Annotated in this window: 96 protein-coding genes, 3 tRNA genes and 1 pseudogene; 28 read left to right on the forward strand and 72 right to left on the reverse strand. The window is 37.6% G+C overall.

The window, feature by feature from the left end; genetic code table 11:
* From ACFIJ8_RS00005 to ACFIJ8_RS00015, 3 genes and pseudogenes are all read right to left on the reverse strand, one after another.
* Window positions 1–76, reverse strand: a pseudogene (locus ACFIJ8_RS00005) (elongation factor Tu); the annotation flags it as partial.
* 180 nt (window positions 77–256) lie between these two features.
* Window positions 257–330, reverse strand: a tRNA-Gly gene (locus ACFIJ8_RS00010).
* 31 nt (window positions 331–361) lie between these two features.
* Window positions 362–445: transfer RNA gene (locus ACFIJ8_RS00015), tRNA-Tyr, on the reverse strand.
* 205 nt (window positions 446–650) lie between these two features.
* Between ACFIJ8_RS00015 and ACFIJ8_RS00020 the strand changes: the two genes are divergently transcribed.
* Entirely contained in the window at window positions 651–1,481 is an 831-nt protein-coding gene (locus ACFIJ8_RS00020) for an RNA methyltransferase (protein ID WP_026500346.1), read from the forward strand.
* A 3-nt stretch (window positions 1,482–1,484) separates the two neighbouring features.
* Here the strand turns inward: ACFIJ8_RS00020 and ACFIJ8_RS00025 are convergent, their stop codons facing one another.
* From ACFIJ8_RS00025 to ACFIJ8_RS00050, 6 genes are all read right to left on the reverse strand, one after another.
* Window positions 1,485–2,210, reverse strand: coding sequence for a rhomboid family intramembrane serine protease (locus tag ACFIJ8_RS00025; RefSeq protein ID WP_375638530.1), 726 nt, complete (start codon window positions 2,208–2,210; stop codon window positions 1,485–1,487).
* An 885-nt stretch (window positions 2,211–3,095) separates the two neighbouring features.
* Window positions 3,096–3,521 carry a DUF2155 domain-containing protein gene (locus tag ACFIJ8_RS00030; RefSeq protein ID WP_012755019.1) on the reverse strand — a complete coding sequence of 142 codons (426 nt, stop codon included), beginning with the start codon at window positions 3,519–3,521 and terminating at the stop codon, window positions 3,096–3,098.
* A gap of 89 nt (window positions 3,522–3,610) precedes the next feature.
* Entirely contained in the window at window positions 3,611–4,009 is a 399-nt protein-coding gene (locus ACFIJ8_RS00035; RefSeq protein WP_012755018.1) for an NADH:ubiquinone oxidoreductase subunit NDUFA12, read from the reverse strand.
* 181 nt (window positions 4,010–4,190) lie between these two features.
* Window positions 4,191–5,690, reverse strand: coding sequence for an Asp-tRNA(Asn)/Glu-tRNA(Gln) amidotransferase subunit GatB (gene gatB, locus ACFIJ8_RS00040; protein ID WP_375628656.1), 1,500 nt, complete (start codon window positions 5,688–5,690; stop codon window positions 4,191–4,193).
* A 128-nt stretch (window positions 5,691–5,818) separates the two neighbouring features.
* A complete protein-coding gene (tig, locus tag ACFIJ8_RS00045; protein ID WP_273788336.1) occupies window positions 5,819–7,246 on the reverse strand; it encodes a trigger factor in 1,428 nt (475 codons plus the stop codon).
* A 135-nt stretch (window positions 7,247–7,381) separates the two neighbouring features.
* Window positions 7,382–7,464: transfer RNA gene (locus tag ACFIJ8_RS00050), tRNA-Leu, on the reverse strand.
* Window positions 7,465–7,598: 134 nt separating this feature from the next.
* Between ACFIJ8_RS00050 and trmFO the strand changes: the two genes are divergently transcribed.
* A complete protein-coding gene (gene trmFO / locus ACFIJ8_RS00055; RefSeq protein ID WP_375638532.1) occupies window positions 7,599–9,008 on the forward strand; it encodes a methylenetetrahydrofolate--tRNA-(uracil(54)-C(5))-methyltransferase (FADH(2)-oxidizing) TrmFO in 1,410 nt (469 codons plus the stop codon).
* A 1,014-nt stretch (window positions 9,009–10,022) separates the two neighbouring features.
* On the opposite strand, the gene ACFIJ8_RS00060 is transcribed toward trmFO, so the two are convergent.
* The 8 genes from ACFIJ8_RS00060 to ACFIJ8_RS00095 all read right to left on the reverse strand — a co-directional run bounded on the left by ACFIJ8_RS00060 (window position 10,023) and on the right by ACFIJ8_RS00095 (window position 21,208).
* A complete protein-coding gene (locus ACFIJ8_RS00060) occupies window positions 10,023–10,301 on the reverse strand; it encodes an HU family DNA-binding protein (protein ID WP_012231443.1) in 279 nt (92 codons plus the stop codon).
* 231 nt (window positions 10,302–10,532) lie between these two features.
* Window positions 10,533–12,959 (reverse strand): endopeptidase La, encoded by a 2,427-nt coding sequence (lon, locus tag ACFIJ8_RS00065; RefSeq protein WP_273788338.1) that lies wholly within the window; start codon window positions 12,957–12,959, stop codon window positions 10,533–10,535.
* A 183-nt stretch (window positions 12,960–13,142) separates the two neighbouring features.
* Window positions 13,143–14,417 carry an ATP-dependent Clp protease ATP-binding subunit ClpX gene (gene clpX / locus ACFIJ8_RS00070; protein WP_012755013.1) on the reverse strand — a complete coding sequence of 425 codons (1,275 nt, stop codon included), beginning with the start codon at window positions 14,415–14,417 and terminating at the stop codon, window positions 13,143–13,145.
* 183 nt (window positions 14,418–14,600) lie between these two features.
* The gene (gene clpP / locus ACFIJ8_RS00075) at window positions 14,601–15,233 is read right to left on the reverse strand and encodes an ATP-dependent Clp endopeptidase proteolytic subunit ClpP (protein ID WP_012755012.1); all 633 of its coding nucleotides are present in this window, start codon (window positions 15,231–15,233) and stop codon (window positions 14,601–14,603) included.
* A 146-nt stretch (window positions 15,234–15,379) separates the two neighbouring features.
* A complete protein-coding gene (locus ACFIJ8_RS00080; protein WP_375638535.1) occupies window positions 15,380–16,189 on the reverse strand; it encodes a hypothetical protein in 810 nt (269 codons plus the stop codon).
* 10 nt (window positions 16,190–16,199) lie between these two features.
* Window positions 16,200–17,576, reverse strand: a complete 1,377-nt coding sequence (gene trkA, locus ACFIJ8_RS00085; RefSeq protein ID WP_012755010.1) for a Trk system potassium transporter TrkA — start codon at window positions 17,574–17,576, stop codon at window positions 16,200–16,202.
* Window positions 17,577–17,580: 4 nt separating this feature from the next.
* Window positions 17,581–18,939, reverse strand: coding sequence for a sigma-54 dependent transcriptional regulator (locus tag ACFIJ8_RS00090; protein ID WP_012755009.1), 1,359 nt, complete (start codon window positions 18,937–18,939; stop codon window positions 17,581–17,583).
* Window position 18,940: 1 nt separating this feature from the next.
* Complete coding sequence (locus tag ACFIJ8_RS00095) at window positions 18,941–21,208, reverse strand: ATP-binding protein (protein WP_375638537.1); 2,268 nt, start codon at window positions 21,206–21,208, stop codon at window positions 18,941–18,943.
* Window positions 21,209–21,380: 172 nt separating this feature from the next.
* Here ACFIJ8_RS00095 and rirA point away from each other — a divergent pair, with 172 nt between their 5' ends.
* From rirA to ACFIJ8_RS00110, 3 genes are read left to right on the forward strand one after another with little or no spacing between them, the layout of a single operon-like run.
* Window positions 21,381–21,824: an iron-responsive transcriptional regulator RirA gene (rirA, locus tag ACFIJ8_RS00100; RefSeq protein WP_273788340.1), complete on the forward strand. Its 444-nt coding sequence runs from the start codon at window positions 21,381–21,383 to the stop codon at window positions 21,822–21,824.
* A gap of 23 nt (window positions 21,825–21,847) precedes the next feature.
* The gene (locus tag ACFIJ8_RS00105) at window positions 21,848–23,038 is read left to right on the forward strand and encodes a bifunctional 2-C-methyl-D-erythritol 4-phosphate cytidylyltransferase/2-C-methyl-D-erythritol 2,4-cyclodiphosphate synthase (protein ID WP_375638774.1); all 1,191 of its coding nucleotides are present in this window, start codon (window positions 21,848–21,850) and stop codon (window positions 23,036–23,038) included.
* The gene (locus tag ACFIJ8_RS00110) at window positions 23,035–23,523 is read left to right on the forward strand and encodes a CinA family protein (RefSeq protein WP_012755005.1); all 489 of its coding nucleotides are present in this window, start codon (window positions 23,035–23,037) and stop codon (window positions 23,521–23,523) included. The genes ACFIJ8_RS00105 and ACFIJ8_RS00110 overlap by 4 nt, the downstream gene beginning before the upstream one ends.
* Window positions 23,524–24,063: 540 nt before the next feature.
* Here ACFIJ8_RS00110 and ACFIJ8_RS00115 read toward each other — a convergent pair.
* The 15 genes from ACFIJ8_RS00115 to tpiA all read right to left on the reverse strand — a co-directional run bounded on the left by ACFIJ8_RS00115 (window position 24,064) and on the right by tpiA (window position 39,074).
* Window positions 24,064–24,525, reverse strand: a complete 462-nt coding sequence (locus ACFIJ8_RS00115; protein ID WP_375638538.1) for a type II toxin-antitoxin system RatA family toxin — start codon at window positions 24,523–24,525, stop codon at window positions 24,064–24,066.
* A gap of 2 nt (window positions 24,526–24,527) precedes the next feature.
* The gene (gene lipA / locus ACFIJ8_RS00120; protein WP_273723360.1) at window positions 24,528–25,490 is read right to left on the reverse strand and encodes a lipoyl synthase; all 963 of its coding nucleotides are present in this window, start codon (window positions 25,488–25,490) and stop codon (window positions 24,528–24,530) included.
* A gap of 67 nt (window positions 25,491–25,557) precedes the next feature.
* Window positions 25,558–27,018, reverse strand: a complete 1,461-nt coding sequence (gene lpdA / locus ACFIJ8_RS00125; protein WP_375638540.1) for a dihydrolipoyl dehydrogenase — start codon at window positions 27,016–27,018, stop codon at window positions 25,558–25,560.
* Window positions 27,019–27,238: 220 nt separating this feature from the next.
* On the reverse strand, window positions 27,239–28,582 hold the full coding sequence (locus tag ACFIJ8_RS00130) for a pyruvate dehydrogenase complex dihydrolipoamide acetyltransferase (RefSeq protein ID WP_375638542.1): 1,344 nt from the start codon (window positions 28,580–28,582) through the stop codon (window positions 27,239–27,241).
* 14 nt (window positions 28,583–28,596) lie between these two features.
* Window positions 28,597–29,961 (reverse strand): pyruvate dehydrogenase complex E1 component subunit beta, encoded by a 1,365-nt coding sequence (locus tag ACFIJ8_RS00135; protein WP_273788345.1) that lies wholly within the window; start codon window positions 29,959–29,961, stop codon window positions 28,597–28,599.
* A 16-nt stretch (window positions 29,962–29,977) separates the two neighbouring features.
* Window positions 29,978–31,018, reverse strand: a complete 1,041-nt coding sequence (gene pdhA, locus ACFIJ8_RS00140; RefSeq protein ID WP_273788346.1) for a pyruvate dehydrogenase (acetyl-transferring) E1 component subunit alpha — start codon at window positions 31,016–31,018, stop codon at window positions 29,978–29,980.
* Between the two features lie 135 nt (window positions 31,019–31,153).
* Window positions 31,154–31,465 (reverse strand): septum formation initiator family protein, encoded by a 312-nt coding sequence (locus tag ACFIJ8_RS00145; protein WP_012754998.1) that lies wholly within the window; start codon window positions 31,463–31,465, stop codon window positions 31,154–31,156.
* Window positions 31,466–31,653: 188 nt separating this feature from the next.
* Window positions 31,654–32,106 (reverse strand): TM2 domain-containing protein, encoded by a 453-nt coding sequence (locus tag ACFIJ8_RS00150; RefSeq protein ID WP_375628670.1) that lies wholly within the window; start codon window positions 32,104–32,106, stop codon window positions 31,654–31,656.
* A gap of 383 nt (window positions 32,107–32,489) precedes the next feature.
* Window positions 32,490–32,900, reverse strand: a complete 411-nt coding sequence (locus ACFIJ8_RS00155) for a TM2 domain-containing protein (protein WP_273788348.1) — start codon at window positions 32,898–32,900, stop codon at window positions 32,490–32,492.
* Window positions 32,901–33,284: 384 nt separating this feature from the next.
* Window positions 33,285–33,692, reverse strand: a complete 408-nt coding sequence (locus tag ACFIJ8_RS00160) for a TM2 domain-containing protein (RefSeq protein WP_273788349.1) — start codon at window positions 33,690–33,692, stop codon at window positions 33,285–33,287.
* Between the two features lie 111 nt (window positions 33,693–33,803).
* Window positions 33,804–35,075 (reverse strand): phosphopyruvate hydratase, encoded by a 1,272-nt coding sequence (eno, locus tag ACFIJ8_RS00165; RefSeq protein WP_273788350.1) that lies wholly within the window; start codon window positions 35,073–35,075, stop codon window positions 33,804–33,806.
* A 71-nt stretch (window positions 35,076–35,146) separates the two neighbouring features.
* Complete coding sequence (kdsA, locus tag ACFIJ8_RS00170; protein ID WP_375638544.1) at window positions 35,147–35,983, reverse strand: 3-deoxy-8-phosphooctulonate synthase; 837 nt, start codon at window positions 35,981–35,983, stop codon at window positions 35,147–35,149.
* 36 nt (window positions 35,984–36,019) lie between these two features.
* Window positions 36,020–37,648, reverse strand: coding sequence for a CTP synthase (locus tag ACFIJ8_RS00175; RefSeq protein WP_375638546.1), 1,629 nt, complete (start codon window positions 37,646–37,648; stop codon window positions 36,020–36,022).
* 126 nt (window positions 37,649–37,774) lie between these two features.
* Window positions 37,775–38,227 carry a preprotein translocase subunit SecG gene (gene secG, locus ACFIJ8_RS00180; RefSeq protein ID WP_273788352.1) on the reverse strand — a complete coding sequence of 151 codons (453 nt, stop codon included), beginning with the start codon at window positions 38,225–38,227 and terminating at the stop codon, window positions 37,775–37,777.
* 82 nt (window positions 38,228–38,309) lie between these two features.
* Window positions 38,310–39,074, reverse strand: a complete 765-nt coding sequence (gene tpiA, locus ACFIJ8_RS00185) for a triose-phosphate isomerase (RefSeq protein ID WP_375638548.1) — start codon at window positions 39,072–39,074, stop codon at window positions 38,310–38,312.
* Window positions 39,075–39,226: 152 nt separating this feature from the next.
* Between tpiA and ACFIJ8_RS00190 the strand changes: the two genes are divergently transcribed.
* Window positions 39,227–41,116 carry a peptidyl-prolyl cis-trans isomerase gene (locus tag ACFIJ8_RS00190; protein WP_375638550.1) on the forward strand — a complete coding sequence of 630 codons (1,890 nt, stop codon included), beginning with the start codon at window positions 39,227–39,229 and terminating at the stop codon, window positions 41,114–41,116.
* A gap of 908 nt (window positions 41,117–42,024) precedes the next feature.
* Here the strand turns inward: ACFIJ8_RS00190 and ACFIJ8_RS00195 are convergent.
* From ACFIJ8_RS00195 to tatA, 9 genes are all read right to left on the reverse strand, one after another.
* Window positions 42,025–42,885 (reverse strand): phytoene/squalene synthase family protein, encoded by an 861-nt coding sequence (locus tag ACFIJ8_RS00195; RefSeq protein WP_273788355.1) that lies wholly within the window; start codon window positions 42,883–42,885, stop codon window positions 42,025–42,027.
* An 874-nt stretch (window positions 42,886–43,759) separates the two neighbouring features.
* Entirely contained in the window at window positions 43,760–44,146 is a 387-nt protein-coding gene (locus ACFIJ8_RS00200) for an Mth938-like domain-containing protein (protein ID WP_273723333.1), read from the reverse strand.
* A 460-nt stretch (window positions 44,147–44,606) separates the two neighbouring features.
* Window positions 44,607–45,059 carry a preprotein translocase subunit YajC gene (gene yajC, locus ACFIJ8_RS00205; protein WP_208438545.1) on the reverse strand — a complete coding sequence of 151 codons (453 nt, stop codon included), beginning with the start codon at window positions 45,057–45,059 and terminating at the stop codon, window positions 44,607–44,609.
* 686 nt (window positions 45,060–45,745) lie between these two features.
* The gene (locus ACFIJ8_RS00210; protein ID WP_273788356.1) at window positions 45,746–46,927 is read right to left on the reverse strand and encodes a M23 family metallopeptidase; all 1,182 of its coding nucleotides are present in this window, start codon (window positions 46,925–46,927) and stop codon (window positions 45,746–45,748) included.
* 155 nt (window positions 46,928–47,082) lie between these two features.
* Window positions 47,083–47,742, reverse strand: a complete 660-nt coding sequence (locus tag ACFIJ8_RS00215; protein WP_012754986.1) for a protein-L-isoaspartate(D-aspartate) O-methyltransferase — start codon at window positions 47,740–47,742, stop codon at window positions 47,083–47,085.
* 133 nt (window positions 47,743–47,875) lie between these two features.
* A complete protein-coding gene (gene serS, locus ACFIJ8_RS00220) occupies window positions 47,876–49,153 on the reverse strand; it encodes a serine--tRNA ligase (RefSeq protein WP_375638552.1) in 1,278 nt (425 codons plus the stop codon).
* Window positions 49,154–49,212: 59 nt separating this feature from the next.
* Window positions 49,213–49,995 (reverse strand): twin-arginine translocase subunit TatC, encoded by a 783-nt coding sequence (tatC, locus tag ACFIJ8_RS00225; protein WP_375638554.1) that lies wholly within the window; start codon window positions 49,993–49,995, stop codon window positions 49,213–49,215.
* Window positions 49,992–50,396, reverse strand: a complete 405-nt coding sequence (gene tatB, locus ACFIJ8_RS00230) for a Sec-independent protein translocase protein TatB (protein ID WP_273788359.1) — start codon at window positions 50,394–50,396, stop codon at window positions 49,992–49,994. Before tatB ends, tatC begins: the two co-directional genes overlap by 4 nt.
* 55 nt (window positions 50,397–50,451) lie before the next feature.
* Window positions 50,452–50,772: a twin-arginine translocase TatA/TatE family subunit gene (gene tatA, locus ACFIJ8_RS00235; protein WP_375619432.1), complete on the reverse strand. Its 321-nt coding sequence runs from the start codon at window positions 50,770–50,772 to the stop codon at window positions 50,452–50,454.
* Window positions 50,773–52,406: 1,634 nt separating this feature from the next.
* Here tatA and ACFIJ8_RS00240 point away from each other — a divergent pair.
* The 3 genes from ACFIJ8_RS00240 to pgsA all read left to right on the forward strand — a co-directional run bounded on the left by ACFIJ8_RS00240 (window position 52,407) and on the right by pgsA (window position 56,301).
* A complete protein-coding gene (locus ACFIJ8_RS00240; RefSeq protein WP_375638556.1) occupies window positions 52,407–53,270 on the forward strand; it encodes a 23S rRNA (adenine(2030)-N(6))-methyltransferase RlmJ in 864 nt (287 codons plus the stop codon).
* Between the two features lie 397 nt (window positions 53,271–53,667).
* On the forward strand, window positions 53,668–55,647 hold the full coding sequence (gene uvrC / locus ACFIJ8_RS00245) for an excinuclease ABC subunit UvrC (RefSeq protein WP_375628680.1): 1,980 nt from the start codon (window positions 53,668–53,670) through the stop codon (window positions 55,645–55,647).
* Window positions 55,648–55,719: 72 nt separating this feature from the next.
* Window positions 55,720–56,301 (forward strand): CDP-diacylglycerol--glycerol-3-phosphate 3-phosphatidyltransferase, encoded by a 582-nt coding sequence (gene pgsA, locus ACFIJ8_RS00250; RefSeq protein ID WP_375638558.1) that lies wholly within the window; start codon window positions 55,720–55,722, stop codon window positions 56,299–56,301.
* Between the two features lie 334 nt (window positions 56,302–56,635).
* Here pgsA and ndk read toward each other — a convergent pair whose 3' ends face one another.
* The 4 genes from ndk to bafA (ACFIJ8_RS00270) all read right to left on the reverse strand — a co-directional run bounded on the left by ndk (window position 56,636) and on the right by bafA (ACFIJ8_RS00270) (window position 68,934).
* A complete protein-coding gene (gene ndk / locus ACFIJ8_RS00255; RefSeq protein WP_375628682.1) occupies window positions 56,636–57,058 on the reverse strand; it encodes a nucleoside-diphosphate kinase in 423 nt (140 codons plus the stop codon).
* Between the two features lie 393 nt (window positions 57,059–57,451).
* On the reverse strand, window positions 57,452–60,022 hold the full coding sequence (gene bafA / locus ACFIJ8_RS00260) for a BafA family autotransporter (RefSeq protein WP_375638560.1): 2,571 nt from the start codon (window positions 60,020–60,022) through the stop codon (window positions 57,452–57,454).
* Between the two features lie 420 nt (window positions 60,023–60,442).
* A complete protein-coding gene (gene bafA, locus ACFIJ8_RS00265) occupies window positions 60,443–63,007 on the reverse strand; it encodes a BafA family autotransporter (protein ID WP_375638562.1) in 2,565 nt (854 codons plus the stop codon).
* Between the two features lie 362 nt (window positions 63,008–63,369).
* The gene (bafA, locus tag ACFIJ8_RS00270) at window positions 63,370–68,934 is read right to left on the reverse strand and encodes a BafA family autotransporter (protein WP_375638564.1); all 5,565 of its coding nucleotides are present in this window, start codon (window positions 68,932–68,934) and stop codon (window positions 63,370–63,372) included.
* A 569-nt stretch (window positions 68,935–69,503) separates the two neighbouring features.
* Between bafA (ACFIJ8_RS00270) and ACFIJ8_RS00275 the strand changes: the two genes are divergently transcribed.
* A complete protein-coding gene (locus tag ACFIJ8_RS00275; RefSeq protein ID WP_026500354.1) occupies window positions 69,504–70,793 on the forward strand; it encodes an MFS transporter in 1,290 nt (429 codons plus the stop codon).
* Here ACFIJ8_RS00275 and ACFIJ8_RS00280 read toward each other — a convergent pair.
* From ACFIJ8_RS00280 to ACFIJ8_RS00290, 3 genes are read right to left on the reverse strand one after another with little or no spacing between them, the layout of a single operon-like run.
* Window positions 70,790–71,053, reverse strand: a complete 264-nt coding sequence (locus tag ACFIJ8_RS00280) for a hypothetical protein (protein WP_012754973.1) — start codon at window positions 71,051–71,053, stop codon at window positions 70,790–70,792. The genes ACFIJ8_RS00275 and ACFIJ8_RS00280 overlap by 4 nt on opposite strands.
* Complete coding sequence (locus ACFIJ8_RS00285) at window positions 71,043–71,237, reverse strand: hypothetical protein (RefSeq protein WP_375638784.1); 195 nt, start codon at window positions 71,235–71,237, stop codon at window positions 71,043–71,045. Before ACFIJ8_RS00285 ends, ACFIJ8_RS00280 begins: the two co-directional genes overlap by 11 nt.
* A complete protein-coding gene (locus ACFIJ8_RS00290) occupies window positions 71,219–71,665 on the reverse strand; it encodes a DNA polymerase III subunit chi (RefSeq protein WP_012754971.1) in 447 nt (148 codons plus the stop codon). Before ACFIJ8_RS00290 ends, ACFIJ8_RS00285 begins: the two co-directional genes overlap by 19 nt.
* Before the next feature lie 398 nt (window positions 71,666–72,063).
* Between ACFIJ8_RS00290 and lptF the strand changes: the two genes are divergently transcribed.
* From lptF to rsmA, 6 genes are all read left to right on the forward strand, one after another.
* The gene (gene lptF, locus ACFIJ8_RS00295; protein ID WP_375638566.1) at window positions 72,064–73,254 is read left to right on the forward strand and encodes an LPS export ABC transporter permease LptF; all 1,191 of its coding nucleotides are present in this window, start codon (window positions 72,064–72,066) and stop codon (window positions 73,252–73,254) included.
* Window positions 73,251–74,342, forward strand: a complete 1,092-nt coding sequence (gene lptG, locus ACFIJ8_RS00300; RefSeq protein ID WP_375638568.1) for an LPS export ABC transporter permease LptG — start codon at window positions 73,251–73,253, stop codon at window positions 74,340–74,342. Before lptF ends, lptG begins: the two co-directional genes overlap by 4 nt.
* The gene (locus ACFIJ8_RS00305) at window positions 74,343–76,703 is read left to right on the forward strand and encodes an LPS-assembly protein LptD (protein ID WP_375638570.1); all 2,361 of its coding nucleotides are present in this window, start codon (window positions 74,343–74,345) and stop codon (window positions 76,701–76,703) included.
* 109 nt (window positions 76,704–76,812) lie between these two features.
* Window positions 76,813–77,769: a SurA N-terminal domain-containing protein gene (locus ACFIJ8_RS00310; RefSeq protein WP_375638572.1), complete on the forward strand. Its 957-nt coding sequence runs from the start codon at window positions 76,813–76,815 to the stop codon at window positions 77,767–77,769.
* Window positions 77,769–78,782: a 4-hydroxythreonine-4-phosphate dehydrogenase PdxA gene (gene pdxA / locus ACFIJ8_RS00315; protein WP_375638574.1), complete on the forward strand. Its 1,014-nt coding sequence runs from the start codon at window positions 77,769–77,771 to the stop codon at window positions 78,780–78,782. Before ACFIJ8_RS00310 ends, pdxA begins: the two co-directional genes overlap by 1 nt.
* Window positions 78,773–79,603, forward strand: a complete 831-nt coding sequence (rsmA, locus tag ACFIJ8_RS00320) for a 16S rRNA (adenine(1518)-N(6)/adenine(1519)-N(6))-dimethyltransferase RsmA (protein ID WP_375638576.1) — start codon at window positions 78,773–78,775, stop codon at window positions 79,601–79,603. The genes pdxA and rsmA overlap by 10 nt, the downstream gene beginning before the upstream one ends.
* Before the next feature lie 30 nt (window positions 79,604–79,633).
* Here rsmA and gmk read toward each other — a convergent pair whose 3' ends face one another.
* The 7 genes from gmk to ACFIJ8_RS00355 all read right to left on the reverse strand — a co-directional run bounded on the left by gmk (window position 79,634) and on the right by ACFIJ8_RS00355 (window position 86,045).
* Window positions 79,634–80,311 carry a guanylate kinase gene (gene gmk, locus ACFIJ8_RS00325; RefSeq protein ID WP_375638578.1) on the reverse strand — a complete coding sequence of 226 codons (678 nt, stop codon included), beginning with the start codon at window positions 80,309–80,311 and terminating at the stop codon, window positions 79,634–79,636.
* Between the two features lie 299 nt (window positions 80,312–80,610).
* Window positions 80,611–81,720, reverse strand: a complete 1,110-nt coding sequence (mltG, locus tag ACFIJ8_RS00330) for an endolytic transglycosylase MltG (protein ID WP_012754963.1) — start codon at window positions 81,718–81,720, stop codon at window positions 80,611–80,613.
* A gap of 96 nt (window positions 81,721–81,816) precedes the next feature.
* On the reverse strand, window positions 81,817–83,079 hold the full coding sequence (gene fabF / locus ACFIJ8_RS00335; protein WP_273788485.1) for a beta-ketoacyl-ACP synthase II: 1,263 nt from the start codon (window positions 83,077–83,079) through the stop codon (window positions 81,817–81,819).
* Between the two features lie 101 nt (window positions 83,080–83,180).
* Entirely contained in the window at window positions 83,181–83,417 is a 237-nt protein-coding gene (locus tag ACFIJ8_RS00340) for an acyl carrier protein (RefSeq protein WP_004860281.1), read from the reverse strand.
* 261 nt (window positions 83,418–83,678) lie between these two features.
* A complete protein-coding gene (gene fabG, locus ACFIJ8_RS00345; protein ID WP_273788486.1) occupies window positions 83,679–84,416 on the reverse strand; it encodes a 3-oxoacyl-[acyl-carrier-protein] reductase in 738 nt (245 codons plus the stop codon).
* Between the two features lie 19 nt (window positions 84,417–84,435).
* Complete coding sequence (fabD, locus tag ACFIJ8_RS00350; protein WP_273788487.1) at window positions 84,436–85,380, reverse strand: ACP S-malonyltransferase; 945 nt, start codon at window positions 85,378–85,380, stop codon at window positions 84,436–84,438.
* Between the two features lie 77 nt (window positions 85,381–85,457).
* Entirely contained in the window at window positions 85,458–86,045 is a 588-nt protein-coding gene (locus ACFIJ8_RS00355) for an undecaprenyl-diphosphatase (protein ID WP_375638581.1), read from the reverse strand.
* Between the two features lie 332 nt (window positions 86,046–86,377).
* Here ACFIJ8_RS00355 and rpsF point away from each other — a divergent pair, with 332 nt between their 5' ends.
* The 9 genes from rpsF to ACFIJ8_RS00400 all read left to right on the forward strand — a co-directional run bounded on the left by rpsF (window position 86,378) and on the right by ACFIJ8_RS00400 (window position 95,283).
* Window positions 86,378–86,785 carry a 30S ribosomal protein S6 gene (gene rpsF, locus ACFIJ8_RS00360; protein WP_273788489.1) on the forward strand — a complete coding sequence of 136 codons (408 nt, stop codon included), beginning with the start codon at window positions 86,378–86,380 and terminating at the stop codon, window positions 86,783–86,785.
* Window positions 86,785–87,033, forward strand: coding sequence for a 30S ribosomal protein S18 (rpsR, locus tag ACFIJ8_RS00365; protein ID WP_012754957.1), 249 nt, complete (start codon window positions 86,785–86,787; stop codon window positions 87,031–87,033). The genes rpsF and rpsR overlap by 1 nt, the downstream gene beginning before the upstream one ends.
* A gap of 150 nt (window positions 87,034–87,183) precedes the next feature.
* Window positions 87,184–88,164, forward strand: coding sequence for a hypothetical protein (locus ACFIJ8_RS00370; protein ID WP_273788490.1), 981 nt, complete (start codon window positions 87,184–87,186; stop codon window positions 88,162–88,164).
* A 25-nt stretch (window positions 88,165–88,189) separates the two neighbouring features.
* Window positions 88,190–88,786, forward strand: coding sequence for a 50S ribosomal protein L9 (gene rplI, locus ACFIJ8_RS00375; protein WP_375625876.1), 597 nt, complete (start codon window positions 88,190–88,192; stop codon window positions 88,784–88,786).
* Between the two features lie 593 nt (window positions 88,787–89,379).
* Window positions 89,380–90,870, forward strand: a complete 1,491-nt coding sequence (locus ACFIJ8_RS00380; protein ID WP_273788492.1) for a replicative DNA helicase — start codon at window positions 89,380–89,382, stop codon at window positions 90,868–90,870.
* A gap of 6 nt (window positions 90,871–90,876) precedes the next feature.
* Window positions 90,877–92,253, forward strand: coding sequence for a DNA repair protein RadA (gene radA, locus ACFIJ8_RS00385; RefSeq protein ID WP_375638584.1), 1,377 nt, complete (start codon window positions 90,877–90,879; stop codon window positions 92,251–92,253).
* A gap of 127 nt (window positions 92,254–92,380) precedes the next feature.
* Window positions 92,381–92,962 (forward strand): CvpA family protein, encoded by a 582-nt coding sequence (locus ACFIJ8_RS00390; protein WP_273788494.1) that lies wholly within the window; start codon window positions 92,381–92,383, stop codon window positions 92,960–92,962.
* 75 nt (window positions 92,963–93,037) lie between these two features.
* The gene (purF, locus tag ACFIJ8_RS00395) at window positions 93,038–94,531 is read left to right on the forward strand and encodes an amidophosphoribosyltransferase (protein ID WP_375628701.1); all 1,494 of its coding nucleotides are present in this window, start codon (window positions 93,038–93,040) and stop codon (window positions 94,529–94,531) included.
* Between the two features lie 2 nt (window positions 94,532–94,533).
* The gene (locus ACFIJ8_RS00400) at window positions 94,534–95,283 is read left to right on the forward strand and encodes an SDR family NAD(P)-dependent oxidoreductase (protein ID WP_375619472.1); all 750 of its coding nucleotides are present in this window, start codon (window positions 94,534–94,536) and stop codon (window positions 95,281–95,283) included.
* Between the two features lie 70 nt (window positions 95,284–95,353).
* Here ACFIJ8_RS00400 and pssA read toward each other — a convergent pair whose 3' ends face one another.
* The 5 genes from pssA to cysS form a co-directional block, all read right to left on the reverse strand.
* Window positions 95,354–96,193, reverse strand: a complete 840-nt coding sequence (pssA, locus tag ACFIJ8_RS00405) for a CDP-diacylglycerol--serine O-phosphatidyltransferase (protein WP_273788495.1) — start codon at window positions 96,191–96,193, stop codon at window positions 95,354–95,356.
* A gap of 8 nt (window positions 96,194–96,201) precedes the next feature.
* The gene (locus tag ACFIJ8_RS00410; protein WP_375638586.1) at window positions 96,202–96,900 is read right to left on the reverse strand and encodes a phosphatidylserine decarboxylase; all 699 of its coding nucleotides are present in this window, start codon (window positions 96,898–96,900) and stop codon (window positions 96,202–96,204) included.
* 117 nt (window positions 96,901–97,017) lie between these two features.
* Complete coding sequence (locus tag ACFIJ8_RS00415; RefSeq protein WP_375638588.1) at window positions 97,018–98,901, reverse strand: ABCB family ABC transporter ATP-binding protein/permease; 1,884 nt, start codon at window positions 98,899–98,901, stop codon at window positions 97,018–97,020.
* 116 nt (window positions 98,902–99,017) lie between these two features.
* Window positions 99,018–99,689: a DUF421 domain-containing protein gene (locus ACFIJ8_RS00420; protein ID WP_012754946.1), complete on the reverse strand. Its 672-nt coding sequence runs from the start codon at window positions 99,687–99,689 to the stop codon at window positions 99,018–99,020.
* Between the two features lie 45 nt (window positions 99,690–99,734).
* Window positions 99,735–101,243, reverse strand: coding sequence for a cysteine--tRNA ligase (gene cysS, locus ACFIJ8_RS00425; RefSeq protein ID WP_375638590.1), 1,509 nt, complete (start codon window positions 101,241–101,243; stop codon window positions 99,735–99,737).
* 498 nt (window positions 101,244–101,741) lie between these two features.
* Here cysS and ACFIJ8_RS00430 point away from each other — a divergent pair, with 498 nt between their 5' ends.
* Window positions 101,742–102,110 (forward strand): TIGR02301 family protein, encoded by a 369-nt coding sequence (locus ACFIJ8_RS00430; RefSeq protein WP_208439587.1) that lies wholly within the window; start codon window positions 101,742–101,744, stop codon window positions 102,108–102,110.
* A gap of 411 nt (window positions 102,111–102,521) precedes the next feature.
* On the opposite strand, the gene ACFIJ8_RS00435 is transcribed toward ACFIJ8_RS00430, so the two are convergent.
* The gene (locus tag ACFIJ8_RS00435; RefSeq protein WP_273788499.1) at window positions 102,522–103,850 is read right to left on the reverse strand and encodes a dihydroorotase; all 1,329 of its coding nucleotides are present in this window, start codon (window positions 103,848–103,850) and stop codon (window positions 102,522–102,524) included.
* 64 nt (window positions 103,851–103,914) lie between these two features.
* Here ACFIJ8_RS00435 and ACFIJ8_RS00440 point away from each other — a divergent pair, with 64 nt between their 5' ends.
* Both ACFIJ8_RS00440 and ACFIJ8_RS00445 read left to right on the forward strand, forming a co-directional pair.
* Entirely contained in the window at window positions 103,915–104,787 is an 873-nt protein-coding gene (locus ACFIJ8_RS00440; RefSeq protein WP_375638592.1) for a YgfZ/GcvT domain-containing protein, read from the forward strand.
* Window positions 104,780–105,397 (forward strand): HD family hydrolase, encoded by a 618-nt coding sequence (locus ACFIJ8_RS00445; RefSeq protein WP_273788501.1) that lies wholly within the window; start codon window positions 104,780–104,782, stop codon window positions 105,395–105,397. Before ACFIJ8_RS00440 ends, ACFIJ8_RS00445 begins: the two co-directional genes overlap by 8 nt.
* A gap of 516 nt (window positions 105,398–105,913) precedes the next feature.
* Here the strand turns inward: ACFIJ8_RS00445 and panB are convergent.
* The 11 genes from panB to rpoZ all read right to left on the reverse strand — a co-directional run bounded on the left by panB (window position 105,914) and on the right by rpoZ (window position 115,314).
* Window positions 105,914–106,729, reverse strand: a complete 816-nt coding sequence (gene panB / locus ACFIJ8_RS00450) for a 3-methyl-2-oxobutanoate hydroxymethyltransferase (RefSeq protein WP_273788436.1) — start codon at window positions 106,727–106,729, stop codon at window positions 105,914–105,916.
* Window positions 106,726–107,586 (reverse strand): pantoate--beta-alanine ligase, encoded by an 861-nt coding sequence (panC, locus tag ACFIJ8_RS00455; RefSeq protein WP_273788435.1) that lies wholly within the window; start codon window positions 107,584–107,586, stop codon window positions 106,726–106,728. The genes panB and panC overlap by 4 nt, the downstream gene beginning before the upstream one ends.
* A gap of 23 nt (window positions 107,587–107,609) precedes the next feature.
* A complete protein-coding gene (recO, locus tag ACFIJ8_RS00460) occupies window positions 107,610–108,356 on the reverse strand; it encodes a DNA repair protein RecO (protein ID WP_375638595.1) in 747 nt (248 codons plus the stop codon).
* A gap of 25 nt (window positions 108,357–108,381) precedes the next feature.
* Entirely contained in the window at window positions 108,382–109,287 is a 906-nt protein-coding gene (gene era / locus ACFIJ8_RS00465) for a GTPase Era (protein WP_012754937.1), read from the reverse strand.
* Window positions 109,280–109,987, reverse strand: a complete 708-nt coding sequence (gene rnc, locus ACFIJ8_RS00470; protein WP_012754936.1) for a ribonuclease III — start codon at window positions 109,985–109,987, stop codon at window positions 109,280–109,282. Before rnc ends, era begins: the two co-directional genes overlap by 8 nt.
* Complete coding sequence (gene lepB, locus ACFIJ8_RS00475) at window positions 109,968–110,780, reverse strand: signal peptidase I (protein WP_273788434.1); 813 nt, start codon at window positions 110,778–110,780, stop codon at window positions 109,968–109,970. The genes rnc and lepB overlap by 20 nt, the downstream gene beginning before the upstream one ends.
* 80 nt (window positions 110,781–110,860) lie before the next feature.
* Entirely contained in the window at window positions 110,861–111,262 is a 402-nt protein-coding gene (gene acpS, locus ACFIJ8_RS00480) for a holo-ACP synthase (RefSeq protein WP_375638597.1), read from the reverse strand.
* A 20-nt stretch (window positions 111,263–111,282) separates the two neighbouring features.
* Window positions 111,283–111,873 carry a DUF2062 domain-containing protein gene (locus ACFIJ8_RS00485; protein WP_375638598.1) on the reverse strand — a complete coding sequence of 197 codons (591 nt, stop codon included), beginning with the start codon at window positions 111,871–111,873 and terminating at the stop codon, window positions 111,283–111,285.
* A gap of 94 nt (window positions 111,874–111,967) precedes the next feature.
* Complete coding sequence (gene pyrE, locus ACFIJ8_RS00490; RefSeq protein ID WP_375638776.1) at window positions 111,968–112,546, reverse strand: orotate phosphoribosyltransferase; 579 nt, start codon at window positions 112,544–112,546, stop codon at window positions 111,968–111,970.
* 16 nt (window positions 112,547–112,562) lie between these two features.
* Window positions 112,563–114,788: a bifunctional (p)ppGpp synthetase/guanosine-3',5'-bis(diphosphate) 3'-pyrophosphohydrolase gene (locus ACFIJ8_RS00495; protein ID WP_012754931.1), complete on the reverse strand. Its 2,226-nt coding sequence runs from the start codon at window positions 114,786–114,788 to the stop codon at window positions 112,563–112,565.
* A gap of 127 nt (window positions 114,789–114,915) precedes the next feature.
* Window positions 114,916–115,314: a DNA-directed RNA polymerase subunit omega gene (rpoZ, locus tag ACFIJ8_RS00500; RefSeq protein ID WP_273788432.1), complete on the reverse strand. Its 399-nt coding sequence runs from the start codon at window positions 115,312–115,314 to the stop codon at window positions 114,916–114,918.
* Window positions 115,315–115,343: the final 29 nt, after the last annotated feature.

The raw sequence follows: 115,343 nt of genomic DNA on the forward strand, positions 1-115,343 counted from the left end.
TCTTCCCATGATCAACGTGACCAATCGTACCAATATTAACATGCGGTTTTGTTCGTTCAAACTTGCTCTTCGCCATCGCTATTAATCTCTTGTTTTATTCCCTATTTTTGTTAGCACCTAGGGACAGTCCTGCAAAACTCAATCCGACTAGGCTGTAACCAGCTCAATCACCACAACTCTTAGACGGAAAACCCCACCCAATCTATAAATGGAATATCCTCCATCATACCTATTTGCCCAATCACCAACAACTATTTGGAGCGGGTAGCGGGAATCGAACCCGCATATTCAGCTTGGAAGGCTGCTGCTCTACCATTGAGCTATACCCGCATGACTCACATACAAACTCTCCTTCGATGAATGGTGGAGGGGGTTGGATTCGAACCAACGTAGCATACGCAACGGATTTACAGTCCGCCCCCTTTAACCACTCGGGCACCCCTCCATTACACCGGTAAAGTCGCGCAATGAGACATTACGAAAACCATCTTGAATACCCATTCAATTCAATCTGATTGCGAAGTGGTTATGACGATTACTATTGTATCTGTCAACAGAATAAATACAATTCTGTACAAATTTCCTGCTCATAACTTTAAATCACAGATTTTTTCTCTCTATTTTTCTTATTAACACGCTATAAAGAAGCTATGAAAGAAAAAACATCACAAAATTCTCATTATGCTCGTTTACGTCGCCGATATCGTGATACAAAAGGCTCTCCTTCTCGATCTTTTACACACCTAAAGAAGAAAGCTGCTTCTTTACAGCAAGGAATAATCCATCTTTATGGCATTCATTCTGTTCAGGCAGCTTTAGAAAACCCAAAAAGAATTTTAAAATGTCTTTACGTTACACAAAATGCCTTAAAACGATTAAATATATCCGAATCAGATTATCCTTGCTCTGTTACATTATGCACCCCCAAATATCTTGATTCGCTTGTTGGAAGTGAGGCTGTTCACCAAGGTATTGTTTTGGAAACTTTACCCCTCAAACCATGCAAACTTTCGGAACTAACCAATACTGATCTGGTCATTGTCATGGATCAAATTACCGATCCGCATAATGTTGGCGCTATTATGCGCTCTGCAGTTGCATTAAAAGCTAAAGCGCTTATTACAACTTGCCGTCACTCTCCCCACGAAAGCGGTGTTCTTGCGAAAGCGGCATCTGGAGCTCTGGAAATGATTCATTATATTACCGTACGAAACCTCGCTGAAGCTCTTCAAGAACTTCATCAAACAGGTTTTACAAGCTTTGGTCTCGATTCAGAAGGGGACAAACCTCTAGAAACAGCATTAACAGGAAATAAAATTGCTCTTGTTTTAGGAGCAGAAGGTAAAGGTTTACGTAAAAAAACACGTGAAACAGTTTGCGCTTTAACACGCCTTGATATGCCTGGAAATATTAAATCATTAAATGTTTCAAATGCAGCAACAATAGCGCTTTATGTGGCACATAAATATCTTAGATTCTAGTTTTTAATTTTTTTGTGAAACATCAAAAAAACCAACCAACAAAAAACCCGCAAGAAACCCGCCAATATGAGCTTCCCATGCTATTGAGATGCCATTTTCTTCAAACAAAATAGAAGAAATACCTATGATAAAATCAGCCATCAGCCATACACCCATATAAACAAGCACCCCCTTAGAGCACAGAGCTTTTTTAATGGACAATAAAGGTCCAAAAAGTTTTTCGTTCTGCGCATTGACAGCTAGATAACCACTAGAAAAACCGTAACGTGCAATAGCACCCATCATTCCAGATACGGAACCTGACGCCCCAATAAGTGATATGGTACTTTCTTGATGAAATGTAAAATAAGTCAAAACAGAAATAACTGCCGTTAACACCCAAAAAATTAAAAAACGTAAAGCACCAAGATGCCTTGCTAAAGGAGAGCCAAAAACCAAAAGCCAAACCATATTAAGAGCAACATGTTTAAAACTACTATGCATAAATGAATAACTCACCATGGTATAACAGAGTGCTACAGGATCCCTCTTAAACAATGCTGGTATAAATGAAAAAAATTCAAGACTTTCAACATAAACCTTATGAGAAAAAAAATACTGAGAAATGCAATAAAGACAAAAACAAAATGCTATCAAAACAACTATAATAAATGGAACATTCAACAAGGGTTCTTTAGGTTGTTTCGGTAATCGAGAAACATTATTATGTTGGTGACTAGAAACTTTCATTTTATAAAATCTCGTATTCTTTAGAGAATGGGTTATTCTTTATACAAAATAAATATACCACTCCCAGTGATGCAGAATCTTTTCAACGCCTCTTCGAAGCCCCTTTTTAAATTTTCAATAGCTCTACATGAAAACACGTGTATTTTATACAAAAGATTTTAAAAAGCATGGATATCAAGAATATGATTTATAAACTTAGCGGTATCCTGCTTATTAAAATGTGAAGTTATCATGTAATATACAAGAACTTACGAATAGATAAACTCACTTATGAGGTGGTGTATAATAAAAATATATAAACATTGTTTTTTTACTAGAAATATATTGATCACTGCATTTTTTAACCAAGCTATACTTCGATTGATAAACTTTAAATAATCTTAAATCTCAATTTTTCCATTAATATAGCTTGTATTTCTTCTACTCTTTGAATGAAAAACGACATCTCTATGAGAAAAAACTATCAACACAGCTTTCTCTAGATATATTCATTAGTGTTTCATGATGAACTACTCACTTGATAGTCTGTTTCCCTCATAAATGCAAAAGCTTCAGTTCATCTCTTTAACAAATATCAACAAGCCTTTCATTTCAACCTCTAACAAATATAATTCAAGAACTGTCTCTTATGAAACACTGCAAAATATGTTGATTTTAATGATGCCTCTTTGAATTTAAACAGTTCATGAAGGAAATTTTTATTCCTTATCTTAGAGAATCTTATCTGCACATCCGCCACTTGTAATGCGCAAGAGAATAATTTGGATTAATTCAATATAGAAAAATTTTAAATGAGGCAATCATAGGAAATTGAACCTCTTATTAAGTTGTAAAATGATAAAGGACTATTATAAATCAATGTATTATAAATAGATAACACACTAATCATTGAAGAGGAAGATCTTGAGAATTCTGCTTGCAATCCTTTAACCACACATCATAAATAGGATGCTCAACAGCGTTCAAACCAGGACTATCTGCAAACATCCATCCTGTAAAAATACGCCGTACTTTTTTATCTAATGTCACTTCATTGACTTCAACAAAACCAGTTGTACGCGTTGGTTCATCTTTAGAGCTCGTATAACACGCACGTGGCGTTACCTGTAATGCACCGTACTGATAAATTTTACCAAGAGTAACTTCAAAACGTGTGGTCCGCCCCGTGATTTTGTCAAGACCTGCAAAAACAGCAATTCCATTGCTAATACGCTCAGCCCGCACTCCACTATTTAAGGATAAAAATACTAAAACTCCCATTAAAAAAATATATATAAAATGCTTCACCCCTAACAATAAAAAAAATCTCATCATATCAAAATCAATCGCATCTTAAAAAATAATTCTTTTCATAACATAGAGTCAAATAAGACAAAAATATACGCGCACACTAAAATCTTTTATTTTTTAGGTGACCACGCATCATAATCTTCATGCACACAAGAACGCTCTCCATTGGAGGTGATAGCCCCCTTTGGTCGATAGTCCTCACTTGTTCCTGTCATATTTGCAACATGAGGCTTTTCCCATTCATAAGGATGATAATCCTCCTGTGTTGGTGGGCACTCACAGCGATGATGAATCCAGCCGTGCCAACCTGGTGGAATAGTAGAGGCCTCAGAATAGTCTTTATAGATAACCCAACGGTGCGGATAACCATCCTTATGAAGTCCCCCTTCATAATATATATTTCCAAATTGATCTTCCCCTATCCGCTTACCTTTGCGCCATGTGAAAAAACGCGTACCAATGGTATTGCCATTCCACCATGTGAAGATTTGCTTAAAAAAACGAGCCATCTGCTATTCCATTCATTTAGTGCGCTCATGAAATTAATCGTTGGAATAAAACTGTTAACGATTGAAATTACCGAAAAAGTTACTAGTAAATTCAGCTACAATTCCAATTGATAGGATAACGTGCTATCCCTTAATTTCAAGAAGATATCATATGTATGGCTTCTTCTCCACCCCATAAAATTTAATCTATGCCAAGTTTCATCTTAACCAATTCATTAACAGCTTGAGGGTTTGCCTTACCACCTGTTGCTTTCATTACCTGTCCAACAAACCAACCAGCTAAAGCGGGTTTCTGTTTTGCTTGCGCAACTTTATCAGAATTATTAGCAATGATTTCATCAACGGCTCTTTCAATTGCCTTTGTATCTGTCACCTGCTTCATATTTCGCTCTTCTACAATTTGGCGTGCATCTCCCCCCTCATTCCAAATAATCTCAAAAAGATCTTTGGCAATTTTTCCAGAAATAACTCCTTCTTTTATGAGATCAATAATGCTTCCCAATTGATTTGGCGATACCGGTGACTCTTCAATCTCACGATTATCTTTATTTAAAGCCCCTAAAAGGTCATTAATCACCCAATTGGCAACTATTTTTCCATCACGCCCACGCGCTACTTCTTCAAAATAATCAGCAATAGCCTTTTCTGTCACAAGAATGGAAGCATCATACACTGTTAATCCCATTTCCTTAACAAAACGTGCTTTTATAGCGTCAGGCAATTCTGGTAAGTCTGCTGCCAAAGCATCCACAAATGCTTGATCAAATTCTAATGGTAAAAGATCAGGATCAGGAAAATAACGATAGTCATGTGCTTCTTCTTTTGAGCGCATAGAGCGCGTTTCACCTTTAGCCGCATCAAAAAGCCGAGTCTCTTGATCTATGACGCCTCCATCTTCTAAAATTGCGATCTGACGACGCGCTTCATACTCAATGGCTTGACCAATAAAGCGAATAGAATTAACGTTTTTAATTTCACAGCGCGTTCCAAAATTTTCACCAGGACGACGAACAGATACATTAACATCTGCACGCATAGAACCTTCATCCATATTGCCATCGCAAGTGCCCAAATAACGAACAATCGTACGCAATTTTGTCATATAGGCTTTGGCTTCATCTGCTGAACGCATATCCGGTTTAGAAACAATTTCCATGAGAGCGACGCCAGCACGATTAAGATCAACAAAAGACATTGTTGGATGCTGATCATGCATCGATTTTCCTGCATCTTGTTCAAGGTGTAATCTTTCAATCCCGACTTCAATATCTTCAAATTGGCCATTCGAATCTGGACCAACAGATATGGTAATCTTTCCCTCTCCCACAATGGGATAGCGAAATTGAGAAATTTGATACCCCTGCGGTAAATCTGGATAAAAATAATTTTTGCGATCAAAAATAGATTTTAAATTAATATGCGCCTTTAATCCTAACCCCGTTCGAACTGCTTGACGGACACATTCTTGATTAAGAACAGGCAACATACCTGGCATGGCTGCATCAATGAGTGATACATGATTGTTCGGCTCTGCACCAAATTTGGTTGATGCTCCTGAAAAAAGTTTCGAATTTGATATGATTTGCGCATGAACTTCCATGCCAATGATGACTTCCCAATCACCTGTAACTCCAGAAATAAAACGCTTAGAATCAGGAGTACGCGTATCAATGATGCTCATTGCCAATCCACTACCAATATTTTAAAATATACTCATGGCTTATCTAAAACCATTCTCTCAGTGCAATCCTAGGATATAAATCTTACAAAAAGCCCGATTCTATCGGGCTTTTTCTGTTTGCATAAATATTAAGCTTTTTTAGGAGCTTTTTTCTTAGCTGATGTTTTCTCTGTAGACGTTTCTTTCACTGCAGACTTTTTCTTTGCCGGCTTTTCTTCAGGGACATCTGATTCGTCATATTCTTTCATCAACTCTTCAACCGTCACTTCCTTATCTGTGACTTTTATCTGTGCTAATAAATGATCAATGACCTTTTCTTCAAAAATCGGAGCACGTAGATTTTCAACAGCTTCCGGAGTCCTGCGGAAAAAATCCATAATCTCTTTCTCTTGTCCAGGATACTGGCGAACCTGATCAAAAACGGCTGCTTTTAGCTCATCCTCACTAACTTTAACACCAACCTTCATTCCAATTTCAGAAAGCACCAAACCAAGACGAACACGACGTTGCGCAAGGACACGATATTCCTCCCGTGCCTTTTCTTCTGTAATACCTTCATCTTCAAAACTGCGCCCAGCCTTTTTCAAATCATCATTAACCTGAGCCCATATATTGTTAAACTCAATCTCTAAAAGTTCCTCAGGAATCTCAAAATTATAATCAGCATCTAAAGCATCAAGAATTTGACGCTTAACTTTTTGACGTGTCACTGAACCGTATTGGCTTTCAATCTGCCCACGAACGACCTCACGTAAGCGATCTAGAGACTCTAAACCAACTTTTTGTGCTGCTTCATCATCAATTTTTAATTCATCTGGTTTAAAGACAGCTTTGACAGTAATGTCAAACTCTGCTTCCCGTCCGGCCAAATGTGCTGCACTGTAATTATCAGGAAATTTAACAAAAATCGTTTTTGCATCCCCAGCTTTCACACCAACCAATTGCTCTTCAAAACCAGGAATAAATTGTTTTGACCCAAGAATCAGTTGTGCATCACTATCTGCCCCACCTTCAAATGGAGCGCCTTCAAGCTTACCTTGATAATCTATGGTAATACGATCACCTTCTTCAGAAGCCCCCTCTTTTAGGGAATAATTACGCGTAGAAGAAAGGACGCGATTGATTTGATCATCAATATCCTGTTCAGGAATAGTTGCAATTTCACGGATAACCTTAATATGTTCAAAATCTTTAATTTCAATTTTTGGTAAAACTTCATACTTTAAACTAAAAGTAAAATCAGCTTTGCCATCTAGAATTTTTTCATCTTCATCTATATCAATTTTCGGCTGCATCGCTGCACGTTCATTGCGATCTGCTAAAATAGACCGAGGCGCATCACTGAGTATCTCATTGAGAATCTCCGCCATAAAGGATTTACCATACATTTTTCGCAAATGCCCACTAGGCACTTTACCGGGACGAAAACCATTAAGCTTGATTTTTCCCTTGGTATCATCCAATCTTTCATTCAGCTTTTCTTCTAAATCTTTCGCTGGAACCACGATCTTAATTTCGCGCTTCAGTCCTTCATTAAGCGTCTCGGTAACCTGCATTAAACACCTTCATTTTCCTAAGGAGAGGGATAAACCCACTCTAATAATCATTACATTCTAACACTTCGAGTGTTACATTTACCATGAAGCGGAATTTCAGACACGTAGAAATCCGTAGCACTTAAGGGATTGCTTTGGTGCGGATGGAGGGACTCGAACCCCCACGGTCTCCCGCCAGAACCTAAATCTGGTGCGTCTACCAATTTCGCCACATCCGCTCAAACTTACAAGCTAATAACCTTATACAAGCGGCGTCTCTATACCATTAATTACGGGAAAAAAGCAAACAAATATATTAAAAAAAACAAAATCTATGCTTTTCATACATAACTGCTTACGCTAAAAGTCAATTATGTTAAAGACATTCGATATCCCAATTCATATCATCGGTGGCGGTCTTGCGGGGTGTGAAGCAAGCTGGCAAATCGCTCAATCAGGAATTCCTGTTGTTTTGCATGAAATGCGACCCGAAAAAAAATCAGATGCCCATAAAACCGATAATTTGGCAGAACTGGTTTGTTCAAATTCATTTCGTTGCGATGATTCATTAACAAATGCCGTAGGGCTTTTACATGCTGAAATGCGATTAGCGAAATCGTTAATTATGAAAGCTGCTGATGCCAACAAAGTTCCCGCAGGTAGTGCCCTTGCTGTTGACCGTGATGGATTTTCAAAAACCGTTACAACAGCAATCGAAAACCATCCTCTTATAACAATCAAACGTGAAGAAGTTCAAAAAATTCCTAAAGCTTGGAAACATGTTGTCATTGCAACGGGTCCCCTTACATCACCTGCACTTGCTCAAGAATTACAAGCAATAACCGGTATAAAAGCTCTTTCTTTTTTTGATGCGATTGCACCTATTATCCATACCGATAGTATTGATATCAACATTTGTTGGTATCAGTCTCGCTATGATAAAATTGGTCCTGAGGGAACTGGAAAAGATTATCTTAATTGTCCCCTCAACAAAGAACAATATAAAACATTCGTTGAAGCATTAAAAAATGCTGAAAAAACAGAGTTTCGTGACTTTGAAAAAACGCCCTATTTTGATGGATGCCTCCCCATTGAAATTATGGCTGAGCGCGGACTTGAAACGTTAAGACACGGTCCTATGAAACCTATGGGCTTAACCAATGCCCATAACCCTACAGTTAAACCCTATGCTGTCGTTCAATTACGCCAAGATAATAAACTTGGAACGCTTTACAATATGGTCGGCTTTCAAACAAAACTGAAATATGGTGAACAAATTCGCATTTTTAGAATGATTCCCGGTCTTGAAAAAGCAGAGTTTGCGCGTCTTGGTGGTCTTCACCGCAATACCTACCTCAACTCGCCAATTATTCTTGATCAAACCCTTCGTTTAAAACAAAAAAAACAACTACGCTTTGCAGGGCAAATTACCGGATGTGAAGGTTATGTAGAATCAGCGGCAATAGGGCTTCTTGCTGGACGTTTTGCTGCTGCCGAATATCATCATATTTCCCCTTGCCTACCCCCACAAACGACAGCATTCGGAGCCCTTTTGAATCATATTACAGGGGGACACATCATAGATGAAAAAGCAGAAACACAGTCCTTTCAGCCAATGAATATCAATTTCGGACTCTTTCCCCCTATTGCTTCTATTAGACATTCAGGAAAACGCCTAGCAAGTAAAGAAAAAAAATTAGTAAAAAAACAAGCCATCATAGCAAGAGCTCTCAATGATTGTACTCAGTGGTTAGCAGATAAAGAATCAAAGAGTTCCTTATAAAAAACACACGATTCGCCTCTCATCTACTGAATAGATCTTTATGACTCTCGTGAAAAAATCATTCTAAAGCCTTTTAAAGACTGTCTCCCCCAATCAATAAATACTACTCTACGTTTCATCATTTATTTAATTATTTAGGTGCTTGTAAAATAACTTTTGGCTATAAAAGACCTTTACCGCTATCAACAATTTAATATGATTTAATGACTAAAAATAAAATAATTATATCAATATATTATGAATAATAAAAATTTAAATAGATGGAAAATAAACAAGCAATACTGTATTATCTCTATTAATATTTTTTATATTACGTAATATACATTATTTTATAAGAGTAATTTTTCTGTTTTTTAACTTCCTTCATCAAAATTTGTGTTATTCTCTCACTTTAACTCTTGTGTGATGAAGAAAAAACGCTCGCTTGCATATCACAAGTGAAATCTGAATATCATAAGATTCTTTCATTTCAGAATCTCTTATAATAAATCAATAAAACTTATCCTCTTGGTGCGTCACAAGCAAGGTTGGCGTATAAGTAAAAGAATAAAACTATTCCTTATGCACTCATCTCAGATGTTGAGGGCTAATCGCAACATTATAGGAACTGAGAAAAACAGTACGGTGGCACCAACATGCACTTTTATTAAGCGTAAATGGTGGTATATAATAACTTTTATAGACTTTACAGAGTTTTTTGCCTCATACTATTTACGGATCTTGTTTTGAAATAAATACCGTAACACTTCAGCGTAATAAAAGTTAACATTACATTTTATAAGCCACACCGGTACTGCACTAATACAGTGCAATATTTTACTGAAAAGGCTAAAAAATATATTTTAAGCTGACAGTATTTTATACAACACTTAAAATTATTTTCAAAAATACAAGTAATACATGAAAATAAAAAATACCGCAAAAATCTCAACGTGTTATATGAAAAATGGGCATAATACATGTGCTAAAAAAAACCCGCTTATAAATAAATCGGGTTTTTTTATGTAGCTTAAATTATTTTTTATTAACTGCTTCTTTAAGGCTTTTTCCTGCAGAAAATTTAGGTACAGAACGTGCTGGAATATCGATTTCAGCACCAGTTGAAGGATTACGCCCCTTTGTTGCAGCACGATGAGAAACTTCAAAAGAGCCAAAACCTGGAAGACGAACATCTCCCCCTGAAGCCAAAGCTTCTGTTACAGAAGCCATAAAAGCATCAACAACAGCACCAGCTTGCGCTTTCGAAACACCTGCCTTTTCAGCAACGGAGCTAACCAATTCACTTTTATTCATAAAATATTTCCTTTCCCTATATTACCTGACAACATGACTTAATCATGTTATTGATCAGTTTATTGAAAAGTACAGCAAACAGAAGTCTTATTTTTATCCAAAACATTGTTTTTTTAGCAATAATCACAGTTATTCACGGAATTTTTCACTTTTTCCAACAAAAAACAGAACAATAACCTCAACAACGCCTTCTGCCACCTAAAAAATGCCGTTATAAATGAGATAAGTGAATCAGTGCGCAATCTGTATTCCTTCACTATCACTGCCCTCTGACCGGATTGGGACAGCCACCGTAGAGGGTTCTTTCCATTCAATAGTGTCTGGAAAACGAACCAAAGCGTGTTTCAAAACTTCACTCACATGATTTACCGGAATAATTTCCATATTATTTTTGACATCGTCAGGAATATCAACCAAATCTTTTGCGTTTTCTTCAGGAATAAGTACCTTTTTTATCCCTCCTCGAAGAGCTGCTAGGAGTTTTTCTTTTAATCCACCAATTGGTAAAACGCGTCCACGTAAAGTAATTTCACCAGTCATTGCAATATCTTTATGCACAGCTACTCCTGTAAGAACCGAAACAATTGCTGTCACCATTGCAATCCCAGCAGATGGGCCATCTTTTGGCGTAGCACCCTCTGGAACATGAACATGGATATCGCGTTTTTCAAAAAGTGGAGGTTCAATACCAAAATCAACAGCACGAGAACGTACATAAGATGCTGCCGCTGAAATGGATTCCTTCATAATATCACGTAAATTTCCAGTTACAGTCATCTTACCTTTGCCGGGCATCATAACTCCTTCAATGGTCAATAACTCTCCACCGACTTCTGTCCACGCAAGGCCTGTCACAACACCAATTTGATTTTCTCCTTCAATCTGATTGTAATGATAACGTTTAACACCCAAGAAATCATGAATATTACTTTCTGTAACTTTTACAGATTTTTGATGCGTTTTGAGAATTTTTGTAACAGATTTGCGGGAAATTTTCATGAGTTCACGCTCAAGGTTACGAACGCCTGCCTCACGTGTATAAAACTGAATAATTGACCTTAGTGCTCCATCAGAAATACTGAGTTCTTTTTTAGACAAACAGTGATCTTTTAGTGCCTTTGGTAAAAGATGCTGTTTAACAATTTCCATTTTCTCACATTCAGTATAACCAGCAATACGAATAATTTCCATACGATCCATTAACGGACCTGGAATATTAAGCGTATTGGCAGTTGTGATAAACATGACATCAGAAAGATCATATTCAACTTCCAAATAGTGATCAATGAATGTACTGTTTTGTTCAGGATCAAGAACTTCTAATAAAGCGGATGAAGGATCTCCACGAAAATCTTGTCCCATTTTATCAATTTCATCAAGCAAGAAAAGCGGATTAGATTTTTTTGCTTTTTTCATAGACTGGATAATTTTTCCAGGCATCGAACCAATATATGTTCGGCGATGTCCGCGAATTTCTGCTTCATCCCGCACGCCTCCCAATGAGATACGAACATACTCACGTCCCGTCGCCTTTGCAATAGAGCGCGCTAATGATGTTTTCCCTACACCAGGAGGACCTAACAAACAAATAATAGGACCTTTTATCTTTGACGCGCGACTTTGTACAGCCAAATATTCAATAATTCGCTCCTTAACCTTTTCAAGACCGAAATGCTCATTATTCATGACCTTTTCAGCAAAATCTAAATTGTTTTTAATCTTAGATTTTTTACCCCAAGGCATTGCTAATAACCAATCAAGATAGTTACGGACAACTGTCGCTTCTGCAGACATAGGAGACATATTCCGTAATTTTCTCAATTCTGCCCCAGCTTTTTCCTGTGCTTCCTTGGATAGTTTTGTATTCTTGATACGTTCTTCTAATTCAGAGAGTTCATCTCGGCTATCATCACCTGCCCCTAACTCTTTTTGAATAGCCTTCATCTGCTCATTGAGATAATATTCTCGTTGGTTTTTTTCCATTTGCCGTTTAACATGCGAACGAATACGTTTTTCAACCTGCAAAACAGAAATTTCTCCTTCCATGAAGGACAGAACACGTTCAAGACGGGCCCGTACAGGTAAGAGCTCTAGTATTTCCTGTTTTTCTGCAAGTTTAATCATCAAATGAGAAGCAATCGTATCGGCAAGCTTAGAAGGATTATCAATCTGACCAATCGCATTAACAACTTCAGGAGAGATTTTTTTATTAAGCTTTACATAGTTTTCAAAATAAGCAATCACTGACCTTGAAAGAGCTTCAATCTCAACATCACTCTCTCTAGATTCTTCTGTAACAGTCGCATATGCCTGATGATAACCTTCACTTAAAGCAAATTGACTAATTTTTGCACGTGCAGTTCCTTCAACCAAAACCTTTACAGTACCATCAGGAAGCTTTAAAAGTTGAAGAATATTAGCAAATGTACCAATATGATAAATATCCTCTGATTTTGGATCATCATCAGAAGCATTTTTTTGTGTCACCAAGAGTATTTGCTTGTCAACCGCCATCGTTTCTTCAAGAGCACGAATTGATTTTTCGCGCCCCACAAAAAGTGGAACAATCATATGGGGGAAGACAACAATATCACGAAGAGGTAAAACAGCATAAACCCCATCTCTTACTTCATCTGTCTTTTCATCAATATATTGCATAACTCTCCTTTCTGGAGCCTATGAGCTATCTACAACAACTAGCTCACCTTTAGAAAACCTCAGCTCTTCACAATACATGAAGTGGTAATTACTAATACATAAATCAAGCATTATAATGATATTATTATAAACACCCATCAAATACTGTTTATTACCACCTTTCATATTGTGCTTAGCACAATATCATGCTGATACATTTTCTTTATCTTCTGCACGTTCTGAGTAAATATAAAGAGGACGCGCTTTCCCATCAACGACATCACTCGAAATAACCACTTTTTGAACGCCTTCAAGAGCCGGTAGCTCAAACATCGTCTCAAGAAGGATCTTCTCCATAATAGAACGTAAACCACGAGCACCAGTTTTACGTTCAATTGCTTTCTTCGCAATAACACGTAAAGCATCTTCATGAAATGATAACTCGACATTCTCCATTTCAAAAAGACGCTGATATTGCTTTACTAAAGCATTTTTAGGTTGTGATAAAATTTGCATGAGGGCGTTAACATCTAAATCCTCTAAGGTAGCGACTATAGGAAGGCGCCCAATAAATTCTGGTATTAAACCAAATTTTATAAGATCTTCAGGCTCTAAATCACGAAAAATTTCACCGACACAACGCTCATCAGGAGCCTTAACGGTCGCAGAAAAACCAATAGAAGTTTTTTCACCACGCCCTGAAATAATCCGTTCTAAACCAGCAAAAGCTCCCCCACAAATGAATAAGATGTTTGTGGTGTCAACCTGAAGAAACTCTTGTTGCGGATGCTTACGTCCACCTTGAGGAGGAACAGAAGCAATCGTTCCTTCCATAATTTTTAATAACGCTTGCTGAACTCCTTCCCCCGAAACATCTCTTGTAATAGAAGGATTGTCTGCTTTACGAGAAATCTTATCGACCTCATCAATATAAACAATGCCACGTTGTGCACGTTCAACATTATAGTCAGCAGCTTGAAGAAGTTTCAAAATAATATTTTCTACATCCTCACCTACATAGCCTGCTTCCGTCAAAGTGGTCGCATCCGCCATCGTAAAAGGCACATCAATAATACGTGCTAATGTTTGTGCAAGATAAGTTTTACCACAGCCCGTTGGACCAACAAGAAGAATATTTGATTTAGCCAACTCAATATCATTGCTTTTAGACTGATGCGCCAACCGTTTATAATGATTATGAACAGCAACAGAAAGAACACGCTTTGCATGCTGCTGACCAATAACATAATCATCAAGAACTGTTATAATTTCCTGTGGCGTAGGAACACCATCACGCACCTTAACCCCAGAAGACTTATTTTCTTCCCGAATAATATCCATGCAAAGCTCTACACATTCATCACAGATAAATACAGTAGGCCCCGCAATGAGCTTACGCACCTCATGCTGACTCTTGCCGCAGAACGAGCAATAGAGAGTATTTTTTGATTCGTTCCCGCTATTGCTAATTTTGCTCATTTTTCTTTCCTTTCACCACGATATATGAATACTTTGCCTTTCCAAAGGAAGCTTTTCATCATGAAAACTAAAAGACATATAGAAAACCATGCATGTCTCAATATTTTTAGGTGTTTCTCTTATTTTGCGATATTTTTTATAAAACTCTGTGATTTAAAGTAGCTGTTTTTTCTATAAAAATTCTTAATCTTTTTCTTCTTTTTCAGTTTCTGCACGATATTGTATAACATCATCAACTAAGCCAAACGCTTTGGCTTCTTCTGCTGTCATAAAATGATCGCGATCGAGAGTTCTCTCAATAATCTCATAATCTTGACCTGTATGTTGAACATAAATTTCATTTAAACGCCGTTTCATCTTTATAATGTCTTGCGCATGTCGCTCAATATCTGAAGCTTGACCCTGAAAACCACCAGATGGTTGATGCACCATAATACGTGCGTTTGGCAATGTAAAACGATGACCTTTTGCTCCAGCTGTTAACAATAAAGACCCCATAGATGCCGCCTGCCCCATGCAAAGCGTAGAAACAGGAGGGCGAATAAACTGCATAGTATCATAAATAGCCATACCAGATGTTACGACACCACCTGGAGAATTAATATAAAGACTAATTTCTTTTTTAGGATTTTCCGCTTCCAAGAAAAGCAATTGTGCACAAACAAGCATTGCCATACCATCTTCGACAGGACCATTAATAAAAATAATCCGCTCCTTTAAAAGACGGGAAAAAATATCATAGGCCCGTTCACCACGATTGGTTTGTTCAATAACCATAGGAACAAGGCTTAATGCTGTTTTCATTGGATCACTCATATTTCTACTTTCCGTTCATATAACAACCGCTCTTTACACATTCAATGTTTTTATCCATACGTTAACATTACTCTCTTGTGCAAGCTACAATCAAGAGCTGTTTAAGATAGATTAAAATCCCAATAGTTAAAATAGCAATAATAACTCTACTTAAACAAATGATGAACATCAGGAATGCGAGATACCGCCCAATGGTAAAAACTTCCTTCCCGAGGTCTTTTCGTGGTCTTTGTCTTTCTGTGAATATGAAAGCCTATCAAGCGTGAATCTGTAAGCGGCTTTACGCCAAAAGCTGGTTCAAAAATACGTTCAGCTTTTCGCCCAGTCCAATAATAAAAAGTTTCCTTTTCCTTTGCTTCATGAAAAAAACCATATCGTTTTGCTAATCGCGAAATACCATCATTGCCAAATATCGTAACGCCAAGACTTCCCGGCAAAATCGGCATTTTTTTCCTCTTTAACCAGAACGGTCTCCAAACACGACGCTTAAACCCAAGCCAATGAGGAATAATTTCTGTGCCTGCCCAATAATCTTCAAATACTTTTATAATAGGGTTATTAGGCGGAAAATAAAGTGCAGAAACGCCTACTCTTGTATTATTTTCTCTTGCTAACCAAACCTTATCCGCATCTGGATGAAATTGTTTAACAAGGTAAACATCTGTATCTAACCAAACACCTTGTTGATATTTCATCAGCATAACACGAAAAAAATCCGAAAACTGAACAATTGTACACCCTGGTTTATCATCAGAAAAAGCGGGATCAAGGCGATAAATTGCTGAGCGTGGTAAAATTGATTCGGCTTCATGCAACTCAACACCGGCAGGAAGATTATCTATTTTTTTATCATAACTAAAAAGCTTAACGCGCTGTCCAGTTTTAACCATTGAGGACAAACAAAGCCTATCCACCAATCTTAATTGTCCACTATACCAAAAAGTACAAATATCCATAGATAATATATCAAAAATATTCTAAACTTACGCGAAAGAGTTGTTCAACATCACGAACCCTATCAGCAAGAGCAAAAATCACTATTCTATCACCAGATAAAATGCGCGTATCTGCCGAAAGCTGTATTATTGTCTTATTGCGATAAATTGCACCAATTCTCAAACCATCTGATAAATTGAGCTCTGATAATGACTTACCAACCAATGAAGATGTTTGCATCACTTCAGCTTCAATAATTTCTGCTCGGCCATTAAAAACTGAATGAACAGAACGAATACGTCCACGGCGCATTTGTTGCAAAATTCTCGATATTGTAACGCTATGGGGATTAAGATATGCATCCACACCAACAGCACGACTAAATTCTTGATAGGCAACATTATTAATCAATACCATATTGGCTTTGCAGCCCAATCTTTTAGCAATAATAGCGCTTAAGAGATTAACCTGATCTTGATTGGTCAATGTAATCATTAAATCGGACTGATCAATTCCCGCATCTTGAAGAATCACTGGATCTAACACGTTACCGTATAAAACTGTTGTTTTTTCAAGCTGATCAGCAATCGTGAGAGCTCTTTCTCTATGCGATTCTATAATCTTCAATTTTAATTTATGGAAACGCTTTTCAATAGCCTGTGCAACATAAAGGCCAATGTGACCGCCTCCTGCAATAATCATGCGGTGGGCATCTTGTTCTTTATGACCAAAAAGCCCAACAGCACGGCGCATTTGATCACGAGCAACAACAAGATAGGTTATATCACCAACGCGTAATTGCGTTTCTGAATGTGCAACCAATAATTCCGCGCCACGTTTAATAGCGGTAACCGTCGTATGAAGATCTGGAAAAAGCTCTGTTAATTGACGCAAAGGTGTATTAATAACTGGGCAATCTTCCATGCATTCCAAGGCTAGCGCAACAACATCATCATTACAAAAATAAAGAACATCTATTGCACCAGGTAAAGCAATACGGCGCAAAACCATTTCCCCAACTTCAACTTCTGGCGAAATAACCACATCAATGGGAATATTCTCTCTGGAAAAAAGCGTCTTATAACGTGGCTCTAAATAAGATTGTGAACGAATACGAGCAATTTTTGTGGGCACATTAAATAATGAATGTGCTACTTGACAAGCTACCATATTGACTTCATCAAACAAAGTGACAGCAATCAACATATCAGCTTTGTCTGCATCTGCAGCCAAAAGAACTTCAGGACGTGAACCGTGACCAACAAAACCTCTCACATCCAATGTATCGCGAATCTTTTCAATTAATCTCGTTTCAATATCAATAACAGTAACATCGTGATTTTCAGCAGCAAGACGCTCTGCTATCCCATAACCAACCTGTCCTGCTCCGCAAATAATAACACGCATCGCTTTAAGAAACTCCAAGCGCTTTAAGTTTACGGTGCAAAGCTGAACGCTCCATGCCTATAAATTCAGCAGTACGTGATATATTTCCACCCAAACGCCCAATCTGTGCCACTAAATATCTCTTTTCAAACAATTCTCGTGCTTCACGTAACGGCAAATCCATTATACTTTCATCTGAATCCATTTGAAGACGTGGCAAAGAATCACTTACTTCACTGGGAAGAAAGTCCGCTGTTATAGGACCATCACCATCCCGCACAAGAATAAGAAGACGCTCAATATTATTACGTAATTGCCGCACATTACCCGGCCAAGCATGCGTTTGCAAAATAGCAATCACATCATCACTGATTGCACGCGGTTTAATCCCAACCTGCTGTGATATTGTTTTTACAAAATGATGTACAAGTTCTGGAATATCTTCACGACGCGCTGAAAGGGGCGGAACAGCAATAGGAACAACCGAAAGACGGTGGAAAAGATCTTCTCTAAAGCGCCCATCGGAAATGAGGTTTTCAAGATTTTGCGCTGTCGAAGAAATAATACGGACATCCACCTTAACACGTTTTGTGCCGCCAACTCTTTCAAATGTCTGCCCCGTTAACACCCGAAGAATCTTACCTTGAGTCTCACGTGGCATGTCAGCAATTTCATCAAGATATAATATACCGCCATGAGCTTCCTCTAAGGCACCGATCTTGCGCTCTCTTCCTTCCATTTCACTGCCAAACAGCTCTATTTCCATTCTTTCCGGAGTAATCGTTGCAGCATTTATTGTAACAAATGGCCCATTCGAACGCGTTGAGAGCGCATGAATAGTTCGTGCAACAGTCTCTTTTCCTGCCCCTGAAGGACCTGTTATCATGACGCGACTATTGGTTGGTGCTACTTTTTCTATGATTTGACGCAAATTTTTTACAACTGTCGATTTTCCGAGTAACTCTAATGTCTCGTTCGAACGCTTTCGCAATTCTAAAAGCTCACGTTTTAAATTTGAGTTTTCAAGTGTTCTCTCTGCAACCAATACAAGTCTATCAGCTTTAAAAGGTTTTTCAATGAAATCATATGCCCCTCGCTTTATAGCGGAAACAGCCGTCTCAATATTACCATGACCAGAGATCATAACGACCGGAAGAGCCGGATATTGCGTTTTAATTTCATCAAGCAATGCTAAACCATCAAGACGACTACCCTGTAGCCAAATATCCAAAAAAATGAGCTTTGGAATACGCTCACTAATTTGAGCCAATGCTTCATCAGAGTTACAAGCAACACGCGTTTCATAACCTTCATCATCTAAAATACCAGCAACAAGCTCACGAATATCTGCTTCATCATCAACAATCAAGATATCTGATACCATACTATTCCCCTATCTTATGATTTATGGCTTGTATAACACTACCCTGCTTACCCCCATCCGCCGGAAATATCAAACGGATCATTGCTCCCCGACCTTCATAAAAACTTTCCGGTGCATCATGAAGCTCCATGGAACCGCCGTGATCCTCAATAACTTTACGCACAATGGCTAACCCAAGCCCTGTTCCTTTTTCCCGCGTTGTTATATAGGGCTCTAATAACTTTTGTCTTTGCTCTTTAGGAAGTCCTTTCCCATTATCAACAACATCCACAACCACCCATTCCTCTTGACGATAAGAACGGACAAGAATATGACCATGAATATTTTCCTCTCGCATAACTGAATCTATGGATTCGCTCGCGTTTTTGATAACATTGCAAAAAGCTTGTACAATGAGACGGTTATCAAATGCACCCATAAGTGGTAGACTTCCTAAATCTTGCTCAAAATGAATATCATGTCGTGTCACTTCTATCAAGAAACATGCTTCGCGCAACAATTCTCGTATATCTAAAATATGCATTTGTGGTTTGGGCATACGTGCAAAAGAGGAAAACTCATCAACCATACGCCCAATATCTCCAACCTGTCGAATAATTGTCTCAATACACCGCTCAAAAACCTCTCTATCTTGTGTAATAACTTTGTTATAACGTTTACGAATGCGTTCAGCGGATAACTGAATAGGTGTGAGGGGATTTTTTATTTCGTGTGCAATACGCCGTGCGATATCCGCCCACGCCGCTGTACGTTGCGCTGCAACAAGGTCTGTAATATCATCAATTGTTAGAACCCAAGATTGCCCCTGTCCATCATCCTCTTCCATCGTAACTTGGACATTACAGACACGCTCTTTTCCTGCAACGTTTAAAGTAACCTGCTCACGATGATTTTTACGATCCAATGAACGTGCAAACTGAAAAACCTGCCAAATTTCAGCACTTAAAGATAAAAGACTTTGTCCAACAACGTGTTCAGAGCGAATATCAAACATCGCTTCAATAGATCGATTAATAATTGTAATATCACCATTATCATCTATACCTGCTACTCCTGCTGTTACACCCGATAACACTGCTTCAGAAAAACGCCGTCTCTCATCAATTTGATCACGCACTGCAATCAACTCATTGCGCCGACTTTTCAATTCACTGACCATGTAATTAAAAGTTTTGGATAATTGCCCAATATCTCCATCCTTCGCGCGTACCGGCACAAAAATTTCCATATTTCCAGTAGCAACATCATCAGCAGCACTAATGAGAAGACGAATAGGACGTACTAAGCGATCAGCGACAGCAATAGCAGCCCAAATAGCCGATAAGAATAAACTAAAAAAAAGGCATAAATAAAGCATACCAAATGCAATTTGCGTCAGCAGGCGATTTTCATTTAAATCACGATAACGATCTGTATTGACTTCTGTTAAACGCAAAGCAGATAAAACACCTTTATCAACGTCACGCACCAAATATAGAAATGTGTTTGGAATGTTGGTAAATTTTAAAATAATACCAAAATAATCATGCACGCCTGGTTGAAAAGAAAAAGGCCTCGCACTGGTTGCACGTTCAATAAGATTGGAAGGAGGAATTGGCAGTTTATCTTCATCACCAAGAGCACTCGATATAAAAATAGCTCCGCTAGAACTTAACAAAAATGCGCCACGCAAATTGCGTCCTATAGCATGACGCGTCAATTGCATCCTATATTCAGCTGGATTACGTTCTAAGAGTTTTTTGTTATCAAGTGCAAATGCCATCGCGTAGGATAAATTTTTTAAATTTTGAAGCATTTCATCTGCATAAGCATTTGCTAAATCAATAGAAGAGCCCACAATTTGCCGTGTTGTTGTATCAAACCATCGATCAAGTCCCAAATTTAGTGCTGGACCCGATACAAGAGCTACAGCAACAGCCGGCATTGTCGCAACAAGTGCAAACAATGAAATAAGGCGCACATGAAGACGCGATCCTGCACGCCTTGAACGCCAAGCACGAATGATCGGAATCATCTCATAAAAAACGATGACAATAAGCCCTAAAACCCAAAAACTATTAATCCCTATAAGAATAAGGGTTACTGTTCTACTGGGAACAACAGGGGTTAATCCAATAAGAATAATAAATGAAACAGAGGCCGTAAGTAAAGCCAATACAATAATTGTAATCCCTAAAAAAATATATACCTTACTTAAACGATACAACTCATCGTTATAAGTATTTTTATCTATGTCTTGAAGATTCGTCACAGATGTTATATTCGTCATGAGCTTACATACCCTTATCCCATTATTCTCATATAACCTTTTGTAGCAAAAATTGACAATACTAATACTACATTTAAAATAGGGCAAATATAGTCAATGAGAAAGAACTTCTACATTTTGCAAAATATCTTAAAATAAACTGTATTCGACGATACTTTACGAAGGAAATGAGATGCGATTAACAAAACAAACAAATTATGCTCTTCGAATGCTCATGTATTGTGCAGATAATCAGGGAACTCTTAGTCGTGTTCCAGAAATTGCTAAAGCATATGCCGTTTCAGAACTTTTTTTATTTAAAATCCTTCAGCTGCTTGTTCAAGCAGGTTTTATACAAACAGTGCGTGGACGCAATGGTGGAGTTAGATTGGCGAAACCCGCAGCAGAGATTTCAGTCGCTGATGTTGTGAAAGTAACAGAAGACAACTTTTCCCTAGCAGAATGTTTCGATACTGCAGAACCAACTTGCCCCTTGATCGATTTTTGTGGTTTAAATACCGCACTTCAAAAAGCATTAAATGCTTTTTTTGAGGTGTTATCCGTGATATCCCTTGCTGATCTACAACAACCATCCTTTCAAAATCATTTTAAAATTAATGACAAAAAGGCAAACTAAATTATAATACAAGGAGATTAGGTATTTCTATTGCAGCAATAATATTAGCCGCTGGACGTGGTGAAAGAGCAGGATCTCCCCATGAAATTCCAAAACAATATCGGCTTCTAGGACAAAAGCCGGTTATTTATCATACCGTGCATTGTTTTTTGCAGCATCCAGCTATCACAACAATTATCCTTGTTATTCATCCAGAAGATCGTCAAATCTGTGAACAAGCTATTGGTGATTTTAAAGAGCGCCTTATTATCGTTGAAGGAGGCAATACACGTCAAATCTCTACCTTAAATGGACTTCAGGCACTCAAAAAATTCAATCTCCAATATGTGCATATTCATGATGGTGCACGCCCCTTTATCGAAAACAAGCTTCTTGATAACATTCACAATACAATCACGCCTCAAGAAGGTGTTCTTCCTGTTCTTCCCATCTCTGATACCCTTAAACGTGTAAATAATCAGCATGTTTTAGAAACAATTCCCCGTACCCATCTTTATAGTGCACAAACTCCACAGTGTTTTCCCTTTGAACATATCTTAGCGGCCCATAAGCAAGCAAAACAAGCTTGCAAAAAAGAATTCACTGACGATTCTGCGATTGCCGAATGGTTTGGAATTCCTATGCGTACCGTTCCTGGGGATCCTAACAACATAAAAATTACATGGCATGAAGATTTTAATACCGCACATTTATATCTCCAAAAGAAAATGCAAATGTTTCCTGATATCCGCACCGGCAATGGTTATGATGTTCACTCTTTCGAGGATGGTGATTTTCTTATTTTATGTGGTATAAAAATCCCTTTTCATAAAAAATTAAATGGACACTCCGATGCGGATGTTGCTCTTCATGCGCTAACAGATGCCCTGCTCGCTACGCGAGGTGCTGGAGATATTGGCACACATTTTCCTCCCTCTGATCCTCAATGGAAAAATGCATCATCAGAAATTTTTCTCCGTCATGCTCTTGATATTCTAAAACAAGCAAGTGGTCGTATCGCCAATGTTGATATCACAATTATTGCTGAAAATCCTAAAATTGGTCCCTATCGTCATGCTATGACAGAAAATCTTATGACAATACTTTCAATAACACCTGATCGAATCTCTATCAAAGCAACAACAAATGAAAGGCTTGGATTTATTGGTCGCGGTGAAGGAATTGCTGCTCTTGCAACAGCGAGCGTTCTTTATTCAGGAGAACTTCCCCAATGACATATCTTTGTGAAAAACAAGCACATGAAATCCTTAATATCTTTCGCCAAAAAGGTTTGCTGTTAACAACTGTAGAGTCTTGTACAGGAGGACTCATTGCTGCAAGCCTCACAAATATTGCAGGCTCGTCAGATGTTCTCGATTGTGGATTTGTTGTTTATTCAAATGAATCTAAAACACGCCTTGTTGGCGTTTGTGCTGAACTTATAAGAACCTATGGCGCCGTTTCAAAAGAAGTTGCTCTTGCAATGGCTGAGGGTGGATTAAAACATTCACAAGCTGACATTGCAGTCTCTGTAACAGGAATTGCTGGTCCAGGAGGAGCAAGTCTTGATAAACCTGTAGGACTTGTGCATTGCGCAGTTGCTTACAAAAATCATAAAACTCTGCACAAAGAAATGCACTTTGGTCATCTTAACCGCAATGCTATCCGCCATGCAACTGTTGAAAATGTTTTTAAAATGATTCTGGAATTGCTTCACTGAATTCCCCGTACTAATTTCAAAGCTCTCTATTCCACATTGAGTCTATAATTGTCAACATCTTGAAAAAATGATTTATTGCACCACAACTTTAAGTTGAATTAATCAAATTTATTCACTTGCACGCCATAAGAAAAAAACTGTATAAATAAAATGATTAAAGAAAGGGATACTTGTACCTCTCTCAAATGCTAAGAGCTCGCGCAACATCTTGAGAGATGGCAAATAAATGGTGCAGGCTGACTTTTTCATAAGTGTAAAGATGTTGATTTATATACTTTTACGAGTATCTATACTATTTATTATGAAATGGGTATGACGCAAGCATGTCCTATTTGGGCGTTTTGTTTGGATATGCCTCTATTAAAAAAGAGAAACAAAAGCGTGAAGCTGTGCATCATCTTCATCATTTAAAATGATATTCCTTTAATATGCTTTTCAAAGCTGAAAAAGATGAATGAAAACAAATAGTAAAGATGGAAACTAGTTTTCACCTTCACGCTGTTATAAGCAATACGTATTGTTAAAAAATAACAGAATAGACTATGTTATCGTAGAGCCATAAATCTGATGCGCACGCTTCTCAAAAGCGTCGGTGAATTTACGAAACGCAATATCAAACATTGAGCCCATTACTAATCCAAGCGTTTTACTTTTAAATTCATAATCAATAAAAAACTCTACATTACATGCATTGGTATTTTCAATATCATGAAAGGACCAACGATTTTCAAGATATTTGAATGGACCATCAATATATTTAACTTCTATAAGATTTTTTTCCGGCTGAAGAAATACTTGAGTCGTAAAAGTTTCACGGATAATCTTATAGCCAACGGTCATATCCGCAAGAAGCAATATTTTTTTCCCATACTCTTTTCGAGAACGTACTATCAAAGACTCACACATTGGTAAAAATTCAGGATAACGCTCAATATCTGAAACCAGCTCAAACATTTCACTGGCACTATGGGTGATCTGCCGATGTATTGTAAAAATCGGCATAATTATCTCTGTAAGGAAAATTTTTCATCACGCGCTTTTTGCAAAATAGCAAAATCATCTCCAGCATGATGAGATGAACGCGTCAGAGGATTGGAGGCCATATGTAAAAATCCTTTTACTTTACCAATCTTGGCAAAAGACTCAAATTCTTCAGGAGGCACAAAACGAACAACTGGATGATGTTTTCGTGTAGGCTGCAAATATTGTCCAATCGTCATAAAGTCAACATCAGCAGAGCGCAAATCATCCATCAATTGCAAAATTTCATTTCGTTCCTCACCAAGACCAACCATAATTCCCGATTTTGTAAAAATTGTTGGATCAAGTTCTTTAACGCGTTGTAATAAACGAATTGAATGAAAATAACGTGCCCCTGGACGAACCTTCAAATATTTAGAAGGAACTGTTTCTAAATTATGATTAAAAACATCAGGCTTAGCAGCAACAACAACTTCTAAAGCGCCATCCTTATGACGAAAATCAGGTGTCAGAACTTCAATTGTTGTTTTAGGAGTTTTTTGACGAATCGCATAAATAACTTTTGCAAAATGCTCAGCACCACCATCAGCAAGATCATCACGATCAACAGATGTAATGACAACATGTTTTAATTCCATCCGTGCAACAGCATCGGCTACACGTTCTGGCTCATTATCATCAACGGCAAGTGGAATACCTGTTGCAACGTTACAAAAAGCACAAGCACGCGTACATATTTCACCTAAAATCATAAAGCTAGCATGCCGCTGGCTCCAACATTCGCCAATATTAGGGCAACCAGCTTCTTCACATACAGTCACTAACTTATGCGTACGTACAATACCATGTGTTTCCTTATAAATCGGTGATGTTGGCGCTTTTACACGAATCCAATCTGGCTTTTTTTGAACGCTTGTATCAGGACGATGTGCCTTTTCAGGATGACGCAAACGTCTATTTGTAACTCTATCAACAACCGTAACCATTTAAGCCTTTGCCTTATAAATACGAAGTAACAATCAAAAATATAAAATCTTTCACACAATCCAGTCATCAAGCGTTTAAAACTTGACCATAAGCATCCAATACACTTTCTTTCATCATTTCCGATAAAGTCGGATGTGGAAAGACAGTATGCATTAATTCTTCTTCTGTTGTTTCAAGATTCATGGCAATAACAAAACCCTGTATCAATTCTGTTACCTCAGCCCCTACCATATGGGCCCCAAGAAGCTGTCCTGTTTTTTTATCAAAAATCGTTTTTACTAACCCCTGATCTTCACCCAAAGCAATCGCCTTGCCATTCGCAGCAAAAGAATAACGACCAATACGTATATCATAACCTGCTTCTTTTGCTGTAGCTTCTGAAAGCCCTACAGAGGCAACCTGTGGTGTACAATATGTACACCCTGGAATTTTTCTTTTATCAAGCGGATGAGCATTCTTTAAACCTGCAAGATGCTCAATACATATCACACCTTCTTCTTCTGCTTTATGTGCCAACATAGGAGGACCTGCTACATCACCAATAGCATAAATGCCTTCCACCCCCGTCCAACTCCATTCATCGGTTACAATGCACCCGCGATCGGTTTTTATTCCCAAAGCTTCTAAACCAAGATTCTCAATGTTACCTTGCACCCCAACAGCCGAAATCAACCGGTCAACAGTCATTGACTCTATTTTACCTTGAACATCAATATCTACAGTCACAGAATCAGAAGATTTTTCAACCTTTGTTACTTTTGCTTGACGAAAAATGCGTAAACCTTTTTTCTCTAACTGTTTACAAGCAAACGTTGAAATTTCAATATCTTCAGCAGGCATGATGTGGGGCATCATTTCAACAACAGTTACCTCAGCTCCCATATCACGATAAAAAGAGGCAAATTCAATGCCAATAGCCCCAGACCCTATAACCAAAAGCGATTTTGGCATTGCTGGCGGTATCATAGCTTCAAAATAAGTCCAAATGAGTTTTCCATCTGGCTCAATACCAGGAAGGACACGAGGACGTGCGCCCGTTGCAATAATGATATACTTTGCTTGATAAGTTCCCTCCCCTAACGTCCCTTTAGGGACTGGATTTTGCGGTTGCATAATCGGTTTGGAGGATGAAGAAACCATAATTTCCGCAGGATGGCTTCCCTTCGCTTCTTTGGTAAGCTTTGCTTCACCCCAGATAATATCAATTTTGTTTTTTTTCATTAAAAAATCAACGCCAGCATTTAAACGTGCTGAAACACCGCGTGAACGTGCTACAACATCTTTGATGTTTGCCTCAATTGAACCATTAATTTTTAGTCCATAATTTTTTGCATGCTCAGCAAAATGTTTCATTTCCGCTGAACGTAGAAGGGCCTTTGTTGGAATACATCCCCAATTTAAACAGATCCCTCCCAAATGTTCACGTTCAACAATCGCAGTCTTAAAGCCACATTGTGCTGCACGAATTGCGGTTACATATCCGCCTGGACCTGATCCAATCACAATTACATCATAAAGATTTGCCACAGTAATTCCTCCATGGATATATATAAAATGGGTATGCATTTTTTGAACTTAAGACTGCAAAACAACATCACAGAATTATCTTATGTCTTTTTCTTTAAGCTCCACGTAAATGCTTTACCCAAACCAGAAATAGCAATAACATTGCTCTTCAAACTCTTAAATTTGTTTTTATTCTCTTAACACACTCTCTCACAATTTACGTGAATAACTGTTAAACAGTTCAAACCAACATTGCTAATGGATTTTCAATCATCTTCTTAAAAGCCCGCGCGAGCTCTGCTGCTAAAGCACCATCGACAGCACGATGATCCGCAGAAATTGTAACTGACATAACTGTCGCAACAACTAATGCACCATTTTTAACAACGGCGCGTTGCTCCCCTGCACCAATCGCAAAAATCGTCGCATGCGGTGGATTAAGGATAGCCGAAAAACTTTTTATACCATACATCCCCATATTTGATACAGCTGTTGTTCCACCCTGATATTCTTCCATTTTTAACTTGCCCTCACGCGCACGCTTTGCAAAATCCTTCATCTCTTTGGAAATAAGTGATAACGGCTTTTCCTCTGCATGGCGAATAATCGGCGTAATTAATCCATTGGGAATAGAAACAGCAACCCCAACATCACAATGTTTATGATGAAGCATTCCGCCTTCAAGCCAAGAGACATTCGCATCAGGAACAGCTTTCAAAGAAAGTGCGACAGCTTTGATCACCATATCATTAACAGAAAGCTTATAAGTAGGCTGAGTTTCTTCCTGCCCCTTAATCATTGGTGCAGCAGCATTCAGTTGTGTACGCAGTGCTAATAGCGCATCAAGTTCACAATCTACCGTTACATAGAAATGTGGAACTCTCTGTTTTGATTCCATCAAACGTGTTGCGATTGTTTTACGCATATTATTATGGGGTGCGAAGGTGTATTCATCCTCTTTAAAGAGTTTCAGTATCTGTTTGTCAGAAGCACCTGTAGCTACTAGCTCCCCTATTTGCGATGAATAAGACACTTTAGACATATCACTACTCACAGCTTTTTCTACATCGCGCTTGATAATACGCCCATGCGGACCACTTCCAGAAATAAGGGATAAATCAAGTCCTTCCTGAGATGCTAATCGCCGCGCTAAGGGAGAGGCAAAAAGACGCGCTTCCTTTTTATCTTGCTGTATTAATTGCTGAGCTGATGATTCATGAGACATTTTTGTACCCTTTGAGTCCGTCTGTTTCAGAGTATCTGTCTGTTTTACGCCCTCTGGTTCTTGTCTTGTAGAAGAAGAGATTTCTTCTGAAACTTTTGCAGCTTCAGCTAAATCTTCACCTTCTTCTGCTAAAACAACAATTAAAGCATTTACTTTAACGCCTTGTGTTCCAGCAGGAACAACAATTTTGGCAACCCTACCTTCATCAGCGGCTTCGACTTCCATTGTCGCTTTATCCGTCTCAATTTCAGCAATAACATCACCAGAAGAGACCTTATCTCCCTCCTTAATATTCCATTTTGTTAAATTTCCCTCTTCCATCGTAGGGGAAAGTGCTGGCATTGTAATTTTAATGGGCATTATGCTTTCCTCCGTTATGCTCTGTATGTCACAGCCTTAACGGCCTCAATAATCTCAGCAGTATTAGGCAAAGCCAACTTCTCAAGATTAGCAGCATAAGGCATCGGAACATCTTTGCCAGAAATCGTAGCAATTGGCGCATCAAGATAATCAAAAGCCTGCTGCATAACACGCGTTGCTATTTCAGTTCCCACGGATGACTGAGGAAATCCCTCTTCAATCGTTACCAAACGACCTGTTTTTTTAACTGAAGAAAGAATTGTTGGAAGATCCATCGGGCGAATGGTTCGTAAATCAATCAATTCAACATCGATACCAAGTTGTTCAATTTCCGGCAACGCTTGAACGGCATAATGCATCCCAATTCCACACGTGACAATCGTCACATCTTGTCCAGACTTATGAATACGCGCCTTACCAATAGGCAAAACAAAATCATCCAGTTGAGGGACATCAAATTGATGCCCATACAAAATCTCATTTTCAAGAAAAATAACAGGATTATCATCACGAATAGCAGCTTTCAGCAAACCTTTTGCATCTGCAGCACTATAAGGCATGACAACTTTCAGACCCGGTACATGACTATACCATGCAGCATAACATTGAGAATGTTGAGCACCAACACGGGCAGCCGCACCATTGGGACCTCGGAAAACCATAGGAGCGGTCATTTGTCCACCAGACATATAACGTGTTTTTGCTGCTGAGTTAATAATTTGATCCATCGCCTGCATCGCAAAATTAAAGGTCATAAACTCAACAATGGGACGTAACCCTCCAAAAGCAGCCCCAACAGCCAACCCAGCAAAGCCGTGCTCTGTAATTGGGGTATCAATAACTCGGCGCTCTCCAAATTCTTCCAATAAACCCTGACTAACCTTATAGGCACCTTGATATTGCGCGACTTCTTCCCCCATGAGAAAAACCTTTTCATCACGCCGCATTTCTTCAGCCAAAGCCTGATTAAGCGCTTCACGAACTGTCATTGTAACCATTTGTGTTCCCGCTGGAATATCAAAATCAGGAGACGTATCAAAAGTAGGAACCTGCGGAACTGAGGAAGGCAGAGAAAGAGGAGATCCCTTAGTTTTTTGTGCTGTGTCCGTAGGTTGCGAAATATCCTCAGCACGCTCACCTTCTTCTAACAAAATCGCAATAACAGTGTTAACCTTTACACCTTCAGAACCTTCAGGCACAAAAATTTTACCAAGAGTACCTTCATCAACGGCCTCTACTTCCATTGTAGCCTTATCCGTTTCAATTTCAGCAATAACATCGCCAGAGCTAACCTTATCACCTTCTCTCTTGAGCCATTTAGACAGTTTACCTTCTTCCATAGTTGGTGAAAGCGCCGGCATCAAAATATCAATAGACATACTTGCTTCCCTCGCATCAAACTAAAATATCAGTATAGAGCTCAGAAGCATCTGGCTCTTGATCACTTTGTGCAAAATCTGCCGCATCAGCAACAATTGCACGAACCTCTTTCTCAATAGACTTTAAATCATCTTCGTTCGCCCAATTTTTCTTAAGAATCCGACTTTTTACTTGATCAATCGGATCGTGTTCCTCTTTTATTTTTTGGACTTCTTCCTTTGAACGATATTTTGCTGGATCAGACATGGAATGACCACGATAGCGATAGGTCTGCATATCAAGAATGATCGGTCCTTTACCTGAGCGTGCCCAAGAAATCGCTTCATCAGCAGCTCCTTTTACTGATCGAACATCCATACCGTCAACAACAATACCTGGAATTTCAAAAGAAAGACCACGTCGGGAAAAATCAGTTTCTGCAGATGCACGTGAAACTGACGTTCCCATAGCATACTGATTATTTTCAATAATATAAACAACAGGAAGCTTCCAAAGTGAAGCCATATTAAAACTTTCGTAAACCTGCCCCTGATTTGCGGCACCATCACCAAAATAAACCAATGTCACATTATCTTTACCAAGGTACTGATTCGAAAATGCCAAACCTGAACCAATTGGAACCTGCGCACCAACAATACCATGTCCTCCATAAAAGTTCTTTTCTTTAGAGAACATATGCATCGAGCCACCTTTCCCTTTGGAAAAGCCACCTTGACGTCCCGTTAATTCTGCCATGACACCACGTGGGCTCATCCCAACGGCTAACATATGACCATGATCACGGTAAGACGTAATAACCTGATCACCTTCTTTTGCCGCTTTCAATGTTCCTATAACAACGGCTTCCTGACCAATATAAAGGTGACAAAATCCCCCAATAAGCCCCATACCATAAAGTTGTCCTGCTTTTTCTTCAAAACGGCGAATTAAAAGCATTTCACGATAAGCATCAATTTCTTCTTCTTTTGTAAAGTCTGCTATTGGTGCTTTCTTTGTGGTGCTTGATAATGCAGTGCGCGCCACCGACGCAGAATTTTTTTTAAGTCGTTCTGCCATATTAAACTCCCTTTTATGATTATTTAGGAATAACCTTTACGAACAAAAGTTACAAGCCTTATCAATCGGCTTAAACAATATCATTGCTGATTGTTGTTTAAATTAAGCGATTTTTCATTTACCTTTGGTATCATTTCAAGGTATTAAGATTGTCAGTTCATTTGGCTTAGAAAAGTTCAAATTCTTTCGGACATACTCATCCAGCATATCTTTTTCTATATGTCCATTGCGTAAAAGAGAAATACGCTTTTCCATGAATATCCGCTCAGCTTCTATTTTATGAAGCTCCTTTTCTAATTCGCTAATATGCTGATTAACTTCACTGCGTGAATACAATCCATACTCACCATGATAAATGTGATAACTGAAATAGCTTAAGACTCCCACCGTCATAAGAGGTAGTACAAAGCGCACTTTGATTGATCGACGTTTCTGCTTTGTCCACATAAAATAGCACAGTCTTTACAGCACAAATTTTTTAATATTTTTCCCAACTATGCACGATTTTGATTAATACCTCATTACCAAATCTATACACTCAAACAATTTGTTATCACCAATTTATCCCCCCCCTTAAATACAATCAAAGTAAGCTGAATGCCCCACTTTTTGTATTACAAATATTGGATATCCCACTAACTTGTGATTTTACACCCATCTTTGTCTTTAAAATTTCCTGTTAAAATGACTATAAAATCAATCAATACCCAAGGTGTAATTATCAAAAAAACTCCTATAAGCCCTACCGGCATAAATATTACACTTATTATAAGTATTACACTTATTATATTTATAAGAAGCATTGCAATGCCCGTTCCAACTTTACCAACCATAAAACGATGAATTCCTAGTCCACCTAGAAAAAAACAAACGACCGCTAACGTCACTTTTGATTGCTGTGACTGACCTTCAGTCAAGATAGGGAAAATAGATTTAATGGTATCCCCTTCACACACAAAATCAACGACGTCACCAACTTTCGGCGGCGTTTTTCCTGACCAATCCCAATTCGCAAACTGATAGCGCTTACCATCAGCCCCTGAAATGAAATAATCTCCTTGATCATGACCAATAATCTTACCTTTCATCTTCACCACCTATAAAATTGTTATTCATAAAGAAGCTTTTCTTCTAATATGATAATATGTTGAATAAACCTCACAGCATGAATACAGTCTGTATTCACCGTGATATATGACAATTTAAAAAGCTAAAAATCCCCCAACAACTTAAAATTCCCGCAATTACAAGTGGTAATACAAAGCACGCTGTTCGATTTGCACCTTTGCTTTTTTCATATGAAATAGTACAGTCTTTTTCAATAGTTTTATTTAAATATTCATAATTTTCTTTAATATTTCACATTTAAAGACATAGACTAAAATAATTTACATTATTAAATTAATATATTGACAACATTAAAAGTAAAGAAAATTCTTAGCTCTTTACATTTTATATTATTCTAAAATTTCTACCAATTTATAATTTTATCCCCATTTTCATCCCTAAAATATCCGGATAAAATAACTATAAAATCGATAAACGACCACGGTATAGTAACTAACAGCCCTATACCTGTTATCGTTATAAGAAGCATTGCAATGCCCGTTCCAACTTTACCAGCCATAAAGCGATGAATTCCCAACCATCCAAAAAACCAACAAACAAGTGCTATCGCCAATCTTGATTTTTCTGACTGCGATTTACTCAAAAGAGGGAGAACAGATTTAACAACATTATCTTCATATACAAAATCAACGGTATCACCCACTTTTGGTGGTTTTTTTCCTAACCAATCCCAACTCGTAAATTGATAACGCTTACCATCAGCCCCAGAAACAAAATAATCTCCTTGATCCTGACCAATAATCTTACCTTTCATCCTCGACCACCTATAAAGCTTCTCCTCATGTGTTATTCATAAAGAGATTATTTCTTTTTATAATATGCTGATTAACCTCACGGTGTAAATAAAATTTGTAGCAGCCGTGATAAACGTGAAATTAAAATAGTTTTGATCCCCCCCCAATGAGCTAATGTTTTCTGCAGCTATAAGCAGCAATACAAAACACACCTTAGTGGATTTACGCCGTTGTTTTACCCACATAAAATAGCACAGCCTTTTTCAATACTTTTATTCAACTGTGCATATTTCTCTTAATATCTCACATTAAAGAAATAGAGTACAACAATCTTGCATTATGCAGCTTACTATATTGATCAAAATAAAAAGTAAACTTAATTATTTTCTTTTTATTATAAATTTTTAAAAATCTGTAATCTGATTCCCATCTTTATCCGTAAATCTTCCACCAAGAATGAGTATAAAATCAACAATTGCCCAAATACCGGTAATTATCAATCCAAACAATGATAAAGATAGAATCAGCATTAAAGCACCAGTCCGAACTTTACCAACCATAAAGCGATGAACACCAAAGATACCTGAACACCAACAAAGGAGTGCGAACATTATCTTTGAATTCTCTGTACCTGGTCTCAACAATGGAAAAACAGAACTGACAACACCCCCCTCACAGACAAAATCAACAGTATAACCGATCCTTGGCGGATTCTTTCCCATCCAATCCCAAGTCGCAAACTGATAACGTTTACCATCATCACCCGAAACGAGATAAGTTCCTTGATCTTGACTAATAATTATACCTCTCATCTTAATCCCTATAAATTTAAACACTTAAAAATTATTGCGTATATGCCTTTGATAAGAAATCTCAATTTCATAGTCTAAATGATCTTATACTTTCATATTTTGTGCTCACAACTATACACGATATAAATCACCAGCATAACGCGCTTGGGCCCCTAGCATTTCTTCAATACGAATAAGTTGATTGTATTTTGCTAATCTATCCGAACGTGCAAGAGAACCTGTTTTAATTTGTCCACAATTCGTTGCAACAGCAAGATCTGCAATAAAAGAATCCTCTGTTTCGCCTGAACGATGAGATATAATGGCACGATAACCTGCTTTATGTGCTACTTCTACAGCATCAAGTGTTTCACTCAATGTACCAATTTGATTAACTTTTATGAGAATAGAATTGCCTACCCCCATTTTGATGCCATCACGCAAACGTGCTGAATTCGTTACAAACAAATCATCGCCAACAAGCTGACATTTTTCTCCAATTGTGTCAGTGAGTAACTTCCAACCTTCCCAATCATCCTCAGCCATTCCATCTTCAATTGTAATAATAGGATAATTTTTCACAAGCTGCGCTAAATAATCTACCTGCTCTTGGATGTCACGGCATTTCCCCTCACCTTTATAAAAATACGAACCATTTTTATAAAATTCGGTTGAAGCACAGTCTAAACCAATGGCAATTTGTTCCCCTGGTTTGTAGCCACATGTTGTAATAGATTCCATAATAAAATCAATTGCTTGATCAGCACTTTTAAATTGAGGTGCAAAACCACCTTCATCACCAACATTGGTATTATAACCCGCATCTTTTAAACGCTTTTTCAACGCATGGAAAATTTCAGCGCCATAACGGATAGCTTCTCTTACAGTAGGGGCTCCTATAGGAATAATCATAAACTCCTGAAAATCAATCAAATTATCAGCATGAACGCCACCATTAATAATATTCATCATAGGGGTTGGAAGAATATGCGCTTGTGTACCACCAATATAACGATACAAAGGTAAATTTAATGAATCCGCAGCTGCTTTCGCAACAGCTAATGAAACACCAAGAAGTGCATTGGCACCAAGACGGGCTTTGTTTGGCGTTCCATCCAAAGCAATCATTGCTTGATCAATAGCGATTTGATTTGTTGCATCCCGCCCACCAAGTTCTTCAAGAATTTCGCCATTAACTGCAGCAATCGCTTTTTCAACACCTTTCCCTTGATAGCGCAAACCACCATCACGAAGCTCTATAGCCTCGTGTGCTCCTGTTGAAGCTCCCGATGGAACCAGAGCACGACCAAAAGCTCCATTCTCCAAATGAACATCAACTTCTACCGTTGGATTACCACGGCTATCAAGAACCTCACGTCCAATGATATCGACAATTATAGTCATATGTGTTTCCTTATCCAATAAAAGTCTCGATTCATTTCTAATGCCCTATTAATAAAATATTTTTTCTCTTCTTAATTCAACTTCTTTGACAGATAATCAAACTCCATTAAAGTCTCAAGCAATCTTTTTAAATTATCAAGTTTAACCATGTTGGGTCCATCAGAAGGTGCATTATCTGGATCTTGATGCGTTTCTAAAAAAATACCTGCTACCCCAACAGAAACAGCCGCACGTGCTAAAACTTCAACAAATTGACGCTGTCCACCAGATGAAGCCCCCTGTCCCCCAGGTTCTTGAACAGAATGCGTTGCATCAAAAATAACAGGAGCACCAAATGAACGTAAAATAGGCAATGAACGCATATCAGAAATAAGTCGGTTGTAACCAAATGATGTGCCTCGCTCACAAAGCATAACATTCGGATTACCACTGTAAACAACCTTTTTTAAAACATTCTCCATGTCCCACGGCGCTAAAAACTGACCTTTTTTAATGTTAATAACACAGTCTGTTTTGGCGGCTGCTACCAAAAGATCTGTTTGACGACATAAAAAAGCCGGTATTTGTAAAATATCAACCGTAGAAGAAACAATTGTACATTGCTCTTCTGTATGCACATCAGTTAATATGGGACAATCAAACTCCTTTTTTAAATCAGAAAAAACAGCCATTGCTTTTTCAAGACCAATACCACGTGCCGCCCCTAAAGAAGTTCGGTTAGCTTTATCGTAACTCGATTTATAAACAAACCCGATACCAAGCTGATCGGTAATTGTTTTAATACGACCAGCCATTTCAAAAGCATGATCGCGACTTTCCATCTGACACGGCCCTGCAATTAATGAAAGAGGCATTTCATTTGAAAAAATAATATTTCCAACTTTCACACGGGCATTTGGTTTAGTCATTTTATCCCTCAAAAGCAAAGTAACCCAATTTATGCATTAAACCAATCGACTTTGTTCTACAGCGGCTTCAATAAAAGAAGAAAAAAGCGGATGTGGATCAAAAGGACGGGATTTTAATTCTGGATGATATTGAACACCAATAAACCATGGATGATCTGCATATTCTATAGTTTCTGGTAAAATACCATCAGGAGACATCCCAGAAAAAATCAAACCACACTGTTCTAACTTATCCTTATAATCAATATTGACCTCATACCGATGACGATGTCGCTCGACAATCTTGGTCATCCCATAAATTTGAGCAATATGACTCTCTTCTTTTAATTCAGCAGCAAAAGCACCAAGACGCATTGATCCGCCGAGATCACCATTTCTTGTACGTTTTTCAAGAACGTCTCCTTTAAGCCATTCTGTCATTAAACCTACAATTGGATTTTCTGTTTCGCAAAACTCACTTGATGAAGCATTCTTAATCTGTGCAATATTGCGCGCAGCCTCTATACAAGCTAATTGCATCCCAAAACAAATCCCTAAAAATGGAACTTTACACTCTCGTGCAAATTGAATTGCTCGAATCTTTCCTTCTGCCCCTCGTGCCCCAAAAGCACCTGGAACCAAAATTCCATGGGCTTTTTGTAAAGCTGAAACAGAATCTTCTTTTTCAAAAAGTTCCGAATCAATCCACTCAATATTAACTTTTACTTTATTCGCTAAACCACCATGCGCAATCGCTTCAATAAGAGATTTATAAGCATCCTTTAAACCCGTATATTTTCCTACAACAGCAATCGTAACTTCTCCTTCAGGATGATGAATACGATGCGTAATATCTTCCCAACGATCCATCTGAGGGGAAGGTGCCGAATCGATTCCAAAAGCGCAAAGAACTTCAGAGTCCAAACCCTCCTTATGATATGCCATAGGAACATCATAAATTGTTGGCATATCTAATGCCTGAATGACTGCATTGGAGCGAACATTACAAAAAAGTGATAATTTGCACCGTTCTGTTTCTGGAATAGATCGATCTGCACGTACAAGCAAAATATCAGGAGAAATACCAATTGCTTGCAATTCTTTGACAGAATGTTGTGTTGGTTTCGTTTTTAATTCACCTGCCGAAGGTATATAAGGCATTAATGTGAGATGGACATAAACGACACTTTGTCTTGGTAGCTCATTGCGAAGCTGACGAATCGCTTCTAGAAAAGGCATTGCTTCAATATCACCAACCGTTCCCCCTATCTCACACAAAACAAAATCAAACTCTTCATTTCCCATCGTAATGAATCTCTTAATTTCATCCGTAACATGAGGAATAACTTGAACTGTTGCCCCCAAATAATCACCACGCCGCTCTCGTTCAATGATATTGCGATAAATACGCCCTGTTGTGATATTATCTTGGCTATTTGCAGACCGCCCAGTAAAACGCTCATAATGACCAAGGTCAAGATCCGTTTCTGCACCATCATCGGTCACAAATACTTCACCATGTTGATAAGGTGACATCGTACCTGGATCAACATTTAAATAAGGATCAAGTTTTCGAAGACGTACACGGTAGCCACGAGCCTGTAATAACGCTGCTAACGCCGCCGCTGCGATGCCTTTTCCAAGGGAAGAAACCACACCACCAGTAATAAAAACATAACGTGCCATGGGCTTATGGTGATAAGCAATTTATAATGATTTTTCCAGCAAAAAATGCAAAAAGAAACAATTTTTCTTCTAAAATAAAAAAGGTGAAAAAATCACCTTTTAAAAAGTCTATATTTTCTTAAAAAACTATTTCGTACTGTTATCCGGAACTGTGTTTTCAAGAACCGGTGGAACTGGGCTTTCTGCTTCAGGATTTGTGGACTGTTTCTGTTCCTGCGGAGAATTCGAATTGCCTCCTAGCTGTTCAAGAATAGAAGGGGAAGACTCACCATCTGATGATGGGACTGATTCTGAGGCTTTATTGGTAGAATTCTGCTCTGAATTAACCGGTATACGCTTTAAAATATCAGAACTAGAATTTGATATATTACCCACCACGGTAAGCCCAATAGACACAACAAAAAAACAACAGGCTAAAATAGCAGTCAAACGTGTTAAAGGGTTTCGAGATCCACGAGTTTTCATCAACCCTGAGCTATTACTCACACCTAGCCCACCACCTTCTGAAGGTTGGATTAATATAACACCAACCAAAGTAATCACAATCAACAAATGAATAATTATAAGTACTGTTTGCATAAACCCTACTCTTCAAATAACTCTTTCATAGCTATTTACACATAAATAATACACAATCCAAGGGGAAACTCAAATTTCTCTACTATAGTTTACGACAAACATCGCAAATAGTTAAAAAATCAATCGCTTTTAAGCTTGCTCCACCTATCAAAGCACCATTAACATGAGGAATGCTTAAAAGCTCAAATGCATTGGATGGCTTTACGGACCCACCATAAAGCAGACGTATCTTATTGCCTTCATCACTAAAACGAGAATGCACCTTATCACGAATGAAATGATGTACTTTTGCAATATCTTCTGGAGTCGCTGTATTGCCGGTGCCTATCGCCCAAACAGGTTCATAAGCGATAATGGTATTCTCTGCTGTTGCATCATCTGGTAAAGATTCTTCAAGCTGCTGCGTGAGAATATCCAGCACTTTATTATCATTACGCTCCTCCAATGTTTCACCAATACACACAAGGGCCACAAGACCTGCTCGCCACGCAGCTTGCACTTTGGCACAGACAATCGCATCATTTTCCTGATACACTGTACGACGTTCTGAATGCCCAATAATGACATGACTTGCTCCTGCTTCTTTAAGCATAAAAGCTGAAATATCTCCAGTATAGGGACCATGATCATCAAAATGACAATTTTGTCCTCCCAAAAGGAGATTTTCACCATCCAGCATATCAGAAGCACGAGATAAAAGCGTTGCTGGGACGCAAATAAGCGCCTCAAAAAGATGATTGAGATCAGAGCTAACGCCTGTAGCAATAGCACGCAACTCTCCAAGCGATTCACTCGTTCCATTCATTTTCCAATTTCCAGCAAGAAAAGGCCGAGTATTTGGAGACATATTTTCACCTCAAGAGCTCTTACAATACATTGTTTATCTGTAGTTACCAAATTATAACATGAAAGCAAGTCTTTAAAGCTTGCATCTTTCATCTCTTTATTGCAAATTCCATTAGCTTTGATAATAATTCACATTAAAAATGGACTTGAACAATGCTTGACATCATAAGAAATGCTACAAATTCTTGGATTTCTAGAATTTTCCTTGCTATTTTACTCTTATGCTTCATTCTTCTATGGGGAATACCGCAATTACACAAAAAAAGTGAAAGAGATCTTATTACTTCTGGAAAGTCCACAGTAACTGTCGATGATTATCGTCTTGCACTTGCCGATCAAAGCGCTCGTTTAGCATATGCTGCTCATCTTGGACGAATGTTTACAGCAAATGAAATGCAGCAATACCAAATTCCTGCTTTTGTATTTAATCAATTACAACAAAATGTATTGCTTGATGAACAAGTACGTAAAATGAAAATAAGTCTTTCAAAAGATACGATAGCTCATACGATTGGTTCTGATAAGATGTTCCAAGTAAATGGCACTTTTGATAAAAATTTGTTTTATAACTATCTTCAGCATTTACGTATTAGTGAAAGTGCTTTTCTTAATTATTACACCAAACAAGAAAAGCGTAACCAACTTATTTCAGCTTTACTCTCTGATATGAAAGCACCAAATCTCTTTTATAAAGCACTTGCTCTTTATCAAGGAGAAATGCGTATTGCTGATTATCTCGTTATTGATCTAAAAGAAAAGGAAACAATTGCTGATCCTGATGACGAAACACTACAAAAATGGTTTAAAACACATCAAAGTCAATTTCGTGTTCCAGAATACCGCACTGTCTCTTTGCTATCTATGGAACTTAATGATTTTGTAAAACCTAAAGATATCTCAACAGATGAGGCAAAAGCCTATTATACACAAAATGCTTCACGTTTTGTAACGCCTGAAAAGCGTACATTCGAGGAACTGCAATTCCCCTCACGTGAAGAAGCCGATAATGCAGCAAAAAAAATAGCTGATGGATTGAGTTTTGATGAACTGGTAAAAGCTGAAAACAAGACTCTTAATGACATAAAAAAAGGTCCTCTCGCAGAAAATGAACTTCCTAGTCATCTAGCCTCTGAAATTTTTGAACTTCAACAAGGCCAAGTCAGTACTGTGATAAATGACTTACAGGGACCTATTATCATTCGCGTCACGCATATTGAACCCTCAAGCTCTCTTCCTTTTGAAAAGGTCGAAGAAAATATTCGCCAAACACTTGCCAAAAATCGTGCTACTGATGATATCCGTAACAATTATGTAGCCATTGAAAATGCTCGTTTTGAGGGTGCTTCTCTCAAAGAGCTAGCTGACCAATACAAGTTATCTTTGCGCACAATTACCATTGATAAAACGGGAAAAACGCTTGAAGGTGCAGCACTCACGGATTTACCTCAAAAAGATATTTTACTGAATGCCATCTATCAATCAAATGAAGGAGTCGATCTTGATCCTCTCTCTTTTCAAAATGGTGGATATCTCTGGTATAAGGTCGATAAAATTATTCCTGCCCGCGATAAAACACTTGAAGAGGCTAAGCTAGATGTTCTTTCTCAATGGAAAAGTGAGGAAATCCAACGTCTTCTTGATGAAAAAGCTCAAAATGCTCTCAAACAGCTCACGGAAGGAAAAAGTCTTGTTGCTCTTGCTCGTACCCTTGGTGTTACAAAACAAACAACACCCGCCCTCCGGCGTCAAGACTCATCTGACCCTCTTGGCGTTGAAGGGATTAAAGCATTATTTTCTGCTCCCAAAGGTCATTATGGCATCATAAAAGGTCCACTTGCAACAAACCGTATCATTTATCAAATAAAGACTGTCACCATGCCTAAAGATATCACGCCTCATACTCTTTCAACTGAGGTCCGCGCCAATATAGATATGATGATAAGAGAAGATCTCAAGCTAGAAATGCTACAAATTGCCAATAAAGAACATCCTTTGGAAATTAATAGCACAAATTATAATCAGATCTTTAACGCTCTCCAATAAAAAGGTTGTACATAATTTAAAGAACTTATTTGATAAAGTTTCCATCAGCTTTTCGTCTATAGTTGAAGAGGTAAGATAGGTCTCTTGTTTGCATATCTTAGGATCAACATTTGTATAATGATTAATTCTCTCGCAAATCAGTGCATGTATGGATTTGCGAGAAAATAGTCAATGGAATGTAGAGTCGTTTTTGCAACGCATTAAAAAATATTATCCATCCAAAGGTTGTAAAATTTGTCGCACACTAAGCTATACCCATTAAGCTATAAATGTCATCCCTATCGTCATTCATTTATAGCTTATCATATTGCTACTCTTAATACTCATTCATAAGGAGCGTATTGCTTTTTCTTTAAATGATTTCATTTACACACCCAACTTATAGTATACAAAAAACTATTTTTAAAATTCATTATAAAAATGAAGAAATCTTTTTCTATTCAAGACTCTCATTCAATATGAGAAAAAACGAATTATCATTATAAATCAATATATTCATAAATCATAACAGTCATCAATTATGATTTCTCAAAAATAAGAGTTTTTTATAAACTCATAGACTGCCAAGACAACTTCTCTCATAAAATAGAAATTTTATTTCATTTGCAAATGAGATACAATCAACATACTTAAAAGTTTTTCATCAAACAAACCAATGTATTGAGCTTTATCTCATATTTTTCTTTCTCTGCATCTCACCCTTCCAATACACTGAATAAAACATATTACCGATAAAGAAATACATCGTATTTTCAAGATCATAAAATTTCTTATTCTTTTGCGCTCATAACAACCAAAACATCAACATTTTTTATAACAAAAAATGGTTTGGAAACACCATAGTTCCTTTTATCTTCATATGAGAAAATCAGTCTATATGTTACGTATTCCAACGTGGTAATATTCTTTTACAATATCTTTGGAAAATTGCCGCTTATTGCTGCCCTTGTTATCAACCAATAGCGATATATTAATGGCAACGTTGCACTCTCTTGAAAAATTGCAGCACCCAGCTGTATAGCTTTTTGAAGAGAAGCTGGGACAATGACCAATGGAAGAAAAGCTGGCTTAAGAACTCTAGGTAAAGCACAAGAATACTCGTAAAATTTGGTATAATGATCGCGCGATAATGCTACCATAGCTTCAACAATACGATCCTTTTGTTGATCACTGAGACGATGAGATTCCAAATCTTCCCTATTCACTCCTACAGCCTTTAATATATCAGTAGGTAAATAATATTGATATCGTGATTGCATGAATGATAAAAGACGCAATACACCGCTTAATCCTTGAGATATCCCTCCATGTTCATAGATATCTGTAAACTCTTGTGCAGTATCAGGATCTAATATCTGACAAGAAAGCTGTAAAATTATGCTCGCTGTCTCACCACAATAATGCTCTAGATCATGAAGCGTTTCTATTGGATTGTGATAAAGATCTAAAATTTGTGCATTACAATAACGTAAAAAAGCTGTCTTAGGTAAATTAAAAAGAGTCATTGCTTTCAATAAATCACTCAAAATCGGATTATTTCCACTCGTTTGCATTTCACCATGAGCAATAGAATCATACCACCAACGTAACCGTATTTCTCCTATGAGTGGATCATGTACACTTTCGCGAATACGAGAAACTTCAGCATTAAATACATAAAGAGCAGCCAATGCTTGGCGCTTTTTTTTAGGCGCAAATAAAACCGATATATAGCGATCACGATCTATGGTACGTAAAATATCAAGACAATAAGGAAGAGAGCCTATCATTTGAACCTATTAACGTCCCTTTTTTAGTAATGAAATTAATATCCTCTTTTTATTCATATTAAAAAATGAGGGATAAGCAAATACAGTTCAGAAAATAAGATTTTTAAATGTGTCTCTAAACTGTATTATGAATTAAAATTTCTTTTCTAGTCACTTTTCGTTTTAGAAAGAAAAAAATTAAATAAATAACTTTTCTGATAAAACTTATCTTATCGGACTTCAAGTTTTCATTTGCAGTAAAAAAAAGCTAAAAACTAATCGTAACATGCATAGTGAAACTTAGAATAACAAAAAACGCAAAACACTTTTTCACCGAATAGATGACAATGTTATTTATAAAAATGCCCTGATCACAAAAACTTCATCAAATCATTGACCTCCTCCCCATACTAAAGAACAAAGATTCTTACCAATACCAATTTGTAAAAAATCCAATTGCTCTCGGTGAGTTCCTATTACTATCAACGCATTTATTTATAATGATAATTCATTGTTTTATATGTTAAATTAGAATCTCAAATATCGTAGAATGCTTGCATTTCAAACCAATTCCATGTTGAATCAATCAAAACTATTCCCTTGCACATCACAAGCTGGGCTGGCTTGTAGGTAAAAATTGTATAAGAAAGAATTAAAAATGCCTCTTATGAACTGTCTCAAGTGCCAAGAGTTGACCACTCATGTGATTCATTGAACTACGAACAAGCTCTGCCCTGAATACTTGCTGCTGTATAAAAAAACACTTAATGTGTTAAGTTATGTATATTTTATTCCCTTATATCACCACTTTAAACGACGGTATTTTACGGCGCAGTAAAGTAATCACACAAGTCTTTCATACTAGACGAGAGCATTTGTTTTATTAAACAATACTCTATTCTACCGCAAATAATAATGCCGCAACAGCGCGATCTTCAGCCAATAAAACATTAAATGTACGCACCGCCGCTCCCGTACTCATTGTATCTGAGGAAATACGTTTTTCCCATAAAAGCACCCGTAACTCTTCAGGTAATCGCAATAATTCAATTCCAGTACCTATTAATAAAACTTCGATTTCAGAAGCTTCTTCTAAAATACGAGATATATCCTCTTGAGTGGGAATAGGCCCTGCCATGTCAATGCCATAAATACCTGATGGTACACAAATAATAGAACCTCTATGAGACATATCAGCAAAACGAAATCCACCATTTCCATAAGCATCAATAGGTGCGCGACTTGGAAAATGTGCTTCACGAATTTGAATTGCATCGAACATGAACAAGCACCCTTTATTTTTGAATAATCCAATTGTCTTTGCTACTTCTCACCATAAAATTAAAGGAAGGCTGATACAAACATTGATATCTTAACCATAGCCTAGTATTGAAGTGGAAATTTTATATAAAACCCTACTCTTCTCATACAACAAGTATATGAAAATTTGATAATAAACCGCAATCAAAAGCTATACCTGCTTAAATAAATCTATCTTTTAAAAAGTTTTCTCAGCTTATTTACTCGCAAGTCTCTTTTTATAGAAACAATGATCTTGTTTAAAAAACAGAAAAAAATTGCGTAATATTCTATAAATAAAGCAACTATTTTAATAATCTCAAGGAAACAAAAACTCCATTTTCTGTAGCCACTATAAAAGCTATTTTTCCAATGAAATTGTCCTGATCTTGCCAAGCTTTTTATAAAAATGCTGAAAAAATGTAATAAACTGGCATTACACCTTAAGATGCATTTTCTTTTGATATAGCTTTTTTCTCTTTAGAGACACTCATATTTTCTTTCGTTGTCGTTTTAGATTTAGACTTTTGTGGTGTTTTTGTTTTAGCATTAAGCTTTGATTTTTTTTCTGCAATCGGCTCACCTTTAACGCGCACATCAGCTAATGTTGAGCGAATAACACGAATATTCATACTCTCACCAATTTCAACCTCTAATTCACCACTCTCGTCGTGAACCTTCGTAACTTTGCCGATAATACCACCACCCGTTATAACTGTATCACCACGACGTACTGCATTAAGCATTTCTTGGCGTTTTTTCATTTGGGCACGCTGTGGACGAATGATAAAAAAATACATAATTGCAAAAATTAAAATGAGAGGGACAGCGCTAGCAAATGAAATTCCACCGGAAACATCGCCTGCAACTTGAGCATAAGCGTTCGTAATAAACATTTTCATCTCCTATAGTTAAACCTCAGGTATTTCCCACTCTATTAAAATGAAATTCCGATACAGAAAAAATTCCTAAAGAATTTATCATAAAAAGCAATAACTACATAATCTAATCACAGCTTTACAAAAATACAATAAATCCTTAAGAGACAGAATACCAAAATACAATGAGAAAAATCTTTAAAAATAGATTCATTTTCCCCTATTATATATCCTAAAATATAAATCTTTTCACTAACTCAATAAATGATACAAGATAATTTTTCTAATGAAAAAACTTTAATTTATATAGATAATTTATCGTTTTTGATATCGAATGACAGATCTAAGTACAGTAAAATACTCTCATTTCAAACCCTCTGAATTAATCAAAACGATTTTCTTGCACGTCTCACATATGAAATGAGCCTGTAGATAAAAACTTTTTAAGAAAGGCGTGAAATATCTCTTTTCATGCTTCTCTCAAATGCAAGAGCAGTTGGAACACTGAAAGCTGACAAATAGTATGATGCTATTGTCTTACACTTTCATAAACACAAAGATGGTAATATCTAACGCCCCCAACGAACAGCTCTCCTTAAACCAATGATTTTTTGCTGCAGTGTTATTGATTTAAGAAAATCAATTGTTTTTCATGAAGTTTCTATAAACTGTAAGACTATTCAAATTTAAAAGTCATCAATAAATTAGTTTTCTAAATATTTAAGGGGATCAACAGGTAATGAATTCTTACGCATCTCAAAATAGACACGTGGCGTTTTAACATTTCCTGAAACACCAGATTTAGCAATCTCATCACCGCGTCTTATCCTTTGTCCTTTGTTAACAACAAGTTTACTGTTACATCCATAAATAGTGATAATATTATTTTCATGTCGAATCATCACAACATTACCAAGCTCTTTTAATCCATCTCCCGCGTAAATAACAACACCATTTTCTGCCGCCTTTACCGAAGATCCTTCCGGCACTGCAATATCTATTCCTCGATTCATTACTGTTCCCTTTTTTTGACCGAACTGGCTTAATAAACGCCCTCGTACTGGCCAACGCATCTTAGAAATTCCTGTGGCTTGCGGAGTCGTCATATTATCGGTATTCGTAACAGTACTTGATAAACCAGTCTCATGATTCAATTGCGTCATCTGTTTAGAAAAATTTTTCTCAGAACTTGATTTGTTCATCTTTGCAGAAGGTGGCGTTTTTACAGGAGTTTTATATATAGGAGAGGACTTCTTGTTTTTTATAGAGGACATCACTTGAGATTGGAATGCAGAGTCTGTTGTTGACGCTGCCCAATCGTTATTATTGTGTGCATTTGAAGCTGCTAATGTACGCCTGCTTGGAACAACAAGTACCTGACCGATATAAATGGAATTGCTGTTTATACCATTTGCTAATTTTAATGCCTCAACACTAACCCCTATTTGTCGTGAAATACTGAGCAGTGTATCTCCACTCTGGACAATATAAGAGTTCCGCCGAAAAATAGGAGATTTATCCATTTGTGAACGGGAAAGTGTTCCAAGATTACGTGGAGGGACTCCCATAACGCGACCATCAGAAGAAGTTATCCTACCTTGATGTGGAGAATTATAGGGAGAATTGTCATCTCCCCACGAATCATCGCTTGATTCCACAGGTGGCAATTCAGTGCTTTGTATCATACCACTACCGTACGATAGCATTCGCGGATCTGTAGACATAGTGCTCGATATATTTGATTGAGATGATACCGTACGATGAGAGACAATGTTAGAAAAACGCTGTGTACCAGAACTACAACCAGCAACAATAGTTACCACCGCTAAAAAAGTTATTCTCTGAAAATTATGCTGGAAAATGTTATCCAAAGCTTTTAAACACATCGTTTTGCTCACTCATCAATAATCAACTCACTCCATTAAAGCTTTTTTAAATTACCGAAGAGTTAAAATGAGATGTTTTATTCATAAATATCTTTATATAAGATCAAAATGAATTTAACGTAGACAATTTGCAGCACTTTCTTAACTTTCAAAAATTAAAGTATCTCCGCAATGCCTTTAATAAAAGGTTGGTAACGCACTTGAAACAGTTCTAAACACTCAAATCGACTACCAATTTTTGTATAGCGCGTCACCGTTTGTACCCCTTCGTCAGGTCCTATCGCCTGAATGAGAATTCCGTTTTCAGCTAAAAGTTCTAAAAATTCCTTGGGTTCATCAAAACGTGATGGCCAAATAAGAATGCGATCAAATGATCCCAAGCCTGTCACACTATGACTTCCATCAATCTGCCGTATAATAATATTTTCAATTCCTAAAGTTTGAAATTTTTGGCGCGCCAAATCAACAAGCGTTTTATAACGATCAATCGTTGTCACACGGTCACTCAGACACGCCATAAGCGCAGTACAAAAACCAGATCCTGTACCGATTTCTAAAACGCGATGCCTTTTTTTCAACGATAATGCCGAAAGAATTAAGAGTTGTTCTTCCAAACGTTCCATATATTCACCACACTCAAGGGGAATAACCTTATTATCATAAGCACTATTAAACCAAGGAGCAGAAACAAACTGTTGACGCGGAATTTTCTCTAATGCCGAAAAAAATCGCACGTCATCAATGCCTTTGCTACGCATTTTCAGTACAAGAGCGGCTAACTCCTCACGAAATTGTAAAATACCCTTTTGCCCCATAGTATCATTCAATCTCCAATGGAGGTGCACTTTTATTATACTGACAAACTGCTTCTTTTAAAATGGCAAAAACTTGCGTTTGCATATTATCACCTCTTGGCAATAAACGCATATTGTCTCTCCTTTCGTAAAATTAAGCAGTAATACAACGCATGCCTCCCATATAAGGTTGTAAAACATCTGGAATAATAATTGATCCATCAGCCTGTTGATAATTTTCAAGCACGGCAATAAGACAACGTCCAACAGCTGTACCAGAACCATTAAGGCTATGAACAAAATGTAATTTTTTATCGCCTTCTGTACGATAACGTGCATTCATACGACGACCTTGAAAATCTCCACAAACTGAACAGCTGGAAATTTCACGATAACATTCTTGACCAGGAAGCCAAACCTCGATGTCATAGGTTTTACGTGCTGCAAACCCCATATCACCCGTAGAAAGAACCACTGTGCGAAAAGGCAAACTAAGTCGTTTTAATATATCTTCTGCACATTCCGTCATACGTTCTAATTCAATTAAAGACTGCTCTTCACTGGTAATTGAGACCATTTCAACTTTCCAAAATTGATGCTGGCGCAACATACCGCGCGTATCACGACCGGCTGCTCCCGCCTCTGAACGAAAACAGGGAGATAAAGAAGAAAATCGCAGTGGTAAATCTGATATTTCAAGAATTTCATCGTTGACCAAATTGGTTAATGGCACTTCTGCCGTAGAAATAAGCCATCGACCATCTGTTGTACGAAAAAGGTCTTCAGCAAATTTCGGCAATTGTGCTGCTCCGTAAACAATCTCATCACGAACAAGAAAAGGTATTGAGACTTCTGTATAACCATGCTCATTGACATGCACATCAAGCATAAATTGACCTAATGCCCGTTCTAGCCGTGCTAACGCCCCTGAAAGTATAGTAAAACGTGTTCCAGACAAACGACTAGCTCGTTCAAAATTCATCTGCTTGAGATCTTGACCAAGATCAAAATGTTCCTTTGGTGTAAAATTAAATGTTGGAGGTGTACCAAAATGTCGAATGACGACATTATCACTTTCATCTTTACCTTCTGGAACATCATCTAATGGAATATTTGGAAGTGCTGAAAGAATTTTTTCAAGACTCTCCGTCAGCTGTTTTTCTTCTGCTGTTGCAGAGGAAAGAAAGATTTTAATCTCTTCACCTTCAGCTCTAAAGCTTTCAGCCTTTTGCTGATCAGATACCGCTAAAGCCTGTCCTATTTCCTTTGAAACCGCATTGCGACGTTCCTGCGCCAATTGCACCTTAGCAATATGCGACCGACGTGCAAGATCAAGTTGTATTAACCTCTCAGCTTGTGGCTCAAGACCTCTACTTACGAGTGCTTTATCTAATTTCTCAGGATTGTCACGAATCCACTTAATATCAAGCATAAAATTTCCTCATTTATATTTTTTATTCATTTCTTATCGCATAAGATTATACACTTTTCTTAAGCGGATTTTCTTCTCTTTTCTATACCGTAAGCAATTAAAATTGAAATCTCGTAAAGTGCTATCGTTGGTAAAGCCACTGCAAACATCGTAAAAAAATCCGACGGCGTTATGATTGCCGCAATGATAAAAGAAAGTAAAATAGCCCATTTTCGTTTAGACGCCAAATCATGAGACGTTAAAAATCCAACTTTTGTTAAAAGACTGATGACAAGAGGTAATTGAAAAATCAAACCAAAAATTAGGATAAATGATGTCATAAAGCCCAAATAATCAGAAATACGCACTATAAACTCTATTTTTAAATGAACATCTGGAAGAAATTGTTGAGAAAGGCTAAACCATAGTATTATTGGCGTTAATAGACCATAAACAAACGCTCCCCCAATACAAAATAAAATAGGCCCCCCAATGAGAAATGGTAAAAAAGCCATACGCTCATTTTTATAAAGCCCTGGTGCAATAAAACTATAAAACTGAAAAGCGGTATAGGGAAAAGATAAAATAATTCCCCCAAAAGCAGAAAGCTTCATCTTCGTTAAAAAAGTTTCCCATACTTGCGTTGATTGCAAACGAATACCCTCAGGATTACCCCCTGCTATTTTCATTGCCCACTGATATGGCCATAGTAAAAAATTTAAGATATAATCTTTAACAAGAAAACACATCATAAAAGCGATCATAAATGCAACTAGGGCAGCAATAATTCGCTGACGAAGTTCAATTAAATGTTCTAAAAGTGGTGCCATATGGGCGTCAACTTCATCTTTCTTAACATTCATGACACATCTTCTTTATCTTTAGAAGCTATAGATCCTGTCATATCTTTATTGGTTACGTTGTGATCGCATTCCAAAAATTCTTTACCTTTTTCTGATTTATGGTGTGTTGCCTTAACATCCAAATTATCGTGGATATCTTCTAATGTATTTTGAATGGGATCAAAAGTCTCTGTCAACTTCTTGCTTGTATCGCTAATATCCGAATATGTTTTTTGCAAATCATCGAGCTCGATTTGTTTTATTGCATCATCAAACTGATGACGAAGTTCATTTGCCATTAAACACATCTGAGCTCTTACCTTTGCTATTGTCTTTAATATTTTAGGTAAATCTTTCGGTCCAACAACAATGATGAGAACAAGTAAGATTACGACAAACTCTGGTCCATCAATCCCAAACATCTCTTAATTCGACTTCCTCATCAAAAAATAACGCACAATGATGATTACGTTTTTGTTATTTGACACGCTGTTTTTTAGCAACAGATGTTTTGCTTCTTTTAGAAGCAGAAGAAGCCTTTCTGCGCGCTGTTACATGTTTTACCGATAGCGGTTGAGATTGTTGAGATTGTTGAGATTCTACATCAATTATTTGGGAAGTAGTAGCCATTTCAACTTTATCCTCAATGCCATCATCTTCTTCCTTCATATTTTTTTTGAAGGCTTTAATTCCCTTAGCAACATCGCCCATTAATTCAGAAATCTTACCGCGACCGAAAAGCACAAAGATAATCAGTAAAATTATAATTAAATGCGTTGGTGAAAAAATATTACCCATTACTCTCTCTAACTTTATGCTTTTAAATTTGATTTCATTTATTCATGCTTCTTCTGAAGAATGTATCAAATATAATATCTTAATTATATATTTTCTTCTTAACTTAAAAACAATCACACGCTTTTATTGCAAAAGAACTTTTTATCCTCTCATCCCTTCTTAGCGTACTATAACACAAACCATTCCAAAATGATAAACCGCTTCATAGAAAATTCAAAAGGCTTAAAAACTTTTCTAAAATAACTTCATCTGATCTCTTAGTTACTCATCTTCCTGTAAATACTATAGCTCATGTCTTTCCTTTTAAACAAAGTTGTACGTATCATTACAAACATTTCCTCCAATTATCCGTTACTGATAAAAATCATACCATGTTGTAAAAAATTTTACGTATTCAATTAAAAAATTCAGAAAGAACAATCTCTAAAAAACTTTCTTGACACATCATCAGTCTCTTTAAAAACTATCATCTTACGCATAATATTTATTCTTTGCGTTGGTGGGAATTTTATCATCCATTATTCCATATACAATACGAAATATAAGCCATCATCGCATTCAATTAAATATCTGACGTGTGGATAAAAACTATTAGTGGAAAGAGTAAAAATGCACTTTATGAATCAGGTCAAGTGCCAAGAGGTATGGCAATACTAAAAAATAAAAATGGTACCAGCTTGCGCCTTTATTCAGTAAAATACCTCCATATAACCAGCTCTTTGAACCGCTGCATGCCCTAACTATTACAAGTCTCCGGATTCTGGGCATGCGTTCTCATAATATCATGTGCTTAACTTATCTCAGTATTGAAAACAGAATGGGCATTAATAGAAAATTACATTCAATCAAAAGCATGGAATCGAAGCACAATCCATGTAAAAGAATTTCTTATCCTAGTCTTTTTATAAGATTATCTCATAAAGCCGCTAGATAATACAGTGTTAGAGATAGATACACCTATTTACTTTAGTTAAAAACCCCTCATTTTATTGAGATCGCTTGCAGAGAACATATCACTTTTTAAAAGTTTTGTTTTAGCACCATACACAGTAATCTAGCCATTTAGCGTGTATAATGTAAAGCTTGGGCTCCGCTTAAACCAATGAGATTCATCCACACTTTTACAAAAATCTATCACTATAATACCAGCACTTTATTGCTCTATCCATAATTTTACGCTCGCTAAAAAAACTGATAAATGTAACAATGTTTTTATCAAGCATTTTAAATTCTTTAATCTTTAAACAAGTAAATTTATGAATGAATTTGAAAGATAACCTTAAATTTTTTAACAAACTTCACTAATATTCTCGTTAATTGCTTGTCTTTTATAGTTTTCCTGAAAGAGTCCGCGATCATAAGAAACTTCTCTTACAACATAACTATCTCTATTGAAATATTTGCCCTCTTCCTATCTATTTTTCATATAAAAAAATTTAAGATCTTAACGATGAATCTCATAATATAAAAATAGCCCAGTGAATAAATGCTCCCATGACATTAATATTTTCTGTAGGGTATTATTTGGGAGTGAGGGTATTATTTGATTTCTATAAGAGTATTTTTATGGATATCAATTCTAATATTCTATGCTAATAATCCGGTACAGTTATACATATGATAGAGTTTATTCCATGAATTATCGGCATATTTATCATGCTGGCAATTTTGCTGATGTTTTTAAACACATTATTGTCACTCGCATTGTAGAATATCTCAAACGCAAAGAAAAAGCTTTTCGCGTTATAGATACGCATGCTGGAATCGGTATTTATGACCTTTCTTCTTTAGAAGCACATAAAACAGGAGAGTGGCGCGAAGGTGTCCAACGGCTTTTTTCAACTCCTATCCCAGAAGATTTAAGAGCACTCCTTTGTCCATGGTGTGATATCATTGATGCCCTCAATAAAGGGAAAAAAGAAATTGTATTTTATCCTGGATCTCCTGTTCTTATTCGTCAATTATTACGGAAACAAGATCGCCTCACCGCAATAGAATTGCACAACGAAGATTATCATATTTTAGCAAAAAACTTTGCCGGAGATTATCAGACAAAAGTTCTGCATTTAGATGGTTGGCTTTCCTTAAATGCTCATGTACCACCAAAAGAAAAACGTGGGTTTATCCTTGTTGACCCTCCCTTTGAAAAAACTGGAGAATTTTCCCGCCTTATTGAGGGATTAATGAAAGCCTATCGTCGCTTTTCTGGAGGGATCTACGCTTTATGGTATCCTGTTAAATATGACAAAGAAATTGAAAGTTTTCTTCACGCGCTTTATCAAACAGGAATTCCTAAGATTCTACAGCTTGAAATGCGTATCCGAAAAAGTTCAAGTCCACCGACAATGAATGGAAGTGGTATGATTATTATTAACCCTCCCTACCTTTTGGAAGAAGAAATGAAAAAACTCAGCCCCTTTCTTATCAACCGTCTGGGACAAGATGAAAACGCCCAAATAACGCATAAGTGGCTTCAAAAAGAACATCTATTATATTAGATCTTTCTCTATATTTTTCCTAAATCAAATATCATGTTGTAAGATACAAAGGCATAAAATGATAAAGTTCTTTGATTTTTTGAATAATATCAGTATATTATAATGATATGCTAACAACGATCAGCGTGAATTAATTTTTTCCCTTTTAGAACGTCTATCTTCTTAATCATCATGAATTTCCTATTCCACTCATTTTAATGAATAAATTGGGCAAATTCATAAAGCTGTTTTAGAATAACAACTCTCATATTTTTTATGAAAAATCGGCTCTCTAAAATCATACTCTTATGCTATAAGATATTATTTATAGAAAAAATTATAAGGATATAAATAATCATTATTTAATAAAAAAGAATATTTCATATATTAAACAAAAAACATATTCTTAATAAACGGAATGGTCCTGAAAAATAATACAAATTGTCCGAAAAATGAGCGGGAAAAGCTTTCTTTTCTCTCTAACATTACATGGAATAATGCCAATCAAAGTAATGAGAAAAATCAATTCCAAGGTGTCAAATTCATACAAGAGTTTGTTAGACACCTTCCGCATAAGCCAGGGGTTTACCGGATGATTGGTAAAAATGGTGATATTCTCTATATTGGCAAAGCTCGTAATCTCAAAAAACGTGTTTCAAACTATACGCGTGAACAAGGACACAATAATCGTATTACCCGCATGATTCGCGCAACATATCATATGGAATTTATCGTCACCCATACAGAAACAGAAGCACTCCTTTTAGAAGCCAATCTCATAAAAAGATTGCATCCACATTTTAATGTATTACTACGTGATGATAAAAGTTTCCCTTATATTATGATTACAGATGATCATCGAGTGCCTGGACTTTACAAACATCGTGGTGCCCGAACACGAAAAGCTCACTATTTTGGTCCTTTTGCTTCTGCCGGTGCAGTGACACAAACAGTTCATGTTTTACAACGCGCCTTCTTATTACGAACCTGTACTGATTCAGTTTTTGAAAACCGTACACGCCCCTGTTTGCTTTATCAAATTAAGCGATGTTCTGCACCTTGTACCCATGAAATTAGTGACAATGATTATAAAGAACTGCTGAGGGGAGCAAAAGCGTTCCTTTCGGGAAAAGATCAATCTGTTAAAAGTAATATGGTTCAAGCTATGCATAAAGCCGCAGAAAATCTTGATTTTGAACAAGCAGCTTCCTATCGTGACCGCTTATCAGCCCTTTCTCATATACAAAGCCATCAAGGTATTAATCCTCAAACGATAAAAGAAGCGGATGTATTTGCAATTGCGCAAAAAGAAGGAATGACCTGTATTCAAGTGTTCTTTTTTCGCATGGGGCAAAATTGGGGAAACCGTGCCTATTTTCCTAAAGCAGATCCCTCTTTTTCCTGTACTGAAATTTTAGCGAGTTTTCTTGCCCAATTTTACGATGATAAACCACTTCCCAAAAGCATCCTTTTATCTGAAGAAATTGAAGAAAAGACACTTCTTACAGAAGCATTGAGTCTCAAAGCAAATCACAAAGTGTCTCTCTCTTTACCCAAACAAGGTGAACGGAAAACTCTTGTTAATCATGCCTATCTCAATGCTCATGAAGCACTTGAACATAAGCTTTCTGAAACAGCCACTCATACAAAATTGCTTCAAGGTCTTGCTAAAACATTCCAACTACCTTTTCCTCCACGCCGGATAGAAGTCTATGATAATTCTCATATCATGGGAACAAATGCTGTAGGTGCTATGATTGTTGCTGGTCAAATGGGATTTGTTAAAAATCAATATCGCAAATTCAACATTCGCTCAATAGATATCACGCCTGGCGATGATTTTGGCATGATGAAAGAAGTGATTAAACGGAGATTTTCACGCCTTATAAAAGAGCATGATCAGCCAAATAGAAGTCATGACATAAAAGATAATGATCTTTTTCCCATTTGGCCTGATCTTATCTTAATCGATGGTGGTGAAGGACAAATCAACAGCGTACATGCAATACTTGCTGAATTACAATTAAATGACCTCTTCACAGTTGTTGGAATCGCCAAAGGTATTGACCGCCATGCGGGACGTGAACGATTTTTTATAAAAGGTATTCCCCCCTTTACACTTCCTCCACGTGATCCTATCCTCTATTTTTTGCAACGTCTGCGTGATGAAGCACACCGTTTTGCGATTGGAGCTCATAGGATAAAACGAAAAAAAGAAACATTCAAAAACCCACTTGATGAAATCGAAAATATCGGTCCGACAAGAAAGCGTGCGTTGCTTCATCATTTTGGAAGTGCCAAGGCTATTGCTAGTGCCTCACTTGAAGATTTAAAAAAAGTTACGGGAATCTCTATGACAATTGCACAAAAAATTCATAACCATTTTCATGAAAAATAGGCTTGTTTCATAACCTTTGCCTTGTTACGTTTAGGAAATATATTCTCTTTCACAAGAATTAAAAATGGCTCCATGAAAAATCATACTTTTTCTTTTCCAAATATTTTAACTTATGCACGAATTGTTGCAGTCCCAATGGTTGTTGCATGCTTTTTTTTAGAAGGGCGATTACAATCAAATGATATCACTCGCTGGATTGCTGTGTCCATTTTTATCGTTGCATCCATTACTGACTTTCTTGACGGTTACCTTGCTCGTATTTGGGAACAAACATCCAATATTGGTCGCATGTTAGATCCAATTGCTGATAAACTTCTCGTCTCTGCTTGTTTGCTCTTGCTTGCCGCAGACAGTACCATCGCTGGGTGGACACTATGGGCAGCTATTATCATTCTTTGCAGAGAAATTCTTGTATCAGGATTACGTGAATATTTGGCTGAGTTAAAAGTTAGTGTTCCTGTCTCTCGTCTTGCAAAATGGAAAACTTTTGTACAGATGATCGCTATTGTATTTCTTTTAGCTGGACCAGCTGGTAATAAAATTTTTCCTTACACAGTAGAGTTTGGCATTACTATGCTGTGGATTGCTGCCCTCCTTACATTGTGGACAGGATGGGATTATTTTCGTGCAGGTTTAAAACACGTTATCCTATGAATAGTATGGAGATTTATAATGATAATTTATCTTTTTGTACTTAAATGAGGGATGAGAGTAGCATAAGATTGATTCATTTTAAATCTATTAATGATAAATCAATAAAACACTTTTTTGCACATTACAAGTAAGGGTGGCATGTAGATAAAAGCTCTTCAAAAAAAGAGTAAATAGATTTTATATTCTCGCAAAAGCAGTTACAATATTAAAAGCTAAAAAACGATGAATGCTCCCTATGCTTTCAAAAAAGTCTATAATCTTATAAGCAAAAAACCGAAATATAGTGTTTCGGATTTTTGCTTCTTATAAACGCTTTATTATTATAAACGCTTGATTAACCAACAATTTCTACCTCAGAAAACCAAAAGGCGATTTCTGTTTTTGCCGTTTCAGCGCTATCGGATCCATGGACAGAATTTTCGCCAATCGATAAAGCATGAACCTTACGAATTGTCCCTTCTTCTGCATCACTAGGATTCGTAGCTCCCATTACTTCACGGTTTTTAGCTATTGCATTTTCGCCTTCCAAAACTTGTACAACGGTTGGACCAGAAGACATGAATTCCACCAATTCACTAAAAAAAGGGCGTTCTTTATGAACAGCATAAAAATTTTCAGCCTCACGTTTGCTCATCCAGACACGTTTAGACGCAATAACACGTAGCTCCGCATCCTCAAGCATTTTAGTAATTGCGCCAGTCAAATTACGACGGGTTGCATCTGGTTTAATCATCGAAAAAGTACGCTCTAAAGCCATTTAACCACCTTTATTTCATTTATAACATTCTCTCGCCATTTCTATAGCGAGCAAGAAGCCCTTTGCCAAGTGACTCTACAAAAATCTACACAAATTCTCAAAAATATAGAATGAATTATAAAGAAAACTTTAATAGAAATACCTGTAATTGCTCATCCCATCATAAAGATGCGCTACCGACTCTCAATAAATATTGAACCTTCTTACATAATCTTAAATGCCTCTCATCAAATTTATCATTGAAGCAATAAAGAATCATAAGAAAAGCCTAACATGCAAAATATATACCTTTTTGAAAGCCTTCTTCTTTAAAGAGGATGAACCTAGATACTCCGATCTAGGTTTGAAAATCCTTCTACACACATTGAGATCAATCAAAAAATAACCATATAATTAAAAACTATAGCGTACACCTAAAATACCCTGAAGGGACTGTTTTGTTTTACGTCCTTTAATATAATGTGCCTCACCATATAACTTTAACTTCTCACTCACTAAACTGCTCAAACCGATTCCTAACTTACCTGCATTACCCGATAAGTCAGTGGTAAATGAATGCCGTTGATTAATCAATGTATGGTTGTCATCTTTATTCTCACGCAACCATGCTGCTGTAATATACGCAAGTGATGAGGAATCCATACGAGAACCAAATTCATATCCTAAAGATATGCCAACCTCACTGCGTAATGAAGTGAATGGACGCATGTCACCTATCATGTCATTCGATAACTTGATTTCTTTACCCTCAACTTGCAACCATGTAAATTGTCCATAAGGCTGCAACCAACTGCTCTTTGACGTCTTAAGTCGATAACCTGCTTCAAAGGAAGTGCCCACCGCCCATTGCCTATAGCTTCCTTCAATCCCTAAACCATTCGTTGAAACTGCCTTTAGAGTATTCTGATAATGATTATATTTTAAAATACCATCTAAATACCATCCACTATGATCCAAATAAGTGACATAAGCGCCAATGCCATAAGCATTGATACCGCTCATACCACCCCGTGCATGCGCAATGCGTGCGCGGTCATAACTGCCAAAACCACCTATATAAAATTCTCCATTTTCCAACTCGCTTAAACTATTGATCCCTAAAACAATACCTGTCTGATCCAACTTAAAATCTATATGCTCTGTAGCAATGCTCTCTTTAGACTTGATCGCATAGCTCCATAAAGCTGCATTCTTGTTACTTTTATCTAGAATTCCTCTTCCCGCACGCACGGTTTGCATTTCATTGTGAAAAACCATCGCTGGAGCCACAGACATAGACAATACCGCATCTGTAGAGGGAGTGGTTAAAAAGTGAGAAACTGAAAGCGTCTCTCTCAATTGTGGAGAAGGCTGTTCTTTATAAACTGGACGCAAAATCATTTGATCTGCTAAAGATTGTGAAGATTCTGAAACAACAGCCTGTTGCTTTCCATCAGAAAAATGAAGAGAACTTGCTGGGGGAGACTTCACATGAGTGCGATTTTCTTGAGAGGGAGATACCGAAACACTAGAGACATTCTGTCTTTCTCTTAAATGACGTGGAGGACGTGGCTTGGGTTGCTCTTTTTTAGTAGGTTTACGAGGACCGGTATTTTTTCCTCCAGAAGAAGCGCCTTGATGAGACAATGCAAGAGGAACCTTCGTTTTCTTGTTTACACACTGTGCTTCAGTACTCGAATGTTCTGCATTTTCAGAGACTCTGCTTAAAGACCAAATTGTAGCACTACCACTAGAACTAGCACACCTTTCTCTCTTCAGCAATTGATACTGATAGGTTCCACCATCGACAACTGTAATGTTCTTGCCCAAAAAATCTGCCAAAGTAAAATTAGCCCCTCCATCTTGGCTTCTATCGGTAATTAATGGAAGTTCAGTAACCAAACTATTCCTTTTTGAGAGAGGACCTATAATTTCAGCACCAGAATCTGCAACGCTTATTTTGTGATTACCTGCGCCCTCATCAACCGACAAGTAATCACTCGAATCCCCCGTAGCGCTAATATTGAATCGAAAATGTAAATCCCCTGAAAGTTTCTCAACATGAAGTGAAATATGTCGCGGATCATACGGAATAGAAGTAAAAATAACAGTTCCATTATGCCCCCCTAAATCTTCAATTTCAATCTGAGGTTTTTCTCCTGTGTTTCGTTCACCAACCTCAAATATTATTTCATCAACTCTTGCCTCTATAGGAATCTTTTTCTTAGTGATATGGTTTGTCCTATCACCAGCAAATAAATAAAGTTCTCCGTGATCATTGACCCTTACTTCTCCAACGACTTTTTGAACACCAACATGGAACCACGATTTAGCAAAGCTGTTAACTGTCAGACCGTCCACAAACCCTTCAGGATATACAACTTGAATAGCATGATCTTTCAAATTAGTAGCATAAGATTCTCCTAACGCTAAGACATGCTGTCTCCCATTCCCAGAGATCTCAGCATACATTGATTTCCCCCCCTCTTTTCTTTCTCCCGAATAAAGATTTTGTTCTCCGTTATCTCCCACTTTCGTATACCAAACCCACGCTCCATCATACACATTCTGCTGTCCCACTACTCCACCATCCCCTGAAACTGTAGAATTATATGCACTACTTTTTCTCTCCACGCTTGTAAGATCAAGACCTTTTTCTTCATGAATAAACTGCTTACCACCAAGGATTTCGGTGCCTATAGCAGTTCCTCCGCGTGTAACTATTTGCATTCCCCCTTTTTTAATAGTGGAACCTATAGAAGTTGCTCCATTTTCAACAATTTCAACACCGCCATCTCCAATTTTACTCTTACTACTGGGAAAATTATTTGTAATCAGTGCTGAACCTTTTGGTATCTCTGCTCGATTTCCTACATGTTCTACTATTGTTAGCTCTCCATTTCTGTTTTCAACTGCACTTGCAACTTGTACAAGACAACTACTGATCATCAATACTGAAAAACTTAACTTATGTTTATACTGCATTATCGACACTCCACTCTCAATTATTTAGAAAAATATCCCACGGCTACGTAGGTAACCCGCCTTAGATTGTATCGTAATGTGTTTTATTTATGTTTAAAAACACTTTTAAAGTGTATTTTTTAATATAAACAACTTTAAGTTGTGTATCTATAAGCAGTTAGAAAATTCTAACTTAAGGCAGAAAATCTGAATAAAATTCAAACTGTTCACTTGAGTTCAAGGAACAATTTTCAATATTTGAAGTTATAGATGAAAAAAACGCTCGTGCCTTCAAAGGAGAGTATAAAGATATCCTTACTGTTTGAGAAGATCTCTACACTCTCGAGAAGATAAAATCGAGCGTTATCTGTTTAAGCTTGCAAAACAATTACATTCATAAAGTTAATCAGCCGCGTACACACATATCGCGTACACACATATTTAGAAACTATAGCGTAATCCTAAAATAGCTTGAAGAGCATTCTTAATCTTATGTCCTTTTAGATAATGTGCTTCCGCATAAAGTGTCAGTTTATCATTGACCGAACCGTTTACACCAATTCCCAATTTACCTGCATTACCCGATAAGTCTGTAATAAATTTATGCTGGTTATTAATTGTCGTATAATTATTATTTACATTCTCACGCAACCAAGCTGCCATAATGTAAGCTGTTAATGAAGTTTCTGAATTCACAAAGAATTCATGTCCTGCAGTTAATCCAACTTCACTGCGGAATGAAACCAATGGGCTTAGATCACCTATCATTCCATTTGAAAGTTTTATTTTTTTACCTTCAACCTGCAAACCTGTTAGCTTGATATAAGGCTGCATCCAAGTATTCTGTGCCGGTGTAAAATAACAACCAATTTCAAATGACCCACCTATCGCCCACTGATTGTAATGACTTTGAATAGCTAAACCATTCGTGGAGATAGCTTTCAAATTATCTCGGTAATAATTATATTTCAAAACACCATCCATATACCATCCGCGATGATCAAAATAAGTTGCATAAGTTCCAATGCTATAAGAACTCAGATCACTATTACCACCTCGTGCATGAGAAATACGTGCTTGATCATAACTACCGAAACCACCAACATACAACTCTCCATGCCTTAATTCACTCAACTGATCAGCACCAAAGACTAAACCTGTCTGCCCAAGCTTAAAGTGTGTATGTCCTGTCGCAATACGTTCTCTGCTCTTAATCGCATAAGTCCATAGTTCGACATCTTTCCTATTTCTGTTCCAAATTTTTCTACCATTCCTTACAATTTGCAACTCATTGTTAAAAACAAGTCCAGGAACTACGGACAACGTTAATACTGCATCTGTAGAGGGTGTTGTTGATGTCTCACCAGGAACAAAAGGATTTGCTGGATCTGGAATAGAGGTTTCTGGTCCACTGAGGCGGTCTGCAGATAAAAACCACACTTTTCCATTTTCATCCTTTCTTTCTTTCAAGTCATACATATAAGTTCCACCATCAATGGCGTTAATTTTGTCACCCTTAAGATCTGTCAGCGTAAAATGTGCGCCACCACTTTGATCCATAATTAAATCACGCTTATTTGAAAAAGGATCCGTGATTTCAACTCCAGAATCAGCAACACTTATCGTATGATTCCCAGCACCTTTCTCAACAAAGAGATAATCACCACGGTTATGGGCAATCGTAGTATTGAACGCGAAATGTAAATTTCCTGAAAGATTATTCACATGAAGCTGAGAATAATATGGATCAGAACCTGTAAACGAAAAAATAACACTCCCTTCACCACTTAATTTTTGTATCAAAGAACTTTTTCCATCAAACTCGTCAGTAATAGAGTACAGTTTTGTATCTTTTCCATTTAAAATAATATCTTCTACTATGGTACGATGTTGATCATTCCCAGCATAAAGATGAATCTGCCCAGAATGATTTACCTGTGTCTTGCCTTCTAATGTTGCCCCAGCATGCACCCATGATTTTGCTTCATCATTCATTGTTAGATTTTTTACAGATCCATCAGCATATATTTCCTGAATAGCGCTCTCATTTAAAGTAACTCCAATAGCCTTACCACCTTTTAAGATACGCTGTTTACCACCGCCAAAAACTTCTGTGTCAAATGCAAAACCACCATTTTTAGCACTTTGAGATTTTTTTCCAACCTCTTGTACGCCCCCTCGCATAACTTTCGTATCCCAAACTTTTCCGCCATCATATACTTTTTGTTGACCTAGTGTTTTATCTTGACCATAAATGACAATATGAGAAGCACTACTCCCTTTAACCTCTCCTCTAACATCCCCCTCCCCGAAAACAAGTTGCTCACCACCATAAATTTTAGTCCCCTCTACTTTTCCTCCATTTCCAACACTTTGTTGTCCACCTTCTTTAACGACAGCATTTTTTGAAAAGCCTTGTTTTCCCTTTAAAGCCTCAACATTTTCAATTCCACCATGTTCAATTTTACTATTCTCACTGAGACCTCCTGCATACACATAAAGCTCCGCACCATTCCTTACAGTGTTATTAATGGATCGCCCTGGGCTATCACTCTCGCCATCATTTGAAATGTATGCTTTACCTTCATTATCAAGGACATAATTTTCTAACAGCGCCCCATCTTTAATGAAGATAAGTTCAGGTTTTTTAAGAAACGCAATATTTTGTTCTTGTACATTATATCCGACATTGTCACGACGACTGTTGCCAAGCTCCTGTTGACTCGCAAACACTCTAGTGCCCTTATCCTCAGTAAAATCGCTAGGCTTTTTTAAAAAGTCTAATTCATTGCGCGCCCTTATAATAACATCATTAGATGCTCCAAGTATGCATCTTCCTGTTTTCATATCCTCATTGTATTGATCCTGAAATATTTTGCCATTTTCATAACTTGAAGATTGACAAAAAAGCGGTATTCCCCCCTCATTTGCAGCAGCAGCTTGTACAAAACAGCTGCTCAACATGAGTATCCAACAATGTCGTTTCCATTTATATTGTAGAGCCATATCCTCCCCCCTTCACGCCTGCATAGACACTAAACGTAATTAGCTCTACAAAACATATTTTCAACCTTAGATTGCAAACAATCCTTCTTAAAAATCCTCCTTATCTCATACAAAACTGTTCTCTACAGTTTTTTTAATACTTTTTTGATCAAGAATATAAGGGCGTTTTTATAGTGCTTCTTTAGCATTTTCTCGGAGTTTTCTTATCAAAGAAAAAAGTAATGCATAATAAAGTATATAAGGGTATACAGTTTATCGTGAAAAGCAAAGCCACATGCTCTGAAAAATTGTTCTCTGAACCTTCATTAAAGATCTTTAAAAACAATCATATATTTAAAGATAACCAAAAAATAACCATATAATTAAAAACTATAGCGTACACCTAAAATACCCTGAAGGGACTGTTTTGTTTTACGTCCTTTAATATAATGTGCCTCACCATATAACTTTAACTTCTCACTCACTAAACTGCTCAAACCGATTCCTAACTTACCTGCATTACCCGATAAGTCAGTGGTAAATGAATGCCGTTGATTAATCAATGTATGGTTGTCATCTTTATTCTCACGCAACCATGCTGCTGTAATATACGCAAGTGATGAGGAATCCATACGAGAACCAAATTCATATCCTAAAGATATGCCAACCTCACTGCGTAATGAAGTGAATGGACGCATGTCACCTATCATGTCATTCGATAACTTGATTTCTTTACCCTCAACTTGCAACCATGTAAATTGTCCATAAGGCTGCAACCAACTGCTCTTTGACGTCTTAAGTCGATAACCTGCTTCAAAGGAAGTGCCCACCGCCCATTGCCTATAGCTTCCTTCAATCCCTAAACCATTCGTTGAAACTGCCTTTAGAGTATTCTGATAATGATTATATTTTAAAATACCATCTAAATACCATCCACTATGATCCAAATAAGTGACATAAGCGCCAATGCCATAAGCATTGATACCGCTCATACCACCCCGTGCATGCGCAATGCGTGCGCGGTCATAACTGCCAAAACCACCTATATAAAATTCTCCATTTTCCAACTCGCTTAAACTATTGATCCCTAAAACAATACCTGTCTGATCCAACTTAAAATCTATATGCTCTGTAGCAATGCTCTCTTTAGACTTGATCGCATAGCTCCATAAAGCTGCATTCTTGTTACTTTTATCTAGAATTCCTCTTCCCGCACGCACGGTTTGCATTTCATTGTGAAAAACCATCGCTGGAGCCACAGACATAGACAATACCGCATCTGTAGAGGGAGTGGTTAAAAAGTGAGAAACTGAAAGCGTCTCTCTCAATTGTGGAGAAGGCTGTTCTTTATAAACTGGACGCAAAATCATTTGATCTGCTAAAGATTGTGAAGATTCTGAAACAACAGCCTGTTGCTTTCCATCAGAAAAATGAAGAGAACTTGCTGGATATGCCCCTCCAATAATTTGACTTCCAAGAGTTGAAACAGTTAGAGATACAGAAGCTGGAGATTTTTGCCTTAAGTTTTGGCGGTTTTCTCTTCGATGTAGCAACTTAATAGCATGCTCTTTTGTAACTGTAATAGTTGAAAGAGAAGAATCTGATTGATTTTGATTTAAATGCCACGCAGATCTACTCCTACTACGTGGCAAACTGTTGAGAAATGAAACATTATCAATAAATACCGCAGATAAATACCAAACTTTTTCACCCCCATCCTCATCAATTCTCTGTTTTAAACCATACATATAGGTTCCGCCATCAATAGTTTTAACATTTGCACCAGAAAAGCTTCTCAGAGTAAAATGTGCTCCTCCACTTTGATCAACAATTAAATCAAGTTCTGTCGAAGAAGGATCAACAATTTCAATACCGGAATCTACAATACTTATTGTGTGAGAACCACGGCCATTCTTGATAAAGAGATAATCACCCTCTCCTTCTGCAAGGCTGACATTAAAATCGAAATGTAGACTCCCAAAAAGATTATCAATATAAAGCTTAGAGTAATGTAAATTGGATTCTATAGAAGTAAAAATAATATTTCCCACACCGCTTAGCTTCTTAATATAGGTTTCTGTGTTTCCATATCCAGTAGAAATAGAGTATAATTTAGCGTTTTCTCCTTCTAAATTAATATCGTCTACTGTTGTCTGAGAATTTTTATATTTAGTATAAAAGCTATTATTTCCAGCATAAAGATGGACTTGTCCAAAATCATGAATCTTTATTTTTCCTTCCAACATCGCACCAGCAAAAACCCATGAATTGGCTCCTTCTTTAATTGTTAGATTTTTTACAATGCTACCAGCATGAACTTCTTGAGCAGCATGGCGGTGTAAAGTCACAATATCCGCCTCTCCCCCTGCTAATACCCGCTGTACCCCACCCGCAAAAACCTCAGTATTTACGGCTAAGCCACCACTTTTTTGTACAAAACTATCATCATCTGCAAACCATTTAGCAAGAGTTTGTATTCCTCCACTCATCACTTTTGTTCCCACAGCCATCCCATCATCATATATATTCTGCTGTCCCGGCGTGTCATCTTGACCATAAAGTGTCGTGTTATAAGTGCTGCTCCCCACAATTTCACCATTTACATAACCCTCTCCGAAAACAAACTGCTCACCACCATAAATTTCAGCTCTCAATGCGGATCCTCCTCCCTCCACTCTTTGTTTTCCACCCTCGTAAATAATCGTAAATTCTGAGATACCCTGTTCCCCTACAATCTCTGAACCACCATTTTCAATTGTTGTATTCTTACTAAAACCACCAGTCTTAACATAGAGTGTTGCAGTTTCTGGAACTGTATTATTAATGGATAATTTAAAATCATCCGTTTCTCCATCACCAGCAATATAAACTATGCTATTGTCACCGAGTATGGAGTTTTGTAAATTTTTTTCACCTAGACCAGTAATGAAATCCTCTGCATAAAAATTGAAATCACCTGTATAAGAATTGGTTATAGAATCTTCCGAAGGAGAAACAGTATTGTCTTGCTCAAAAGAGTTATCTATAGGCAACTCCGTATGAGATGGAGAAAAGATAGGAGTAGAAATTTTTTCCAATGTAGATGATGTCGATAAAGACCAAATCTTTCCACCGTTATGATCTTTTTTCTTTAGAGCGTACATATAGACTCCATTATCAACAGTAGCTATCTCTTCACCCCCGAAATCTATCAGAGTAAAATGCGCATTTCCGCTTTGATCATGAATTAAATCAAGCTCCAAAACTAAATTCTGATTTTGTAGAAGAGAATTGGTCACTTCAGCACCAGAATCGATAACGCTGATGGTGTGATGACCTGCTCCTTTTTTTATAAGAAGATAATCACCGCGCTGTTCTGCAAAATTAGTATTAAACCTAAAATGTAAATTACCTGAAAGATTATCGACCTCAAGTTTAGAGTAATGTGGATTAAACACGGTAGAAGTAAAAACAACGCGCCCATCCCCGCTTAGATCCTCAATCAAAGAGCTTTCACCATCCATCTTGGAAGCAATAGAGTATAATGTGGTATCTTTGCCATTTAAAACAATTTTTTCTACTTCAGTATGAGATTGCTCAGCACCAGCATAAAGATAAATCCGTCCAGAATCATGAATCATGGTGTTTCCTTCTAATGTTGCACCAGAATGTAACCACGATTGTGCTTGATCCTTAATCGTTAAATCTTTTACATAGCCTCCTAAATCTATTGCTTGAAAAGCATTCCCTTGTAAGAGAACACCAATCGCGATTCCTCCTGCTAAAACGTGTTGTTCTCCACCAGAAAAGATCTTCGTATCAAATGCAAAACTGCTATAATGGTCTAGATCTTTTTCCACAAAAAGATTTTGTACCCCTCCTTCCATGATCTTTGTGCTAAAAACCTCTCCATCATCATACACATTCTGGTATCCTAGCACTCCATTTTTACCAGAAACGACAGTGTCATAGGCGCTACTCCTTACCATCTCACCTTTGATATCAGACTTTCCTGAAACAAACTGCTCACCACCGTAAATTTGAGCCCCTTCAGTTTTCCCCCCATCTTCAACCTTTTGTTTTCCCCCTCTCTTAACTGTACTATCCTGTGAAAGACCCTGTGTTCTAATAAGTTCAGTACCGCCTCTTTGAATTGTCGTATACAGGCTAAAACCACCGTTATAAACGGAAAGCTTTCCAGCATCTTTAACTATATTACTAATTGAAGTTTCTCCATTGCTATCAACTTTCTCACTGTTACTATCAAAGCTAGGATCAGCAATCGTAACAATCATTCCCTTTTCAATTGTGCGTTCTGTGAGATCATTCGATAATGAAGCCATCGCAGATGGTTGCAAGTTAAAATCAGAAAATAAAGAGGTATTTTCCTCATCAAGAGCATAATTCGCATCTAAATACCAAATTTTACCATTGCTCTTATTTTTTCTATGTTTCAAACTGTACATATAGGTTCCGGCATCAATAGCTCTGATTTTTTCACCAAAAGTGTTTGTCAGAGTAAAATGAGCGTTTCCACTATGATCAGAAATTAATTTAAGCTTTTTGTGGGAAGGGGTTGTAACCTCACCTCCAGAATCAGTAATACTTATTGTATGATAACCTGAACCACTTTTTTTAATAACAAGATAATCACTAAGATGCTTGGCAAAGTTGACATTAAACTCAAAATGTAAAGAACCTGATAGATCATCAATATTAAGCTTAGAGTAATGCTTATCAGCCCCAAGAGACGTAAAAATAACTCTGCCACTTCCAGTTAAATTCTGGATATTAACCTGAGAGAGAGTAGCGTTATTTTCAGTTGCAATAGAGTATAACTTGGTATCTTCTCCATTTAAAATAAGATTTTCTACTTCCGTAACAGCTTCACCATTCCCAGCATAAAGATAGAGGTTGCCAAAATCATTAACATTTGTATCCTTATCTAATATTGCACCAGCAAAAACCCATGATTGTGCTTGGTGATTAATTGTTAGATTATCCGCGTATCCAGAATCATATATCTTCTGAGTAGCTCTATCATATAAAGTAACTTCGCTCGCATTCCCTCCTGCTAAGATATTCTGCACACCATTTTTAAAAAGTTCGGTACTAAGTGCAAAAGCCCCCTCATTGATTGTAAAATCCTCATTTTCTGTATCAGCTGTATCAGTATCTTCTGAGAATCCGTTATTAAAATTCTCTTTACCATCAAGATTCTGGACACCTCCTTTCATAACCTTTGTGTCAACAACCATCCCCCCACTATAGACACTTTGTAGTCCTAGGATTCCATCTTCAGCATAAATTTCGGTGTTATAAGCACTACTTTCCTTATCTTTACGCAACAAACCAGTTCCAAGGACCCCCTTACCAAAAATAATCTGCTCACCACCATAGATTTTAGCCCCCTCAGCATTTGCACCACTCTCAACAATTTGTTTACCACCTTTTTTAACAGTGGCGTATTCTGAACTGCTCAGATTTTGGACGAATTCAATACCACCACTCTCAATTGTCGTATCCCTGCTAACACTTGCTGCATCAATGTAGAGTTTTCCACCTTCTTTAACCGTATTATTGATGGAATAGCCTGCATCTTCATATTTAAAGCTATTTATTTCAGAATCTTCAGAGTCACGATTAGTAATATAGATAGTAGCACCATCACTTATTATTGAATTTGTGAGTACTTCAAAGAATAGGTTTTCTAATCTCTTCCTTTCCTCTTCTGAATACTTACTTCCTTCTACTATCTGTTTATTCTCTATCCTTTTTGATCCCCCCTTTTTTTCTTTTAATCCCCTCACTTCCAATAACAATTTTTTTGTCTCTTCTAGATGTTCACTGATACTTACTGGTGTTAATAACTTTTCTTTTGGTGTCGCTACTCCATCTGCACTCGCAATCTTGACAAAAAAACCACTGGTCATTAATGCACAAAAACTTAATTTCAATTTGCGTTGCATTATTCACACTCCATAATTTCAAATTTAAATTCCCCCATTTAGAAAAAAGTGCATAGACCAAAACAACTCAATGCAATTGCTCAACCTCATGTTTTTTTAAGATAATAAAGCATTCGATGGACTAAACTCTGACAGATCAAATATACACCCTGTGTTTTAAAATGCATGCACAACTAAAAGATTTAATTTCTTTTTGATACGCTTAAAAAGTGTTATAATTACATCTATGGAAAAATATTTTTGAGATACCAAAGGCTGGTCTATAAATAAGATTGATCCCTCAATAGATAAAATAAAAATGGCATTAAACATTAAAGGAAACAGTAATGTTAATGAGAGCGGCCTTTATATCCACATATTTCTTCCTCTACAGCATTTAAAACAGTGTCTTTATTCTACTTAACTTGGATAATCTAAAGAACACTTATTCATGCTCATCAAGCCATAATCATTGTTCTAATATATAAGAAACGTCATAATATCGACTCGACAGTGATTTGAAATTTTTATAATTATAGTCAGTTAACTCATCATTTGATTTGTCATATACTGAAAGGGACATTCTATTCATGTCTATAAACTTAGAAATACAAGGTACAAGAAACAGAAATTCCCCTCGTCGCATTTTGTTTGCAAGCCTTATTGGCCCAACAATTGAATTCTTTGATTTCTATGTCTTTGCCACTGCCGCAGCTCTCATATTTCCTCATGTGTTTTTTCCAACACAAAATGATCAGATTGCCATTTTACAATCTTTCCTGATCTTTGGAGCGGCCTTTTTTGCCAGGCCCTTTGGATCAATTGTTTTTGGACATTTTGGAGATAAAATTGGAAGAAAAGCAACACTTATTGCTTCTCTTCTCACAATGGGTCTTTCAACAGTCATTATTGGTTTTCTTCCTACTTATGAAACCGCTGGATGGTTTGCCCCTTTCCTCTTGACCTTGTGCCGTATTGGACAGGGAATGGGATTAGGAGGAGAATGGGGAGGAGCTGTTTTGCTCGCAACAGAAAATGCCCCTCCAGAAAAGCGCGGCTGGTACGCGATGTTCCCCCAATTGGGTGTTCCAATCGGTTTATTTTTATCTATTGCCGTTTATTTAGGTCTGTTGCATTTCCTTGATCATGAAGAACTTTTAGCTTGGGGATGGCGCATTCCTTTTATTGCTTCAGTTGTTTTTATGATTATAGGATTATGGGTCCGTCTTTCAATCAATGAAACTGTTCAATTCAAAAAAACTCTTGAAAGTAAAGAACGTGTCAAAGTTCCTATCATCGATGTCTTTTTAAAATGTCCACGAATCCTATTTCTTGGAATATTTTCTGGTATGGCAACATTTGTTTTGTTTTACTTGGTCACCGCATATTTGTTAAGCTACTCAACAAACCATCTGCAATTGCCATTTTATCAAGCTCTTCAAGTCGAAATTGTTGGTGCTATTTTCTGTGGAATTTTTACTGTCATCACTGGAAAACTCGCTGATCGTATTAGACGTAGAACTTTGATGATTTGGGTTACAATCATCACCGGTATCTATTCTTTTGCAATTCCTTATTTCTTAAATTCTGGAGTTATAGGAGTCCTTGCAATGTCCGTTATCGGTTTGTCTATCATGGGGATGATATACAGTCCTCTTGGTGCTGTTTTGGCTTCACCATACCCAACAGCAATTCGATATACTGGTTCTTCTATTACTTTCAACTTATCGGGTATCGTAGGAGCCTCTCTTGCGCCTTATATTGCAGAATATCTGGTACAACATTTTGATACATCTTATATCGGTTATTATTTGCTTCTTGCTTCTTTTATTTCACTGATTTGCTTCGTCGGATTTACAGATGATGAAATATCCAACTAAAATATAATAAAGAAGAATAAAATAAGTACTGGCAGCAAAAATGCTGCCAGTTTCATTTTTAAAGACATGGGTTGCGGTATTTTCCACCACAATATTCCTGCAAACAAGGCACTCAAAAAGAAAAATAAAAAATCTGCAATATTGCTTATATAAGCAACAGTAAACATTCCTGATAGGATATGTGTTGTTCCCAACCACGAAACGCAAAAAAAAGCCAATATCACAGCCCATAAAACAAGCAAAATTCGATCAATTATCATGATGCCGTTTCATTTTTTTAATTGTAGGCCATATCTTTAATATGCCTAAAAGAAAAATCACAATAAAAATCCAACGCCCTCCCCCTGATCCTTTCGCAATAAAAAGCGCTGGATTTACTATTCCTATCAATCCTATAAAAATCAGAACAACAGAGATGAGACGCATTAAACCTGTTTTTCCCAACAACGATCTTCAGTCTGTTGCCAATACGTTAAATTATGATTTTCCATTTTATATTTTTTCCACTGTGCACGAACAAGACTCAACTGCTCATCATCTCTACCATCAAATATCACAACAAGCCGTTGATAAGTATCAATATTCGAACATACGGCTCCCTCTATGAGAAAACGAATCTTTGAATCATTCGGATTTTCTTGTCCTGTCGTCAGAAATACAGGCTGAAAGTTTGAATATTGATCACACTCAGTTCCATGTCCAATAAATGATTCATCCGCATAAACCCATAAATGCATATCCATAGAATCGCGTTGTTCTTCACTTACACATTGTATTGTTACCTTACCAAAACGAGCCAATGCACGCTCTACAAGCGTTGGCAAAATATCTTTCAGCGTTGACTGCGTCAAATGATAGAATAGAATATCCAACCTCTTAAGCCCTCATCACCCTTTATAAAAAGCTAACATCTTTTTTAGAGAAACTTCCATACCCACAGTATAAAAGGAAACGGTTCAAGATATAAACCCTCTTTTTTGATTGAGATGCATTATCCTTTTGCACGTGTCTTTAAAAGACAAAAAATTTTAATTTCAACGTTAATAAAAAATTTTTTTAAGTTATTTTCTAGATTCTTTGTAGACTATAGTTGAAAATAAAATATAATGTACGGAAAATTTAAAGAGGACCTCATAGGCAATTTTATATTATTTATTTGGTTAAAATATCCAATTCATAGAAGGATATTTTTTCGAACTTTATTACATTTTAACCGAAAGCAGTAAAAATATTTGCTACCGAATTAAAGACTGAGGATTTTCCCCAATTTATGCGTATTATTGAGTTCTACATCCTGAAACGTGTCCTTGTTTTGTTTAGTTCTGTTATGATTGCAGCAGTGGGCGTTAGTTGGACAGTACAAATTCTCGCACGGATAAACTTTCTCACAACAAGTAAACAAACACTCCTCACAGTCTTACAATTTTCACTCTCATTGGTTCCTTCTGTTGTTTTTCTTGTCATTCCATTTGCATTAGTGATCGCAATTACAACCATCCTTTCAGCAATGCATCAAGACTCAGAACTTGCTGTCATCAATGCCTCTGGTTTTCCTAAAAGTACTGTTTGGAAACCTATTCTTCTTCTTGCTATTGTTGCATCCTGTATCTCCTTTTCTATAGCTAATTTTGTTGTTCCTCAAGCGCGTCTTCATATGCGACAAATGCTAGCAAGCGCTCATTTTGATCTTATTAATCTATTCATTAATGAAGGAAGCTTCCAAAAACTCGCCAATAACCTTTACATAGAAATTGGCGAACGAAATCCAAATGGAACACTTGAACGCCTTTTCATTGCCGACCAGCGTGATCCTAAAACTGATCTTTTTTATTATGCAACAGACGCATCCATTGTGAGCAATAAAAACGGTAGTTTTCTGGTTCTCAATAACGGTGAAATAGAAAGAGTCAACCATCAGAATAACAGTGTTTCAATCGTTCAATTTAGCTCATATACTTTTAGCCTAGGGGAGTTTATCCCCAGTGATAAAGCACCTACTCTTTATCCAAAAGATCGATCTCTTTCTTATTTACAAAACCCTGATCCAAAAGATCCCTACTATCAACGAAAACCACTCCAATATAAAGCTGAGTTTCATCGCAGATTAACACAATGGCTCTACCCTATTGTTTTTTCACTTATTGCATTAGCAGCAGCAGGGGATGTATGCTCCCATCGACAAGCTCGTCATTCCGCAAATTTCTCAGCAATTGCCCTTTCTTTTCTGGTGTATTGGATAGGATATTTTTTCGCAGAAAAAGCAAAGAACGATCTTGCATACGTTCCACTCCTTTATATTATGCCCATAGGGACAAGTGCATTTGTCTTTTTTATGCTTTTAACGAATCATAAAATTGGGCTCCCCACAAAAGTTAATGAGATTATTCAAATCGCTTTCCAAAAAGTAATGAAAAAATTTGAACATCGAAAATCTCAAGATTCCTCGGATGAAATATCATGATTGGGTGGACACTTGGACGATACTTTTTTATACGTTATCTTAAAATAACTTGTTATTTCTGGGGAAGCATTTTTGTTCTTGCTCTTTTAATCGATTTCACAGAGAACTCCGGTAGGCTATCCTCCATTCCGCATCATACAGCAAAAGATGCATTTTTCCTCTCTGTTTTACGCATCCCTTTTATCATGCAACAACTTATCCCTTTCATTGCACTCTTTTCTGCAATGGCAACACTTATCTCGCTCAACAAAAAACTTGAACTTGTGGTGACTCGTTCAATCGGTGTTTCTGCATGGCAATTTCTTATGCCAGCTTGTTTGGGAGCTTTTCTTTTGGGATTATTTTCAATTCTCCTCATTAACCCACTTGCTGCATGGGGATTTTCTCAAGCAGAAAAAAAGATGACTGAATGGCGCAATAACAATGTACTAACACCTCTTCATAATACAGGTATCCACTGGTTAACACAACGTACAAATTTAGGCAGAACAACCATTGGTGCTAAATTTATCACCGACCAAGGACTTTCTCTTCTCGATGCAACCTTTGTAGAATACAATGACAACGCAACCGTCAAAAATTGGATTAACACCCCAAAAGCAACCTTGACTAATGGATCTTGGCTATTAACAAATGGAACAATCTATAAAATAGGGCATCCTCCTGAAAAATTTACCGTGTTGCAAATAAAAACCAATCTAAAACCTGAATTTTTAACGGAACGTTTAGCGAATCCCGCGACTATTCCATTTTACCAATTGCCAAAAAAAATTATGATTGCACGTTCATTTGGCTATTCTGCTAATAATTTTGATATGTATTTCCAATCTTTGATTGCATTACCGGCATTGCTTGTGGCAATGACCCTCATTGCAGCAACTGTATCTTTAAATTTTACGCGTTTCGGACAATCTAGAACGTTGATTCTTGGTGGAGTAATAGCTGGGTTTATGCTTTATGTTATTTCCGTACTTGTTCAAGCTTTTGGTAATGCTGGATATATTCCACCAATTATTGCAGCTTGGACACCCGTTGTTATTGCGTTATTCTTAGGAATCTCTTTTTTACTTCATAAAGAGGATGGCTAAGTGAAAGCATTAACACTTAAAAAAATTATTTTAAAAAAATTAAGTGCTCTCGCTTTTAAAAGTGTTATGGGAGTTATTTTAGGAGGCGCTTTGTCTTATTGTGCGCACGCTCAAAGCCTTATGTCTCCTTCTCAAAGTCGCATTCAAAATCCGGAACGTCCTCTTTTGCTCTCTGCGGATGAACTCATCTACAATCGTGATGAAAACACTGTTTCTGCACAAGGTAATGTCCAAATCGAATATGATGGCAATAAAGTTGTCGCTCAAAAAATTATTTACAATCAAAAAACAGGACGGCTTATAGCACAAGGGAACGTTGAAATTACTGAAAAGGATGGTAATAAAATTTATTCCAACCAAATTGATATGACCAAAGATCTTGGCGAGGGTTTTGTAAACGCCTTACGTATTGATACAGCCAACAATGTTCACTTTTCAGCCCAAAATGCTACACGCAAAAACAATCACATAACAGTCTTTGAAAATGCAACCTATACAGCCTGTGAACCTTGCTCTTATAAACCAGATAGAGACGTCCTATGGAAAATTAAAGCAAGAAAGATCATATGGAATAATAGCATCAAAAAAATTCGGTTTGAAAATAGCAGTTTTGAAGTTTTTGGTGTCCCGATTATAAAATTTCCAAATTTTGAGATCTATGATCCAACTGTCAGGCGTGCTAGCGGTCTGCTTACTCCTCATTTTTTTTATACTGATTATCTCGGTATGGGGATAAAGAATTCTTATTTTTGGAATCTCGCCCCTCACTATGATTTTACCCTTTCTTCTACTGTTTATACCCAACAAGGGCTTTTAACCGAAGGGGAATGGCGTCAACGTTTAAAAATGGGCAGTTATAATATTCGCTTTGCTCATATATACCAAATGAAACGGCATAGATTTGATAATGATACGATTGATGCACAGCATAAAAATCGTTATATGCTGGCAACAAAAGGGGACTTTCGTATTAATTCACACTGGACTTATGGATGGGATATTCTTGCACAATCAGATCGGCATTTTAGTCGTGCCTATAAACTTGAAAACTATAGCAATCCTACACAACTTTCTCAGATCTATCTGAATGGTCTTGCAGGAAAAAATTATTTTGATATGCGTTTTTATCATTTTAAAGTTCAAGATTCAATATTGAATGATCCTCATTATGAACGTCACTCTCGGCAAGCTTGGGTCCTACCGCGCATCGATTATTTTTTCACACCAGATGAACCCATTTATAATGGAGAGCTTACCTTCCATAGTAATATGCAATCAATTTATCGCCGTCATACTGACTTCAGTTCTACCGACCAGAACGGAAACCCTCTCAACATAGTAAGACTTTCTGGTATGGCTGGAAACAGTTTGCGTTTAACAAACGAGCTTCAGTGGAAAAAGCGCTTCAACACGCACAACGGACTCATCTTAACCCCCCTTCTCTCTCTACGAGCTGATATCATTACAACCAATGCAAGCGAAAATTATACAGCTTCTACAGAAAACAATTCCTCATCCGCAATTCATGGTTCAACAATTCGTGGCATGGCAACAGCAGGGTTGGAACTACGCTATCCCTTCCTTATTACAGCGGATCATTCTACACATATTATAGAACCAACCGCACAAATTTTTATACGCAATAATGAACAATATATTGGAAAAATTCCTAATGAAGATGCTCAAAGCTTTGTCTTTGATGCAACCACTCTCTTTCAACGAGATAAATTTTCTGGTTATGATCGTGTAGAAGGTGGCACAAGAGCCAATATAGGTCTAAGATATTCTGGAAGCTTTAATGACAATTGGTCTCTTTATGGTCTTGTTGGACAATCCTTTCATCTAGCAGGAAAGAATTCTTTTGCAGAAAAAGACTTTGTCAATGTCGGTATTCATTCTAGCTTAGAGGCAAAACGTTCAGACTATGTTGCAATGTTTGGTGCAACCCATAAAAGTGGTTTTTCCTTAGAAACGCGTGGACGCTTTGATAAAAAAACAGGAAAAATCCGCCGTAGTGAAATCGAAGCATCACAAAAATGGCAAAATTTTTGGGCGGCTCTACAATATGCCTATATCGCAAAGCAACCAGATTATGAATATCCTCAAGAGCGCCAAGAAATTTCTTTTCAAACAGGACTTAAACTGGCAGATTATTGGTCTATTAATAGCAACGCCGGTTATGATTTAGTATCTGGTACATTTGTAAAGCGAGGAATTAGCTTGAATTATACAGATGAATGTTTCGGGTTAACATTCGGTTATCAACAGGTAACGAATCCGGGCAGGAAAACACCCTTGCAAAACTTTAACTTCTCTCTTTCATTGCGTACGATTGCAGATATCGGAAAAAAGATAGATTAATTTATAAAGAGAATGTATCAGTCATTTAACTTATCATTGTTTTTATGAAAAAAAACGTATATTTTGAGTAACTGATAAGAATTGATAAACAATGCGAAAGCCTATTCACATGAATAAATTGAAAAAGCGTGTTCTTGCTTTATTTTATATTACGTCTTTGAGCGTAAGTAGCCTGCTAATAAATGAATTTTTGATTCCAACGGTCTTTGCGCAGACTTCTATTGTTGTTACAGTTAATGGCAACCCCATCACAAATTATGATATACAAAGGCGCCTTGCTTTTCTCAGATTACAACAAAAGCAAGGCAATTTGGTGGCACAGGCTAAAAAAGAGCTTATCGATGAAAAGCTAAAAAATATTGAAATAAAACGTCGTAATATTGAAGTAAGCAATGATGAAGTTGATAGAGCTTTTGAGAATTTTGCGACACAAAATAATATGACGATTGATCAGCTCAACCAGATTCTGATCCAAACTGAGATCACTGTGCAACACTTTAAAGATTACATCCGTGGACAAATAGGATGGGGGCGTCTTGTTAGTGCACGCTATCAAGCTGAAACAGGTATGATTAGCGAACAAGAAGCTGTACGCAGGATATTAAAAAATGGTGGTGTGAAACCTTCAACCAATGAATATACATTACAGCGAATTGTTTTTGTCATTCCTGCACATCGTCGTTCAGAAATTTTTGAAAGACGTCAAAGAGAAGCAAGCAATTTTCGCGCACATTTCCGTGGATGTGCCAATGCTCACAATCAAGCAAGAGGTATTTTAGACGTTACTATCCGCCACTTAGGAAAGTTTCTGGAGCCCCAACTTCCCAATGCATGGGAACAAGCTATTCTTGCAACGCCTGCTGGAAAAATGACAAAATTACAAGAAACATCTGATGGAATCGAAGCAATTGCTGTCTGCAAAATAAAAAGAGTTTCTGATGATTATGTCGCTCGACTAATATTTTCTCTTCAAGATAGTAGAAAAAGAAGCCCGCAAAAACTTGAAGAATTAAGCGACAAATATTTAGGAGAACTGCGGCGAGTGGCGCGCATTAAAAATTCATAATGGCTGCTCTTATTGTTAGCGGTGGTGATCCTGCCGGAATTGGTCCTGAAATAGTACTAAAAGCGTGGAGTTTGCGTGTTACGCGCCAAATTCCACCTTTTGTGCTTCTTGCTGATCCAGATGTTATTCGTTCGCGCGCTCGTTTTTTACAGATTGATGTTGAGGTGCAATCTGTTTTAATCAATAATTCCGCAAAAAATTTTCAAAACGCTCTTCCTATCATACCGTTAAAAAACAAACAAAGTGATCAATTAGGTATACCTTCATCGAATAATGCCGCTGGAATTATTGAAGCAATTCAACGCTGTGTTCAATTGATTCAAAATGGCCATGCATGTGCACTTATCACTTGTCCTATTGCAAAAAAGAATCTTTATGATGCCGGTTTTCAATTTCCAGGTCATACAGAATTTTTAGCCGATTTAGCCCATAAAGCTTTTCATAAATGTTATCATCCAGTTATGATGTTAGCAGGACCTCGATTAAAAACAGTACCAATAACTGTTCATATTCCATTTAAAAATGTTCCTTCACAGCTTACCCGTGATTTAATTATTCAAACGGTACTTATTACTGAATGTGACTTAAAAACACGGTTTAAAATAACGTCACCCCGACTAGCTGTTGCTGGTCTTAATCCTCATGCTGGAGAAGGAGGTGCAATGGGAAAAGAAGATATTGAAGTTATCACTCCTGCTATTGAATATCTTAAAAAGAAAGGACTCAATATTGCAGGACCGCTGCCTGCCGACACAATGTTCCATGAATGCGCAAGAAAGGCATATGACGTTGCCATTTGTATGTATCATGATCAAGCCCTTATCCCTGTTAAAACATTAGACTTTGATAGCACTGTTAATGTCACGTTAGGTCTCCCTTTTATTCGCACGTCTCCAGATCACGGAACTGCTTTTGATATTGCTGATAAAGCGATAGCCTCTCCCGAAAGCTTTATTGCTGCTCTTAAACTTGCAAATCAACTTGCCGAAAATAGTTTAATACCATGCCAATAGATAACCTCCCTCCTCTACGTGAGGTCATTGATATATATGGATTACAAGCGCATAAATCTTTGGGGCAAAATTTTCTTTTTGATCTTAATTTAACATCTAAAATTGCTCATCACGCAGGTAATATAGAAGGAAAACCTGTTCTTGAAATTGGTCCTGGTCCTGGAGGTCTCACACGTGCCTTGCTAGCAAAGGGCGCCATTGTAACAGCAATAGAACGCGATGAACGCTGCATACCAGCTCTCTTAGAAATAGAAAAACACTATCCTAAAAAATTAAAAATTATTTGTAATGATGCACTGAAGCAAGACTTCTCAAAACTCTTTGAAACAAGCCCAGAAAAACCTCGCATTATTGCAAATCTTCCCTATAATATTGGGACACAACTCTTATTAAATTGGCTTTTGACTGAACCATGGCCTCCTTTTTATGAATCAATGACATTGATGTTTCAACGTGAAGTTGCCAAACGGATTACAGCTAAACCTCAATCTACTCATTATGGACGTCTTAGTGTCTTAACTGGCTGGCGTACCACTGCTAAAATTGCTTTTGATGTGCCCCCTCAAGCCTTCATACCAATACCTAAAGTAACTTCTTCCGTTGTTCATATTATTCCGCGAACACAACCTCTTGCCTGCTCTGCACAAAAACTAAGCCTCGTCACAAAAACCGCCTTTGGACAAAGACGAAAAATGCTTCGTCAAAATCTCAAAACACTTGGAGGTGAAGTGCTGTTAGAAAAAGCTGGAATTGATGGAACACGCCGTGCTGAAACGCTATCGGTTTCAGAATTTGTAACTTTAGCGCATCTAGTGCTCTAAAAAACTGCACTTTTTGTTATGCAACCTTTTTTAATCAAGACATTTATCGATCTTTTCAGCAATAAGCCCATCAACAAAAGAGTCAAGATAAGAACAGCGCTCGCGTTTTACGGTTTCAGCTAAATAAATTGATTTAATAAAAGATAAAGATTGATCTAAATCTTCGTTAATCACAACATAATCATAAGAACGCCAATGCTTTAACTCCGTTCGTGCATTTTCCAATCGTAAATTGATGATATCTTGACTATCTTCTGCTCGACGATGTAAACGCGAAACAAGCTCTTTCATTGATGGTGGAAGGATAAAAACAGATACAGTGTCTCCTAGCATCTTTTTTTGCAGCTGCTCAGTACCTTGATAATCAATATCAAATAACATATCACGGCCAGTACTCAATGCGTTCTCAACAGTTTCACGTAAAGTGCCATAATAATTCCCGTGAACTTCTGCCCATTCAATAAATTCATCTCTATCACGCTTATATTCAAACTCTTCCTTTGAAATAAAGTGATAATGCAGCCCATCTACTTCACTAGGACGCCTTTTCCTTGTGGTCATACTTACGGAAAGCTCTAATTGTCCATCTTTTAGAAGTAATCGAGAAATTGTTGATTTACCAGCACCTGAAGGTGAAGAGAGAATAAATAAAAAACCGCGGCGTTGATTTATTTTTATAGCACTCAATTTACTTTCGAAGACTGTCATTACATCACTCTACTTTGTTCATAAATGTTTCTCCAAAATTTGAATTATACATTATCTCAACCTTTCCCCTAATCAATGTGTTTTCTTAGCAGTTATCAATGTTATTCTGCTCTTTTTTGAGATAAGTTATTAGCAGTGTATTCACTGCTTTCTTAAATATTTTTATCCATACGCTAATCCCACTTGTGACAGACAAGAAAATGATTTTTTATCATTCTCATAAAAAGTTTAAAGAGAAAAATTTTACTATATTTTGCATTCTCACTTACGATGCAAAAAGATGTATTATCATTATAAATTCAATGTCTTGCCTTTAATTCTCGCCACTTGCGAACATTCACATTATGTTCCTCTAAAGTTCGAGAAAAAACATGCCCTCCTGAACCATCAGCAACAAAATAAAGTGCATCACTGCTTGGTGGATGTGCCACCGCTTTCAAAGAATCTCGACCTGGATTTGCAATAGCTGTTGGAGGCAAACCATTAATTTTATAAGTATTATATGGTGTTTCCTTCTCAAGATCTGAACGATAAATTGCACGACCTGATGGCTTTCCTTTTCCTCCAAAGAGACCATAAATAACTGTTGGATCCGATTGAAGACGCATATGCTTTGTAAGGCGGTTATAAAATACCGCAGCAACCATTGGTCTTTCTGCTGCAATTCCCGTTTCTTTCTCAACAATTGAGGCTAATATAACAAATTCATCAATTGATTTAATAGGTAAATTAGGTGAACGCGTAGCCCATATAGCATGAATTAATTTTGTCTGTCCTTCACGCAATCTGTTTACAATCTCTTTACGCGTTGTCCCCCGAATAAAACGAACAGTATCCGTCATTAAACAGCCCTCTGGAGGCAAATTTTTTGGAAGATCTCCAATCAAAATTTCATTCGCAGCTAATCGATCGAAAACTTGCTGAACCGTTAAACCTTCAGGTACTGTAAATGTATACTCAATAGATTTTCCTTTCACAAGAATATCCATAATATCCTGCATCGAGGAATGAGCCGGAATTAAATATTCACCAGCCTTCAGATGTGTTGTTTTTTGGTGATAACCAACCCCATAAACAAAAATATCTGATGATCGAATGAAACCACGTTTTTCTAGCAATGAAGCAATTTCACGAATTCCCGTGCCAGGATGGATAAGAACAATTTGTTCTTCCTCAATTTTCCCCTTTTCTTCAAAAATACTTTTTCCAATATAAAGAGGAATACTTATGGCGAAAAGAATAACCACAATCAGCATAAGAAAAAAATGACCGAGAATAACCAACGGATTACGGACGATCGATGATTTCTTTCGTTTTTTATGTACTAACATGTCATAACTATCTGCTAAATGATTCGAAGAGGAATCACTTACGTCCTTTAATGATTTTCCTTTTTTCACATCGGACATAACCCCTCAATAGCGATTAAGGACAATATTATAATTTCTCATTCATCTTATAACAAAGTAGAAAACTCAAAAGCAGAAATTAAATAAAAATACTTATTATCCCCTAAAACGTCGCATCACCAACGATGCATTTGTCCCACCAAATCCGAAGGAATTAGAAAGAATCGTATCAATCTTTCGTTCACGCGGTTTGTGTGGTACAAGATCGATTTTCGTTTCAATCGATGGATTGTCAAGATTAAGTGTCGCTGGAGCTATATTATCCCGTATAGCTAGAACAGAAAAAATAGCCTCAGCGGCACCGGCGGCACCAAGTAAATGCCCGATAGATGATTTCGTTGATGACATGGATACTTGTGATGCATAATTCCCTAAAACACGCTCAACAGCTGCTAGCTCTATGGAATCAGCCATCGTTGATGTACCGTGAGCATTAATATAATCAAGTTCACTCACATTCACTTGTGCACGCTTAAGAGCAGCCATCATACTACGCTGAGCCCCTTCGCCACTTTCTGAAGGCGCTGTAATGTGGTAAGCGTCACCAGATAAACCATAGCCAATAACCTCAGCATAAATACGCGCTCCTCGTTTTTTGGCGTGTTCCAGCTCTTCTAAAACAACAATTGCTGCTCCTTCCCCCATCACAAAACCATCACGATCAGCATCATAAGGACGAGATGCCCGTTCAGGATCATCATTGCGACAAGTAGAAAGAGCTCTACAAGCTGCAAAACCTGCAAGAGATATCCGATTTATCGGAGACTCGGTCCCCCCTGCCACCATGACATCTGCATCACCAAACATAATCAAACGTGCTGCATCACCAATCGCATGCGCCCCTGTCGAACAAGCCGTTACAACAGAATGATTAGGCCCCCGTAAACCATATTGAATAGACACATAACCAGAAGCAAGATTAATCAAACGACCTGGAATAAAAAAAGGAGAAACACGACGAGGTCCCTTATCACGAAGCGTATAACCAGCTTCAACAATGCCCTCAACTCCCCCAATTCCCGAACCAATTAACACACCTGTACAAATCTGATCTTCATCATTCTTAGGAAACCATTCGGCATCTGCAAGCGCTTGGTTAGCAGCAGCCATTGCATAAACAATAAATGCATCAACTTTACGTTGCTCTTTAGGTTCCATATACAAATCAGCATTATAGGTCCCCTCTGTTCCATCCCCTACGGGGATACGCGCAGCAATCTGGCATGGCAAATCTGACACATCAAACTCAGTGATACGTCGGACACCACTTCTTCCTTCAAGAAGTCGTTTCCAACTATATTCAATATTACCAGCTAATGGAGATACCAATCCTAAACCAGTAACAACAACACGTCTCATAACTTCTAACCTTGAACTAAACTTCACCTCTCAAAGCTCTCTTTTCAAAAAAGCTCCGAAGAATATAGGCAAAAGCAATTTATGCCTTTGCCCTTTAGTAATCATGCAGAAGCTTTATCAATGAACTTGACTGCATCACCAACTGTGAAAATCGTTTCAGCAGCTTCATCTGGAATTTCTACCCCAAACTCTTCTTCAAAAGCCATAACGAGTTCAACCGTATCAAGGCTATCAGCTCCTAGATCATCGATAAAGCTTGCATTTTCTACAACTTTATCAGCATTAACCCCAAGATGTTCCACAATAATTTTCTTAACGCGCTCTACTGTATCACTCATGTTGAAATCCTCGAATTTATATTTTCCTATAATTTGGTTAACTATATCGGCTCATCTAATCAAGCAATAGATGCATTACTTTAAAAGATTTTAGCAATGATTTAAAACATCCTGTGGATATCCCCTACAAAATGAACCAATCTGACATTGCGACATCAATTGATCAACGGTCATGTTAAAGAAATAGATGCATCTTTCTATTTCAACCGTTACTATCTAAAATAATACAACTCATAAATCAATGTGGAATAAAATAAATACTCAAATCATTGCCATTCCACCATTGATATGGAGTGTTTGACCTGTCGTATAGGCTGCTTCATCGCTTGCTAAATAAACAGCAGCAGCAGCTATTTCTTGCCCACTTCCCATACGCTTCATTGGAATCGCAGCCATAATGGCTTCTTTTTGCTTTTCATTAAGCTTGTCTGTCATTGCAGATTTAATAAATCCTGGAGCAATACAATTGACAGTGATGTTTCGCGAAGCAATTTCTTGTGCCAATGCTTTAGAAAAACCTATTAAGCCTGCTTTTGCAGCACAATAATTCGTTTGTCCAGGATTTCCCACAACACCAACAACAGATGTAATGTTAATAATCCTTCCATAACGGCGGCGCATCATAGAATGTATTAATTCACGCGTCAAAAGAGAAGCAGCTGTTAGGTTAACTTCTAAAACATCATCCCAGTCTTTGTCTTGCATACGCACAAAAAGACCATCCCTAGTGATTCCCGCATTGTTAACCAAAATATCGACACCATCCATTTCTCTTTCTGCAACTTCAGCCAATTGTTTAATCGATTGGCGTTCAGAAAGATTAGCGGGAAATACAAAAACATTCTGCCCTAACTCTGCCGCCACTTCTCTAAGCTTTTCTTCACGTGTTCCATGAAGTCCAACAATGGCTCCTTGTGCATGAAAGCAGCGTGCAACTGCCTCACCAATTCCTCCCGAAGCCCCCGTTACAAGAGCTTTACGTCCTGTTAATCTAAACATTTTTTTAACTCCTTATAGATTAAACGCCAAGCATGCCTAGCGCTGATTCTATTTCATCAACTGTTCCAATTGTTACCCCCTTTATATCTTTGTTAATACGACGCGTTAGACCTGTTAATACTTTTCCAGAACCAACTTCAAAAAGCGTATCAACCCCATTAGCAGCGATCCATTCTATTGTTTCACGCCATCGCACTCTCCCAGTCACTTGTTCAACAAGAAGAGTAGTAATACGCTCTGGATTGCTCTCAGGTGCAACAGAAACATTAGCAATCAAAGGAACAATAGGGGGCATTTTGTTAACAGTCAAAAATGCTTTCTTCATGGCATCAGCAGCAGGTTGCATTAAAGATGAATGAAAAGGTGCAGAAACTGGAAGAAGAAGTGCACGTTTTGCACCTTTTGTTGATGCAATCTCTACCGCTGTCTCAACTGCTTTTGCTTTACCTGAAATAACAATTTGCCCACCACCATTATCATTAGCAATCTGACATAGTCCTTCTCCAGAAACAGTTTCGCAAATTTCTTCCACAATGTGCTCTTCCAAACCAATCAGTGCTGCCATAGAACCTTCACCAACTGCGACAGCAGCCTGCATAGCATTGCCACGAATACGCAAAAGTCTCGCCGTATCTGTGAGAGTAAATGTACCAGCAGCACAAAGGGCCGAATATTCGCCTAAAGAATGACCAGCAACAAACTTTACCTTTTCTTCTATACGAAGCCCTAATTGTTGCATCACACGAATGACAGCCATGGATACAGCCATTAATGCCGGTTGTGCATTTGCTGTTAACGTTAAAACATCTGCTGGTCCTTCAAAAATGATCTTTGATAATTTCTCACCCAAAGCATCATCAACTTCCTCGAAAACCATCCGTGCGGCAATAAATTGCTCTGTAAGCGCCTTCCCCATACCAACAAGTTGACTTCCCTGCCCTGGAAAAATAAAAGCTGCACCCATTTATCAACTCCTAAAATTGTACAATTAAATTATTCTCTTTTGACCTTATTCATCCGCACAAATCAAGATAAAGCCCTTTATTTAAAACGAATACCACTCTTAAAATTATATTTTAAAGGCGGAATTTGATATAAAAACTTAGGAACGTAGGGAGCTATAAACTGAATAACACCCAAACTTATGAGACTTCCTAAAATTGCACCTGCTAAAATATCAAAGGGATAATGTACACCCACAAAGATGCGCGCCCAACAGATCAAGCACAAAAACACCGTGGCAAATTTAAAAGCAACTTTGTATCGGTAAAAATAAAAGTTAGCTGCATAAGATGCAATGGTCAAGGCATGATTACTAGGAAAAGAAGCTGTTGCACGATGTTGAATAAGCGGTGTCGCTAACCCTACCACGAATGGGCGAGGATGAAAATAAAAAAGAGAAATGAGATAACCTATGAAAAGAGCCGCACAAATACTCATGCAAATGCTTAGTACGACACATCGTTCCCTCTCCCCACCACAAAACCACAACGCACAAAGATGGAGAGGAATAATGTAAATTAAAAACTTTGCACAAAAAATACTAAACAAAACTACAATCGACCAAGCTTGATGATTGCCGACAAACATTTCAAAGAGTGTGACATCAATCTGGTTTAGAAAGTCCATTTTTCTCTCCTTTATGTTACAGTACTATCTTTTTGTAGAAGAGGGAAATATATCAAGATTTAGCAAATAAATTTTTTTATGTGCATAAACTTGCTATTTTAAAAGATAACCTGTAGATATGAAATATTCGTTGCCGGCACTTTAGCTGGAGGTTGAACGGAGGGCTGTAAAATATCAGTAGGAAATACAATGTTTCCGGCCTCCCGTGTCTCCGCTCTCGGATGTCTCGAATCGTAAACGCGTCCTTTCTTCTTTGGATTTCCAAAAAAGACAAGTCGCAGAGGCTTTGCGCTAAAACCGGTAAGATTTAATTGAAGAAAGGCAAAACAACAATGGCTCTTTATGAACATATGTTCCTTGCCCGACAAGACATTACACCGCAGCAAGTTGATGAACTTTTGAGTCTCTACAAAGGTGTCATTGAAGCACATGGTGGGAAAGTTGGGCGTATAGAAAATTGGGGACTTCGTCCTCTTGCTTACCGCATTCGTAAAAACCGTAAGGCTTATTATACCTTGGTCAATATTGATGCACCAGCTTCAGCAATTGCTGAAGTGGAGCGTCAGATGCGCATCAATGAAGATATTTTGCGTTATATGACCATTCGCGTAGAAAAACACGAAAAAGAAAAATCTGCTATGCTCTCACACCTTGATCGCAATAGTCACATTGGACACGATGAAGAGCGTCCTCGTTTTCCACGTCGTCAACGTGAAAATGCTATAGAAGGGGTAGAATGATGACTGACACCAATCAAAACTCTGCACGTCGCCCTTTTCATCGTCGTCGTAAAACATGTCCTTTTTCAGGGACCAATGCTCCCAAAATTGATTATAAAGACATCAAGTTGTTACAACGTTATATTTCCGAGCGTGGGAAAATTGTTCCTTCACGGATTACTGCTGTTAGTCAGAAAAAACAGCGTGAATTAGCTAATGCTATCAAACGTGCTCGCTTTTTAGGCTTACTTCCATACGTTATAAAGTAAACGCTCAATACGCTATGCAACTGGAGAGTTTCTCCAGTTGCTTTTCTTATATGATTAAAAAAATAGCTTGTTGCATCCTATGTTAAGCTATTACATGTTAAAGTTGGGGTATTGGCACGCCCCTAACTGCAGAAAGCAGGACAGCAATAAATGAAAAAAAATCGTACCTATGAGATATTAATCGGTATTTTAGCAGGATTATTTGCTGTTGTAATAGGAATGGCAATCATCAGTGTTGCAAATATCGCGCCCTTTTTTTCTCTTCTTCTTGGCTGCTTTCTTTCATTGCCAATTTTTATTGTTGCGTTCGGTCAAGGAACATTAGCCAGTCTCATCGCCCTCATAAGTGCCACTGTTGTTCTTATCATAACCACTAATACCTATATTGCTCTTGGCTTGATGTTCTTATTTTTCCTTCCTGCTGTCTATGCTTCTTGGCTTCTTGGGCTTGCACGACCAGCGCAAAAAGAAAACGAACTGATATGGTATCCATTATCATCGGTTATTTTTCATTTAACTAATTTTATCGCTCTTATAGCAACTTTCATTGGGCTCTATGTTCAAACCCGTCCTTCCACACCCGTCATTGCAAAAAAAATCACCGAAAACATAGCACAAACTCTGCAACAATCACAGTCAATAAAAGAAGCCGATATACGCGCTTTTAGTGAGCTTTTAATGACGCATCCAGCAACTTTTACTGCTGTTTCTTTGACTCTTTATAGTTTGGTTTTTCTCATTGGTAACCTTTACTTTTCCATGATAGCAGCACAACACATGAAATGGCTGAAAAGACCCCGTGATGATTGGAGCCAAACTCTCCGCCTTCCAATTTCTGGAATTGTTATTTTCATTATTGTTTGCATAGCATCGATGATTGAGTTGAGCGCTTCTCTTAACTTGAGTACCCGTGTCTTTAGTACTGCATACACTGTCATCATATTAATTAGTGGTCTAGCATATCTTCACAATATTACAAAAGGGGTAAACGGTCGGATTATTATACTTTCTCTTGTTTATATTGCTATTTTAACAGTCGTTTTTACTCCACCTATTGTTTTCATGATGCTTTTGATGGGAATTTGGGCTGCTATTCAATATAATTTTCAATCACGCAAAAAACTCCACTAAATTTATTTGTTCGAAAGGAAAAACTATGGATATTATTTTACTTGAGCGCATTCCTCGTCTTGGTCAGATGGGTGATATTGTCTCAGTTAAAGATGGTTATGCGCGTAATTTTCTCTTGCCTCAAGGTAAAGCTTTACGTGCAAATGAAGCCAATAAAAAACATTTTGAGATACAACGTGCACAACTTGAAGCACGTAATCTTGAACGCAAAAGCGAAGCGCAAAAAGTTGCTGAAAAACTTGATGGACAATCATTCATTGTTGTTCGTTCTGCTGGTGAAACAGGACAACTTTATGGTTCTGTGTCAACACGTGATATTGCTGAAATTATAACAGATGAAGGCTTTTCTATTGGGAGAAATCAAGTCGAACTTAACCATCCAATAAAAATGATCGGTCTTCACACAATCACTCTTAGCTTACATCCTGAGGTTCAAATTTCTGTGATTATTAATGTTGCGCGTTCTACCAGTGAAGCACAACGCCAAGCAGAAGGTGAAACTCTCACTTCTGCTAAAGAAATATATAATATTCAAGAAGAATTATTAGAAGAAAATCAGGAAGAATTATTGGTAGAAGAAATTAATGACAACGATATAAACAGTTCTCATCAAGAAGCTTAATTGCTATTTTTGCTTTCTGTTTTATATTTTTTATTCTATTTTAAATATTGCTCATAAAATACTCACATTTTAAAATTGAGTATTTTATGGCTATCATACATAAAGAACCTAATTTTTATGAAAGAATTAGCAATATATTATTTAAAGGCATTACATGCCGATAATGATGATATCACTAAGAGGAAATATCTTTTGTTTCCAGCATATAAAGCAAAAATAATTTAAAGTTCTACCCTTAAAGGTAAGGCTTGTATGAGCAGTAAGTTGATTGTATCCTCACATGATCTGAAATAATTTCAGTTATAAAAGAGTAATTCTACTTACACAGATATTGGAATTTTAAGGTCATGTAACTTCAAAATACTTAAATTTAGAGTACCAAAACTTCCACTTTAAAATTACGTATTATAAAACAAAATAGATAGACGTTACATAAATAATACACAAATGATAAATGAGCAACGAAAAGAGAGTTTTGAAAAATTATATAATTTTAACTTAAAATGAAGGGTTGTAGCTCTATTCTTTTAATTATACGATTTTCAATTTATCGCCTAAAGTAGCTAGACTTGGAATTTTAGTGGAAAAATATTATGGAAGAAACTAACGTTGTTAATGTCAGCTCTTCAAAAAAAGAGGATTCTCCTTCTTTTCGGCAACTTCCGTATAATATTGAAGCTGAACAGGCATTGCTTGGTGCCATCTTTATCAACAATGATTCTCTTGACCGCGTTTCAGATTTTCTAAAACCAGAACATTTTTTTGAACCATTGCATCAAAAAATTTATCATGTTTTATCTCACCTTATTAAAACAGGAAAACGTGTAGATCCAGTTACAATCAAGCCCTATATCCAAATGGAAGAAAAAATTGGAGATATTACTGTATACCAATATGTTGTTCGCTTAGCCACAGAGGCAGTCACTATTATTAACGCTGAAGATTATGGACGCGTCATTTACGATCTTTTTATCCGCCGATCTTTGATTAACCTTGGAACTCAAGTTGTCAATACAGCCTTTGATGCTCCTGTAGAACTCACGCCTACCCAACAAATTGAAGCTGTTGAAAATCAATTATTTGAGCTAGCAGAAAAAGGGAAATATGGAGGTGGATTTGAAAATTTTAATGAGGCTATCAAAAAAGCTATCGATATGGCAAGTGCTGCGAAAAAGCGCTCTTCACAATTATCAGGGATAGCCACCCATATTAAAACACTTGATGAAAAAATGGGAGGATTACAAGCATCTGACTTAATTATCCTTGCGGGACGCCCTGGTATGGGTAAAACCTCACTGGCTACCAATATTGCCTTTAATATTGCTAATGCTTATAATCGCAATGCCAATATTCAAGAAAATGAAGGCGGCATTGTAGGTTTCTTCTCACTTGAAATGTCCTCAGAACAGCTTGCAACACGTATTATTTCTGAACAAACAGAAGTCTCTTCTTCTGATATTCGGCGTGGTAATATTTCAGATGAACAATTTTCAAAAATTATTCGTGCGGTGAACCAACTACAAAAGGCACCACTTTATATTGATCAAACTGGGGGAATATCAATTACGCAATTAGCTGCTCGTGCGCGGCGTCTTAAGCGACAACATGGTTTAGATATCTTGTTTATTGACTATATCCAACTCATGACAAGCAGTTCAAAGCGTTCATCAGAAAATCGTGTTCAAGAGATCACAGAAATTACCACAGGATTAAAAGCATTAGCGAAAGAATTGAACATTCCTATTATCGCTCTCTCTCAACTTTCACGTCAAGTAGAAAATAGAACAGATAAACGTCCACAACTTTCAGATTTACGTGAATCTGGTTCAATTGAGCAAGATGCCGACATTGTTCTGTTCGTCTATCGCGAAGAATATTATCTCAAAAATGAAGAACCAAAGTTAGGTAGCTTGGAACATCAAAAATGGCAAGATGAGATGGATAAAATTATGGGAAAAGCTGATGTTATTATTGCGAAACAGCGCCACGGGCCGACAGGAATCGTGCCACTTGCCTTTCAATCTGATTTCACACGATTCAGTGATCTGGCCGATAGCAATTATCTTCCAGAGCAAATTGGTTAAATCAACATGGCGCGTAATCGTATTCAATTTATCTGTCAAAATTGTGGAACTGTCCATTCTCGTTGGGCAGGAAAATGTAGTGCTTGTGGAGAATGGAATTCCCTTGTTGAAGAAACTATAAATAGCGGTATAGGAAGTGGTCCTAAGCAGAGTGCTCGTAAAGGACGCATCGTCACACTCACATCTCTTTCTGGAAATATCGAAGATGCTCCACGTATTCATTCTGGTATTGCTGAACTTGATCGTGTTACCGGTGGGGGCTTTGTCCGTGGATCAGCACTCCTTGTTGGAGGTGATCCGGGTATTGGTAAATCAACATTGCTGACACAAACAGCCGCTGCTTTATCACGTAAAGGATATAATGTCATCTATGTTTCAGGTGAAGAGGCTATTGCGCAAATTTGTCTGCGCGCACAAAGGCTTGAAGCTAACAATACAGAAGTGAAACTTGCTGCTGAAACCAATGTTGAAGATATTCTGGCAACCTTAAGCGAACATAAAAACCTTGATATGGTGATTATCGATTCGATTCAAACCCTATGGTCAGATACAGCAGATTCATCACCCGGCACTGTCACACAAGTACGTATCGGTGCTCAAGCAATGATCCGCTTTGCCAAGAAAACAGGAGCCGCCGTTGTTCTTGTTGGTCATGTTACAAAAGATGGGCAAATTGCTGGTCCTCGAGTCGTTGAACATATGGTTGATGGCGTTCTCTATTTTGAGGGTGAAGGAGGACATCATTATCGCATTCTTAGAACTGTAAAAAATCGCTTCGGACCAACAGATGAAATTGGTGTCTTTGAAATGTCTGATAAAGGATTACGCGAAGTGATAAATCCATCCGAATTGTTTTTAGGAGAACGTAATGAAAAAGCACCAGGCGCTGCTGTTTTTGCGGGAATGGAAGGGACACGCCCGATACTCGTAGAAATTCAAGCGCTTGTTGCTCCTTCTTCCCTTGGGACACCAAGACGTGCGGTTGTCGGATGGGATGGAAATCGCCTTTCTATGATTCTTGCCGTTTTAGAAGCCCATTGCGGCATTCGTTTTGGACAGCATGATGTCTATCTGAACGTAGCGGGTGGATATCGCATATCAGAACCCGCTGCCGATTTAGCTGTAGCCGCTGCTTTGGTATCCTCTCTTGCCAATATCGCATTGCCAACGGATTATGTATATTTTGGTGAAGTCAGTCTTTCAGGAGCTACCCGCGCTGTTTCACATTCAGCACAGCGCATCAATGAAGCAAAAAAACTCGGCTTTCAAGGAGCATTTCATCCCACAACAACAACCGAAATGATGAAGTCGCTCAATTTTCAACAAAAAACTTTCTCCGACCTTCCCGAACTCGTTGCTACTCTTACCGTAAATAAAAAATGATCTGCACCATAGATATGATAATATAGAAAAAACTCTATAAAATACAAAAGATCCTTGCTATAAGAACAAAAAATATATTTGCACATAGACTTAGAAGAACACAACTTTATGTATAAGGAACAAACAAATGATCATAACAATCCTTGATGGAATTGTCGTAGTAATCATCCTGTTGTCCGCTTTTCTTGCTATGCTTCGAGGGTTTTCACGTGAAGTGTTATCGTTGATTTCTTGGGCAGTTGCAGCTATTACGACACTGTTTTTATTCAAGCCTGTCTTACCTTTCTTTGAACACTATCTCTCTAATAAAATGATTGCATTGATCACAACATTGGTCACGATTTTTATTATTGTTCTCATTATTACTTCAATTATTACAATGAAGATCTCTGATTTTATTATTGATAGTCGAATTGGTATCCTTGACCGTGCTATTGGTTTTATTTTTGGAGCACTTCGCGGTTTACTTATCATGGTCATCGGTATGTTGCTGATTAATGCACTGATTAAACCCGAGCTTCAAGCGAATTGGTTAAAAAATGCAAAAACAAGGCCTATTTTAGATTCACTAGGACAAAAAGTTTGGGAAATACTCCCAAAAGATATTGGATCGGTTCTCGAAAAGGCGGAAAATTTGTTTAAAGACAGCAATAAACATACGTATGAGCAACACTCTCATGAAAAGATAATTTTAAAAAATAGAGAATAGTTTTTCATGAGGAAAGAGAACTAAATGATGTAGAATGTGATATTAATGATTCCTTCGTATCACAACTGAAAGAATATGATGATAAAGAGTGATGTTTTCTGTCAAGAATTTTCATTAGATGATGACACCCTTCATGAAGAATGTGGCGTTTTTGGTATTCTTGGGCATGAAGATGCAGCAACATTAACAGCTCTTGGACTCCACGCACTTCAGCATCGTGGGCAAGAAGCGGCTGGTATTGTTTCCTACCATAATAAAATGTTTCATCAAGAAAAGCATTTAGGTCTTGTTGGTGATCACTATACCAATCCTACAACACTTGCACGCTTACCAGGAAATCGCGCTATTGGACATACCCGTTATTCAACAACTGGAGAAGTAGCATTACGCAATGTTCAACCCCTTTTTGCTGAGTTGAAAGCTGGAGGCATTGCTATTGCTCATAATGGTAATCTTACCAATGGTCTTACATTACGCCGTGAACTCATCGCTTCTGGAGCTATCTGTCAATCAACATCAGATTCAGAAGTTTTTCTTCATCTTATTGCCCGCTCACGTTATGAATCGTCCTCTGATCGTTTTGTTGATGCAATTCGGCAAGTAGAAGGTGGGTATGCTATGTTAGCGCTCACGCGTACAAAGCTTATTGCTGCACGCGATCCAACAGGGATTAGACCCCTCGTGATGGGGGAACTTGATGGTAAGCCTATTTTTTGTTCTGAAACTTGTGCTCTTGATATTATTGGAGCAAAGTATGTCCGCGATGTTAAAAATGGGGAGATCATCATATGTGAAATACAAAAAAATGGGGAAATTACTAAAAAAATTATAAAACCAAAAAATGAAAAACCAGAAAAACTTTGCTTGTTTGAATATGTTTACTTTGCCCGTCCGGATTCAATCGTTGGAGGGCGTAGTGTCTATGCAACACGCAAAAATATGGGAATCCGTTTAGCACAGGAAGCCCCTTGTGAGGGTGATGTTGTGGTTCCTGTTCCTGATGGAGGAACTCCTGCTGCAATTGGCTATGCACAAGAAATTGGAATTCCCTTCGAGCTTGGTATTATTCGTAATCACTATGTTGGTCGTACTTTTATCGAACCAACACAACAAATTCGTGCTTTTGGTGTCAAGTTAAAACATTCTGCAAACCGTCCTGTGATTGAAAGAAAACGTGTTATTCTTGTCGATGACTCTATTGTACGTGGAACAACATCTCTTAAAATTGTGCGAATGCTCCGTGATGCAGGAGCAAAAGAAGTTCATATGCGCATTTCTAGCCCTATGATTTTCTATCCCGACTTTTATGGTATTGATACACCTAAAGTTGAAAGCCTTTTAGCAAATCAATATCCAGATTTAAAATCTATGTGTGATTTTATTGGAGCGGATTCATTAGAATTTCTTTCAACGGATGGATTATATCTTGCTGTAGCAGGGGAAAAACGGAATAACGCCGATCCGCAATTTACTGACCATTATTTTACTGGATATTATCCTACGCAGCTGGTTGATCAAGAAAACCTCTCCAAAACTCATCAATCATCTGTTCTTAAAACAAGAGATTAATGATGACAAAATGTGACTTTAGTCTCCATGGGCGTGTTGCACTTGTTACTGGCGCATCAAGAGGAATTGGTTATTATTTGGCACTCGAGCTTGCTGCACGCGGCGCTCATATTATTGCTCTTGCACGAACAGTCAGTGGACTTACTGAATTAGATAATCAGATCCAAGAAAAAGGGGCTCATGCAACCCTTGTTCCCCTTGACTTGCATCATATGGAAAACATCGATACTCTTGCTATCTCAATTGCCAAACGCTGGAAAAAACTTGATATTATCGTTGCAAACGCAGGAATCCTTGGAACACTCTCACCAATAGCGCACATAGAAAACACGGTATTTGAAGATGTTTTTCAAATAAATCTTTTTAGCCAATGGCGCTTAATGAAAGCTGTTGAGCCTTTATTACGAGAATCTGATGCTGGACGAGCCATTCTGTTATCCTCAAGCGTTGCGCATGCTGCGCGCCCTTTCTGGGGAGCTTATGCAGCCTCTAAAGCGGCTTTAGAGATGATTGCCCGCTGTTGGGCAGAAGAACTCAAACAAACCCCTATAAAGGTTAATTGTGTCAACCCTGGTGCCACACGCACTGCCATGCGCGCTGAAGCTATGCCCGGTGAAGATCCACAAACTCTCCCTTCACCACAAGAGGTTGCAAAAAAGATAGTACATTTGTTATCACCTGATTTAAAAGAAACTGGAAAACTCTTTAATGTCCATAAAAATCGGTTTGTAGATTATCATGTACCTGACTGATCATCATCGGAGAAGTAAATCGTTTAACTCTCTCTTTTTCCTGTGCTTCTCAACAGAAGAATGAAACACTTTATGATTCTTGGATAGCTTTAGTATCAGCCTTTTTCTCTTCTAAAGTAGCACGTTTATTATAAGCGATAAAACTACAGGGGAGAAAAATCATATAGCTAACAGCTGTAATCAATAAAGTTTTCCATGTGTAAGTCGCAAGAAAACCGACATAAATAACAATGACCAACATGCACGGTATAACGATATCGCGCCTTAAATTTTGATCAATTGTTTTTGCATTCCATACTGGTAAACGACTAATCAAAAGAAAAGAAATAATTACAGTATAAAGACTAAAAAATAATGCCCACCCCCAATTGGGGACCAAACCAAGAGCGCCTAAATAGGTAGGCAATAAAAGGAGTAATGCTCCTGCTGGTGCTGGAACACCAACAAAATAACTTTTCTGCCACTTAGGTATATTGGTGTTATCCAACATCACATTAAAACGTGCTAATCGCAAACAACAAGCAACACAATAAACAAGGGCTGCAACCCAACCAATGTGATTTGCTTGATTCAAGATAAAGGAATAAACAATAAGTGCAGGGGTAACACCAAAATTTATAACATCAGCAAGAGAATCCATCTGTGCCCCAAAAGATGAACTACCATCTATTAAACGGGCAATGCGACCATCAGCACCATCTAAAACTGCGGCCAAAAGCACCATTAAAATAGCAGCTTCATAGCGATGTTCAAAAGCCAAACGAATGCTGCTCATCCCTGCACAAATTGCTAAAATAGTAATGATATTGGGAATGACATACCGCATTGATGTAGGTGAACGCCGCCGACTTGCAACATCATCATGCTGCCCCTCAGGATTGAATGAAGAAAATGGCGAAAAATTTTTCATTGTGAGTCCTAATCGTATCTGAAGTCCGTTGTGGCACTCTTATCATCAAAAGAACCCAAAACTGTTTCTCCAGCAATTGCTGTCTGTCCAACTGCAACACGCAATTTCATTTCAGTTGGTATATAAATATCAAGGCGAGAACCAAAACGAATCAATCCAAATCGCTCACCAGTCATAACGGCATCGTTTTCTTTTGACCAACAAACAATCCGGCGTGCAACCATTCCCGCTATTTGTACGATACCGATTTTACCATGTTTGCTATCAATTACCATCCCATTACGCTCATTAAACTGGCTAGCTTTATCAAACTCAGCATTGGTAAATCGACCTGGATGATAAACGATAGACTCTACTGTACCACTGATAGGAATACGATTAATATGGCATGAAAAAATATCCATAAAAATGGAAATACGGATCATTTCATCTTTCCCTAATCCTAATTCTTCAGGTGGAACACATGATTCCACAAATGAAATACGCCCATCGGCAGGCGACATAACCCAATTTGAATTCAAAGGGATCACACGATCTGGATCACGGAAAAAGTATATACACCACACCGTGAGAACGAGACCAAACCAAAACAACGGACTCCATATCCAACCAAGAATGAGCGAAATAACAAAAAACGCTACAATAAAAGGATAACCCTCTTTATGAACCGGTACAAAGCTATTATGGAAAGATTGCAGAATACTCATATAATTTCCTATTCATCGTAAACTTAAACAAGCAACAAATCTTTTTGTTCCTCTTGTATCTTTTTATGTATTTAATCAATCACTCCATATAAAGATATAGATTACATTTTGCCCTATTTATTTTTTACGATTAACAATACTCGTCTCATCTTCTTCACGTATTTTACGTAATTTTTCTTCAGCTTTCGATGCTTCAAGCTGCTTATTCCACATTGAAGCATATAAACCTTTCTTGCGTAAAAGCTCTGTATGCGCCCCACTTTCAATAATACGACCACTTTTAAGAACCAAAATTTCATCAGCATTGATAACAGTAGAAAGACGGTGAGCAATAATCAATGTTGTACGTCCACGGCTTACAATATCCAATGCTTGTTGAATTTCCTGTTCCGTCGCCGTATCAAGAGCCGATGTTGCTTCATCTAGAATAAGAAGTGGGGGGGCTTTTAAAAGTGTCCGTGCAATAGCCACACGTTGTTTTTCACCACCTGATAATTTGAGACCTCGCTCTCCTACCATAGACTGAAAACCTTCCGGTAAAATTTCAATAAATTTTGATATTTGTGCCATTTCAGCAGCTTTGCGCATTTCTTCATCTGTAGCACTTGGACGCCCATAGCAAATATTATAGGCAATTGTATCATTAAATAACACTGTATCTTGTGGGACCATGCCAATCGCTTCACGCAAACTCTTTTGTGTTACGTCACGAATATCCTGCCCGTCAATTGTGATAGAACCCGCGTCAACATCATAAAACCGAAAAAGCAACCGAGAAATAGTTGATTTACCTGCACCAGATGGACCGACAATGGCGACTGTTTTTCCTCCAGGAACTTCAAAATCAATATCTCTGAGAATCTGACGTGTCGAATCATAGGAAAACTTTACCTGATGAAAACGAATGGTCCCATCGCTTATCTCTAACGGTTTAGCATCCGATTTATCAACGATCTCCTTCTGAACATCTAAAAGATCAAACATTGCTTCAATATCCGTTAAACCTTGTCGAATATCACGATAAATTGAACCAATAAAATTCAGTGGAATGGAAAGTTGCATTAAAAGTGCATTAATAAAAACAAAATCACCCAAAGTTTGTGTTTTATAAAAAACTTCATAAGCTGACATCAGCATCATGATCGTCATTCCAATACCAAAGATAAGAGCCTGACCAAAATTAAGCCAGCTTAACGATGTCCAAATCTTTGTTGCGGCTTTTTCATAACCTACCATAGAAGCATCAAATCGATCGGCTTCTAGAGTTTCATTGCCAAAATATTTCACCGTTTCAAAATTCAAAAGAGAATCAACTGCACGCGTATTGGCCTCAGTATCTGCTGTATTCATTTGTTGCCGAATACGAATGCGCCAATCACTCGCCTTAATGGTAAACAAGATATATAATCCAACCGTTGCAACAACGATGAGAAGATAATTCCACCCATAACTTATGTAAAATACAAGTGCCGTCAATATAAACTCTAGAACTGTCGGTACTGTGTTCAGAATTGAAAATCTTACGATCGCTTCAATTCCTTTTGTACCACGCTCAATCACACGAGAAAGCCCACCAGTTCGGCGTTCCAAATGAAATCGCAAGGATAACTCATGCATATGTACAAAGGTTTTATAAGCCAATTGACGAACAGCATATTGACCAACAGTGGCAAAAAGAGAATCGCGTAATTGATTTAATCCAGCCTGCATAATACGTGCGACATTATATGCCAAAACGAGCATGATGGGAATAATCAAACTGGATGGGAACCATTCAGGTAGCTGAAAGCTTGAATCAAGCACATTCGTAGAATATTTAAAGAAATACGGTACAGATATGAGAACGAGCTTAGCCAAAACAAGATAAAATATTGCCCATAGCACACGTATTTTTAGATCACGTCGCCCTACTGGCCACATATAGGGCCATAAATTGTAAAGTGTGTGCAGAGTTCTGCCTGTATCTGATGATACAGTTTTTGTCATTTCATTGCGTTTCATAAAGTCCTTACTTCTCTATCATCCACACGAAAAAGGCAAAATACCCCCCTGTGGTTGTTTATAGATTTATCTCTTCATTACGCTTCCAATAAGCTATACCCACTCATTATTTAAAGTTAGACTGTTTTTGAAAAAGGAACAAGAAATAATCCACTATACAATTTATTATTTTGATCTGTATTTTCATACCACTCTGCTGCAAATAAATTTTCAACTTTTACATGGTTTTTTTTCAATTCTGCCTGAAGCCACTTTTTTGTTTTACCAATCTCTTTAAGTCCATCATCAATAACTTCACCATTTTCTATTAAAATCGTCGATTTCTTCCCCTCTTCCTTTTTAATGACAGTGAAATCACCATTGGTTTCCAAACGAACAAAAGCGGCTTCATGTAAGTGACACCCTTTAAGACGTAACATCGTAATGAGATCATTAACATTGATCCCTAAGTTCTTAATCTTATCTATTTGGAAAACCCCATCTAAAACTAATGTAACATTCCGCCCTGCAATAAGACGACGAAAAAAAACTGAATAGCGTGCAAAAAAATTAAAAGATGTAATCAAGGTTTGCCAGATGAGTAAAACAAGCAATAATTGAATGCTACTAATATTCTGATTATAAATAACGCCTCCAATAATACCTCCCATAACAAAATTACTGACCAAATCAACTGGTGTCATCTGACTAAGACTGCCCCGCCCCGTCGTTCTTAAAATAAATAAGAAGGCAACAAGACCTACAGCCAGCTTAAGCGCGATATATCCATAATGATATAAAAATTCCATCAAACTTTCCTCCCTTTATTTATGTAAGCTGCTGGAATAGGAAAATTAAAATCGTTTTATTTCCCACACAGTTATGCGCTCACCACTCTGCGGATCCTTACTGTCTTTTAAAAGAACCCCATCGGCTGCAAGCTCATCACGAATTGTATCCGCTGCTTCCCACTCTTTATTATGGATAAGTCGTAGTCTTTCAGCAATACGTTGATCAATAAATTTTGAATCAAGAAAAGTTTTTTTTATAAATAATGGGCAGTCTATTTCTTTAATCCATTCTTGTCGTAACAGTCCTAATAAATTCATCCCATTAGCAAGAGCCAGCGCATTCCCTTCTTTATAGAACTTTCGCAAAAGAGTCAGTGCTTTTGGAGTATTAAGATCATCACTGAGTGCATCTATCAAAGTATCATTAATTGCTTCATTGTTTTCCATCTCACTTTTTTTGCTGCGAAGCAATTCATACCAACGATACAGTTCGCCACTCGATTGTATTAAACGCTGCGCTGTCCAATTTAATGGTTCACGATAATGCGTTTGCAACATCGAAAAACGCGCAGACAAACCAGCCCAATTTTTCTTCATTTCATCGATTAAAATACCATTAAACTCCAAAAAATTATTCTCTAAAACAGAACGTATAGTTATGAAATTGCCAAAGCTTTTCGACATCTTTTTGCCTTCAACTTGTAAAAAACCATTATGCATCCAAAAATTTGCCATTCGCTCCGTCCCAAAAGCTGAACAACTTTGTGCAATCTCGTTTTCATGATGAGGAAAAATTAAATCAAGTCCACCACCATGGATATCAAAAACATTCGCGGTCGGATCATCACAGGTTAAACCACCGCCATAGGGCGCTAATAACTTTGCCATTGACATCGCAGAACATTCAATATGCCAACCTGGACGACCTAAAACAGGAATTCCGGCCGGCGATTCCCAACCTGGCTCCCCTTCCACAGAAGGCTTCCATAAAACAAAATCCATCTCTTCCCTTTTATAAGCAGCAACATCAATACGCGCCCCCGCCCTCATTTCATCTAAAGAACGATTTGCAAATGCCCCATAGTGGGGAGGATTTTTTATGCTACTTACAGAAAATAATATATGATTTTCCGCTTTATAAGCGTGCCCCTTTTCAAGCAATCTTTCAATTAAAGAGCGCATTTCCTCTAAATGCTCGGTTGCGCGCGGCTGACTGGTTGGTAATAGACAACCAAGTGCTATTGTATCTTGTTGAAACTGGAAATATGTACGTTCTGTTAATTGACGAATAGCGTCATTCAATGACAAGTTTGGATATTCAAAAGCTGCTCGTGCATTAATTTTATCATCAACATCTGTAATATTACGCGCATATAGAACATGCTCATTGCCATAAACATGACGCAATAAACGAAATAAAATATCAAAAACAATGACAGGGCGTGCATTTCCTATATGCGCATAATCATAAACTGTCGGACCACAAACATAAAGACGTACTCTTGTCGGATCTATTGGTGTAAAATTTTCTTTTTTACGTGTCAGCGTATTATAAAATCGCAACTCTCTCATTATTGACTCCATGGACGATACTATGCACCGCTCCTTTTAGATGCATCTTATCTCAAATTATCGTATTACGCGGTTTAGGCTAAAAACTTTTTTCTTATAGTAAATTCTTCTTACCATTTTCCCATTGTATTCACGGCTGTATCCATCATTTATCATAAAAACAATCTATTTTATTTGATTGAACAAAAGCATTCTATCATTAGAGATGCTTTCCCTTCTTAAAGAAAACGAGCTTAGAAAAAATTCTATAGGCAACACAATATAAACCTATGTGAAAAATAGATAGCTTTCAGGAAGCAAATCTTAAATTTTTAACCACACAAAGCTTCGTCAGTATTTTCAATATTCCACAATGGGTTCCTTACTGCCTCTTACGCCCTATATTTTATAATCAATAATTGAGAATAATGTAGCAATTAACTCTATTTTTTTACACCGTTCTCATGACAAAATTATTTTATCTGTACAGAGTTTTATTCAAAGAAAGCAATAAAAATAATGCGTAATAGATTGATGAACATCATTATTTTAATATTTCTTGTCATTTCAATGCCAACCTTTGCGCAACAATCTCCACCTTATGAAAAAAAATTACTCCGACTAGCAGAAATTTTGGGATCATTGCATTCTCTCCAAAATCTTTGCGAGCCTCCAACAAACCAATGGTATGATTATATGAATGCACTAATTGAAGCAGAACACCCCATTCCACAAAGACGTGCTTATTTTTATGAAGCGTTTAATGAAGCGTATCGTGCTTTCTCAGAAAATTATCACCATTGTACACAAGCAGCCATTGAAGCCAATCAAAGATACATAGAGGAAGGAAGAATTTTATCTGAAAACCTCCTCATGCATTATAAATAATTAATCTATACAAAAAGTATCTTTCTCCATTTTAGCGATATCAATGATATTCCTCTCACAAATGCGGGGAGCAATAAACCAGCTCTGAAAATAGAGAAACTTTTAAAGAATAATGTCTCGATACGCTTTTATTCGTATAAGCGCCTTTTTCCCCATACAAAATCGTTCTTTGGCTTCCTCCCCACACCTCAAAGGATGAAGATTGTTAACTAAATTTGCTCTGTAAATAATCTAGGCTCTTGTGAACAAGATTCCTCTTGGCTTCCCACTCATGTAATTTGCTTCATAGTTTCTACAAATAAGCCTAAGAATATTCACCCCGCATAAAAAATACTTATGTGCCAAAGAGGCTGACATACCCTATATCATCACTCTAAAAGATGATATTTTACGGCATACTTTTTAATCTGTTTACACCAAAGTTTCCATAAATTTAACAGGCTCTCCTTGTGAAGGTGTGACAATTTCACCTTCCCACATAACGCGCATACCACGGATAATAGTCCCAACAGGCCAACCTTTAACTTTTTGACCATCATAAGGTGTCCAACCGGCACGCGAACCAATTAAGCCATTCGTAATAATTTCTTCTCTCTTAAGATCAACAATGGTTAAATCAGCATCGTACCCAACAGCAATGCGCCCTTTACAGCTTATACCAAAAATACGACTAGGGCCATGTGAAGTGAGGTCAACAAAACGTTCAAGAGATATTTTTCCTTCATTCACATGTGTCAACATAATTGCTGCTGTTGTTTGCACCCCTGTCATTCCTGAAGGTGAAGAGGGATAAGGTTGAAGTTTTTCTTCAAGAGTATGAGGCGCATGATCTGAGCCTAAGACATCAATAATTCCTTGTTGAACACCGTACCAAAGAGCTTCACGGTGGCGCGACTCACGAATAGGCGGATTCATCTGAATTAATGTACCAAACTTCTTATAATCATCAGCCGTGAGAGTCAAATGATGTTGTGTCACTTCAATTGTTGCAACATCCTTATGTTTTTTTAGAAAATCAATTTCTTCTTCTGTCGAAAGATGTAACACATGAATCCGTGCTTTTGTCTCATGGGCAATTTTTACCAAACGCTGCGTACATTTTAATGCCGCAACTTCATCACGCCAAATCGGATGTGATGATGCATCCCCTTCAATACGCAATATTTTACGCTCTTTGAGCCTCGCCTCATCTTCAGAATGAAAAGCTGCACGACGGCGTGTATTCTTCAAAATAAGGCGTACACTTTCATCATCATCAACCAAAAGATCACCGGTAGAGGACCCCATAAAGACTTTAATTCCAGCCGCACCAGGAAGTCTTTCTAACTCAGAGAGTTCATGGGCATTTTCACGCGTTCCTCCAACCCAAAATGCAAAATCACAATGCATTCGATGAAATCCGCGTTTAACCTTATCGTTTAATGTTTCTTCTGATGTTGTCAACGGATTGGTATTAGGCATTTCAAAAACTGCCGTAACACCCCCTAACACAGCAGAATACGAGCCACTTTCCAAATCCTCCTTATATTCATTTCCTGGCTCACGAAAATGCACTTGGCTATCAATAATTCCTGGTAAAATATGAAGCCCCGTACAATCAATGACCTCACTAGCCGATGCACATGTAAGGTTGCCTATTTCAGCAATACGACCATTTGTAATACCAATATCACGCTTGCTTCTTCCATCATGATTCACAAGTGTTGCACCTTTAAAAATTGTATCAAATGTTTTAAACATAGCCACGCTCCTTACATATTGCTCACTTATCGATTATGTAACTTTGAGCAGAAAGGCAAGAACCATGATTGAAAAACAAAATGCCATTTGCTTAAAAAACCGCGGACTTATTCAAATTACAGGCGAAGAAGCAACAGATTTTCTACAATCCTTGATCACGACAGATGTAAAAAAAATCAGTCCACAGGAACTTTTCCCTGGAGCCCTTTTATCCCCACAAGGAAAGGTTCTTGCTGATTTTCTTATCGGAAAAAAAGAAAATGGTTACCTGATTGATATCAGAATGCCTTTAGCTGATACGCTTCACCAACGTCTGTTACTCTATAAGCTGCGTAAAAAAGTAGAAATTACACAACCATTACAAGAGCTTGTTACGGTTTCTTTGAATAATGAATCAGATACTTTAAATTTTGATTCAAGTTTTGTTGATAAACGCTTCCCACAACAAGAAAAAATAATACGAATCTATGGCAAAAAACCTTTTTTGACTTCAGAATATCATGATACATGGAATCAATTGCGTATCCGTTATGCAATTGCGGAAAGTGGTCAAGACTATGAAGTTGGCAAAGTCTTTCCTCATGATATTAATTACGATCAAATCAATGGACTCTCATTCAATAAAGGATGTTATATTGGACAAGAAATTGTTTCACGAATGCACCACCGCCGTGCAGCACGTCGCCGTATTTTTATTGTAAAAGGCCAGTGTGAATTAACCCCTCAATCTAGCATTGAAGCAGGAACAAAAGTGCTTGGCTACTTGGGAACGTGTGTAGAAAATGAGGCTCTCGCTTTAATGCGTGTTGACCACGTCAAAGATTCTATGGACCATAACATCCCCTTTACTGTAAAAAACATTCCTGTCACTATAAATATTGCTGAAAATATGAATTTTACCTTTCTTGAAAATACTATAGAAAATACGCATGGCTAAAGCTGAATTATTAAAAAATGGAGAAGCACGCGCTTGGCAAAGAATGCTCTCTGGACGCAGACTTGATCTTCTCAACCCTTCTCCTTTTGATGTTGAAATTGAAGATATTGCCCATGGACTTTCTCGCGTGGCACGTTGGAACGGTCAAACACGAGGGGAGCATGCCTATTCTGTTGCACAACATTCACTTTTGGTTGAACAAATATTTCAAAAACTTTTTCCACAATCGGGAAGCAACGAATGTCTTTATGCTCTTCTTCATGATGCTCCAGAATATGTCATCGGCGATATGATTTCCCCCTTTAAAGCTGTCATAGGAAAACAATATGAACGCATTGAAAAGGGCATCCAAGATGCTATCCACATGCGCTTTTCTCTTCCCGTTGATCTTTCTCAAAAACTTTTAAAAAAAATCAAACAAGCCGACCGTATCGCTGCATATTATGAAGCGATTACGCTTGCTGGATTTAGTACAGAAGAAGCCCTTCGCTATTTTGGCTCTCCCAATAATATTTTACCCGATGATCTTAATTTATACCCCTATTCTACCCAACAAATTGAAAACGCATTTTTAACTCGCTTCAATGACTTGGATGCCCAAAGATTATAGACTCTTCGCATTGTTTCTTCCCTATCATTAAAGACTCATCACACTGATTTATAATAATAATTCATTGTTTTTTTCATGTTGAATGAGAGCCCCTAATATCGTGAGATTCACTCATTTCAAATCTGTTTATATTGAATCAATCAAAATCATTCTCTTGCACGTCATAAGTGTGACCGGCATATGGGTAAAAACTTTTAAAGAAAGAATTTGAAATGTCTCTTATGAAGCGTAAAGATGCTAGTGCTCTGTAAATTGTACACTTCATAGGAGCTTTACCGTTATACCATTCACGGATGCCGTCGCGAAATAGGAGTTGAGTTCCTTAAGAAAGCTTTCTTAAAAAAAGCACATGACTTAGCAACCCAATGGCGTTCTGTTTTGCATGAGAGGAGTGACTCCATTAAAGAAATGGAAAAAATCACAGCTAAAATTGCATACAAAATATATGAAATAATACACTTTCATTATCAAAATAACAAATGTTCCCTTGTCAAACTTTTCATCTTAAACTGAAGTTTATTTTAGTTTATAAACTTCATTATCCGCTGGGAAAGCACGAGATGTGACATCCTCTGCATAATTCTTTATTGCAGTTTCCATGGCTTGTTCAAGGTCTCCATAACGGCGTACAAATTTTGGCACATGAGCACCATAGCCCAACATATCTTCCATAACCAATACTTGTCCATCGCACTGATTGGATGCACCAATACCGATCGTAGGGATAGAAAGCTTTTCTGTCAGTTTTACTGCTAAAGGTTCGACAATCCCTTCTAAAACAATAGCAAAAGCACCGGCCTCCTCAATTGCAGCCCCATCGGCTTCAATTCTTTGCCAATCACTCTGTTTTCGTCCTTGTGTTTTGAAACCACCAAAACGATTCACCGCCTGGGGTGTAAGACCGATGTGCCCCATCACTGGAATGCCACGTTTACACAAAAAATCAATTGTTTCCGCTATATAAACACCACCTTCAAGCTTAACTGCACCACACCCCGTTTGAGCAAGAATACGCGATGCATTAAAAAAAGCTTGCTCTGGACTTTCCTCATAAGAGCCAAAAGGCATATCAATAACCACAAGAGCTTTTTGAGATCCACGCACCACGGCTTGTCCGTGTAAAATCATCATATCTAAATTAACAGGAAGCGTTGTCTCAAACCCATACACAACCATACCAACGCTATCACCAACCAAAAGGATATCGCAATATGGATCAGCAATCCGCGCAGTATAAGCTTGATAAGCTGTTAAAGAAACAATTGGCTGTTGTCCCTTTCTTGCACGTATTTCGGAAGATGTTATACGCTTTACGGTTTTATGTACACTCATTTTCCGCCCTTCTCTTGCAATATATATTGATCAATCAGCCTTACCTCTCCAAAGCGAACAGTAAGAAGTAAAACTGCAGGTTTATTCAATGTTCCTTTAATCACGCATAAAGTTTCCATATCCCGTAAATCTATTGCTTCAATGATTGCACGCGTTTCTTGTTGTAAAATATCACGAACAGTTTTGCATAATTTATCAACCGACCGTTCACCTTCATGGTAAAGCTTTTCAGCTGCTTTCCCACTTTCAGGAATAATTTTGGCAGCTTTACGATCTTCTAATGTTAAAAACTGATTGCGTGAAGAACAAGCTACACCATCTGACTCCCGTAGAATAGGAACTCCAACAATTTCAATAGGAAAAGCCAAATCTTCAACCATACGCCGAATAATTAAAATTTGTTGAAAATCCTTTTCCCCAAAAAAAGCCTTATCTGGTTGGACAATGTTAAAAAGTTTAGCAACAACGCTTGTCACACCACAAAAGTGCCCTGGACGTAATTTTCCCATCAAAATACGTGATAATTTTTTCACTTGCACAATTGTATCATTTCCCAGTGGCCACATTTCATCTACAGAAGGAGCAAAAACACATTCAACACCTGCTTCTTCTAACAAAGCACAATCGCCCTTCAAGTCTCTTGGATATTGAGCAAAATCTTCATGAGGTCCAAATTGCTTTGGATTGACAAAAATAGAAACCAATACGCGATCACACATTGCTCTTGCATACTGTACTAATGCAAGATGACCATCATGCAATGCCCCCATTGTTGGAACAAAACCAATCGAAAAACCTAAACGTCGTTCCTCTGAAGTATATTGTCGGACTTCAGCAATTGTCTTTAAAACTTTCATTTTCCCATTCAATTATCATCAGATCAATAAATTAATGCTTGTATACCAAATTGGCGCTCAAACAATTGTATCAAATTCATGCGTACTGACGGCTGCTTTATATCTCGTGGCTCCCAGACATGACGCATAAGAAAAAAACCCGTCAGTATAAAACCATTTATTATGTCACTAGAATCAGTAGGACGAGTTGTTCTTTGCACAAGAAATTGTGGTAGAATGAGAAGCTTTTTTTTCCAAGGTTCCCCTGCTTCTTCACAGACAGCCCGTCCAGATTTTGGTGATACGTAACGAAGCCTTTCCTGACAACCTGTTGCAGCACAACAAGATAAATCAAGACCAAAACCAAGTTCTTCAAGAAGCCGCATTTCAAAACGTACAAGCAATTCTGCATTTACAAATGGTTCATCAAAATTCTGCATAAAAAGGTGTAAAATATCATATAAAACGGGGTGCGGATCACGTTCGGGAAGAAGTCGCAAATGAAAAGCTATCAATTGCAAAGCATAAAGTGCTTCTGGTAGACAGATTAATCTTGCCGCATGTAAATCAAGAGCTTCAAGCCGAAAAAGTCCCAAATGCTCTTCTAAACGAGCCCACCATTCAGCCTCCACAAAATTTCCAGGTTGAAGAAGAGCAGCCATACGACGCGATCGCCCCCCTTTTACCACTCCCATATAACGACCATGTTCACGTGTCATAACCTCAAGAATAACACTTGTTTCACCATATTGGCGTGTACCAAGAATAACAGCTTGTTCTTTCCACTTCATTTTACTTTAATTATTTTTAAAAATCTTATTTTAAAAAATCCAATCCCATTTCGCGATAACGTTCTGGATCAGTATCCCAATTATCGCGCACTTTCACAAAGAGAAAAAGATGAACCTTTTGATCCATAATTTCCATAAGTTCTTTACGTGCTGCTTGACCAATCGCCTTAATTGTATCGCCTTTTGCTCCTAAGACAATTTTTTTCTGACTCTCACGCTCGACATAAATAACTTGATTAATTTTGACGGAACCATCTGAACGCTCTTCCCAGTTTTCTGTTTCAACCGTTGAGGAATAAGGAAGTTCATCATGAAGACGAAGAAAGAGTTTTTCACGCGTAATTTCAGCAGCAAGATGACGCATGGGCATATCGGAAATTTGATCTTCCGGATAATACCATGGTCCCTCCTGCATCATATTACTCAACGCATGAAGTAAATCCTTGCAACCAGAACCGTTTAGAGCAGAAATCATAAATGTTTGCGCAAACTTTACACGTTCATTTATTTTAGTGGTTAACGCTAGAAGAGATGATTTAACAACTGTATCAACCTTATTAAGAACAAGAACTTTTTCTTGTTTCATGTTGTTTACAATATCTAACATCATATCAACTTCATCCGAAAGACCACTTTGAGCGTCAATTAAAACGAGCAGAACATCCGCGCTCTTAGCCCCTCCCCAAGCAGCAGAGACCATGGCACGTTCTAAGCGCTTATGGGGACGAAAAACACCCGGTGTATCGACCAACACAATTTGCACATCATCATGAATGACAATACCGCGGATTAAAGTTCGTGTTGTTTGTACCTTATGCGTTACAATTGAAACCTTTGTTCCAACCAATTGATTAACCAATGTCGATTTACCGGCATTAGGCATCCCAATAAGCACAACAAACCCAGAACGCGTTTTCATAACGTCACTCATGATCATTTTTTCCCACTGTTTTCCATACACCCTCTCGTCGCAAAATTTTTTCAGCTGCCATTCTTTCGGCATATCTTTTGGAGCTTCCCTGCCCAATCTCTGAAGCAAACCCAGAAATACTTACCTCTACCATAAAAACAGGATCGTGATCTGGACCTGAACGTTTTATAACCTGATAATGTGGTTGTGCATTGCCTTGGATATGCGCCCATTCCTGTAATTCGGTCTTGGCATCACGCCGACCAGCATCCATTTTCTTTGCCCGACTATGCCAATATTTTTGAATAAAAGGGCGAACGCTTTCCAATCCTCCATCGAGATATATCACGGCAATCAAAGCTTCCACGACATCTGCATGCATATTGATGAGTCGACGCCCCTCGAAATTTTTCATCTCAAAACCAACTCGGATCATATCAGGCAGCCTCATTTCACGCGCAATATCAGCACATGTCTGCGCATTGACCAGATGATTCAAACGGACTGATAATTCACCTTCACTTGCCTGAGGAAAAAGTTGATACAGCATTTCTGCAATCAAAAGCCCTAAAACCCGATCCCCTAGAAACTCTAGTCGTTCATAATTCCCCTGTTCCGAATCTTGCACACTCGAGTGTGTTAATGCCTTCTTTAACCTCTCTTCATCTTTAAAACGATGCCCCGTCAGCTTGAAAAGCTGATCAATCATTAGACGTTTCATCGTTGTTTCCTTGCTTGATAAGCGGCAAATCATGAACCGTATTTATGAAAGAAAACAAACGCTTCCAACGCACATCAAATGGCCAGCGCCAAACCTGCCAAGCACTTGAACCGTTACTGATAGAAAAGAAAATCACGCTCGCGCGACCAATAAGATTTTCTTCTGGAACATAGCCTACATCTAAACGACTATCATCTGAATTGTCGCGGTTATCTCCCATCATAAAGTAATGTCCTTGAGGAACTTCAAAGACTTTTGTATCATCGACTTTCGGGATGAAAGCTAAATCAAGTGTATCATAACTGACACCGTTAGGCATTGTCTCGCGATAAACCTCAACAGGATAATTAACCTCTGTTATATCAGAATTATCAATCTCCCCCATAAAGTGACGTGAAACAGCCTCATCATTAATATAAAGAATACTTTGACGGACTTGTATACGATCACCTGGTAGCCCAATAACGCGTTTTATATAATCAATCTTCGGATTACTTGGTAAGCGAAAAACGACCACATCTCCACGTTGAGGTTGAGATGCCCAAATTCGTCCAGAAAAAAGAGGAGGAGAAAAGGGGATGGAAAAACGAGAATACCCATATGCATACTTAGAAACAAACAGATAATCTCCCACCAACAAAGTAGGACGCATTGAACCGGAAGGAATACTAAAAGGCTGGAAAAAAAGTGTCCGAATAACTGCTGCTAAAAGCAGAGCCTGTACTAAAACAGAAATAAATTCACGAACCCCACCTTTTTTTTCTTTTTTATGCACTTTATCTTTTTGGATCATCACCAACTGCCTTCTCATCACAGATATAATTTTTTTTCATCATAATATTCAAATAACAAAAGCACAATCTCTCACACCATCTATCCACGTGGAAGTGCTTCGATAATAACAAACGCCTGTGCCCAAGGAAAATCATCTGTTATGCTAAGATGAATAACTGCATCATGATGAGGAGGTAATAACTTTTGAAGTTGCACTTGCGCACAATTTGTTAATTGCATTATTGGTTTACCAGATGGCAAATTAACGACCCCCATGTCTTTCCAATTGATACCACAAGCAATTCCCGTTCCTAAGGCTTTAGCGCATGCTTCTTTAGCAGCAAATCTTTTTGCATAGGAAGAGGAGCTTTTTTTGAGATCTTTGGATCTATTCCTTTCAATATCCGTAAAAATACGTTGGGTAAAACGCTCACCATAACGAACCAATATTTTCTCAATACGTCGTATATCAACCAGATCATTTCCAAGACCAACAATCATACCATATTACCCGATCTTTCTTACGATGAACGCTTCTTTAAACGCCTTTTTTTTATAATCTTTTGATATCGCTTTTGTTTAAAACGAACCGTTGCTCTGTAAACACCTATATAAGATAAACTACCAAAAACAATACCTAAAAGAGTTCCACCTAAAATCATAGGACTCATAATTGTGTCCCATGCGCCTTTAAAGAGGAGAGAGAGATTTGACAATGTCAAACCATTAAATAGAGCACGAATTTGCGAAAGAGAAATCTCTTTGACATCGCTAAAAAGTGATAAACAAAAATACCCTACTTTATAATCAGCCATGACAATCAATAAAAATGTGAGTGGATTAGAAAAAATCGTCCCAATGATTGCGGCAGCAAAGTTTGCACGCAAAAGCCAAGATAAAAATATTGCCAAAATAATATGCAACCCAAAGAAAGGGGAACAAGCTAAAAAAATGCCAACAGCAACCCCTAATGCTACTTCATGCGGTGTTGCTGATATACGCAAAATACGTTTATGTATGTAGCAAAATGAGCGAGAAAATGAACGACGTGGCCATAACCAAAGTCGAATACGCGTTACAAAATCTATTGGTTCTCGACTACGAAAAAGCATATGACTCTCAATATACATCTTTTGATGATGAAATAATCTATATCATCCAAATTAATCTTTTTAAGCTTTTGCACAAAAAAAAACAGAAAGACAATTAAATATTTCGACTGCCTGGTTTAATCGCTGGAAGGACAGAAAGCTCTGCAGGAAGTGCATCACTAGTATAAGAGGTTATCTCATATTCAGCAAGCGCAATCAATGGAACTCCAACATTGACCTTACCACCAGAACGATCAAGGATACATGCACTGGCCAATACCTCTGCTCCTACTGCAACAAGCGCCTCAATAGTCTCACGAATGGAAAGACCCGTTGTCACAATATCTTCGACAATAACAACCCGTGCCCCCTTCTTGATTTCAAAACGACGCAATTCAAAGATGCCATTTACACGCTCTACCCAAAGAGAAGGAACACCAAGGTGACGTGAAGTTTCATAGGAAGGAATAAGGCCGCCAATTGCGGGACCCACAACATAATCAATTTCTCCCTCGATAGATTTTTTGATTTTTTCAGCCAACCCACGACATAACTTTTCCGTCAAGTCAGCATGCATGAATACTTTCGCTTTTTGCATATAAGTCGCACTATGGCGCCCCGATGTTAAAATAAAATGCCCTTCTAGAATAGCATCTGCTTGTTTAAAAATATCAATGACATCTTGTGTATTCATTGCAAAATCTTTCTTTTTATCCATGAACCCGCCGTACTGTACTTACTGAACCTGCCTCTTTTAACTGAGAAAAAATACGATTCAAATGTTTTAAATCCCACACTTCCAAATCAATCATAATTTCTGTAAAATCCGGTGCTGTACGGATAAAAGATAAATTTTGGATATTGGCATCGTTAGCAGAAATTATTTGTGTAATTTCAGCCAAAGAACCAGGACTATTTACAACCAAAATATTTATCCGTGCAGGAAAACGTTCATTCATTTGGGCATCAATATCCCAGCGGACATCAATCCATCGTTCTGGCTGATCATCATACGCCATCAAAGCTGAAGACTGTATTGGATAAATAACGATCCCAGCCCCAGGCTGCATAATACCAACAATCCGATCTCCAGGTACTGCTCCTTCCGGTGAAAAACGTACGGGTATATCTCCACGGGTTCCTCTAATAGGCAATGCTTTAGATTGATGATTCTCGACCATTGCATTCTTTTCATTTTCTGGAACTTTAAAAATCATACCTTGGGCATTCTCAATATTAAACCAACCTTCTTCCCCAGACTTAAAAGATGACTTTTGTACCACACGGTGATCTTGATAATCAGGATAAACCGCTTTAATCACATCAGCGGAAAACAGCTCTCCACGCCCAACAGCCGCCAATACATCCTCTACATCTTTACGTGCTAAACGTGGCAAAACTTTCTTCAAAACGTCTTTTGAAAATTGTTTTCCCATATATTCAAATGAACGCTCGAGAATACGATATCCTAAACCCGAATATTGTTTACGTACCGCGGCACGACTTGCTCGTCGAATAGCTGAACGTGCTTTACCTGTGACAACAAGAAATTCCCACGCAGCTGGCGGAATTTGAGCGTGTGAACGAATAATATCAACCTCATCACCATTTTTTAATTTGGTCATTAAAGGCATAATACGACCATTGATTTTCACACCCACACAAGAATCACCGATGTCTGTATGGACGGCATAAGCAAAATCAATAGGCGTAGCTCCTTTAGGAAAAGCAATTAATCGACCTTTCGGCGTAAAACAAAAAACTTGATCTTGAAAAAGCTCAAGCTTTGTGTGTTCTAAAAATTCTTCCGGATTATCTCCATCTGACAAAGATTGAATCGTTTGGCGCAACCATGCATACGCATTTGTTTCATTTGATAACCTCGAAGCCGAATAATTAGAACCTTGCTCTTTATAAATGGAATGTGCCGCAACGCCATATTCAGCAATTTCATCCATAGCAGCAGTTCTAATCTGCAATTCAACACGTTGTCGCGATGGTCCCACAATCGTTGTATGAATGGAACGATAATCATTCTGCTTTGGTATAGAAATATAATCTTTAAAACGACCTGGAACCATTGGCCAAGTCGTATGAATAACACCAAGAGCGCGATAACAATCATCCACTGTTTCAACAATCACACGAAATCCAAAAATATCGGATAATTGTTCAAAAGAGAGCGCCTTGCTTTCCATTTTGCGAAAGACGGAATACGACTTTTTCTGACGGCTTTTAACATTCGCTTTAATGCCATGCTCGAAAAAAAGTTTTGTCAACTCGTTTTCAATTGTGGAAAGCAAATCACGATTGCGTTTTGATAACTCAGAAAGACGATTGGTAATCGTACGATAACCTTCTGGATTTAAATAAAAGAAAGAGAGATCTTCTAATTCCTCGCGCATATCCTGCATACCCATACGACCAGCAAGCGGCGCATAAATATCCATCGTCTCCTCAGCAATTCGCCGGCGCTTCTCATCACGCATAACACCAAGGGTGCGCATATTATGAAGACGATCAGCAAGTTTGACTAAAAGAACACGAACATCATCAGAAATGGCAATAAGGAGTTTACGAAGATTTTCTGCCTGTACGGCTTTCTTTGATACAAGATCAAGCTTATTAAGTTTTGTAAGTCCTTCAACCAACTTGCCAATTTCAGAACCAAAAAGCTGATCAATTTCTGCTCGTGTAGCGCTTGTATCTTCAATTGTATCATGCAAAAGAGCAACAGCAATCGTTGCCTCATCCAACCGCATATCTGTCAAAATAGCAGCAACTTCTAAAGGATGAGAAAAATAAAGATCGCCCGAAGCACGCTTTTGATGTGCATGCTTTCTCATTGCATAATCATAGGCCCTGTTTAAAAGAGCCTCATCTACGTCAGACTTGTAACGTTGAACACGTCCAACAAGCTCACACTGACGCATCATACGAGCATATCCTTTATCTTTTCACATCCCTAATCCTTATTGAACACATCTTATCAATAAAAGACAAGAAAAATAACTGCTCCTTACAGACAAGGTATCTTTACTCCTGTAATATAAATTGCTGCAATTAATAATCGTCACTTTTTTCTGGAACAACCAAACCTTCAATACCCGCTAAAAGCTCTTCTTCTGACATATGATCAAATGAAGTAGCTTCTTCTTGCGACGACGTATTAAAAACACTTTCAGCTTCACCTGAATGGGTAATAAATTCACTTGCCATTTCTGGCTCATCTACTTCCACATGTTTTTGCAGCGAATGAATAAGGTCTTCCTTTAAATCAGCAGGCGACAATGTTTCTTCTGCTATTTCACGCAAAGCAACAACTGGATTTTTATCATTATCACGATCAACCGTAATCTGCGCTCCTTGTGAAATCTGACGCGCCCGATGACCTGCTAAAAGTACCAATTCAAAGCGGTTGTCAACTTTATCAATACAATCTTCTACCGTTACGCGGGCCATTTATGCCTCTTTCTCAAATAAAAAAATTT

The sequence above is a fragment of the Bartonella sp. MF74HXZ genome, from assembly GCF_042194445.1.
Taxonomy (GTDB): Bacteria; Pseudomonadota; Alphaproteobacteria; order Rhizobiales; family Rhizobiaceae; genus Bartonella; species Bartonella grahamii.

Coding starts and splice junctions, on each gene's coding strand:
- ACFIJ8_RS00020 (WP_026500346.1), top strand. CDS start 651: ATGAAAGAAAAAACATCACAAAATTCTCATTATGCTCGTTTACGTCGC.
- ACFIJ8_RS00025 (WP_375638530.1), bottom strand. CDS start 2,210: ATGAAAGTTTCTAGTCACCAACATAATAATGTTTCTCGATTACCGAAA.
- ACFIJ8_RS00030 (WP_012755019.1), bottom strand. CDS start 3,521: ATGAGATTTTTTTTATTGTTAGGGGTGAAGCATTTTATATATATTTTT.
- ACFIJ8_RS00035 (WP_012755018.1), bottom strand. CDS start 4,009: ATGGCTCGTTTTTTTAAGCAAATCTTCACATGGTGGAATGGCAATACC.
- gatB (WP_375628656.1), bottom strand. CDS start 5,690: ATGAGCATCATTGATACGCGTACTCCTGATTCTAAGCGTTTTATTTCT.
- tig (WP_273788336.1), bottom strand. CDS start 7,246: ATGCAGGTTACCGAGACGCTTAATGAAGGACTGAAGCGCGAAATTAAG.
- trmFO (WP_375638532.1), top strand. CDS start 7,599: ATGTTAAAGACATTCGATATCCCAATTCATATCATCGGTGGCGGTCTT.
- ACFIJ8_RS00060 (WP_012231443.1), bottom strand. CDS start 10,301: ATGAATAAAAGTGAATTGGTTAGCTCCGTTGCTGAAAAGGCAGGTGTT.
- lon (WP_273788338.1), bottom strand. CDS start 12,959: ATGCAATATATTGATGAAAAGACAGATGAAGTAAGAGATGGGGTTTAT.
- clpX (WP_012755013.1), bottom strand. CDS start 14,417: ATGAGCAAAATTAGCAATAGCGGGAACGAATCAAAAAATACTCTCTAT.
- clpP (WP_012755012.1), bottom strand. CDS start 15,233: ATGAGTGATCCAATGAAAACAGCATTAAGCCTTGTTCCTATGGTTATT.
- ACFIJ8_RS00080 (WP_375638535.1), bottom strand. CDS start 16,189: ATGGATATTTGTACTTTTTGGTATAGTGGACAATTAAGATTGGTGGAT.
- trkA (WP_012755010.1), bottom strand. CDS start 17,576: ATGCGTGTTATTATTTGCGGAGCAGGACAGGTTGGTTATGGGATAGCA.
- ACFIJ8_RS00090 (WP_012755009.1), bottom strand. CDS start 18,939: ATGGTATCAGATATCTTGATTGTTGATGATGAAGCAGATATTCGTGAG.
- ACFIJ8_RS00095 (WP_375638537.1), bottom strand. CDS start 21,208: ATGACGAATATAACATCTGTGACGAATCTTCAAGACATAGATAAAAAT.
- rirA (WP_273788340.1), top strand. CDS start 21,381: ATGCGATTAACAAAACAAACAAATTATGCTCTTCGAATGCTCATGTAT.
- ACFIJ8_RS00110 (WP_012755005.1), top strand. CDS start 23,035: ATGACATATCTTTGTGAAAAACAAGCACATGAAATCCTTAATATCTTT.
- ACFIJ8_RS00115 (WP_375638538.1), bottom strand. CDS start 24,525: ATGCCGATTTTTACAATACATCGGCAGATCACCCATAGTGCCAGTGAA.
- lipA (WP_273723360.1), bottom strand. CDS start 25,490: ATGGTTACGGTTGTTGATAGAGTTACAAATAGACGTTTGCGTCATCCT.
- ACFIJ8_RS00130 (WP_375638542.1), bottom strand. CDS start 28,582: ATGCCCATTAAAATTACAATGCCAGCACTTTCCCCTACGATGGAAGAG.
- ACFIJ8_RS00135 (WP_273788345.1), bottom strand. CDS start 29,961: ATGTCTATTGATATTTTGATGCCGGCGCTTTCACCAACTATGGAAGAA.
- pdhA (WP_273788346.1), bottom strand. CDS start 31,018: ATGGCAGAACGACTTAAAAAAAATTCTGCGTCGGTGGCGCGCACTGCA.
- ACFIJ8_RS00145 (WP_012754998.1), bottom strand. CDS start 31,465: ATGTGGACAAAGCAGAAACGTCGATCAATCAAAGTGCGCTTTGTACTA.
- ACFIJ8_RS00150 (WP_375628670.1), bottom strand. CDS start 32,106: ATGAAAGGTAAGATTATTGGTCATGATCAAGGAGATTATTTCATTTCA.
- ACFIJ8_RS00155 (WP_273788348.1), bottom strand. CDS start 32,900: ATGAAAGGTAAGATTATTGGTCAGGATCAAGGAGATTATTTTGTTTCT.
- ACFIJ8_RS00160 (WP_273788349.1), bottom strand. CDS start 33,692: ATGAGAGGTATAATTATTAGTCAAGATCAAGGAACTTATCTCGTTTCG.
- eno (WP_273788350.1), bottom strand. CDS start 35,075: ATGACTATAATTGTCGATATCATTGGACGTGAGGTTCTTGATAGCCGT.
- kdsA (WP_375638544.1), bottom strand. CDS start 35,983: ATGACTAAACCAAATGCCCGTGTGAAAGTTGGAAATATTATTTTTTCA.
- ACFIJ8_RS00175 (WP_375638546.1), bottom strand. CDS start 37,648: ATGGCACGTTATGTTTTTATTACTGGTGGTGTGGTTTCTTCCCTTGGA.
- secG (WP_273788352.1), bottom strand. CDS start 38,227: ATGCAAACAGTACTTATAATTATTCATTTGTTGATTGTGATTACTTTG.
- tpiA (WP_375638548.1), bottom strand. CDS start 39,074: ATGTCTCCAAATACTCGGCCTTTTCTTGCTGGAAATTGGAAAATGAAT.
- ACFIJ8_RS00190 (WP_375638550.1), top strand. CDS start 39,227: ATGCTTGACATCATAAGAAATGCTACAAATTCTTGGATTTCTAGAATT.
- ACFIJ8_RS00195 (WP_273788355.1), bottom strand. CDS start 42,885: ATGATAGGCTCTCTTCCTTATTGTCTTGATATTTTACGTACCATAGAT.
- ACFIJ8_RS00200 (WP_273723333.1), bottom strand. CDS start 44,146: ATGTTCGATGCAATTCAAATTCGTGAAGCACATTTTCCAAGTCGCGCA.
- yajC (WP_208438545.1), bottom strand. CDS start 45,059: ATGTTTATTACGAACGCTTATGCTCAAGTTGCAGGCGATGTTTCCGGT.
- ACFIJ8_RS00210 (WP_273788356.1), bottom strand. CDS start 46,927: ATGTGTTTAAAAGCTTTGGATAACATTTTCCAGCATAATTTTCAGAGA.
- ACFIJ8_RS00215 (WP_012754986.1), bottom strand. CDS start 47,742: ATGGGGCAAAAGGGTATTTTACAATTTCGTGAGGAGTTAGCCGCTCTT.
- serS (WP_375638552.1), bottom strand. CDS start 49,153: ATGCTTGATATTAAGTGGATTCGTGACAATCCTGAGAAATTAGATAAA.
- tatC (WP_375638554.1), bottom strand. CDS start 49,995: ATGAATGTTAAGAAAGATGAAGTTGACGCCCATATGGCACCACTTTTA.
- tatB (WP_273788359.1), bottom strand. CDS start 50,396: ATGTTTGGGATTGATGGACCAGAGTTTGTCGTAATCTTACTTGTTCTC.
- tatA (WP_375619432.1), bottom strand. CDS start 50,772: ATGGGTAATATTTTTTCACCAACGCATTTAATTATAATTTTACTGATT.
- ACFIJ8_RS00240 (WP_375638556.1), top strand. CDS start 52,407: ATGAATTATCGGCATATTTATCATGCTGGCAATTTTGCTGATGTTTTT.
- uvrC (WP_375628680.1), top strand. CDS start 53,668: ATGGTCCTGAAAAATAATACAAATTGTCCGAAAAATGAGCGGGAAAAG.
- pgsA (WP_375638558.1), top strand. CDS start 55,720: ATGAAAAATCATACTTTTTCTTTTCCAAATATTTTAACTTATGCACGA.
- ndk (WP_375628682.1), bottom strand. CDS start 57,058: ATGGCTTTAGAGCGTACTTTTTCGATGATTAAACCAGATGCAACCCGT.
- bafA (WP_375638560.1), bottom strand. CDS start 60,022: ATGCAGTATAAACATAAGTTAAGTTTTTCAGTATTGATGATCAGTAGT.
- bafA (WP_375638562.1), bottom strand. CDS start 63,007: ATGGCTCTACAATATAAATGGAAACGACATTGTTGGATACTCATGTTG.
- bafA (WP_375638564.1), bottom strand. CDS start 68,934: ATGCAACGCAAATTGAAATTAAGTTTTTGTGCATTAATGACCAGTGGT.
- ACFIJ8_RS00275 (WP_026500354.1), top strand. CDS start 69,504: ATGTCTATAAACTTAGAAATACAAGGTACAAGAAACAGAAATTCCCCT.
- ACFIJ8_RS00280 (WP_012754973.1), bottom strand. CDS start 71,053: ATGATAATTGATCGAATTTTGCTTGTTTTATGGGCTGTGATATTGGCT.
- lptF (WP_375638566.1), top strand. CDS start 72,064: ATGCGTATTATTGAGTTCTACATCCTGAAACGTGTCCTTGTTTTGTTT.
- lptG (WP_375638568.1), top strand. CDS start 73,251: ATGATTGGGTGGACACTTGGACGATACTTTTTTATACGTTATCTTAAA.
- ACFIJ8_RS00310 (WP_375638572.1), top strand. CDS start 76,813: ATGAATAAATTGAAAAAGCGTGTTCTTGCTTTATTTTATATTACGTCT.
- pdxA (WP_375638574.1), top strand. CDS start 77,769: ATGGCTGCTCTTATTGTTAGCGGTGGTGATCCTGCCGGAATTGGTCCT.
- rsmA (WP_375638576.1), top strand. CDS start 78,773: ATGCCAATAGATAACCTCCCTCCTCTACGTGAGGTCATTGATATATAT.
- gmk (WP_375638578.1), bottom strand. CDS start 80,311: ATGACAGTCTTCGAAAGTAAATTGAGTGCTATAAAAATAAATCAACGC.
- mltG (WP_012754963.1), bottom strand. CDS start 81,720: ATGTCCGATGTGAAAAAAGGAAAATCATTAAAGGACGTAAGTGATTCC.
- fabF (WP_273788485.1), bottom strand. CDS start 83,079: ATGAGACGTGTTGTTGTTACTGGTTTAGGATTGGTATCTCCATTAGCT.
- ACFIJ8_RS00340 (WP_004860281.1), bottom strand. CDS start 83,417: ATGAGTGATACAGTAGAGCGCGTTAAGAAAATTATTGTGGAACATCTT.
- fabG (WP_273788486.1), bottom strand. CDS start 84,416: ATGTTTAGATTAACAGGACGTAAAGCTCTTGTAACGGGGGCTTCGGGA.
- fabD (WP_273788487.1), bottom strand. CDS start 85,380: ATGGGTGCAGCTTTTATTTTTCCAGGGCAGGGAAGTCAACTTGTTGGT.
- ACFIJ8_RS00355 (WP_375638581.1), bottom strand. CDS start 86,045: ATGGACTTTCTAAACCAGATTGATGTCACACTCTTTGAAATGTTTGTC.
- rpsF (WP_273788489.1), top strand. CDS start 86,378: ATGGCTCTTTATGAACATATGTTCCTTGCCCGACAAGACATTACACCG.
- rpsR (WP_012754957.1), top strand. CDS start 86,785: ATGACTGACACCAATCAAAACTCTGCACGTCGCCCTTTTCATCGTCGT.
- ACFIJ8_RS00370 (WP_273788490.1), top strand. CDS start 87,184: ATGAAAAAAAATCGTACCTATGAGATATTAATCGGTATTTTAGCAGGA.
- rplI (WP_375625876.1), top strand. CDS start 88,190: ATGGATATTATTTTACTTGAGCGCATTCCTCGTCTTGGTCAGATGGGT.
- ACFIJ8_RS00380 (WP_273788492.1), top strand. CDS start 89,380: ATGGAAGAAACTAACGTTGTTAATGTCAGCTCTTCAAAAAAAGAGGAT.
- radA (WP_375638584.1), top strand. CDS start 90,877: ATGGCGCGTAATCGTATTCAATTTATCTGTCAAAATTGTGGAACTGTC.
- ACFIJ8_RS00390 (WP_273788494.1), top strand. CDS start 92,381: ATGATCATAACAATCCTTGATGGAATTGTCGTAGTAATCATCCTGTTG.
- purF (WP_375628701.1), top strand. CDS start 93,038: ATGATGATAAAGAGTGATGTTTTCTGTCAAGAATTTTCATTAGATGAT.
- ACFIJ8_RS00400 (WP_375619472.1), top strand. CDS start 94,534: ATGACAAAATGTGACTTTAGTCTCCATGGGCGTGTTGCACTTGTTACT.
- pssA (WP_273788495.1), bottom strand. CDS start 96,193: ATGAAAAATTTTTCGCCATTTTCTTCATTCAATCCTGAGGGGCAGCAT.
- ACFIJ8_RS00410 (WP_375638586.1), bottom strand. CDS start 96,900: ATGAGTATTCTGCAATCTTTCCATAATAGCTTTGTACCGGTTCATAAA.
- ACFIJ8_RS00415 (WP_375638588.1), bottom strand. CDS start 98,901: ATGAAACGCAATGAAATGACAAAAACTGTATCATCAGATACAGGCAGA.
- ACFIJ8_RS00420 (WP_012754946.1), bottom strand. CDS start 99,689: ATGGAATTTTTATATCATTATGGATATATCGCGCTTAAGCTGGCTGTA.
- cysS (WP_375638590.1), bottom strand. CDS start 101,243: ATGAGAGAGTTGCGATTTTATAATACGCTGACACGTAAAAAAGAAAAT.
- ACFIJ8_RS00430 (WP_208439587.1), top strand. CDS start 101,742: ATGCGTAATAGATTGATGAACATCATTATTTTAATATTTCTTGTCATT.
- ACFIJ8_RS00435 (WP_273788499.1), bottom strand. CDS start 103,850: ATGTTTAAAACATTTGATACAATTTTTAAAGGTGCAACACTTGTGAAT.
- ACFIJ8_RS00440 (WP_375638592.1), top strand. CDS start 103,915: ATGATTGAAAAACAAAATGCCATTTGCTTAAAAAACCGCGGACTTATT.
- ACFIJ8_RS00445 (WP_273788501.1), top strand. CDS start 104,780: ATGGCTAAAGCTGAATTATTAAAAAATGGAGAAGCACGCGCTTGGCAA.
- panB (WP_273788436.1), bottom strand. CDS start 106,729: ATGAGTGTACATAAAACCGTAAAGCGTATAACATCTTCCGAAATACGT.
- panC (WP_273788435.1), bottom strand. CDS start 107,586: ATGAAAGTTTTAAAGACAATTGCTGAAGTCCGACAATATACTTCAGAG.
- recO (WP_375638595.1), bottom strand. CDS start 108,356: ATGAAGTGGAAAGAACAAGCTGTTATTCTTGGTACACGCCAATATGGT.
- era (WP_012754937.1), bottom strand. CDS start 109,287: ATGAGTGACGTTATGAAAACGCGTTCTGGGTTTGTTGTGCTTATTGGG.
- rnc (WP_012754936.1), bottom strand. CDS start 109,987: ATGAAACGTCTAATGATTGATCAGCTTTTCAAGCTGACGGGGCATCGT.
- lepB (WP_273788434.1), bottom strand. CDS start 110,780: ATGATCCAAAAAGATAAAGTGCATAAAAAAGAAAAAAAAGGTGGGGTT.
- acpS (WP_375638597.1), bottom strand. CDS start 111,262: ATGATTGTTGGTCTTGGAAATGATCTGGTTGATATACGACGTATTGAG.
- ACFIJ8_RS00485 (WP_375638598.1), bottom strand. CDS start 111,873: ATGCTTTTTCGTAGTCGAGAACCAATAGATTTTGTAACGCGTATTCGA.
- pyrE (WP_375638776.1), bottom strand. CDS start 112,546: ATGAATACACAAGATGTCATTGATATTTTTAAACAAGCAGATGCTATT.
- ACFIJ8_RS00495 (WP_012754931.1), bottom strand. CDS start 114,788: ATGATGCGTCAGTGTGAGCTTGTTGGACGTGTTCAACGTTACAAGTCT.
- rpoZ (WP_273788432.1), bottom strand. CDS start 115,314: ATGGCCCGCGTAACGGTAGAAGATTGTATTGATAAAGTTGACAACCGC.